Origin of the sequence: Streptomyces sp. NPDC004435 (genome assembly GCF_042873895.1) — a bacterium.
Lineage (GTDB): Bacteria > Actinomycetota > Actinomycetes > Streptomycetales > Streptomycetaceae > Streptomyces.
In genome coordinates this window covers 330,238-441,533 of record NZ_JBIAMB010000004.1, presented here as the reverse complement: position 1 = coordinate 441,533, position 111,296 = coordinate 330,238, and the positions used below count along the sequence as shown (strand labels likewise).

Genomic DNA, 111,296 nt, shown 5'->3' with positions numbered 1-111,296 from the left:
CGCGAGGACCGGAGTGGCGGCGACACCCGCGACGAGCGCGGCGGCGAGGGCGGTGCGAAGGGCGGTGCGCATAACGACTCCCGAAGAGGTCCGGCGGTGGATGGTGCAGAGCCGCATGCCGCTGACATCCACTCGGGGAGGGCCGGTGAGTTCTCGCTGGCTGCTGATAAAGAATCTAAAGATCTTGTATGGGGGATCCGTCTGCTCCGTGTCACGAGCACGTGACAGCCGCCATCGCCCCCGACGGACCTTTCTCGCACCGCCCTTCGCGCCCCCGCGCGCCCCCGCGCGCCGCTTCGACGCGGCCGCACCACACCGCTTCGACGCGCCGCACCACGCCGTCCCGCGCCCGTGACCTCGGCCTCCTCGGACACCCTCCCCTGTACAGGTCGCTACGCGCGTAGATATGCTCGACTGGTGACCATGCCCACCACTGCATCCGCAGCAGCAGCTTTCGCCGACGTGACCGCGTCCGAGAGCACGCTGCGCCGCTTCCTCCACGGGCTGCCCGGCGTCGACGCCGTGGGCCTGGAGGCGCGCGCCGCGTCCCTCGGCACCCGCTCGATCAAGACCACGTCCAAGGCGTACGCCATCGACCTGGCCATCTCCATGATCGACCTGACCACGCTCGAAGGCGCGGACACCCCGGGCAAGGTCCGGGCCCTCGCCGCCAAGGCCGTCCGCCCCGATCCGACCGACCGCACGACCCCGACGACCGCCGCCGTCTGCGTCTACCCCGACATGGTGGCCACCGCCAAGGCCGCCCTCGCGGGCTCCGACGTCAAGGTCGCCTCGGTCGCCACCGCCTTCCCCGCGGGCCGCGCCGCCCTCCCCGTGAAGCTCGCCGACACCGCCGACGCCATCGCCGCCGGCGCGGACGAGATCGACATGGTCATCGACCGCGGCGCCTTCCTCGCCGGCCGCTACCTGGAGGTCTTCGAGCAGATCGCCGCGATCAGGGCCGAGTGCGGCGACCGCGCCCGGCTCAAGGTGATCTTCGAGACCGGCGAGCTGTCCACGTACGACAACATCCGCCGCGCCTCCTGGCTCGGCATGATGGCGGGCGCCGACTTCATCAAGACCTCGACCGGCAAGGTCGCGGTCAACGCCACCCCGGCGAACACCCTGCTCATGCTGGAGGCGGTGCGCGACTTCCGCGCCCAGACCGGCGTGCAGATCGGCGTGAAGCCCGCCGGCGGCATCCGCAACACCAAGGAAGCCATCAAGTTCCTGGTGCTGGTCAACGAGACCGCCGGCGCGGACTGGCTGGACAACCACTGGTTCCGCTTCGGCGCCTCCAGCCTGCTCAACGACCTGCTGATGCAGCGCCAGAAGATGGCGACCGGCCACTACTCCGGCCCCGATTACGTGACGGTGGACTGATCGACATGACCTCCCCCTTCGAGTACGCCCCCGCGCCCGAGTCGCGCGCGGTCGTCGACATCGCCCCGAGCTACGGCCTGTTCATCGACGGCGAGTTCACCGACGCGGCCGACGGCAAGGTCTTCAAGACCGTCTCCCCCTCCTCCGAGGAGGTCCTCTCCGAGATCGCCCAGGCGGGCGAGGCGGACGTGGACCGTGCGGTCAAGGCCGCCCGCAAGGCCTTCGAGAAGTGGTCCGCGCTGCCCGGTGCCGAGCGCGCCAAGTACCTCTTCCGGATCGCCCGGATCATCCAGGAGCGCTCCCGCGAGCTGGCCGTCCTGGAGACCCTGGACAACGGCAAGCCGATCAAGGAGACCCGCGACGCGGACCTCCCCCTGGTCGCCGCCCACTTCTTCTACTACGCGGGCTGGGCCGACAAGCTCGACCACGCCGGCTACGGCGCGAACCCCCGCCCGCTGGGCGTCGCCGGCCAGGTCATCCCGTGGAACTTCCCGCTGCTGATGCTGGCGTGGAAGATCGCCCCGGCCCTCGCGACCGGCAACACGGTCGTCCTGAAGCCGGCCGAGACGACCCCGCTCTCCGCCCTCTTCTTCGCGGACATCTGCCGCCAGGCGGGCCTTCCGAAGGGCGTCGTCAACATCCTCCCCGGGTACGGGGACACCGGCGCCGCCCTGGTCGCGCACCCGGACGTGAACAAGGTCGCCTTCACCGGCTCCACCGCCGTCGGCAAGCAGATCGCCCGCACGATCGCCGGCACCGACAAGAAGGTCACCCTGGAGCTGGGCGGCAAGGGCGCCAACATCGTCTTCGACGACGCCCCCATCGACCAGGCCGTCGAGGGCATCGTCAACGGCATCTTCTTCAACCAGGGCCAGGTCTGCTGCGCGGGCTCCCGCCTGCTGGTCCAGGAGTCGATCCAGGACGAGCTGCTCGACAGCCTCAAGCGCCGCCTCTCGTCGCTCCGCCTCGGCGACCCGCTCGACAAGAACACCGACATCGGCGCCATCAACTCCGAGGAGCAGCTGGCCCGCATCACCTCCCTGGTCGCGCAGGGCGAGGCCGAGGGCGCCGAGCGCTGGAGCGCCGCCTGCGCCATCCCGGAGGCGGGCTACTGGTTCGCCCCGACCCTCTTCACCAACGTCACCCAGGCGCACACCATCGCCCGTGACGAGGTCTTCGGCCCGGTCCTGTCGGTGCTGACCTTCCGCACCCCGGACGAGGCCGTCGCCAAGGCCAACAACAGCCAGTACGGCCTCTCCGCCGGCATCTGGACGGAGAAGGGCTCCCGCATCCTCGCGGTCGCGAACAAGCTCCGCGCCGGTGTCGTCTGGGCCAACACGTTCAACAAGTTCGACCCGACCTCGCCCTTCGGCGGCTACAAGGAGTCGGGCTTCGGCCGCGAGGGCGGTCGCCACGGCCTGGAGGCGTACCTCGATGTCTGATGTGACCCGCCTGAACGTCTTCAAGACCTACAAGCTGTACGTCGGGGGCAAGTTCCCCCGCTCCGAGAGCGGCCGGGTGTACGAGGTGACGGACTCCAAGGGCAACTGGCTGGCGAACGCCCCCCTCTCCTCCCGCAAGGACGCCCGTGACGCGGTCGTCGCCGCGCGCAAGGCGCAGGGCGGCTGGGCCGGCGCGACCGCGTACCTGCGCGGCCAGATCCTCTACCGCGTCGCCGAGATGCTGGAGGGCCGCCGGGACCAGTTCGTCCGCGAGGTCGCCGACGCCGAGGGCCTGTCGAAGTCGAAGGCGGCCGCCCAGGTCGACGCGGCCATCGACCGCTGGGTCTGGTACGCGGGCTGGACCGACAAGATCGCCCAGGTCACCGGCGGCGCCAACCCGGTCGCGGGCCCCTTCTTCAACCTCTCCACCCCGGAGCCGACCGGCGTCGTCACCGTGCTCGCCCCCCAGGAATCGTCCTTCCTGGGCCTGGTCTCGGTGATCGCCCCGGTCATCGCGACCGGCAACACGGCCGTCGTCATCGCCTCCGAGAAGGCCCCGCTCCCCGCCCTCTCCCTGGGCGAGGTCCTGGCCACCTCCGACCTCCCCGGCGGCGTGGTCAACATCCTCTCCGGCAAGGCCTCCGAGATGGGCCCGCACCTCGCGGCCCACCTCGACGTCAACGCGATCGACCTGACCGGCGCGGACGCCGACCTGGCCAGGGAGCTGGAGATCGCGGCGGCGGACAACCTGAAGCGCGTCCTGCGCCCCCGTACCGAGGACTTCACCGAGTCCCCCGGCACGGACCGCATGACCGCCTTCCTGGAGACGAAGACCGTCTGGCACCCCACGGGCTCCCTGGGCGCCTCCGGCTCCTCGTACTAGTCCCCCCTCCGCGAGGCCCCCGGGTGTCCGCACCCGGGGGCCTTGCGCATGTCCGCGATCACCCGCAAGATCCGATCATGCTGAGGGGATTGATCAAGGGAGACAACGCCTTCGTCCCGACGGCGGCGCTGCGCGTCGGCGTCCGGAGCGGGGTGGACGTCGCGGCCCTGCTGGTGACGGAGGCGGGCAGGGTCCGGGGGGACGCCGACATCGTGTTCCACGGCGCTCCGGCGCACGGGTCGGGCGCGGTACGGCTCACCGGGGGTGAGGCCGGCACGGTCTGGCTCCACACCGACCTCCCCGGCGTCGAGGAGGGGATCTCCCGCGTCCTGGTCGTCGCGTCGACGGAGGAGGGCGCGCTGCGGGACGCGCCCGGCCTGTCCGTGGAGGTCCTCGGCCCGGACGGCGGGGCGGTCGTGGCGTACGAGGTCACCGACGCGGGCCCCGAGACGGCGATGGTCGTCGCGGAGCTGTACCGCCGCTCGGGCGGCTGGAAGTTCCGCGCGGTCGGCCAGGGATACGTGGACGGGCTGACGGGCCTCGCGGTGGACCACGGCGTGGACGTGGACGAGGAGCCGCGGGAGGCCGCGGAACCGACCCCGGCCCCCACCGCCGCCCCGGCCGCGCCCGCCGCTCCGGAACAGCCCCGGGACCCGGCCCCGGGCACGCGTCTCACCCGGGACCAGATCCTGGACATGACACCGGAACAGATCCGGGCTCTGGCACTGGCCCAGCGGCAGGCCGGAGCACAGTCCGGAAACCGGTCCGGAGCCGACGCGCCCCTGACCGCGTCCACCCCGCCCGACCCGTCGGCCTGGGCGTGCGGGCCCGTCTTCGAGCCGCGCACCGCCACCGGCCGGGACAACGACGTGATCACCGTGAAGGACCTCCCGCCCGGCCCCGTCATGGTCGAGCTGGCCGTGAAGGACGGCGGTTACACGGGGCTGTGGCCCCTCGACGATTCCAACGCCAAGAAGGACTACCTGGTCAGCAGCACGGAGAAGGACTTCCGGGGCCGGGTGATCACCTCCGTCCCCGAGCACGGGCGGCTGCGCCTGCGGCTGGAGGCGCGCGGCTCCTGGCAGGTGCGTGTCCTGCCCCTGGCGGAGGCCCGGCGCCTTTCGGAGAGCCGGCTGGAAGGCTGGGGCCCTGAAGTCCTGCTGCACACCGGGGGAACGGCCGACGTCACCTTCCACTACAAGGGCAGCAGCAACTTCATCGTCTACCTCTACAAGCTGGCGGGGCACACGGACCCCACCACGCTGCCGAAGTCCGGAGGAGCCGCCGTCAACGAGATCGGCGCCCGCAAGGAGACCCTGCCGCTGCCCGAGGGCCCGCTCCTCGTCTTCCTCTCCGCGGCGGACGCCCCCTGGACCGCGCGCCTGAAGGACGTGCGGTCCCACAGCGGCGGACCGGACACCGCCGGCCCGCTGACGCAGCCCCAGCCCCGCGGGGCACTGGGCTGGCTGCGCCGGGCGAGGCGCTGAAAGGACCGGCCCTACGGCAGCAGCTTCTGCGTCAGCGGACCCGCGACCGGCAGGTCCGCGACCGCGCCGCCCTTGGTGACGTGGTCGGTGACCAGGTTCGTGCCGACCGGCTTGAAGTCGGCGACCTGGGTGCCGATGCCGTTGGCCAGCGGGTCGACGCCGGTGTTGGCCAGCGGGTCGAGCTGGAGGCGGGTCAGCGGGCCCACCCCGTGGGTGACCCCCGCCAGGGCGCCCGCGCCGGCCGCGCCGGCGTCCGTGCGGCTCAGCGAGTCGACGGGGAGCGGCACGGGCGCGACGGCCTGGGCCCCCGCACCCGCGCCGAACACGGCCGCACCCGCCGCCGTGACGGTGAGGCCGGCCTTGAGGAGGGCGCTGCGGCGAGGGGTCCGGGGGTCTGCGTGACGCGCCATGAGGTTCCTTCCGAGGGGTGAGCGGGCGGCCACCGACAGTAGTGGAGGTGTGATGCTCGATACCAACAGCCCTCCTCGGTGGTCCCCTGGACGGGGTAATGCCTCACACTGGTGTTCCGTGAGTTCCCAACCGATCCCCACCCGGGTCGTCCTGCTCGCGGGCCCCTCCGGCTCCGGCAAGTCGTCCCTCGCCGCCGCCGCCGGTCTTCCGGTGCTGCGCCTCGACGACTTCTACAAGGAGGCCGGCGACCCGACGCTCCCGCTCGTCGACGACAGCGCCGACACCGACTGGGACTCCCCGCTCTCCTGGGACGCGGACGCCGCCGTCGCCGCGATCGTCGAGCTGTGCCGTACGGGCCGCACCGACGTCCCGGTGTACTCCATCGCCACCAGCTCGCGCACCGGAAGCGACCGCCTCGACATCGAGCGGACCCCGCTCTTCATCGCCGAGGGCATCTTCGCCGCGGAGATCGTCACCCGCTGCCGCGAGCTCGACGTGCTGGCCGACGCGCTCTGCCTGCGCGGCCGCCCGTCCACCACCTTCCGCCGCCGGCTCCTGCGCGATCTGCGGGAGGGGCGGAAGTCGGTCCCGATGCTGCTGCGCCGCGGCTGGCGCCTGATGCGCGCCGAGCGCGCCATCGTCGCCCGGCAGACCGAGCTGGGCGCCCACCCGTGCGCGAAGCCGGAGGCGCTGGGCCGGCTGGCCGCCGCCGCGGCGGGCCGCCACCGCACCCCCGCGGCCCGCTGACCGCCGACCGCCGACCGCCGACCGCCGACCGCCGACCGCCGACCGCCGACCGCCGACCGCCGAGGAGACGCGAACAGCACGAAGCGGGCCCTACGAGACCCCCCGGACTCGTACGACCCGCTTCGTTCTTTTCCCCCGTGAGCCTCAGATCCCCCCTGAGGCCCTTCTTTCCCCCGTGGTGTTCCCCCGTGTTCCCCCGTGATCCTCAGGCGACGAGTTCGCCGAAGGACTCCTCCTCGTCACGGCCGAAGCTCAGCACCTCGTCCTCGCGCAGTCGCCGCAGCGAGCGCCAGATGCTCGACTTCACCGTGCCGACACTGATGTCCAGGATCTCCGCGATCTCCGGATCGGTCCGGCCCTCGTAGTAACGCAGCACCAGCATGGTCCGCTGGAGCTCGGGCAGGCGGGCCAGCGCCTGCCACAGCACCGCGCGCAGCTCGGTGCCGCGCATCGCGTCCGTCTCGCCGACCGTCTCCGGCAGCTCCTCGGTCGGGTACTCGTTGACCTTGCGCCGGCGCCAGGCGCTGATGTGCAGATTGGTCATCGTGCGGCGCAGGTAACCGCCGACGGCGGCCTTGTCGCTGATCCGCTCCCAGGCGCGGTACGTGGAGAACAGCGCGCTCTGGAGCAGGTCCTCGGCCTCGAAACGGTCACCGGTCAGGTGGTAGGCGGTGGCGTACAGGGAGGCCCGGCGCTCCTGGACGTAGGCCGTGAACTCGGCCTCCGAGCAGGAACGCTCCCCCGTGGCCTCCCCGTACACCGCTCCCCCGTCAGCGACGGCGACCATGTACGGCGCCTTGCGCTGACGCCCGACGGTACGAACGCACCCCCGTCCGTTCACACCCCCGGACTTCTCGGTGCTCCGCACGTCGTGGAGACGCGTGACCACTGCGCTGTTGGTCGTGCCGTGCAGTGTGTTCATTTCGCGCCCCCCGTCGTTCGGAGTCAGTGTTTCGGTCCGTGTGCCAAGAAGCTTGCCCGGCGGACTTCATGGCGTTGTCCGCCGACTGTCACAGACGTGTCACAGGGGCGAGGACGGAAGCGCGCCTCCGGGCGGTCGATCTCGGACGGCTCATGAGCCAGAATGGCGACCGTGCCTTTTCTGTTGCTGATCGAGGACGACGACGCCATCCGCACGGCCCTCGAACTCTCCCTGTCCCGGCAGGGCCACCGGGTGGCCACCGCCGCGTCGGGCGAGGACGGCCTGCTGCTGCTCAAGGAGCAGCGGCCGGACCTGATCGTGCTCGACGTGATGCTGCCCGGCATCGACGGGTTCGAGGTGTGCCGGCGCATCCGCCGCACGGACCAGCTGCCGATCATCCTGCTGACCGCGCGCAGCGACGACATCGACGTGGTCGTGGGTCTGGAGTCGGGGGCCGACGACTATGTGGTGAAGCCGGTGCAGGGCCGGGTGCTCGACGCCCGGATCCGGGCCGTGCTGCGGCGCGGGGAGCGGGAGTCGACGGATTCGGCGACCTTCGGCTCGCTGGTGATCGACCGGTCCGCGATGACCGTGACGAAGAACGGCCTCGACCTCCAGCTGACCCCGACCGAGCTGCGGCTGCTGCTCGAACTGAGCCGGCGGCCGGGACAGGCGCTGTCGCGGCAGCAGTTGCTGCGGCTGGTGTGGGAGCACGACTACCTGGGCGACTCGCGTCTCGTGGACGCGTGTGTGCAGCGGCTGCGGGCGAAGGTGGAGGACGTGCCGTCCTCGCCGACCCTGATCCGTACGGTGCGGGGCGTCGGTTACCGGCTGGACGTCCCTGCGTGACGAAGGGGAACAAGGGGGTCTTCGCCCGGCTGCGGCTGTCCAGCCTGCGCCTGCGGCTGGTCGTGGTGTTCGCGCTGGTGGCGCTGACGGCGGCGGTGTCGGCCTCGGGGATCGCGTACTGGCTGAACCGCGAGGCGGTGCTCAAGCGCACCCAGGACAGCGCGCTGAACGACTTCCGGCAGGAGATGCAGAACCGGGTGGCGACGCTGCCGCTGCGGCCGACGCAGGAGGATCTGCGGCGCACCTCGGAGGAGATGACGGCGGGCGGTTCCGGCTACCAGGTGCTGCTGCTCGGTGAGCGGGCGGCGGGGAAGCCGATCGTGGGGGCCTCGGACCCGGACGTGTTCACGCTGGCGGACGTGCCGGTGTCGCTGCGGGAGGCGGTGGACACCCGGCGCCCCGTGACGGAGGCGAACCCGTACCCGTACCACCTGTTCTGGCAGCGGACCGAGCGGGGCGGGACGCCCTATCTGGTCGGCGGGACGCGGATCGACGGCGGCGGGCCGGCCGGTTACATGTTCAAGTCGCTGGCGGCGGAGAAGGCGGACCTCAACTCGCTGGCGTGGTCGCTGGGGATCGCGACCGGGCTCGCGGTGATCGGTTCGGTGCTGCTGGCGCAGGTGGCGGCGTCGACGGTGCTGCGGCCGGTGCGGCGGCTCGGCGAGGCGGCTCGGCAGCTCGGCGAGGGCAAGCTGGACACCCGGCTGCGGGTCTCGGGCGCGGACGAACTGTCCGATCTCTCGCGGACGTTCAACAGCGCGGCGGAGAACCTCCAGAAGAAGGTGGCGGACATGAGCGCGCGGGAGGAGTCCTCCCGGCGGTTCGTCGCCGACATGTCGCACGAGCTGCGGACGCCGCTGACCGCGCTGACGGCGGTCACGGAGGTCCTGGAGGACGAGCAGGACTCCCTGGACCCGATGATCGCCCCGGCGGTGGCGCTGGTGGTGAGCGAGACCCGGCGGCTGAACAACCTGGTGGAGAACCTGATGGAGGTGACCCGCTTCGACGCGGGCACCGCCCGCCTGGTCCTGGACGACGTGGACATCGCCGACCAGATCACCGCGTGCATCGACGCGCGGGCCTGGCTGGACGCGGTGGACCTGGACGCGGAGCGCGGCATCGTGTGCCGGCTCGATCCGCGGAGGCTGGACGTGATCCTGGCGAACCTGATCGGGAACGCGCTGAAGCACGGCGGTTCGCCGGTGCGGGTCTCGGTCAGGACCGAGGAGGGACCGGGCGAGGAGGAGCTGGTGGTGGCGGTACGGGACCACGGGCCCGGCATTCCCGAGGAGGTGCTGCCGCACGTCTTCGACCGCTTCTACAAGGCGAGCGCTCAGCGGCCCCGGTCGGACGGCTCCGGGCTCGGGCTGTCGATCGCGAGGGAGAACGCGCTGATCCACGGCGGGACGATCGCCGCCGCCAACTCGGTGGGCGAGGACGGCGCGGTGGACGGCGCGGTGTTCGTGCTGCGGCTGCCCCGGGACGCGTCGGCGGTCGCCCGCGATCTGGGCACCGGCACCCGGCAGGGCGAAGGGGTGGACGGGTGAGGCTGCGGACGGCCGCCGTGGCGGCGCTGGCCGTGCTGGTCACGGGCTGCGGGATCAGGACGACGTCGGTGCCGGTGGACGCGGGCGCGGCCCCGTCGCGGGTGCCGTGCAACGTGACGGAGGCGGCTCCGTCCCAGGGCGTGCTGGTGCGGGCGTTCCTGGTGTGCGGGTCGCAGCTGGAGCCGGTGGACCGCAGATCGCCGCAGCCGGAGGACAAGGTGAGCGGCGACCCCGTGCGGACGGCGGCGGCGCTCCTCGCGCAGCTGCTCGCGGAGCCGTCGGAAGCGGAGCGACAGGCCGGTTTCACCACGGCGGTACGGGCTCCGCTGGAGGTGGCGGACGGCCGGGCGGACGATCCGGAGGGCACGCTGCGGCTGAGCCGGCAACCGGAGGACCTGGCGCCGGCGGCGCTGTCGCAGCTGGTGTGCACCTTCGCGGAGAGCTCGGCGGGCGCGGGTGGGCACACGGTGCTGCTCGCGGGCCCGGGGGCGTACCCGCCGAAGCGCTACCGCTGTACGACGCAGCTGCGGGAGCGTCCGGAGTCGGCTCCCGCGACGGCTCCCGTGCCGACCCCGGCCCGGACGCCCGCGGAGCCGCCGGCGGGGTGACGCGGAGCCGTCGCCGCGGACGCCGGTGGACCGAACCGGAACCGTTCCCCGCGTACGGGGCGTCTTGGGGGGCGTGCAGCGTCAAGGTTCGGGCGGGAACGCCGCCGTGGTCGTCCGCGTGACGGGGTTCGTGCTCCTGGTCGCGCATCTGCTGCTCGTCGCCTGGGTCGGACTGCTCCCACGTGACGTGGCCTGGGTGACCGCCCCGAACACGGTGCCGCTGGCCGGGCTCCGGGCCGATCTGGCGCTCGGACCGGCCGAGGCGGCCCGGCTGATCGCCGAGGGACTGCTGCTGCTCGCCCCGCTGGGGATCCTGCTGCCGATGTGCGAGGGGCGGCTCGACGTGTCCCCGTGGGCGTCGCTGGCCCGGACGACGGCGGCGGGGGCGCTGGTGTCGCTGGCCCTGGAGCTGTTGCAGACGGCGGTGCCGGGGCAGGTCGTGGACGTGGACTCGGTGCTCCTGAACACCCTCGGGGTGGCGCTGGCGCACCTGCTGGTGGTGCCCGCCGTGCGGGCGCGGCTGCGGCGCCGGCGGGAGCCGTCCGGGGGCGGTCGCCGGGGTGGGGGCCGGGGTGGGTCTCAGGGTCGGGTCGTGATCGGGAACGAGACGGATCAGGGTCTTACCCCGAGGATTCCCAGGGTTCCGATCGCCCGGTAGGCCGACGTCGCAGGCATGGCGCCGGCGGCACCATGGAGTCATCGGGAAGCCCGAGGGAGCGGCTTCTCGAAACCGACGAAGGAGCCCACCATGGCCGCACTTGTCCGCCCGCGTGAAGGCCGGATGATCGGCGGGGTGTGCGCGGCGCTCGCCCGGCGCTTCGGCACCTCCGCCCTGACGATGCGGGTGATCTTCCTGGCCTCGTGCCTGCTGCCCGGCCCTCAGTTCCTGCTCTACCTGGCGCTGTGGCTGCTGCTGCCCAGCGAGTCCCGGACGAAGGCCGCCGCCTGGTAGCCGTACCCGCACGCCGGACAGTCGGAGCACTGGTCACGAGCACGCCGAAGGGGCGCGGACCCGGGGGATCCCGGTCCGCGCCCCTTCGGCGTGGAGTGGCGCGGGTCAGCCGATCGGCAGGCCGCCGGCGCCCAGCGGGAGGCCGCCGAGCAGGCCGCCGAGCGGGGTGGCGCCGAGGGCGCCGGTCGCGGCGTCGGTCGGCAGGCTCTGGGTGGCCTGGCCGGCCGCCGCGGGGAGGGTCTTGACGCCCTGCTCGACGCCCTGGCCGAGCGCGCCCTGGCCGGCCGCGAGGGACTCGCCGGCGCCGTCGGGGAGCGTGGTGAGACCGTCGCCCAGCGGGGCGAGCTGGGTCACGGAGCCCAGCGCGTCGGCGCCGTCGAGCGGTGCCGGGAGCGGGGCCGCGGAGGCCGTGCCGGCGGCGGCAGCGGCGAATGCGGCGCCGAGGGCGGCGACACCGAGCTTCTTGGCGGCAGACTGCTTCATCTGAGGATCTTCCTTGGGCTTGGGGGGCTGAGCTTCGGGGCATCGGGCGAAGAAATCCGGAACATCCGGAACAACGGAATCCGGACAGGCAAATCAGCTCCGCAAACTAACGGTCCCGACTCCGCTCCGCAAACACCGGACAACCGCCGGGTGTCGCATCCTTCCCGGCGGTTCCGTCCCCTTCGAAGCCCCTTTTCTCAGCCCTCCCGACCGGAAGAAGCGCTGGTCGTGGCGGTCTGCCGGAAAAGCCACTCGGACTTCAGTTCGGCATATCCGGGCTTGATCACGTCATTGATCATGGCGAGTCGTTCATCGAAAGGAATGAACGCTGATTTCATCGCATTGACCGTGAACCACTGGATGTCGTCGAGCGTGTAGTCGAATGCGTCGACCAGGAGCTCGAATTCCCGGCTCATGCTGGTGCCGCTCATGAGCCGGTTGTCGGTGTTGACGGTGGCACGGAAGTGGAGCTTGCGGAGCAGCCCGATGGGGTGGTCGGCGTAGGAGGCGGCGGCGCCGGTCTGGAGGTTGGAGGTGGGGCACATCTCCAGCGGGATCCGCTTGTCGCGCACGTACGCGGCGAGCCGGCCGAGCCGCACCTCGCCGTCCCCGCCGACCTCGATGTCGTCGATGATCCGGACACCGTGGCCGAGCCGGTCGGCGCCACACCACTGGAGCGCCTGCCAGATGGACGGCAGGCCGAACGCCTCGCCGGCGTGGATGGTGAAGTGGTTGTTCTCCCGCTTGAGGTACTCGAAGGCGTCGAGGTGGCGGGTGGGCGGGAAACCGGCCTCGGCGCCCGCGATGTCGAAGCCGACGACGCCGTCGTCCCGGTAGCGGTTGGCGAGCTCCGCGATCTCCAGGGCGCGGGCCGCGTGCCGCATGGCGGTGAGCAGCGCGCCGACCCGGATCCGGTGCCCGTTGGCCCGGGCCAGCCGCTCACCCTCCCGGAAGCCCTCGTTGACCGCCTCGACCACCTGCTCCAGGGTCAGGCCGGCCTCCAGGTGCTGCTCGGGGGCGTACCGCACCTCGGCGTAGACGACGCCGTCCTCGGCGAGGTCCACGGCGCACTCGGCGGCGACCCTGAAGAGCGCCTCGCGGGTCTGCATGACGGCGCAGGTGTGCGCGAAGGTCTCCAGGTAGCGCTCCAGGGAGCCTGAGTCGGCGGCCTCGCGGAACCAGACGCCGAGCTTGTCGGGTTCGGTCTCGGGCAGCTTCGAGTAGCCCTGCTCCCGGGCGAGTTCGATGATCGTGCCGGGGCGCAGTCCACCGTCGAGGTGGTCGTGGAGCAGCACCTTCGGGGCACGGCGGATCTGGTCCGCGGTGGGGACGTGGGATGTCTGGCTCGTCATTGCCGCACTCTAGCCCCTACGCGCGTAGAACGTGCCTTGTCGCGCCCGACCGGAACGCGCATTTTCCGGTGCGGCGCGGCCGCCGGCCTGCTTAGCCTCGGCCCATGACCACCGCTCCGCAGGCCGATGAACTCCGCCGTATCCACGCCTTCGTGTCCGCCTTCACCCGTCGGCAGGCAGCCCGGACCGTCCCCTTCCCCGGCGGCTTCGCCGCGCTCGACGACGCCTACGCGCTGTCGCGCGGCGACAACCACGTCCTCGTCGACGGCCCGACCGACCCCCGGACCCTGCCCGAGGTGGCCGACCGGCTCCTCGGCCACCTCCCCCACCGCGCGGTGTACGTGCTCGACGAGACGACCGCCGCCGCGTGCGCGCAGCCGCTCGCCGCCGCCGGGTACGAGCTCTCGACCGTGCTCCTCATGCGTCACACCGGCCCGGTGCCGGAGCTCGGCGGAGCGCGCGAGGTGGATCTCCCCGCCCTGCGCGGACCGCTCACGGAGAGCTGGCGCCGTTTCCTGCCGGATGAGGGGGACGAGGTGATCCGGGATCTGGTCGAGCGACGGACCGCCCGCCGGCGCGGCGCCGACGACGTGCGGTTCCTCGCCTCCCACGACGAGTGGGGAGAGGTGGCCGCCTGGGGCGACCTCTATCTGGACGCGGCCTCGGGAACGGCCCAGATCGAGGACCTGGTGACGGCCGCCTCCCACCTGCGGCAGGGCCACGCCGGCGTGGTCCTCGACACGGCCCTGCGCATGGCCGCCGAGGCCGGCTGCACCACCGTCTTCCTCTCGGCCCTCGCCGACGACTGGCCGCGCCACTGGTACGAGCGGCGCGGCTTCACCCCGGTCGGATCCGTCCACTGCTTCGAACGCGCGTAGACCGCACGGAAGTTCGCTCGCCGGACGATACGTAACAGAGACCGCGCGTACGACTGCCGTACACCTCCGCTTCTGAGACTGTTCTGTCATGGCGCAGTACGCACTCGTGGGGACTGCCGACGGCCGGAGACCCCGGCTCGGTCGGCCTGTCGGGGTTTCGCGGTCCGTGGCGGCGGTGGGCGGTGTGGTGCTGCTGCTGCCGGACGGGGAGGCGGTGTCGGGGCGCCGGGCCTCGGCCCGGGCCCACGCGGCCGTGCTGCCGCTCGGGCGCGGACTCGCCCGCGCGGGGCGGGCGGAGGGGCTGGTCGCCCAGGTCGTGCGGTACCGGGGGCGGGGCTGGAACGGCACCGACGCGGAGCTCGCGGCGGACGCCTCCTGGGCGGTCACCGAGGCGGTACGCAGGTACGGCGACGTACCGGTCTGCCTGGTCGGCCACGGGATGGGCGCCCGGGCGGCGCTGCGGGCGGCCGGACACCCGGCGGTCGGCGCGGTCCTCGCGCTCGCGCCCTGGCTGCCCGAGGAGGACGTGGCCGCCGAACCCGAGCCCGTACGGCAGCTGGTGGGGCGCCGGGTGCTCATCGTGCACGGCACCAACGACGCCCGGATCGACCCCGAACTGTCCTTCCGCTACGCGGCCCGGGCCAAGAAGGCGAACCGCGAGACCTGCCGCTTCGAGGTCCACACGGACGGGCACGGACTGCGCCAGTACGCCGACGAGGTACGGGCCCTCGCCGCCGACTTCGTGCTCGGCGCGCTCTTCGCGCGCCCCGTCACCCGCCCGCTGACGGACGCGATGGCGGCCCCGCCGCCGATCGGCCTCCGGATGCCCCTGGCGGCCGGGTTCGGCGCCGGTTCACGCCGGCGCTGAGTCCTCCCGCGGCGGCTGCGACCCCTTCGGGAGGAGGTGGCCGCGGCGGCTCAGCAGGAACCTCTTGAAGGCGGCCACCGGGGGCGTGTCCGGGTGGCCGTCCAGCCAGGCGACGCCGATCTCGCGGACCGCGCGCGGAGCGGTGACGGTCAGCTCGACGACGCCGGGGCGGGCCACGGCCGGGGGCGGCAGCAGCGCCACCCCGAGTCCGGCCGCGACCAGACCGCGCAGGGTCTCGGCCTCCTCGCCCTCGAAGGCGATCCGGGGCGTGAAGCCGGCCTCCGCGCACAGGTCGTCGGTGATGCGGCGGAGCCCGTACCCCGGTTCGAGGGTCACGAAGGTCTCCTCGGCCGCCTCGGCGAGCCGGATGCGGCGGCGGCCCGCCAGCCGGTGGTCGTCGGGGACGACGAGGCGCAGCCGCTGCTCGTCGAGGCGGCGGCCGACCAGGTCCGGCGCGTCCGGCACGGGCGAGGTCAGGCAGAGGTCGAGCTCGCCGGCGCGGAGCCGTTCGATCATCGCCTCGCCGTAGTTCTGGACGAGGGTGAAGCGGACCTTCGGGTGGTCCACCCGGAAGGCCCGGATCAGCGCGGGCACGGTCTCCGAACCCATGGTGTGCAGGAAGCCGAAGGCGATCCGTCCGGCCGTCGGGTCGGCGTCGGCCCGTACGGTGTCGGCGGCCCGCTCCACCTCCGCCAGCGCCCGCTCGGCGGCGGTCAGGAAGCGGCGCCCCGCCGGGGTGAGCGCGACGGTCCGGCCGCGCCGGGCGAACAGCGCGACCCCGAGGTCCTCTTCGAGCCGGACCATCGCCCGCGACAGCGTCGACTGCGGCACGCCCATCTCGGCCGCCGCCCTGGTCACGTGCTCGTGCCGGGCCACCGCGGCGAAGTACGCGAGCCGCGGCGCCAGCAGCTGCCCCATGTCTTCTTCGTTACTGTTCGGTGACAGCCGCGGCTGTGACCTGTACTCATGCACCACGGGAACGATTACAGCAGATCCGTGCATTGGACGCATGAAGCGGAGCGTCCTACGTTCGACACATGCCTCCCGCCAGTACCAAGGCGGACGCCACACCCGCGTCCGCCGACACCCGCCTCGCCCCGGGCGCCCCCGGCCACCGCCGGATGAGCCTCGCGCTCTTCGCCGCCGGCCTGGCCGCCTTCGCCCTCCTCTACTCCACCCAGGCCCTCCTCCCGGCGATCTCCGCCGAGTTCGGCGCCACCGCCTCGGCCGCCTCCTGGACCGTCTCCGCCGCGACCGGCGCGCTCGCCCTGTGCGTGCTCCCGCTCAGCGCGCTGTCGGAGCGCTTCGGCCGGCGCACGATGATGACGGCCTCCCTCACCATCGCGGTCGGCATCTCCCTCCTGGTGCCCCTCGCGCCCAGCCTGGAGGTCCTGATCGCGCTGCGGGCGCTCCAGGGCGCGGCGCTGGCCGGACTGCCGGCCTCGGCGATGGCGTACCTGGCCGAGGAGGTGCGGCCCCGGGCGCTGATCGGAGCCATCGGCCTCTTCGTCGCGGGCAACTCGATCGGCGGCATGAGCGGCCGGATCGTGACCGGCTGGGTCGCCCAGATGTGGGGCTGGCGGGCGGGTCTGGCCGCCGTCGGCCTGACCTCCCTGCTGTGCGCGCTCGCCTTCCGGGCGCTGCTCCCGAAGGCCCGGCACTTCTCCCCCGTCTCGCTCGACCCGCGGGCGCTCGCCGCCACGGTGAAGGGGCATCTGGCGGACCCGCTGCTGGCGCGCCTGTACGGCATCGGCGCGCTGTTCATGACGGTCTTCGGCGCCGTGTACACGGTGATCGGCTTCCGGCTGGCGGAGGCGCCGTTCTCGCTGCCGCCGGGGGTGATCGGCTCGATCTTCCTCGTCTACCTGGTCGGTACGGTCTCCTCCGCGGCGGCCGGCGGGCTCGTCGGCCGGCTGGGCCGGCGCGGGGCCCTCTACCTGGCGGTCTCCACCACCACGGCGGGCCTGCTGCTCTCGCTCTCCGACTCGCTCGCCGCCGTCCTCGCGGGTCTCGTCCTCATCACCGCCGGCTTCTTCGCGGGCCACGCGGTGGCGTCGTCCTCGGTGAGCCGGACGGCGAAGACGGGCCGGGCGCAGGCGTCGGCGCTCTACCAGTCGGCGTACTACCTGGGCTCCAGCGCGGGCGGCACGCTCGGCGCGATCGCCTTCCACGCGGGCGGCTGGGCCGGGACGGTCGGCATCGGTCTGGTGGCGGTGCTCGGCGTCGTCTCGATCACCCTGTACGGCTCGCACAGCGCGCGCGTCGAGGCCCGGAGGATCCGTCCGGTGACGGCCTGAGCACGCTCGTGTGACCGTCGTGTCACGGCTCGGGGCCCGCCGCAACCGGGCCCCTCCCCCGTACGTCTCGAAGGGCAGGACTGAAGGGGGATGGGGAGAATCATGAACCGATTCGCGAACAGGGTGGGGAAGAGGGCCGGTATAGCCGCCGGCCTCACCTCGCTGCTCGTGCCGGCCGCCATCGTGCTGGGTGCGTCGCCGGCCCAGGCCGCGTCGTGCAACGTGACGACGGGGCCGCACCAGAAGCAGGTCGAGAAGTTCCTCGGCCGCACCGTCGACGGGCGCCAGTCGCTCGCCGACTGCAAGGCGATCCAGGCGTTCCAGGTCAAGCACGGCATCACGCCGTCCGTCGGTTTCGCCGGTCCGCTGACCTGGCGCACGATGAACACGATGATCCAGCAGAAGGCGGCCGGGACCAACCCGAACAAGGACCGCAAGTGTCCGACCAACAAGGGCCGGATCGCCTGCGTGGACCTGACCCGCCAGCTCAGCTGGATCCAGGACGGCTCGCGCCTCAAGTACGGTCCGGTGCCGGTGCGCACCGGCAAGAACGGCACCGAGACCCGCACCGGCCTGAAGAAGATCTACTGGCGGAACATCAACCACTGGTCGACGCTGTACAACGTCTCGATGCCGTACGCGCAGTTCTTCGACGGCGGGCAGGCCTTCCACTCGACCACCAAGTCGATGTGGAACCCGCCGGGCTCCGGCGGCTGCGTCAACATGCGCTCGGCCGACGCCAAGGCGTACTGGAACCTGCTGCGCAACGGCGACGACGTCTACGTCTACGGCCGCAAGCCGGGAACCTGACCCGACTGTCGGTGCGCTGCGGTAGCTTCGCTCTCACCGGTGCCGAACCCCGGCGCCGGTGAGGGGTGAGTGGGGACGCGATGGGCGAGACCGCCGTGGTGACGACCGATGAACTCGACAAGTACCGGCGTGAGCTGACCGGTTACTGCTACCGGATGCTCGGTTCCTCCTTCGAGGCTGAGGACGCGGTCCAGGACACGATGGTGCGGGCCTGGAAGGCCCTGGACTCCTTCGAGGGGCGCTCGTCCCTGCGGTCCTGGCTCTACCGCATCGCCACCAACGTCTGCCTCGACGCGCTCAACGCGGGCAACAAGCGGGCCCGGCCCATGGACCTGTCCGGGCCGACGCCCGTCGCGCAGGCGCAGCTCGTCAAGCAGCCGGAGATCACCTGGCTGGAGCCCATCCCGGACGGGCGCGTGATGCCGACCGCGGGCGACCCCGCGGAGGCGGCGCTGCACCGGGAGACCGTCCGGCTCGCCTTCGTCGCCGCGCTCCAGCACCTGGCGCCCAAGCAGCGGGCCGTGCTGATCCTGCGCGAGGTGCTCGCCTGGAAGGCGAGCGAGGTCGCGGAGCTGCTCGGCACCTCGGTCGCGTCGGTGAACAGCGCGCTCCAGCGGGCCCGGGCGACCATCGCCGAGCAGGCTCCGGCCGAGTCCGACGCGGCGAACCCGCTCGACGAGGAGCAGCAGGCGCTGCTCGACCGTTACGTGGCGGCCTTCGAGGGCTACGACATGCAGGCGCTGACCGCGCTCCTCCACGAGGACGCGACCATGTCCATGCCGCCGTTCGACCTGTGGCTCCAGGGCCACGAGGACATCGTGGGCTGGATGCTGGGCGTCGGCGACGTCTGCCGCGGCTCGAAGCTGGTGCCGACGGTCGCCAACGGCGCTCCGGCCTTCGCGCACTACCACCCGGACCCGGAGGGTGGTTACAGCCCGTGGGCGCTGATCGTCCTGGAGGTGCGGGACGGCAAGGTGGCGGGGATGGACTTCTTCCTGGACACCCCGCGCTGGTTCCCGCTGTTCGACCTGCCGGAGCGGCTGGACGGCTAGAGGATCTCGTCGAGGCCGGTGAGGCGGAGCAGGGCGGTCAGGTCGGGCCCCGCTCCGTGGAAGGTGAGCCGGTGGCCCGCCCTGCGGGCCGCGAGCGCCAGCCGGGCCAGGGCGTCCACCGCCGGCAGTCCGCCCGCGCGCGGGTCGAGTGCGCACCGTACGTCTCCGGGCGGGGCTGCGGCCAGGTCGGCGCAGAGCCGGGCGACCTCCTCGCGGGTGGGCGCGGCGGTCAGGGTCACGACGAGGGGCTGGCTGGTGTCCACGAGGGGGTGACCGGCCGGGGGGCCGGAACTCATCGCGGAGGGCTCAGGCGGAGGGGAACTCGGCGGTGTCGAGGGTGAGGCCGAAGGGGGCGGGGAGGTGGATCTCCTCGCCGAAGGGGGCGGCGCTCAGGACGCGGTAGACCTCGCCCGTGGGCTGCCCGTAGAGGGTGACGGTGGGGCCGCCGGGCGCCCAGCGGTCGACCAGGAGGTAGAGCGGTACGCCGGCCGTCGCGTAGCCGGCGGCCTTCGCGATGCGGTCGTGGTTCGCGTTCGACTGCGAGGTGATCTCCACGACGAGCTCCGCTTCCGCGGCCGGGATGGAGTGGCCGTCGAACTCTCGCAGCGCCGCCTTGGGCGCGACCAACAGGTCGGGGATGTACATGCCCGCCCGTGCGGGGATCGCGACGGCCTGCGTCTGGTAGACGCCGAGGTCATCCGGAATCACCCGGTACAGCCTGCGCTGGATCTCTTCCGCGATGCTGTTGTGCTGGTTGGCAGGTGACGGTGCCACGGTGATGATCCCCTCGATGATCTCCACCTTGCAGCCCTCGGGCCAGTCCATCTCGTGCCAGAGGCGGACGACGTCGTCCCAGCCCTGCCCGGCCTCGGCAGCGAGTGCGCTCATGGTGTGCTCCTCATTCGGTCGTCACCGATCCCAGCATGCCGAACGGGACCGGTGGGGGTCCACCGGTCCCGTTCGTCCGAAAGTGTCAATGGCACATGCCAGCGCTGTTACGCGATGCGGTCCAGGACGATCGGGGTCGCCTTGAAGTCGGTGCCCGCCGGGGCGATGTCCCAGGCGCCCTCAAGGGAGCCGAGGGCGTAGTCGAACTTCTCCGGGGTGTCCGTGTGGAGGGTGAGGAGGGGCTGGCCCGCGGTGACGGTGTCGCCGGGCTTGGCGTGCAGCTCGACGCCGGCGCCGGCCTGCACCGGGTCCTCCTTGCGGGCGCGGCCGGCGCCGAGGCGCCAGGCGGCGATGCCGATGTCGTAGGCGTCGAGGCGGGTCAGGACGCCCGAGGACGGGGCCGTGACGACGTGCTGCTCGCGCGCGACGGGGAGGGTCGCGTCCGGGTCGCCGCCCTGGGCCGCGATCATCCGGCGCCAGACGTCCATCGCGGAGCCGTCCTTGAGGGCCTTCGCCGGGTCGGCGTCCTTGATGCCGGCGGCGGCCAGCATCTCGGCGGCGAGGGCGATCGTCAGGTCGACGACGTCCTGCGGGCCGCCGCCGGCCAGGACCTCGACCGACTCGCGGACCTCGAGCGCGTTGCCGGCGGTGAGGCCGAGCGGGGTCGACATGTCGGTGAGGAGCGCCACCGTCTTCACGCCGCTGTCGGTGCCGAGCGCGACCATGGTGGAGGCCAGCTCGCGGGCGTCCTCGATGGTCTTCATGAAGGCGCCGGTGCCGACCTTGACGTCGAGGACGAGGGAGCCGGTGCCCTCGGCGATCTTCTTCGACATGATCGAGGAGGCGATGAGCGGGATCGCCTCGACGGTGCCCGTCACGTCGCGGAGCGCGTACAGCTTCTTGTCCGCGGGGGCCAGGCCGTCGCCGGCCGCGCAGATGACGGCGCCGGTGGTGTCGAGGACGTGCAGCATCTCCTCGTTGGAGAGCAGGGCGCGCCAGCCGGGGATGGACTCCAGCTTGTCGAGGGTGCCGCCGGTGTGGCCGAGGCCGCGGCCGGAGAGCTGCGGGACGGCCGCGCCGCAGGCGGCGACGAGCGGGGCGAGCGGGAGGGTGATCTTGTCGCCGACGCCGCCGGTGGAGTGCTTGTCGGCGGTGGGGCGGGAGAGGGCGTCGAAGTTCATGCGCTCGCCGGAGGCGATCATGGCCGCCGTCCAGCGGGCGATCTCGTCGCGGTTCATGCCGTTGAGCAGGATCGCCATGGCGAGGGCGGACATCTGCTCGTCGGCGACCGCGCCGCGGGTGTAGGCGTCGATGACCCAGTCGATCTGCTCGGGGCTCAGCTCGCCCTTGTCCCGCTTGGTGCGGATGACGGAGATGACGTCCATGTCGTGGTGCCTCTTTCTACGCGCATAGAGGGGGGAACGGGAGGAGCGGCCCTTCCATCGTGCCGGAAGGGCCGCTCCGGTGTGCTACTTCGCCAGGTGGTCGGGGCCGAAGGCCTGCGGCAGCATCTCCGCCAGGGTGAGGAACCCGGCGGGCGTCTCCAGGACGAGCTCGGGGCCGCCGAACTCGTACAGGAGCTGCCGGCACCGGCCGCACGGGACCAGCGACTCGCCCCGGCCGTCGACGCACACGAAGTGGGTGAGCCGGCCGCCGCCGGTGGCCTGGAGCTGGGAGACCAGGCCGCACTCGGCGCACAGGCCGAGTCCGAAGGAGGCGTTCTCGACGTTGCAGCCGGAGACCGTCCGCCCGTCGTCGACGAGGGCGGCCGCCCCGACCGGGTAGCCCGAGTACGGGGCGTAGGCGCGGCCCATCGCGGTCCGGGCCTCCTTCCGCAGGGACTCCCAGTCGGGCTCGGCGGCGGGCGTCGTCACTTGCCCTGGCCCTTCCGGTAGGGCAGGCCGTCCGCCTTCGGCATCCTCAGCCGCTGTGCGGAGAGTGCCAGCACGAGCAGGGTGGTGATGTACGGGGCGGCGTCGACGAACTGGCTCGGGACCTGGTCGGTCAGCGCGTACCAGAGGAAGAAGCCGACCGCGAAGACCGCGGAGATCACGGCGGGCACGTACTTCTTCTTGTACAGCTGCCAGGCGGCGGCGAGCACGAGGAGGATCGCGACGAGCAGCAGCAGCGCGTGGACGTTCTCGGCGCCGCCGCGGATCTTGAGGCTGTCGGTGAAGCCGAAGAGGCCGGCGCCGAGCGCCATGCCGCCGGGCATCCAGTTGCCGAAGATCATCGCGGCGAGACCGATGTAGCCGCGGCCGCCGGTCTGGCCCTCCTGGTAGATGCCGGTGGCGACGATCGCGAGGAAGGCGCCGCCGAGGCCGGCGAGGGCGCCGGACATGGTGACGGCGATGTACTTGTACTTGTAGACGTTGACGCCCAGGGACTCGGCGGCGACCGGGTTCTCGCCGCAGGAGCGCAGCCGCAGGCCGAAGGCGGTGCGCCACAGCACCCACCAGGTGGCCGGGATCAGCAGGATCGCGACGACGGTGAGCAGCGACAGGTTGGTGACCAGGCCGCCGAGGATGCCGGCGATGTCGGAGATCAGGAACCAGTGCTTCTGCTGGAGGTCCTGGAGCCAGTCGGACAACCCTGGGACGGTGATCTGGGTGATCTGGTCGATGCGCGGGGACTGCTTGGAGGAGCCGCCCTCGGCCTCGCCGAACGTGAAGTTCGACAGGTACATCGTGAAGCCGGCCGCGAGGATGTTGATGGCCACACCGGAGACGATGTGGTTCACGTTGAAGGTGACCGTGATGATCGCGTGCAGCAGGCCGCCCAGCGCGCCGCCGAGGAGGCCGAAGAGGACGCCCACCCAGGGGCCCCACTGGTAGCCGGCCCAGGCACCGAACCAGGTGCCGAGGATCATCATGCCTTCGAGGCCGATGTTGACCACGCCCGCGCGCTCGGCCCACAGGCCGCCGAGGCCGGCGAGGCCGATCGGGACGGCGAGGCGGAGCGCGCCGGAGACCTGGCCGATGGAGGTCAGGTCGTCGGCGCCGGAGATGACGCGGACCAGCGAGAAGAGGACGAGGCCGGCCGCGACGATCAGCAGGATCCACGGCCAGGTGAGCTTGCGGCGCCCGGTCTTCCTGGGAGCGGCGCTCGGCTTGGCGACGGTTCCGGTGCTCATGCCGAGACCTCCTTGTCGGTCTTGATGGCGCCGCCGGCGGCCAGCTCCTCGCCGACCTTCTGCTGCTGGCGGCGGGTGCCGTAACGGCGGACGAGCTCGTAGGAGACGACCACGGCGATCACGATGATGCCCTGCATGATCTGCGTGATCTCCTTCGGGTAGCCCTCGACGTCGAGCGACGAGGACGCCTTGTCGAGGAACGCGAAGAGCAGCGCGGCGAAGAGGATGCCGACCGGGTTGTTCCGGCCGAGCAGCGCGATCGTGATGGCGGTGAAGCCGACGCCGACCGGGAAGGACAGGCTGTACGTGTGGGTGTCGCCGAGCAGCGTGGGCATGCCGGAGAGGCCGGCGAGGCCACCGGAGATGAGCATCGAGGTGAGGATCATCTTCTTGGCGTCGACACCGCTGGCCTGGGCCGCCGACTCGCTCTCGCCGGTGGCGCGCAGGTCGAAGCCGAAGCGGGTGCGGTTGAGGACGAACCAGTAGACGACGCCGAGGGCGAGCGCGACGAAGGTGAAGCCGTAGATCTCGCCGTTGCCCTGGCCCATGTCGATGCCGGGGAACCAGCCGGACTCGGCGATCTCACCGGTGGTGAGGTCGTTGGAGCCCTCGGGCTGGACGCCGAGGTTGGCCGGCAGGATCAGCCACGCGATCAGGGAGGTCGCGATGGCGTTCAGCATGATCGTGGAGACGACCTCGGAGACGCCCCGGGTGGTCTTGAGGATGCCGGCGATGCCGGCCCAGAAGGCGCCGGTGAGGGCCGCGACGACCACGATCAGCAGGATGTGCAGGGGGCCGGGCAGCTCGACGGAGGCGCCGACCACGGCCGAGAGCATCGCGGCGAGGCGGTACTGGCCGTCGACGCCGATGTTGAAGAGGTTCATCCGGAAGCCGATGGCGACGGCCAGGGCTGCCAGGTAGTAGATCCCCGTCTGGTTGACGATCAGGACCTGGATGTCCGAGTACTCGGCGTTCTCGATCATCAGCTGGATCGGCTCGATCGGGTCGAGACCCGTCGCGAGCAGCACCAGCATGGTGAGGACGAACGAGGAGACCAGCGCGAGCACCGGGCCCGCGGCCCCGATGATCAGCTTGTCCTTGTCGATCTTCTTCATCGGGCGTCACCGTCTTCGGACTGCTCGGTGCCTTCGAGGTGGCCGGTGGCCGCGCCGGTCATGGCGGAGCCCAGCTCCTCGGGCGTGATGGTGGCGGGGTCCGCGTCCGCGACGAGCTTGCCGCGGTACATGACCCGGAGGGTGTCGGAGAGGCCGATCAGCTCGTCGAGGTCGGCGGAGATCAGCAGCACCGCCAGGCCCTCGCGGCGGGCGTCCCGGATCGCGTCCCAGATCTGCGCCTGCGCGCCGACGTCCACACCGCGGGTGGGGTGGGCGGCGATCAGGAACTTCGGGTTGTGGCTCATCTCGCGGCCGACGATCAGCTTCTGCTGGTTGCCGCCGGAGAGGGAGGCCGCGGTCACGTCGATGCCCGGGGTGCGGACGTCGTACTCGCGGACGATCCGCTCGGTGTCCTTGCGGGCGGCCTTCGGGTCGAGGATGCCGCGCTTGGAGTTGGGCGCCTCGGTGACGTGGCCGAGGATGCGGTTCTCCCAGAGGGGGGCCTCCAGGAGCAGGCCGTGGCGGTGCCGGTCCTCGGGGATGTAGCCGATGCCGCCCTCGCGGCGCTTGCGCACGGAGACCTTGGAGATGTCCTCGCCGTCGAGCGAGATGACGCCCTCGTCGGGGGTGGCCATGCCCATCAGGGCCTCGATGAGCTCGGTCTGGCCGTTGCCCTCGACGCCCGCGATGCCGAGGACCTCGCCCTTGTGGATGGTGAGCGAGATGTCGTCGAGCAGCTTGCGGCCGGCCGCGACCTCCTGGACGACCGTCGTGCTCGACGGGTCCGCGGGGGCGGCGGTGGTCAGCGGGGCGCCGGTGGCGCCGCCTTCCAGGAGGGTGAGGTTCTCGACCCGGAGCATGGCGACGTCGGTGACGGTCGACTCGCGGGTCTCCGGGGAGGGCAGCTCGCTGCCGACCATCAGCTCGGCGAGCTGCTTGGTGGTGGCGGTCTTCGGGTCGGCGGTGCCGACGGTGGTGCCGCGCCGGATGACGGTGATGTCGTCGGCGACCTTCAGGACCTCGCCCAGCTTGTGCGAGATGAAGATGACGGTGAGGCCCTCGGCCTTGAGCTCGCGCAGGTTGTCGAAGAGCGCGTCGACCTCCTGCGGGACGAGGACGGCGGTCGGCTCGTCGAGGATGAGGATCTTCGCACCGCGGTAGAGCACCTTGAGGATCTCGACGCGCTGCCGGTCGGCGACGCCGAGGTCCTCGACGAGGACGTCGGGGCGGACGCCGAGGCCGTACGCGTCGGAGATCTCCTTGATCTTCTTGCGGGCCTTGGCGCCGATGCCGTACAGCTTCTCGCCGCCGAGGACGACGTTCTCCAGGACGGTGAGGTTGTCGGCGAGCATGAAGTGCTGGTGCACCATGCCGATGCCGCGCGCGATGGCGTCGCCGGGGCTGGCGAAGGTGACCTGCTCCCCGTCGATGGCGATGGTGCCCTCGTCCGGCTTCTGCATGCCGTAGAGGATCTTCATCAGGGTCGACTTGCCGGCACCGTTCTCACCGATGAGGGCATGCACGGTGCCCTTGCGAACGGTGATCGCGATGTCCTTGTTGGCGACGACGCCGGGGAAGCGCTTGGTGATGCCGTGGAGTTCCACGGCAGGGGGGCTGGACGCGTTGATGACGCACTCTCCTTGGCCGAAAGGAGTGGGAGGCGAGGGCAGGGCGGGGCGAAGTTATCGTGCCGGTGCGACATCTACACGCGTAGCGCTGCCGAAAAGTGAAAACCCGTACGGGAATGGGCCCGGGGCCCGGTACCGGTGGGAGTCCCACCGGGGCCGGGCCCGCGGGCAACTGGTCGTGACCTGCGCGCCTTACGGGGCGGTCTTGACCGTGATCTTGCCGTCGATGATGTCCTTCTTCGCCTTCTCCACCGCGGCGATGAGGTCCGTCATGGACTTGTACTTCGGGTTCGAGTCGGCGAGGGCGACACCGTCGGTGGCGAGGCCGTAGCGGACCTCACCGGTCTGCGGCTTGCCGTCCTTGACCGACTTGATCAGGTTGTAGACGGAGTCGGAGACGTCCTTGGTGACCGAGGTCAGGATCGCGTCCTTGTACTCGGCGAGACCGGCCTGGTTGTACTGGTCGGAGTCGACGCCGATGGCCCACTTGCCGGCCTTGGACGCGGCCTCGATCGCACCGGAGCCGGCGAGACCGGCGGCGGCGTAGATCACGTCGGCGCCCTTGTCGAGCTGGCCCTCCGCGGCGGCCTTGCCGAGGTCGGGCTTGGCGAAGCCGTCGAAGTTCGGCGGCTGGGTCAGGTACTGGGTGAGCACCTTCGCCTTGGGGTTGGTGTCCTTGACGCCCTGGACGTAGCCGGCCTCGAACTTCTTGATCAGCGGGACCTCGACACCGCCGATGAAGCCGACCGTGCCCGACTTCGACGCCTTGGCGGCGGCGACGCCGGCCAGGTAGGAGCCCTGCTCCTCGTTGAACACCATGTTGGCGATGTTCTTGCCGGTCACCGAGGTGTCGTCGATGATGCCGAAGGTCGTGTCCGGGAACTGGGCGGCGACCTTCTTGATGGCCGGGGCGTAGGCGAAGCCGACGCCGATGACCGGGTTGTTGCCGGCGCGGGCCAGCGAGGTGAGGCGCTGCACCTTGTCGGCGTCGCCCTCGCCGGACGACGGCTCGGCCTCGGAGCCGTCGACGTCGAGCTCGTCCTCGGCCTTCTTCAGACCCGCGTAGGCGGCGTCGTTGAAGGACTGGTCGCCGCGGCCGCCGATGTCGTACGCGATGGCGGCCTTGGACGCCTTCGTGTCGGAGCCGGAGCCGCCCTCGGAGGAGGACTTGCCGCAGGCGGTGGCGGAAAGCGCGAGCGCCGCGGAGGCGATGCCCACGGTGGTGATCCTGGTGAACCGGCGCAAGAGGAGGGTCCCTTCAAGACTGACCGAAAGCGCCTCTTCCGGCGCTGGCTTTGCGGCGATCGTAACGCGCGTAGATGTCAGTTAAAGACCTGTTCATGAGTCGTTACCGTATCGACGCGAACCCACAGGCCAGAGTACCCGTACACGCTTCGCGATCAAGGCGCAACCCCGTGTCATCAGCCGAGATGGGGCGCGGGAAAAAGGCCGGGCACCGCTCCCCCGCGGGTGGCGGGAGGGCGGTGCCCCGGTGCGTACGTGTCAGTCGGCGTCGATCAGCGCGGCGGCGGTGAAGAGCTCCACGGCGGTCCGGATGCACCGCTCGTCGACGTCGAAGTCGCCCGCGTGGAGGTCCCGGACGCGCGAGTCCCCGGGGGTGCGGACGCCGAGCCGGGCCATCGCGCCGGGCACGTGCTCCAGGTACCAGGAGAAGTCCTCGCCGCCGAGGCTCTGCTCGGTGTCCTCGACGGCGTCGGCGCCGAGGCGGGCGGTCATGGCGTCCCGGAGCAGCTCCACGACCACCGCGTCGTTGACGACCGGCGGGACGCCGCGGACGTAGTTCACGGTGGACTTGGCCCGGTGCAGCGCGGCGACCTCGTCGACGGCGGCGTGCACCAGGTCGGGGGCGTCGCGCCAGGCGGGCAGGTCGAGGCAGCGGACGGTGCCGGAGAGCTCGGCGTGCTGCGGGATGACGTTGGGCGCGTGGCCGGCCTCGATCCGGCCCCAGGTGACCGAGAGGCCGGAGCGGGCGTCGACCCTGCGGGCGAGCACGGCCGGCACGTCGGTGGCGATCCGGGCGGCGGCGGTCACCAGGTCGGTGGTGAGGTGCGGGCGGGCGGTGTGGCCGCCGGGGCCGTCGAGGGTGATCTCCAGGCGGTCGCAGGCCGAGGTGATGGGGCCGGTGCGGATCCCGATCCTGCCGGCGTCGACCTTGGGGTCGCAGTGGACGGCGATGATGCGGCCGACGCCGTCGAGGACGCCGGCCGCGACCGCGTCGGCGGCGCCGCCGGGCAGCACCTCCTCGGCCGGCTGGAAGAGCAGCCGCACCGGGCGGGGCAGCCGGCCCTCGCGGGCCAGCTCGGCGAGGACCAGTCCGGCGCCGAGGACCGTGGTGGTGTGCACGTCGTGGCCGCAGGCGTGCGCCCGGTTGGGGACGGTGGAGCGGTACGCGACGGTCTTGGCGTCCGGGATGGGCAGCGCGTCGAGGTCGGCGCGGACGGCGAGCATGGGGCGCCCGCCGTCCCACGTGCCGATGTCACAGATGAGGCCCGTGCCGCCCGGCAGGACGCGCGGCGCGAGGCCGGCCGCCTCCAGGCGGGCCTTGAGCGCGGCGGTGGTGCGGAACTCCTGGTTGCCGAGCTCCGGGTGCATGTGCAAGTCCCTGCGGAAGGCGATCAGTTCGTCGCGCAGGGCGGAGGGCAGCGTTCCGGGCAGGGTGAACGATCCGGGCTCACGGGTCTTCAACTGGTTCACCCTGTGAAGGGTAGGCCCATCCGGTGATCAACTGCCCGTTGATCACGAAAAGTTCAGCCCCTTAGGGGAAAGAATCTCGGTTTGCCGTGCATGGGACACACTCCGTATGGGTATGGTCACCCGAATTCGAGCCGGTCGACCGCGGAGCCGGTGCGGGGGGTGAGCCGGTCGGCCCCCGCCGCCGTCCCGGCGACGCCGGCGAGGAAGCCCTGGGCCCGCGGCGAGGCGGTGGCCTTGAGCCACTCGGGTGCGATCTCGCAGACCGCCACCTTCACCCCGGTGCCCGCCAGGGCGAGCGGCAGGGTGTGCACCACGGTGGAGGGGAAGCTGACGATGGTGGCGCCGATCGGGCCGCGCCGGGCGATCAGCTCCAGCGGCAGATCCGGGCGGACCACCTGGAGCCCGGTCTCGACCGCGACCCGGTGCAGCTTCTCCGGGGTCTCCCGGCGGTGGGCGAAGTAGCGGGTGGCGCCGTGGGTGCGGGCCAGCTGCCCGACCACCCGGAGGTAGTGGTCCGCGTCGATCACGCCGGTCTCCACGAGCGAGGTGCCCACCAGATCCGCGCCGCCGGTGAGCGCGGGCGGTCCGAAGCGCTCCCGGGTCCACGCGTAGGTGTTCTCGGTGACCTCGGTGCCCGGCGGCGCCTGCACCGGCAGCGAGGTGAAGATCTCCACGCTCCGGCCGGGCCCGGGGGCCAGCCGGCGGCGGGCCAGCGAGGTGACCGGGGCGAGGACCAGCTCGCGCGGCCCGAGGTCGCCCTTGCGGTGCCAGCGGACCAGCCGCTCCCCGCCCGCGAGCTGGGCGGCGAACTCCATCGTCGCGGTGCCGTCGTCGACGACCGTGACGTGCCGGGGCCCGAAGAGGGTGAGCAGCAGCTGGACGTACCGGGAGAAGGGGTCGCCGACGATCACGCGCCCGGCGGCGCGCAGCGGCCCGCCCAGCTCCCGCAGGGTGCGCACGAGCGCGCCGCGCCCGGCCCGCGCCTCCTGCCAGTGCACGGCGAACCCCTCGTCACGGGCGAGCTGGGCCATCCGGCGCAGCTGCCCCCGCGACATGGGATCGGTCGGGGAGAGGACGACGATCCTGAGGTCGTCGGCGGCGGAGCCCTCCGGTCCCCCGGTGACCGGCGCGGGAGCCGCGCCGGCTCCCGGCGCCGAGGGGGTTTCCCCCTGCCCGGACGGATCCGGGGACTCGGGGGACGGGGCCCCCTGCCCGGACGGAGCCGGGGACCCGGGGGAGGGTGCGGGCGCCGCGGCGGCGGCCGGGGTGGTCCCCCGGCCGCGCGCGTGGGCCCACTCCAGGACGTTCAGGAGCTGGACGGGGCTCTCGACGAACGCCAGTCGGCCGGTCATGCGGAGACGGGCTCCAGGACGCGGCGGAGCTTCTTCATCGGGCCGAGCTCCGACTCGTACACCTTCTTCACGCCGTCGCCGAGCGCGGTCTCGATGGTGCGGATGTCGCGGACGAGGCGCTCCAGGCCCCCGGGCTCGACGGAGGCGGCCTGGTCCGAGCCCCACATGGCGCGGTCGAGGGTGATGTGGCGCTCGACGAAGGTGGCGCCGAGGGCGACGGCGGCCAGCGTGGTCTGGAGGCCGGTCTCGTGGCCGGAGTAGCCGATCGGGACGTTCGGGTACTCCTCCTGGAGCGTCTGGATGACGCGCAGGTTCAGCTCCTCCGCCTTGGCCGGGTAGGTGGAGGTGGCGTGGCAGAGCAGGATGTTGTCGCTGCCCAGGACCTCGACCGCGTGACGGATCTGCTTCGGCGTCGACATGCCGGTGGAGAGGATGACGGTGCGGCCGGTGGCGCGCAGCTCGCGCAGCAGCTCGTCGTCGGTGAGGGAGGCGGAGGCCACCTTGTGGGCGGGGACGTCGAACTTCTCCAGGAAGGCGACGGCCTCGGTGTCCCACGGGGAGGCGAACCAGTCGATGCCGCGCTTCTTGCAGTGCTCGTCGATCTGGCGGTACTCGTCCTCGCCGAACTCCACGCGGTGGCGGTAGTCGATGTACGTCATCCGGCCCCAGGGGGTGTCGCGCTCGATGTCCCACTGGTCGCGCGGGGTGCAGATCTCCGGGGTGCGCTTCTGGAACTTGACGGCGTCGCAGCCGGCGTCGGCGGCCACGTCGATCAGCTTGAAGGCGTTCTCGAGGTCGCCGTTGTGGTTGATGCCGATCTCGCCGCAGATGTAGACGGGCTGACCGGGACCGGCGGTCTTCGGGCCGAGGGTGCGCAGACGGGTGCTCATGGTGGTGCTTCCTTCAGTTCGGGAGAGGGGTGGGGGTGTTCAGCTCGGGTCCGAGGAGCCAGGCGGCGATCTCACGGATCGCTCCGAAGCCGCCCGGGGTGACGGTGACCGCGCGGGCCGCGGCCCGGACGGAGTCGTGGGCGCTGCCCACCGCGACGGGCCAGCCGACGAGGTGGAAGCAGGGCAGGTCGTTGACGTCGTTGCCGGCGTAGAGGACGCGCGCGGGGTCGATGGACTCGGCCTCGCACCACTCCTTGAGTGCCAGGTCCTTGCGGTCGATCCCGTGCAGGACGGGGATCTTCAGCTTCCTGGCGCGGGCGGCGACGACGGGGTTCTGCTCGGTGGAGAGGATGAGGACGGGGAGCCCGGCGCGGCGGAGGGCCGCGATGCCGAGGCCGTCGCCGCGGTGGGCGGAGACGAACTCCCGCCCCTCCGCGTCGAGGTGGACCCGGTCGTCGGTCTGGGTTCCGTCGAAGTCGAGGACGACCGCGTCGACGTCGGCGAAGCCGGGGGTGGCCGGTTCGTCGAGGAGCGGTGCCAGGGCCTTGGCGCGGGCCAGGTCGTGCGGGTCGTCGATCTCCAGGACGCGGGCCGGGTCGGTGACGACGACGGCGGTCCGGCCGAAGAAGCGGTGCCCGTGGGTACGGAAGCCGGCCGCGTCCATCGCGTAGACGGCGCCGGTCTCCAGGTATTCGGGCTCGCGGTCCTGGCGGCGCGGGCGGTGGGCCTTGTCGTGGTTGACGCCGGTGGCGCCGTCGGCCGTCTCGCGCCAGAGGAAGCCGTGCGAGGGGGCGGCGGTGAAGGCGGTGTCGGCGGCGCCGGAGGTGATCCGGGCGACGGCCTCGGCGACCTCGGCGGAGGTGAGGAAGGGGCTGGTGCACTGGACGAGGAGGACCACGTCGGCGGTGCGGCCGTGGGTGGCCTCGAAGGCGTCGAGGGCGTGGAGCACCGCGGACTCGCTGGTGGCGGTGTCGCCGGCGAGGGCGGCCGGGCGCGGCACCGCCTCGGCGCCGAAGGAGCGGGCGGCGGCGGCGATCGCGTGGTCGTCGGTGGAGACGGCGACGTCGGTGACGCCGACGGCGCCGAGGCAGGCCCGGACGGCCCGGCCGACCAGCGGGATCCCGGCGACCGGGGCGAGGTTCTTGGCGGGGACTCCCTTGGAGCCGCCCCGCGCGGGGATGACGGCGAGCACGGTGGGGCTCGGCTTCTTCACGGTCATCACAGTTCTCCCAGGCGTCGGACGACGGGGGCCACGCGCTGGACGCCGTGGCGGTAGGCGCCGCGCGCCGCCTCGCGGACGATCCGGCGCAGTCCGCTGTCGCGGGCCGGCGGCGCGGTGACGTCCAGGCGGTGGCGGGCGAGGATCCCCGGCAGGTAGCCGGGGGCCGTCTCCGCGGTGTAGTAGGGGCTGATCGGGGGGAGTCCGGGCAGCGCGAGGAGCTTCGCGACCCGTTCGCGGGCGGCGTCGAAGGCGGAGTCGTACCCGCCGTCGGACGCCACGCCCTGCCGGGCCAGCCACTCCTCTTCGGGCTCGGGCGCCTCGCCCCGGTCGAGCCGGTCGAAGGAGGCGAGGAGGCCGGAGCCGATGAAGTGGTGGTTGCCGTTGACCTCGCGGACCCCGCAGTCGGTGAGGATCGCGGTGGGGATCCGGCGGTGCAGCGCCTCCAGGGCGGCGGTGGAGGAGACGGTGACCAGCAGGTCGGTGCGGTCCAGGACCTCGCCCATGTGCCCGTACACCAGGCGGAAGTTGGCGGGCGGGTCCAGATCGCGCACCAGCCGCTGGTACGGGTGCTCCTCCAGGTGCGTGGTGTGCTCGCCGGGCTTGGAGCGGAGCTTGAGGAGGACCTCGCGCTCCGGGTGCAGCCGGGCGTGCCGGACCAGCCGCTCCAGCACGTACGCCCGCTCGGCCCGGGTGACCGGTACGGACGGCTGGGCGGCGAACACCAGGGTGTCGCGGCCCTCTTCGGGGCGGTACGGGGCGCCGCCGAGGAACGGCAGCGCGGCCTCGACGACCGAGTCGGAGCCCGCGCCGACCCCTTCGTACACGGCGCGGAACCGGTCCGCGTCGTGACGGGAGTTGGCGAGGACGACGTCGGCGCCGTGGCGCAGCAGCAGTCCGTCGGCCAGCTTCTCGTAGACCACGCCGACGTACCCGGTGACGATCACCGGCCGGCGGTCGAGGCCGAGGTCGGCGAGGCCCTGGAGGACGGCCCGGACGGTGCCGCCGACGAGCGCCAGGACGACGACGTCGTACCGCTCGCCGCGCGTCTCCGCGTCCCGCACCTCGCGCAGGAACTCCGCCCCGGTCACCTCGCGCGGGGCGGCCGTGGAGGCCCCCGTCTCGGCGAGCTGGCGGGCGGTGGGGGTGGCACGGCCGCGGAGCACGAAACCGGTCGGCTCGGTGTCCGCGGCGGTGATGCGGCGCGCGGTGAGCGCACCCCATTTCCACCGGGTGTCGGAATCCGCGAGTACGGCGATCCGTACCGCTTCACTGGAACTTGCTGGCACGTCGAGGACGCTAGAAGGGCATTCCGGTCTACGGCCCAACTGAGCCGCAACAAACGGTGAACAGCACCTCTCCGCGATCTGAAGCGGCCCGGGATTCAGCCGTTGGACGGCCCGAAATCCCCTCGGGTAAAGGCGGTTAATCAGCCCGCCGCTTCGTGTTCACCGAAAATCCCCCGGCCGGTCGGCGGAGCGGCCGGGCGGGCGCCTAGCGTCGGCCGCGTGGTCAAGCTCTCCGTCGTCGTGCCGTTCTTCAACGTGCAGACATACGCCCCCGACACCCTCGCCAGTCTGCGCGCCAACGCCCGCGACGACTTCGAGTTCCTCCTCGTCGACGACTGCTCGTCCGACGACACCCCCGAACTCCTCGAACGCGCCGCGCGCGAACTGCCCGGCGCCGTCCTGATCCGGCACGAGCGGAACGAGGGCCTGGCGACCGCCCGCAACACCGGCCTCGACGCGGCCCGCGGCGAGTTCGTCACCTTCCTCGACGGGGACGACTGGCTCTCCCCCGGCTACTACGGGCGCCTGGTCGGGGCCGCGGAGGAGCTCGGCTGCGACTTCCTGCGCACCGACCACACCTCGGTCACCGGGCGCGCCCGCTCGGTCCGCCGGGCACCCGTCCCGCGCCGCGAGGAGGTCCTCGACCCACGCGAGGCGATCCTCCCCGCCCACCGCACCACGTCCGTCGACTACCCCTTCGCCTGGGCCGGCATCTACCACCGCAGGCTCCTCGACCGGGGCCTGCTGCACTTCCCGCACGGCCTGCGCACCGCCGAGGACCGGCCCTGGATCTGGCGGCTGCACCGCGAGGCGGAATCCTTCGCCGCCGTCGGTGAACTCGGCGTCTTCTACCGGCGCGGAGTGGCGACCTCGCTCACCCAGATCGGCGACGTCCGGCAATTGGATTTCATCCGCGCATTCGACCAGGTGATCGCGGAGACCGCCCAGGACAGGGAAGCGGACCGCTTTCTCCCGAAAGCCGTCCGCACCTATTGCGCGGTCATCGCCCATCACATCGGCTCGATACAGAAGTTCGAACCGGACGTGGCCCGGCAGCTGAAGGCGATGAGCGCGGGCGCGCTGCGCCGCATGCCGCAGGACGTCCTCGAACAGGCGCTGACCGCGATGGGCGGCGACCGGGCCGCCGTCCTGCGCAAGCTGCGCCGCCGGCGCCCCGCACCCCCGCCGCCGGCCCCGCCGGGCGGCCGCGGCCCGGCCGGCACGACCCCCTCGGAGGTGGCCGCGTGAGCACGGCCCGCACCACCCAGATCTTCGCCGCCTCCACCCTCTACGGGGCGGTCACCCTGGCCGCCGCCATAGACAGCGGCTGCTTCGGCACCGCCGCCCGGCGGATCCTCCTCGTCACCAACAACGCGCCCGTCCCGGAGACCACCCCGGCCTTCGACGAGGCGGAGGGCTTCGGGCGGATCCGCGACCGCTTCGACGAGGTGGTGTCCTGGAACGAGACCATCTCCCCGCTCCACCCCGGCGGCTGGACCCCGCGCGGCCAGGACGTGCCGATGCTCCAGCGCCACCTCCACACGGTGTGGGGGCTCGGCGGCGGCCGGATCGAGCTGGTCCTGGAGTCCATCCAGGTCACCCCCGCCCTCGCCCTCGCCCAGCTGCTCCCGGAGGCGGCGATCACCGTCTACGCGGACGGCCTGATGAGCTACGGGCCGACCCGCAACAAGATCGACCCGCTGATCGGCGGCCGGGCCGCCCGCCTCCTCCACCTCGATCTGGTGCCGGGGCTGCGGCCGCTGCTGCTCGGCGAGTTCGGCGCAGTGCCGGAGACCGTCCCCGTGGAGGCCTTCACCAAGGCCGTCGCCGAGCTCGCCGGCACCGACGCGCCCGCCACGGGCGACGAGGGCCCGGCCCTGCTCCTCGGCCAGTACCTGGCCGCGCTCCACCTGATGACGGCCGCCGAGGAGGAGGAGCTGCACCTGAGCATGGTGCGCGGCGCGGTCGCCCACGGCCACCGGCGCCTCGTCTTCAAGCCGCACCCCACCGCCCCCGACTCCTGGACGGCCTCGCTGGCCGAGGAGGCGGCCCGGCTCGGCGCCGAGCTCTCGGTCGAGACCCGTCCGGTCCTCGCCGAGGTGCTCTACCGGGAGCTGCGGCCCGCGCTGGTCGTCGGCTGCTTCTCGACGGCGCTGATGACGGCCCGTACGTTCTACGGCCTGCCGGTCGCCCGGGTCGGCACCCGGGAACTGCTCCAGCGGCTCACCCCGTTCCAGAACAGCAACCGGATCCCGCTGACGGTGGTCGACGCGGTCGTGCCGTCTCTGACGCCCGGCCCGGAGGACGAGGAGCCGGTGACGGACGCCGCCCGCCTCGACGACCTGGTCGCCGCGGTCGGCTTCGCGATGCAGCCGAACATAAGGGCCGATCTGCGGGAGGCGGCGGTACGCCATCTGTCCGGGCCGTACGCCGAGCGCACCCGGCACCACTTCACCCGCCGCCGGCTCACCGTCCTGGACCTCCCGGGCGGCCTGCCGGTCCCCCGGCACCCCCGGGTCCGCCGGCTGGCCCGCCGGGCCCTGCGGCTGCGCAAGGCCCTGAAGAAGTAGCACCCGCCGGACCGGCCCGGGACCTGTGCGGAGGTCCCGGGCCCACCGTCCTCACGCGCGGGTGATCGGCTCCTGGAGCTCGGTCACCCAGCCGGCCGGGTCCTCCGGGCACTCCAGGTACAGCTCGCGGGCGTAGCCGGCGGAGGCGTGGCCGTTGACGTCGATCCAGGAGGCGAGGGCCTGCGCGGTCGGCAGGATGTCGTCCATGGCTCCGCGGTGGACGACGGTGGCCGCCTCGTCGATGCCGGGCAGCACGTGCACGCGCACCCCGTCCGCCTCGGTGCCCTCGGGCACGGTCATGCAGGCGTGCACGACGATCGACCCGTCGCCCTCGCCCGCGTCCTCGTAGTACGCGATCCCCGGCCCGAAGCCGGTGACCCCGGCCGCCTCCAGGCGGCCGCACAGCTCCCCGTACAGCGGCCCGATGACGGGCGAGATGGCCCCGGGCTCGAAGCCCGCGGCGACCGCGCTCAGCTCGGCGACCCGCACGGCGGGGATCTTCTTGACGACGACGTCCTGCGTGGACATGCGTCCCTCGCTCTCGATGGCTCGGAGCCTCGCGCCGACCTGGGCGAGCCGGGCCCGCGACGCTTCCAGGGCCGCTTCCAGCTCGGCCTGGCGCAGTCTCAGCATCCCGCGCAGCTCCTCCGCGCCGATCTCGTCCCCGAGGATGGCCCCCACCTGTTCCAGGGTGAAGCCGAGGTCCTTGAGCGCGATGACGCGATTGAGCCGCGCGAGCTGGTCCGCCGTGTAGTGGCGGTACCCGCTGTACGGGTCGACGTGGGCCGGGCGCAGCAGTCCGATCGCGTCGTAGTGACGCAGCATCCGGACCGACACCCGCCCGTGCCGGGCGAAGTCTCCGATGGTGAACATGACGCCCCTTACTCAAAACTCTGACACAGGGGGAGAGTCAACGGAGGAGCGCGCCGCACTGCGAGCGCCGGGCTTCGACCCTCACACCGTTTGAATGCTCCCATCCCTGCTTCGGGATGGGATTCCCGGCTCGGGCCGCCTCCTGGAGCCGCGCTCCCGGAGGTCTCACACCCTCGGCGCCGGCCGGGTCCAGACCTGCCCGGACGAGCATCACGCGGGCCGAGTTCTTGTCCCTCGGGGACGTCGCTCCGCACGCGCCGCACGTGTAGGTACGTTCCGACAGCGGCAGGGCGTGCTTGGCTCTCGCTCCGCACCGCGCGCAGTCCATGGTGGTGTGGGCCGGGTGCACGAGGCGGACGTCCCGCCCGTGCTTGCGGCCCATTTCGAGCAGGGCGTTCTTGGTGGCACCGATCGCCGCGTCGGCGGCCTTCCGTGCCATCGTGGTCCTGGTCAGGAACCGGGGGCGGAAGTCCTCCACCGCGATGGCGTCGTGGTCACGTACGACCTTCTTAGCCCACTTGCGGCCCGTGTCCAGGCGCTGCCTGGCGACCTTCTGGCATGCTTTCGCCCGCAACCGTTTCGCCGCCCTGTACCCCTTCGAGGCCGCCTTCCCCCGGTCCGGCTTGCGGCGGGCCATCATCCGGTCGTACCGCGACAGCCGCTCCTTCGCCTTCCGGCCGAACTCCGGATGCGGAAGGTCGTGGGCATCACTCGTGGTGGTGGCGATCTCCTTCACGCCCCAGTCGATGCCGAGCACCGCTCCGGTCTCGGGCAGGGGCCGGATCGTGGCGGGAACCACGAAGGAGGCGTACCAGTGCCCGACGGCGTCCCGGTGGACGCGTACGGATGTCGGATCGGCAGGCAACACACGCGACCACACCACCGACAGCACGACCCCGCCCGCGAGGTGCAGGCGTCCGTCCTTCAGACGGAAGCCGTTCCGCGTGTAGTTGAGTGTCGGATCGGCCCCGCGCTTCCTCTTGTACGTGGGAAGTCCCGCCCGCCGCCGAACGGGAAGGCGCTCCTTGATGTCCTTCAGCGCCTTCGCGCGGGCCCTGCCGAAGTCACGGATGAGCTGTTGCTGTGGTACCGACGCCCCCTGGGCGAGCCAGGGAGTGATGGCCCGCGCCTCGGTGAGCATCCGGTCCAGACTGGCCGGCCCGCACTTCTCACCGGCGGCATGCGCCTTCATCGACCGAGCGACGCACTCGTTCCAGATCCACCGGCATCGGTCCCACTCCCCGAGCAGCGCGGCCAGCGCCGTGGACGACACGCGCAGCCGGTACGAGTACCGGGCGTGCGCCGTGCCACCGGCTGCTGTGGAAGAGGTCGCCATGATGCGACGGTATGACCGGACTTCGGCTGTGCCTTCGAGTATCCAAAGGCTTCACACGAACGGGCGAACGGACGGCGTCGGCCTCAGGCGGCGCTGCTGAGGGAGAGTTTCACGGCGAAGCCGAGGAAGAGGGCACCGGCGGCGGAGGTGGCGCCGGCGGAGAGGCGCTTGCGGCGGCGGAAGGCGGCGGCGAGGCGGGTGCCGCTGAAGATGAGGGTGGTCAGGTAGAGGAAGCTGCCGAGCTGGAGCAGGCCGCCGAGGACCAGGAAGGAGAGCGCCGGGTAGGCGTAGGAGGGGTCGACGAACTGCACGAAGAAGGAGATCAGGAAGAGGATCGCCTTCGGGTTGAAAAGGCTGATGATCAGCGCACGCCGGTAGGGGTGCTCGTTGGAGCCGGTCTCGGCGGCGGTGCTCTCGGCGGCGGTGGGTTCGCGGCGGGAGCGCCACATCTCCAGGGCCGCGCGGAGCATGCCGTACGCCATCCAGGCCAGGTATCCGGCGCCCGCGTACTTCACGACGGTGAAGAGGAGCGGGGTGGTCTGGAGGAGGGAGGCCGCGCCGAGGGCGGCGAGGGTCATCAGGATCGTGTCGCCGGTGAAGACGCCGGCGGCGGCCTTGTAGCCGGTCCGGGTGCCCTTGCGGGCCGCGACGGACAGCACGTAGAGCGAGTTCGGCCCCGGCAGGAGAATGATGAGGACGAGCCCGGCGAGATAGGTCGGCAGATCGGTGACACCCAGCATGGGCGGAGTGTCGCACATGGGTGCGACACTCCGCAGTGACCTGTGTCTATGTGATACGCGGGGGGCTGCGGGGGCGGCTAGAAAACGTCGCCGGGGACGTACGTGCCCCAGACCTCGCGCAGGGCGTCGCAGACCTCGCCGACCGTGGCGCGGGCCCCCAGCGCGTCCTTCATCGGATAGAGGACGTTCTCCGTCCCCCCGGCCGCCCGCTTCAGCGCGGCGAGCGCCGTGTCGACGGCCCGCTGGTCGCGCCCGGCCCGCAGCTCGGCGAGGCGCGCGGCCTGCTGGGCCTCGATGGCCGGGTCGACGCGCAGCGGCTCGTAGGGCTCCTCGACGTCGATCGTGAAGCGGTTGACGCCGACGACGACCCGCTCGCCGGAGTCGGTCTCCTGCGCGACGCGGTACGCCGAGCGCTCGATCTCGCTCTTCTGGAAGCCGCGCTCGATGGCGTCGACCGCGCCGCCCAGCTCCTCGACCTTTGCCATCAGCTCCAGGGCGGCGGCCTCCACGTCGTCGGTCATCCGCTCGACGACGTACGACCCGGCGAAGGGGTCCACGGTGGCGGTCACGTCGGTCTCGTAGGCGAGGACCTGCTGGGTGCGCAGCGCGAGGCGGGCGGACTTGTCCGTCGGCAGGGCGATGGCCTCGTCGAAGGAGTTGGTGTGCAGGGACTGCGTCCCGCCGAGCACGGCGGCGAGGCCCTGGACGGCGACGCGGACGAGGTTGACCTCGGGCTGCTGGGCCGTCAGCTGCACGCCGGCGGTCTGGGTGTGGAAGCGGAGCATCAGCGACTTGGGGTTCCGGGCGCCGAACTCCTCCCTCATGACCCGTGCCCAGATCCGGCGGGCGGCGCGGAACTTCGCGACCTCCTCCAGGATCGTGGTGCGGGCGACGAAGAAGAACGAGAGGCGGGGCGCGAAGTCGTCCACGTCCATGCCGGCGGCGACGGCGGTGCGGACGTACTCGATGCCGTCGGCGAGGGTGAAGGCGATCTCCTGCGCGGGCGACGCCCCCGCCTCGGCCATGTGGTAGCCGGAGATCGAGATCGTGTTCCACTTCGGGATCTCGGCCCGGCAGTACTGGAAGATGTCCGCGATCAGCCGCAGCGAGGGCTTGGGCGGGAAGATGTACGTGCCGCGGGCGATGTACTCCTTGAGCACGTCGTTCTGGATCGTGCCGGTCAGCTGGTCGGCGGGCACGCCCTGTTCCTCGCCGACCAGTTGGTACATGAGGAGCAGCAGGGCGGCGGGGGCGTTGATCGTCATCGACGTGGAGACCTTGTCCAGCGGGATCCCGTCGAACAGCACGCGCATGTCGTCGACCGAGTCGATGGCCACGCCGACCTTGCCGACCTCGCCGCCGGCGATCGCCGCGTCCGAGTCGTGGCCCATCTGGGTGGGCAGGTCGAAGGCGACCGAGAGTCCCATGGTGCCGTTGGCGATCAGCTGCTTGTAGCGGGCGTTCGACTCCACGGCGGTGCCGAAGCCCGCGTACTGGCGCATCGTCCAGGGGCGGCCGGTGTACATCGAGGGGTACACGCCGCGGGTGAAGGGGTAGGCGCCCGGCTCGCCCAGCTTCTCGGCCGGATCCCAGCCCTCCAGCGCCGCCGGCCCGTAGACCGGCTCGATGGGCAGTCCCGACTCCGACTCGCGCGCCATGGCTCGTGCCTCCTGATCGTGCTGCCGCCGCTCGCGGCCGTACCGTCCCTCGCGACGGACTGTAGTGGCGGGCGTGCGACCCGGTGGAGGGCAGCACGCCGGGACCTTTCTCACAGCATGAGCGCTTGCTCGCGTCCGTGCGCAACCGGAGGCGGACGGGAAGCATCCCTATGGGCACAGTTCATTCCCCGGGGGGCATCCATGAAGCGTTCTTCCGCCATACGCAGAGCCGTTCTCGCCGCGGCCGCCGCCGCACTCGCCGTCACCGGCTGCACGGCCCAGGCGGTCGGGTCGGACGGCAAGCCGCCGTCGCCGGCCACGACCTCCGCGGCGCCCGCGCCGTCGTCCTCGGAGCCGTCCGCTCCGTCCTCGTCGGCGCCGGCGCCCTCGTCACCGGCTCCGTCGGCGCGGGCGCTCATGAAGGACGGGGACGAGAACGAGCAGGTGCGTGAGCTCCAGGCGCGGCTGCGTCAGCTGGACCACTTCGACCGGGCGCCGACCGGCTTCTACGGCACGATCACGGCGAAGGCGGTCACGCGCTTCCAGGAGATGCGGGGGCTGCCCGGGACGGGTTCGGTGGACGGGACGACGTGGGAGCGGCTGCTCTCCCTGACGAAGAAGCCCACGGCGGACGAGCTGAAGCCGTCCACCACCAACGAGCTGGACACGCCGGACGCCCGCTGCATGACGGGCCGGGTGCTCTGCATCAGCAAGGAGAGCCGCACCCTGGCCTGGATGATCGACGGCGAGGTCGTCTCCTCGATGGACGTCCGCTTCGGCTCGGAGAACACGCCGACCCGTGAGGGCATCTTCCTGGTCGACCGCAAGGTCCGTGACGACTGGTCGAAGCTGTACCACACGCCGATGCCGTTCTCGATGTACTTCAGCCGGGGCCAGGCGGTGCACTACTCGTCGGACTTCGCGGCGCGCGGCTACAACGGTGGCTCGCACGGTTGTGTGAACGTCCGGGACCGGGCGAAGCTCTCGGCCCTCTTCGACCAGGTGAAGGTCGGCGACAAGGTCGTCGTCCACTGGTAGCGGGCGGGGCGCGCGGCGGGGAAGAAGGGGCGCGGGTGGGACCGGGGGAACGTGTCCCACCCGCGCCGGGTGCGCGGAGCCGTAGGTACGGGGGGAACCCCGGCTCTCTGCGCGGCCGATGACCAGTCGGCTCACTCTGTACTGCGCCGACGGGCCCGAAAGTGTCACACCCCCGTTTCGGGGGCTCCCACCGGGCAGAGGGCGAGGGCCGTGACGAGTGTCCGGTCCACGGTGCCGCCGCGCCACGTCCGGTCCCTGGGGTTGTCCTCCGGGTCCGGCGAGTCCTGGCCGTGCGCGCGGCCGGTGTCGGCGGGGGCGGGGACGATGCCGTACGAGAGGTCGGGGCGGTTCCGGTCCCCGGCGTCGCCCTCCTCGCGGCGTGCGTCGCCGTCCTTCTCCCGGTCCTTGTCGCCGTTCTTGGCGTCGCCGTCCTGCTCGCCGCCGGAGCCGGAGCCGGAATCGGATCCCGAGCCGGATCCGGAGGAGCCGGATCCGGAGGAGCCGGATCCGGAGGAGCCGGTGTCGCCCTTGTCGGTGGCGCCGGCGAGGAGCCTGTCGCAGTAGGCGCGCAGGGGCTCCTCGTTCCGCAGCAGCCGGGAGAGGCGTTCGCGGGTGGTCGCGTCGAGGCGGCCGGAGCGGTACTCGCGGCAGGCGGCGATCGGGCCCCGGCGGGCGTCGTCGCCGGCGCCGCTCGTGGCGGTGGGGGCCGTCGGGCCGCGTTCGGGCCGGTCCTGCTCGGGAGAGGTGACGCCGGGCCGGGGGGTCGCGGTGGTGGTGTCGGGCCGGGCCGCGGGGCTCGTGCCGGGCGCGGTCGTCCCCGCCGGTGTGCCGGGGTCCGTGCTCCGCGAGGGGTCCTCGTCCCGTTCGATCGCCGGGGTCGGCAGGCTCGACCCGCCGGACCCGCTCGGCTCGGGCGGGGTGGCGGTCTCGGCGGCGGTGACCGTGCGGGAGGGCTCCTGGTCGACCAGCGGGAGCACTCCGGTGCTCGCGGCGACCGCCACGCCGCCGACGGTGACGGCGGCGAGCGCGGTGGCGAGTCCGTATCGCAGGGAGCGGCCCCACCGCCGGGCCGGGCGGGGGACGGAGGTGAGCCGCACCCTGCCGAGGTCGGCGGAGTGGGCGGGGTCCTGGTCCGGGGCCGGGGCGGGTGCGGCGGTGGCGGCGCGGGCGGCGGTGGCGGTGCGGAAGGCCGCGAGGGCGGCCTCCTCCCCGGCGAGCGGGACGCCGGGGGCGGGTGCGGCGGCGGTACGGGCCGCGGCGAGGGCGTCGGCGAGGGCGTCGGCGCGGGCACGGTCCGAGGGATCGACGGCGTCGACGGGCTCGCCGCGGAACAGCCGCTCCGCGGCCTCCGGGTCGAGCCACTGGTACCGCTCGTCGGCCATCACATGTCCTTCTGCGTACGCGGACGCCATTGCGTCACACCGCCGGGGGCTATGAACCCCGTGTTCCGGCCGCGCTGGGGCGGCACCCCGTCGAGGGGCTGTCCGCCGTCGGGGGAGCCCGGACCGGACGCGCCGGACGCGCCGGCGGTGCCGTCGACGCCGAGGAGTTCGGCGAGTCGCTTCAGGCCGCGGTGGGCGGCGGTGCGGACGGCGCCGGGGCGCTTGCCGAGGGCCTCCGCGGCGCTCTTGGCGTCGAGGCCGACGACGACGCGGAGCACGACGGCCTCGGCCTGGTCCTGCGGGAGGCGGGCGATGAGGGCGAGGGTGTCGCCGGTGGCCAGGGCCTCCAGGGCCTCGCCCGCGGTGTCGGATTCGGCGGGCTTGTCGGTCAGTTCGGTCTCGTCGCCGCCGGAGGCGGGCCGCCGGCCGCGCATCCGGATGTGGTCGAGGGCCCGGTTGCGGGCGATCCTGGCCGCCCAGCCGCGGAAGCGGTCGGCGTCGCCGCTGAAGCGGTCGAGGTCACGGGCGATCTGGAGCCAGGACTCCGAGGTGACGTCCTCGGCGTCGGCGTCGCCGACCAGCGTGCGCATGTAGCCCAGCAGACGGGGATGCACGGCGCGGTACACAGTCCGGAAGGCTTCCTCGTCCCCGTCCTGCGCAGCGAGCACCGCGGCCGTCAGCTCCGCGTCGTCCCCCAGCACTCCCCAAACCCTGTCCGTCGGTCGCGTTCTGCGCGCGCGTCAGCACGTCGGTCGCGTCGTCGGGGCTGGTCATCGCCGCCGAGTCCGCCTCGCGCTCCAGCACGCTACGTCGATTCCGGGCGTCACGTCCACGCGGGTCCGCGCACCTTGTACAACTTGCAACCTTCACACCGGGGGCGGGCGGGTGTGACAGAAAACGCACCACCGGCGCTGTAGGGAGTACGGAGCCGTGCTGCGGCTCCGTGGATGACGACCGGGGCCTCTCCTGTGGGGGGTGGCGGCCCCGGTCGTCTCCCTTTTTCCGGGCCATGTCCGCCCCGTTTCTCCCATCTTCACGCGATACGACACATCACTCGAAAGAAGTCATGGCACACGACTGTCAACCACTCGTTGACAGTCGAGGGCTGTCAACCTAGGGTTGCCTCATGACGCAGCCCGTGGTTCCGAACGTCAGCATCCGTCTCGACGAACTCATCGAAGCGATCAAGAAGGTCCACCCGGACACCCTGGACCAGCTGTCCGGCGCGGTCATCGCGGCGGACTACCTCGGCGAGGTCGCCGACCACCTCATCGGCCACTTCGTCGACCAGGCCCGGCGCTCCGGCGCCTCCTGGACCGACATCGGCCGCAGCATGGGCGTGACCCGGCAGGCCGCCCAGAAGCGGTTCGTCCCCAAGGACCCGGACACCGAGAAGATGGACCCGAACGCCGGGTTCGCCCGCTTCACCCCGCGCGCCCGCGCCGTCGTCGGGGCCGCGCACGACGAGGCCGTGGCGCGTCGCCACGCCGAGTCCGTCCCCGGCCACCTCGCGCTCGGGCTGCTCGCCGAGCCCGAGGGGCTGGCCTTCCTGTGGATCGCCGCCCAGGGCGTCACGGCCGAGCGGCTGCGCGAGGCCGTGACGCCGACGCTGCCGGCGCCCTCGGAGGAGCCGCCGGCCCTCGTCCCGTACGACGCGGCGGCCAAGAAGGTGCTCGAACTGACCTTCCGCGAGGCACTGCGGCTCGGGCACAACTACGTCGGCACCGAGCACATCCTGCTGGCCCTGCTGGAGCACGAGGACGGCGACGGCCCGCTGAGCGGCCTCGGCCTGGACAAGGAGACGGCCGAGCGGCAGATCTCCGAACTCGTCGCCTCCGCCGTGGTCGAGGCGCCCCCGCAGGGGTGAGGTCAGGCGGTCCTGGCGCGGCGGGAGACCACCGCGCGCAGGACTCGGCCGCCCTCGACGGAGAGCTCGCGGGCCCGGCGCAGTCCGGTCGGGCCGTGGGCGACCGAGTCGAGGACGGCCAGCTGGCGGCGGAGCTCGCCCGCGTGCAGCGGCCCGTCGTCGGTCACGTCGTGCAGGCGGTGCACGGCGAGCGCCACCGCCGAGCACCGCTCGGCCCACTCGCGCAGGGGCGCCTCCGCCCAGTCGGCGGGCACCCCGTCGAGCATCGCCCGGACCATCGAGACGATCCCGCCGTCACCGGCGGCCGCGCCGCCGGCGCCCTCCAGCTCGACCCGGGCCTTGGCGACGGACTCCGTCCACGCCCCGCCGCCCCCGCGCGCCACCGCCGCCCACACCGGCCGCAGCACCTCGGCGCGCTCCGGCGCGAGCAGGGGCAGGCACCGGTCCAGGCAGGCCAGCCCCGCGGCGGCGAGGCCGCGCTCGTCGGCCCCGTCCATCCGCTCCCGCAGACCCCGACCCGTACTCGACGTCATGGACGCCTCCTCGCCACCCGATGCGGACGCGACGCGTGCCGCGCCTTCGCTGCATACTGCGCCCGGCGGCCGGATTCCGTCACTCCTCGTGGCGCGAAAATCTCACCGAGTCCGCGAGGGACTTCTCGTCGAAGGGATCGCGGCCGGGGCGGCCGGCGCCCGGTCGGTCTCGCGGTCCGCCGACGTGCCGACGTCCGCGACCGGTGGCGTCGCGAGCGTCCTGCCGGCAGCGCTCAGCCCCGCACCTTCGTCGCCAGCGCGCGGAAGTCGGACCAGCTCTGGGTGGGTCTGCGGGAGTCCCACACCTTCTGGGAGAGGGCCGCGAGAGGGAGGCGGATGCCGGCGGCGACCTGCTCCGGGGTCTGGGCGTTCGCCAGGTCGCACCAGACGGCGAACCGGGCGCCGAGGATCTGGGCGTCGTAGCGGGCCGGGACCGGGGTGGTGCCGCGGACGACCAGCGGGGTCCACTGCTCGTAGATGCGGCGGCCGGTCGGATAGGTGAACTGGTTGGGCTCGCCGAGCACGTAGTAGAGGTACTCGTCGTTGAGGTTCACCAGCCTGCGGCCGGCCTGGAGGTACGGCAGCGGGGGCCGGGCGCCGAACTCCTTGCCGGTCCAGTACTCGACCTCGATGTCCTTCGCCGCGCTCACCACCCCGCCCGCGAAGAAGCCGTCGTTCCACGCCTTGAGGGTCTTGCCGGTCGGGCGGACGGTGGCGGCGCGGTCGTTGAGCCAGTCGGTGGCGAGGTCCTGGACGCGGCCGGACGGCCCGTACGCCTCCCGCGCCGCCCGCGCGAGCTGCGGGTAGCTGGCCTCGGGGTCCTTCGCCATCAGGGCCACGTACTCGTCGGCGCCCAGGTGCCAGTAGGCGCCCGGGAAAAGGGCGGTGTACTCGCGCAGCAGGTCGTCCACGATCCGGGCGGAGTCCGGGTCGGAGATGTCGACCGCCCCGCGCGGCGTGCGGCCGGTGGCGCTGACCAGCTGGAGGTCGGGGTGGGCGTCGATCACGGCGCCGAGGTGTCCGGGCGAGTCGATCTCGGGGACGACGGTGACGTGCCGGCTCGCGGCGAGCGCGAGGATCCGGCGGACCTCCGCCTTGGTGAGGTGCTGCGCCGAGACGACCTCGGGGTGCGAGTCCGACTCGATCCGGAAGCCCTGGTCGTCCGAGAAGTGCAGCCCCAGCTGGTTGAGCTTGAGGTCGCCCATCTCCCTGATCCGGTCCTCCAGCCAGGCGGCCGTGAAGTGCTTGCGGGCGATGTCGACGTTGAGCCCGCGCTGCGGCTTGGCCGGCCGGTCCGCGACGGTGCCCTCGGGCATGGCGCCGGCCGACCTGACGGACTGCTTCAGGGTGCGGGTGCCGTAGAAGACACCGGCCTCGTCCGGGCCGGCGATCCGGACCCGGCCGTCCTTCACGGCGAGCGTGTACGACTCGGGTGCGCCCTTCCCGCCGAGCGCCAGCTCGACGTCACCGGGGCCGGCTGCGGCCTCGCCGCGGTAGCGCAGGCCCAGCTCCTGGGCGATCAGCCGGCCCTCGTCGGCGAGGCCCGCGCTGTCCGCGCCGAGGACGACCCCGGCGCCGGGTCCCGGCTTCCAGCCGGGGCCGCGGGCCGGCTCGTGGGAGCGGACGGCGGGGACGGTGCGGGGGGCGGTGGAGAGCGGGTACGTCCGGGTCGGCGTGGGGGTGGGCGTCGGGGTCGCGGACGGCTGGGCGGCCGTGGTCCCCGGAGTCGTGACGGAGGGTGCCGCGGGGGCCGCGGAGGGGGAGCCCACGCCGGACGGAGAGCCGTTCGAGCAGGCCGCCACGGTGGTCAGGGCCACCGCGGCCGCCAGCAGGGCGGGGCCGCGCAGGGGGCCCCGTGGGGAGTACCGCATCACACGGCATCCTCTCTCACCCGCGGCGGTCCGGCCATCCGGCGGGTCCCGGTCCGAACGGAACCTCCGCGTCCATCACACGTTCCTAAACTCTCCCTTCCGGGTGAAATTCGCGCACCCGTCGGACACTTCGCCCGTCCCGTCGATAACGTTGCGTCACGCCCACCCCATTCGTCCCGCCGTCCCGGAGCCCACGCTGACCAGCGACACGCACGCCCCCTGCCGCAAGCCGGGCCCGGCGGACGCGCCTGCCATACCCGCCCAGAAGTCCTCCGGCGCCCCGCACGGCCTGCTGCTGCTCAACGCCGCCGCCCCCGCCGAGGCGGTCGGGCTGCTGCTCTCCTGCTGCCGCAGCCTCCGCTGGGCCGAGCGGATCGCCGCGCACCGGCCCTACCCCACGGTGGACGCCCTGCTGGCCGCCGCCGAGGAGGCCGGGTACGACCTGACCGGGCCCGATCTGGACGAGGCGCTGGCCGCCGAGTCCTCCGCGCCGCACCCCGACGCGCCGCCGGCCGCCAGGACCGCGCTGCACGCCGCGCACGCCGCGTACGAGAGCCGGTTCGGGCACGCGTTCGTCATCAGCCTGAACGAGGTGCGGCCGGGCGAGCGGCTGGACGCCGTCCTGGCCGGGATCCGGTCACGTCTCGGCAACGAACCGGACGAGGAGCGGGCCGTCGCGGCCGACGAACTGCGCCGGCTCGCCCGCTCCCGGCTCGCCTTCGCGCTCGCCCAGGGGCTCACCCACGGCCGCGCGGAGCTGTGATTCTCCCCGGAAAGGGCCGATTCCGCCCCGGACGATAGTCCGTCCGTGCCTGTTTGATCACACTGACGGACCCCGCGCGAGCGAACCGACAAGTCGTCGCTACGATGACCGGGGCCGGTGGACCGTACCCGGCCGGGCCAGACCGACAGAGAAGCCGGCCGGGCCCCGATCCCCGCTCCCGGAGGGTTTTTCCGTGCCGGCTGGAACGCTGTACCGCGGCCGGGAAGGAATGTGGTCCTGGGTGGCTCACCGAGTCACCGGCGTCCTCATCTTCTTCTTCCTGTTCGTACACGTGCTGGACACCGCTCTCGTCCGCGTCTCCCCCGAGGCGTACGACGAGGTCGTCGCGACCTACAAGACGCCGATCGTCGCTCTTCTGGAGTACGGCCTGGTCGCCGCCATCCTCTTCCACGCGCTGAACGGTCTCCGTGTCATCGCCGTGGACTTCTGGTCCAAGGGCCCGCGCTACCAGAAGCAGATGCTCTGGACCGTCGTGGGCATCTGGGCCGTGCTGATGGCGGGCTCCGTCTACCCCGTCCTCGGCCACGCCGCACGTGAACTGTTCGGGAGCTGATCTCAGACATGTCTGCTGACACCACCTCCGCGATCGGTCCCGTCGAGGGCGCCTCCTACGACGCGGACAACCCCGCCCCGTACATCGAGGCCCCGCGCAAGCGCACCGGCAGGACCCCGCGCGCGACCCGCGGCAACTTCGAGATGGCCGCGTGGCTCTTCATGCGCCTCTCGGGCGTCGTCCTCGTGGTCCTCGTCCTCGGCCACCTGCTGATCCAGCTCTTCCTGGACGGCGGCGTCTCCAAGATCGGCTTCGCCTTCGTGGCCGGCCGCTGGGCGTCCCCGTTCTGGCAGGTCTGGGACCTGCTGATGCTGTGGCTCGCGATGCTGCACGGCGCCAACGGCCTCCGTACCGTCATCAACGACTACGCGGAGCGCCCCAACACGCGCCTTTGGCTCAAGGGCCTGCTGTACACCGCCACGGTGTTCACCATCCTTCTGGGCACGCTGGTGATCTTCACCTTCGACCCGAACATCCGCTAGGCACGGGGCTGAGGTAACCACGCCATGAAGATCCACAAGTACGACACCGTCATCGTCGGCGCCGGCGGCGCCGGCATGCGCGCCGCCATCGAGGCGACGAAGCGCAGCCGCACCGCCGTGCTGACGAAGCTCTACCCCACCCGCTCCCACACGGGCGCCGCGCAGGGCGGCATGGCCGCCGCGCTGGCCAACGTGGAGGAGGACAACTGGGAGTGGCACACCTTCGACACGGTCAAGGGCGGTGACTACCTGGTCGACCAGGACGCCGCCGAGATCCTGGCGAAGGAGGCCATCGACGCCGTCCTCGACCTGGAGAAGATGGGCCTGCCCTTCGGTCGTACGCCCAACGGCGACATCGACCAGCGCCGGTTCGGCGGTCACTCCCGCAACCACGGCGAGGCCCCGGTCCGCCGCGCCTGCTACTCGGGCGACCGCACCGGCCACATGATCCTCCAGACGCTGTACCAGAACTGCATCAAGGAGGGCGTGGAGTTCTTCAACGAGTTCTACGTCCTGGACCAGCTCATCGTCGAGGTCGACGGCGTCAAGAAGTCCGCCGGCGTCGTCGCGTACGAGCTGGCCACGGGCGAGATCCACATCTTCCAGGCGAAGGCGGTCGTCTACGCCTCCGGCGGCACCGGCAAGTTCTTCAAGGTGACGTCGAACGCCCACACCCTGACCGGTGACGGCCAGGCCGCCTGCTACCGCCGCGGCCTGCCCCTGGAGGACATGGAGTTCTTCCAGTTCCACCCGACGGGCATCTGGCGCATGGGCATCCTGCTGACGGAGGGCGCCCGCGGTGAGGGCGGCATCCTCCGCAACAAGGACGGCGAGCGCTTCATGGAGAAGTACGCGCCGGTCATGAAGGACCTCGCGTCCCGTGACGTCGTCTCCCGCTCCATCTACACGGAGATCCGCGAGGGCCGCGGCTGCGGTCCCGAGGGCGACCACGTCTACCTGGACCTGACGCACCTCCCGCCGGAGCAGCTCGACGCCAAGCTCCCGGACATCACCGAGTTCGCCCGTACGTACCTCGGCATCGAGCCGTACACGGACCCGATCCCGATCCAGCCCACCGCGCACTACGCCATGGGCGGCATCCCGACCAACGTCGAGGGTGAGGTCCTCTCGGACAACACCACCGTCGTCCCGGGCCTGTACGCGGCCGGCGAGGTCGCCTGCGTGTCGGTGCACGGCGCCAACCGCCTCGGCACCAACTCGCTGCTCGACATCAACGTCTTCGGGCGCCGCGCGGGCATCGCCGCCGCCGAGTACTCCCACAAGCACGACTACGTCGAGCTGCCGGAGAACCCGGAGTCGCTGGTCGTCGCGCAGATCGAGAACCTGCGCAACTCCACGGGCACCGAGCGGGTCGCCGACGTGCGCCGCGAGCTCCAGGAGACGATGGACGCCAACGTGATGGTGTTCCGCACGGAGCAGACCATCAAGACGGCCGTCGAGAAGATCGCCGAGCTGCGCGAGCGCTACAAGAACGTGTCCATCCAGGACAAGGGCAAGCGCTTCAACACCGACCTCCTGGAGGCCGTCGAGCTGGGCAACCTGCTCGAACTGGCCGAGGTCATGGCCGTCTCGGCCCTGGCGCGCAAGGAGTCCCGCGGCGGTCACTACCGCGAGGACTACCCCAACCGCGACGACGTCAACTTCATGCGCCACACGATGGCGTACCGCGAGGTCGGCGAGGACGGCTCCGAGACCGTGCGTCTCGACTACAAGCCGGTCGTGACGACCCGCTACCAGCCGATGGAGCGTAAGTACTGATGGCCACCCCCGTTCTGGACAAGGTCGAGTCACCTTCCCCTTCGTCCCCCTCCTCCCCGTACATCACGGTCACCTTCCGGATCCGCCGCTTCAACCCCGAGGTCTCGGACGCGGTGGTCTGGGAGGACTTCCAGGTCGACATCGACCCGAAGGAGCGTGTGCTCGACGGTCTCCACAAGATCAAGTGGGACATGGACGGCACGCTCACCTTCCGTCGCTCCTGCGCGCACGGCATCTGCGGCTCCGACGCGATGCGGATCAACGGCAAGAACAGGCTCGCCTGCAAGACGCTGATCAAGGACATCAACCCCGAGAAGCCGATCACCGTCGAGCCCATCAAGGGCCTCACGGTGCTGAAGGACCTCGTGGTCGACATGGAGCCCTTCTTCCAGGCGTACCGCGACGTCATGCCCTTCCTCATCACCAAGGGGAACGAGCCGACCCGCGAGCGCAAGCAGTCCCCCGAGGACCGCGAGCGCTTCGACGACACCACCAAGTGCATCCTGTGCGCCGCGTGCACGTCGTCCTGCCCGGTCTTCTGGAACGACGGCCAGTACTTCGGTCCGGCCGCGATCGTCAACGCGCACCGCTTCATCTTCGACTCGCGCGACGAGGGCGGCGAGCAGCGCCTGGAGATCCTGAACGACAAGGACGGCGTGTGGCGCTGCCGCACCACGTTCAACTGCACGGACGCCTGCCCGCGTGGCATCGAGATCACCAAGGCGATCCAGGAAGTGAAGCGCGCGCTGATCACGCGTCGCTTCTGACCTGCTCCGCGTGGTGCGAAGGCCCCGTCTCCCTCCGGGAGGCGGGGCCTTCCGCCGTCCGGGGCCGGTGTCAGCCGCCGACCAGCGGGACCAGTCTGAGGAAGACGACCTCGGTGGCCGGGCCCAGCGTCACCCACTCGTCCGGGTCCTCGATCTGGCGGTCGCCGACCAGGACCAGGAAGCCGTTGCGGGCGAAGGCGTCCAGGGCGCGGGCGAGCGCGGCCTCGTACCCCTCCGGTCCGGTCTCCAGGGCCACCCGGCGGGCTATCAGTTCGCGCAGCGGCAGGCGCTCCTCGGCGACGGCGAGGGGTGCGGTCGCGGTGCGGTCGCCGAGGGTCGTCTCGTCGACGAAGGTCACTGTTCCCATGCCGACGAGGGTAGGGACCGCCACTGACAAGCGGTCAGTGGTACCAGTGCGGGGCGGCCGGGTCCGCCTCCGCGGCGAGCATGACGCGCCGGAGCAGGTCGTTGAGCGTGGCGCGCTCGGCGGGGGCCAGGACGCCGAGGAGACGCTCCTCCTCGCGGCCGAGGACGTCCATGGCACCGAACCAGGTGGTGCGTCCGGCGTCGGTGAGCTCGACGACGACCCGGCGGCGGTCGCCGGCGGCGGGGGCGCGCCGGACCAGGCCGCGCTTCTCCAGGGCGTCGAGGCGGCCGGTGACCGAGGCAGGGGCGAGGTCGAGGTCCTGGGCCAGTTCGGAGGGGGCGGCGGAGCCGCCCCGGCCGGCCAGTTTGTGCAGGGTGTCGAACTCGTGGCGTTCGAGGTCGAAGTCGAGGAGGGACTGCTCGCGGACCCGGCGGAGGTGGACGGAGAGCTTCTTCATCCGGGTGACCGCGCCTTCGACGACGGGGTCGAGCCCGGGCAGGACGGGCCGCCAGCGGGCCACGTGGCCGTCGGTCCAGTCCTGCTCCTGGGGCGCTGAGGGCTCCGGCTGGTTCATGGGGTGATCGTACGTGCGGGGGTCGTGCCCGATCGGGGTGGCGATGCCGCGTCGCCGGGCATGTCGTCTTTGGACGGTTCGGCCGGCGGGCTCCCGGGCGTTGTCGGTGGCGGGGCCTACCGTGGTCGGCATGGTGGGGATCACGGGCCCGGTGAGCGGGCTGGACGAGGCGGTGGCCCGCGAGCGGGCCGGACGGGCGGGGGCTCTCACGGAGTTCCTGGACGGGCTCGACGCGGCGGGACGGCGTTCGGCGGCGTTCGCGCTCCAGCGTCACGGGACGCACCGGGAGTCCGCGGAGCGCGGGCTCGCCCACCTGGCCGGGCAGCGGCTCGGCTGGTCGGCCGCCGAGTGCGACCTGATGCTCGCGCGGCTCCTCGGGCGTGACGCGGATTTCGCCCCGCACGAGCTGCGCGAGGCGTTCCTGGTGGTGGTGCCGATCGCCGTCTCGGTGGCCGAGCAGGTGGAGGACTACGACCGGCCGCGGCTGCGGACGCTCCGTCTCCTGGCGGAGTCCTACCGGTGGTACGCGGACACCGACGAGTACAAGGAGATCCGGGACCGGATCGACGCGCTGCTGGCCCGCGAGGCCCCCGTGGTCGACGGCCTGCTCCCCCGGCACCTGCTCGACGGGCTCGACGACTACGGCCCCGCGATGCGGGAGGCCCATGGGGAGCTGCTGTCGGGTCCGGGGGTCGCCGCGTTCCTGGGGCACTGCGCGCTGCTCGGCAAGCCCCGGGCCACCCGGGTGTGGCGGAAGCGGGCGGCGGAGCTGCTGGCCGGGGCGGAGCGGGGTGCGGAGGTGGTGCGGCGGCTGCTGGAGGGGATCGCCGCGCAGCCCGAGCACCGGGTGCACGACCTGAACCCGTACGGCATGGGGCTCGCGTCGCTCGCCGGGGACGGCAACACCTCCCTGGTCCGAGGGCTGTTGTGGGCGGCGCCCGAGCTCCGGGAGGAGTGGGTGGTGCCGCTGATCGGGGCGGTCGCGCTGAACGCGGGGACGGGGCTCGGCGGGTCCGGGGGGATGTGCCGCAGTCAGCCGATCGCGACGGCGGCGGTCGCCGTGCTCGGTGAGCTGCCCGCCGACCGGGCCGAGGAGGCGGTGGCCGAGCTGGGGCGGCTGCCGAGGCGGGTGGTCAACCGGACGGTGGTCAAGGGCATCGTCCGAGCCCGCGAGGCGGTCTCCGCGCGGGCCGGGATGACCGCCTCGATGCTGCGGGAGCGGGCCGTGCCGGCGCTCGGTCTCGACGGGCGCGGGGCGCGGGAGGTGGCGCTGGGGGCGTACACGGCGGAGCTGGCGGTTCGGGAGCCGGGCACGGCGCTGCTCTCCTTCAGGGGCCCGGAGGGAAGGCTCCTGAAGACCGCTCCGAAGGAGGTGCGGGAGGCGCGTGCCGAGGAGCTGAAGGAGGTCAGGGCGGGGCTGCGGAAGCTGTCGGGGCTGCTGGCGGAGGAGCGGGGCCGTCTCGAGGAGCACCTGGCGGCGGGCACGACCTGGCCGGCGGAGGACTGGCAGCGGTACTACGCGGAGCATCCGGTGACGGGCGCGGTGGCGCGGGCGCTGGTCTGGGAGGTCGGGGGCGGGGACGACCGTGCGGGCTGGACGGCCGGGCTTCCCGAGCGGGCCGGCGGGGGCTGGGCGCTGGCGGCGGCGGACGGCACCGCGCGGCGGGTGGCCGCGGGTGACCGGCTGCGGCTGTGGCATCCGCTGCGGGCCGGGGACGAGGAGGTCGCCGAGTGGCGGGCGGCGCTGCTCGACCGGGAGGGGCGGCAGCCGTTCAAGCAGGTGTTCCGCGAGGTGTACCCGCTGACGCCGGCGGAGCGGGAGACCGCCTCGTACTCGAACCGCTTCGCCGGGCACGTGCTGCGGTACGGGCAGGCGCGGGCCCTGATGACGGGCCGGGGCTGGGCGGGGAGGCACCTGGGGTACTTCTCCGAGGGGGACTCCACCGAGCTGGTGAAGGAGCTGCCCGCGCCGGGTGAGCTGCCGGCCGCGGAGGGGACGCGGTGGCGGGCCCGGTTCTTCCTGGATCTGGTCGACCCGGGGGCGTACTCGGAGGGGACCGCGGTGCTCTGCGCGACCGATCAGGTGCGGTTCGAGCGGAAGGCGGGCTCGGCCGGGCCGCGGGCGTGGGAGGCGGCGCCGCTGGAGGAGGTGCCGGCGCTGGTGCTGTCGGAGGCGCTGCGGGACGTGGACCTGTTCGTGGGGGTGGCGTCGGTCGGGGCGGACCCGGACTGGCGGGACCGGGGCGCGGACCGGGCGTACGGCGACTACTGGATGCGCTGGGGCTTCGGTGAGCTGGGCGAGGGAGCGCGGGTGCGGCGGGAGACGCTGGCCCGGCTGCTGCCCCGGACGCGGCTCGCGGACCGGGTGGAGCTGACGGACCGGTTCCTGCGGGTGCGGGGGGAGTTGGGTGCGTACCGGATCCATCTGGGCTCGGGGAACGTGCTGATGGAGCCCTCGGACGCGTATCTGTGCGTGGTGGTGGACCGTTCGCGGGAGGCCGGGCGGGCGGCGGGGAAGGTGTTCCTGCCGTTCGAGGAGGACGGCGGGATGCTGTCGGTGATCCTGTCGAAGGCGTTCCTGCTGGCCGCCGACGACCGGATCACCGACCCGTCGATCACCGCCCAGCTGCGGCGGGGGCGCTGACCTCGGCGAGGTGGTCGAGGAGGAGGCGCAGGGTCTCCTCGGGGCGCTCCAGGGACGGCAGGTGGCCGGCCCAGTCGAGTTCGGCGCGGCGGGCGGCCGGGAGCAGGGCGGCGAGCTTGTCGCCCATGGCGCGGAAGTCGGGGAGGTCGTGGGCGCCGGTCACGACGAGGGCGGGCACGTCGATCGTCGCGAGGTCGTCCTCGGTGACGCCGGCGGGCTGGGCCTCGTGCTCCTCGGGGACGTCGAGCTGGAGCTCGAAGGCGCGGCGCTGCATGGTGTGGACGAGGGCGCGGGCCTCGTCGCCGGCCTCGGGGCCGAGCCACAGCTCGACGTTGAGGGCGGTGGCGGCCTCCACGTCGCCGGCGTCGAGGAGCGCCCCCTCCCGCTCCCAGAAGGCGGTGAGTTCGGGTCCCGGCCGGTGCTCGACGGGGGCGGCGGGGCAGAGCAGCGTGAGCGAGGCGGTCCGGCCGGGGTGGCGGGCGGCGAACTCCAGGGCGACCTCGCCGCCGAAGGAGGATCCGACGAGCGCGGCGCGCTCGACGCCGAGGTGGTCGAGGAGGTCGCGTACGTCGTCGGCGTGGACGTGCGGGGCGTCGGCGGGGGTCTCCCCGAAGCCGCGGAGGTCGCAGCGGACCACGCGGTGGCCGGCGTCGGCGAGGGCCTGGAACTGCCCGTCCCACATCCGGCGGTCGCAGACCCCGGAGTGCAGCAGGACGACGGTGAGGGGGCCGGTGCCGGCCGCGTCATGAGAAAGCGTCACCCGCGTGACTCTAGGGGTGGCGGTCCGCTCTGGCCACACCTTTCCCACCGCGACTTGAACGCGTTCAAGAGGAGGTCTACAGTCAGGACCACCAGCATTTGAACGCGTTCAAGGGAGCGTGGGGCATGGATCTCACTGTCGTCGCGTACATCGCCTACCTGCTGATCAGCGTGGCCCTCACCCTCTGGGTCGGCCGCACCCTCAGCCGCAACGGGCGGATCTTCCTCTCCGACGTCCTGCACGGGGACGAGAAGCTCGCGGACGCCGTCAACCACCTCCTGGTGGTCGGCTTCTACCTCGTCAACTTCGGCTTCGTCGCCCTCTATCTGAGCCAGGACGAAGCCGTCCTCGACGCCCGGGCGCTCTTCGAGGCCCTCTCCGTGAAGCTGGGCGTCGTCCTCCTCGTCCTCGGCTTCATGCACCTCGGCAACGTCTACGTCCTCAACAAGATCCGCCGCCGCGGCGTGATGGAGCGCGAGCAGGTCCCGCCCGTCGCCCCGCAGGGCTGGACCACGACCGCGCCGGGTGCCGGGGCATGACACCCGTCGGGCGCCTGACCGTGCTGTACGACGCCGACTGCCCGCTCTGCGTGCACCTGCGGCACTGGCTGCTGCGGCAGCGGCAGCTCGTCCCGCTCGACCTCGTCCCGGCCGGCTCGCAGCGGGCCCGGCAGCTCTTCCCCGACCTCGACCACGCGGCCACCCTGCGGGAGATCACCGTGGTCGGGGACCGGGGCCAGGTGTACCGGGCGTCGGCCGCCTGGATCGTCTGCCTCTGGGCGCTGGCCGAGCACCGGCCGAGGGCCCACTGGCTCGCCACCCCCACGGGGCTGCCCTTCGCCCGGGCCACCGTCCTCGCCGCCGCGAAGTGGCGCGAGGCGCTCAAGGGCCCCGGACGGCAGGACGGGCACCCCGGCGACGGGTCCTGCGCGACCGGGCACTGCGAGGTGCCCGGTCCGCCCGGTTAGGCTCGGCCCCGTGAAGGACGCGAAGGAAGAGAAGAAGGCCCCGGACGCTCCACGGGCCCAGGACGCCCCGAAAGCCCAGGACGCCCCGAAGGCCCCGAAGAGCGAGCAGACCCGGACCCTCATCCTGGAGACCGCGCTGCGGCTCTTCCGGGAGCGGGGGTACGACAAGACCACCATGCGGGCCATCGCCCAGGAGGCCGGCGTCTCGGTCGGGAACGCCTACTACTACTTCGCGTCCAAGGAGCACCTGGTCCAGGGCTTCTACGACCGGATCGCCGAGGAGCACCAGGCCGCGGTCGAACCGGTCCTGGAGGGCGGCGAGAAGGAACTGGTCGCCCGCATCCGGGGCGTGCTGCTCGCCTGGCTCGACATCGCGGAGCCGTACCACGAGTTCGCGGCCCAGTTCTTCAAGAACGCGGCCGACCCGGACAGTCCGCTCTCGCCCTTCTCGCCGGAGTCGGAGGGCCCTCGCGAGGCGGCCATCGAGGTGCACCGACGGGTGATCTCCGGCGCGTCCGTGAAGGTCGACCCCGAGCTCTCCGAGGCGCTGCCGCAGCTGCTGTGGCTCCAGCAGATGGGCCTGGTGCTGTTCTGGGTGTACGACCGCTCCGAGGGCGCCGCCAACAGCCGGCGCCTCGTGGAGCGGCTCTCGCCGGTGACCGCCCGGGCGATCTCCCTCTCCCGCTTCCGCATCCTGCGCCCGCTGGTCAAGGAGACCCACGACCTCCTCGCGGACTTCATGCCGACGGCGGCCGGGATGGCGGCGTCGGGGCGGCCCCGCAGGACCGCCCCGACGAAGAACGGGGACGAGGGCTCCTAGGAGTCCCGGTCTCCTTCTCAGGTCCTAGAGCCAGGAGAGCTCCCACAGACGCCAGATGCCGGTGCCGTCCGAGAGGTTCTGCGAGCCGCCGACGGCCTCGGTGGCGAGGACGTAGTCGTTCTTCTGCCAGAGCGGGACCAGCGGGACGTCCTGCGCGACCTGGTCCTGGATGCTCTTGAAGTCGCCGGTCGTCCGGGAGCGGTCGTCGTGCCGCTGGGTGTCGGTGATCAGCTTGTCCACGGCCTTGCTGGAGTAGCCGTTGTCCAGGGTGTTCCCGGTGCCGACGAGCGGGGCCGTGAAGCTGTCCGAGTCGGGGAAGTCGGGGAGCCAGCCGACGGTGTAGGCGTCGTAGGCGCCGCTGGTGTAGCCCTTCTGGAAGGTCTGCCAGTCGGCCTCCACGACCTTCACCTCGAAGAGCCCGGTCTCCTCCAGCTGCTTCTTGATCTGGGCGGTCTCGGCCTTGTACGTGTCGTCCTGCCGGTAGCCGAAGGTGAACCGGACCGGCGTCTGGACGCCGGCGTCCTCCAGCAGCTTCTTCGCCTTCTTCACGTCCGGTGCCGGGTAGCGGTCGTAGAAGGCCGTGCTGTGGCCGACGAACCCCTGCGGGATCAGCGAGTACAGCGGCTCGACCGTGCCCTTGTAGGCGCCGGTGGTGATGGCCGGCCGGTCGAGGATCGCCGCGATCGCCCGCCGTACCGCCTTCTCCCCCATCGGCGAGTCGGCCCTGGTGTTGAAGACGATGTTGCGGATCTCGGCGCTCTCCGCCTCGGTGAGGCGGTTGCCGCCGTGGGTGTCCAGGCTCTCCACGAAGGACGGCGGGAGCTGGCGGTGCGTCACCTGGACGTCCCCGGCCTTCCACGCGTTCGCCAGGTCGTCGGACTGCTTGTAGTACTTCACCAGGACCGGGCGGCCCGTCCCGGGGAGCGCGCCCCGGTAGTTCGGGTTCGGCTCCAGCAGGGCGCTCTGGCCGGGCTTGTACTCCTTGAGGAGGTACGGGCCGGTGCCGTCGACGCCGTTGTCCTGGCGCAGCGCGTCGGCCTGGTAGCGGTCACGGTCGACGATCGACCCCGCGCCGGTGGCCAGCTTCAGCGGGAAGGTGGCGTCCCGGCCGCCGAGGTTGAAGGTGACGGTGAGGCCGTCGGCGACGACGCTCTTCAGCGTCGGGAAGAGCGCCGCGGGACCGACCTCGTCCTTGATCTTCAGCATCCGGTCGAAGGAGTACTTGACGTCCTCGCCCGTCACCTTGCGCCCGCTCGGGAAGGTGAGGTCGCCCCGGAGCGTGCACTGGTACGTGCTGAGCTTGTCGCTCATGAACCGGCAGTTCTCTGCGGCGTCCGGGGTCGGGGTGGTGAAGCCCGGCTTGAAGGTCAGCAGCGACTGGTAGACGTTGCTGTAGATCGCCCAGGAGCCGGCGTCGTAGGCGCCGGCCGGGTCGAGCGAGGTGACCTCGTCGGTGGTGCCCACGGGGACGGGGTCGCCACGGCCCTCGTCGGAGGGCAGGAGTTGCCAGCCCCCCACCCCCGCGGCCACCAGTACTCCACAAGTGATGAGGATCCGGAGACGGACCGTCGACCGCATTGCCGTGCTTCCTTTATTCGTGCAAATACCCCAAAGAGCGACGGCCCCCGAACTGTCGCGTTTGCGCCACCCAATCACACGGTTTTCACGGGGGGAAGGGGAAACTTTCACAGGGCATGCATATGTCCGGGAAATGCGAATTTAAGTCGATGAGCAGCACGTATCGACCCCGGAGCAGGGAGTGACAATCTCCGATTACGCCTGTTTCGAGGCGAGTTGGACGACGGTGATGTCGGAGGGCGCGCCGACCCGGACCGGCGGCCCCCAGGCTCCGGCGCCCCGGGAGACGTACAGCTGGGTGTCTCCGTACCGTTCGAGACCGGCCACGGTCGGGTTGGCGAGCTCGGCGAGGAAGTTGCCGGGCCAGAGCTGGCCGCCGTGGGTGTGTCCGGAGAGCTGGAGGTCTACGCCGTGGGCGACGGCGTCGTCGATGACGATCGGCTGGTGGGCGAGGAGGACAGCCGTCCGGGAGCGGTCGCGGTCGCCGAGCGCCCGGCCGAAATCGGGGCCCCGGCCCTCGCTCTCGCCGGCCACGTCGTCCACACCGGCGAGGTCGAACCCGGCGGGGATCTCCAGGCGCTCGTTGCGCAGCGGGCGCATGCCGAGGTCGCGGACGTGGTCGACCCAGGCGTCGGCGCCGGAGAAGTACTCGTGGTTGCCGGTGACGAAGAAGGAGCCGTGCCGGGCGCGCAGCCGCGCCAGCGGCTCGGCGGCGGACCCGAGGTCCGCCACGGTGCCGTCGACGAGGTCGCCGACGACGGCGATCAGATCGGGCTGGGTGGCGTTGACGGCGTCGACGATCCGCTGGGAGTGGGCCCGCCCGAGGATCGGCCCGAGGTGGACGTCGGAGACCACGGCGATCCGGTACCCGTGCGCGGCCCGGGGCAGCTTGGCCAGCGGCACGGTCACCCGCTTCACGCGGGGCCCGCGCAGCACCCCGTACGCCCCGTTCGCGACGGTCCCGGCGGCGACGGCGGCCGCGGCACCGCCGACGACCCGCGCGACGAAGAGCCGCCGCGACACGTCGGGGGCGGGCGCTCCGGCCACGACCTCCGCCGCGGGCCGGGGGCTGGGGGCGGTCTGGGTCTCGGGAGCGGCCTGGGTCCCGTCAACGGCCAGAGCCTCGGGAGCGGCCGGAGTCTCGGGAGCGGCATCCTGCCCCGCCGCCTCCGTCACGGGCTCGGAGTCGGACTCGGGCGTCGCCCCCCGCTCCGGTACGGGAACGGGCTCGGGCACCGGGGCGGCGACCGGCTCGGCGGCGGGAGGGGCGACCGGAGCGGCCGACGGGGCCGCCGGGGCCGCGGCGGCGGCCCGCCGGGCGAGCACCCGGCTCAGCACCGGCCGCACCGCCTCGCCGACCACCAGCGCCAGCACGACGTACAGCAGCAGCGCCAGCCACAGGAACCCGGGCCAGGCCACCACCTGCTGGACCACGAACGGCACCCCGGCGCGCCCGGAGACGAGCGCGGCGATCGAGAGCAGCGGCAGCACGACCACCAGCACCGTGCCGACGCGCCGCGCCCGGCCGCCGGGCATGGTGACGTCCCGCACCAGACGGCGCCACACGTACCAGTGGACCGCGCCGAGCAGCGCGAGCACCAGGACGAGGAAGAACAGGAAGGCGATCACGCCCGGTACCTCGCTTGTGTCGGTTCGGTGGAGCGGCGGGGGACGGGGAGAACCCCAGCCGCCGGACCAGGAGGGACGGGTCGGATACTGGCAGAGACCCGCTCGCCCCATTCGGAAGGCCCCCCGTGAAACTCAGCCGACGCACCTCTTGGTTCCTGCTCGCGTTCGGCGTCTGGTCCTGGGTGATCTGGATCACCTTCGCCCGCAATCTCTTCAAGGACGCGAGCGGGCTCGCCTTCGACGATGCCGGCGACCCCACGGCGTATCTGTGGGTCCACCTCGCCCTGGCGATCACCTCCTTCGCCCTGGGGACGGCGGTCGGCGTGATCGGCCTGAGGGGCGTGCGGGCGAAGACGGGCGAGTAGCGCCTCGTCCGCGTGGATCACAGCGGGGCGGGCACCGAGAAGGGATCTTCGGTATCGCTCCGCGGCGCCGGCCGGCCGTCGGCGTCTTCTCGTCTCCGCCAGTGGAGCGTCATCCGGTCCTCGATCGCGATGTACCTACGGGTTTCCGGGTCCCTGCCGGGGCCGACCGACACACCGCTGAGGAAGAGGCCGAGGAACTCGCGTCGTTCGAAGACGTCCCAGGCCGCCCACGGAGAACCGGGGCCCAGGGGGGCGTCGCCCGGCTCGAACCAGCCCGGCGGAATCCTGGTCGCCGCCGCGGTCCGCTCTGTCAGCTCCTCCAGCCTTGCGCCGCACTGGTCCTCGAAGCTCCGGTACCGCGTCATCGTCGCGCGCCACATGGCCAGTTCGTCCCGCCCTCGGTAGAGCCCCGCCTTCCGGTCGGCCTGAAGTTCCGCGATGGAGCTCCGGACGTGCTCAAGGTGTGCTTCCGTGTCGTGCCTCTCCTGTCGTACGCCGGAGGCGTCCCGCCGCATCGCGAGGCGCAGCGCCGCGTCAGCCGCCCATTCCCTGTCCTCGTCGTCGTCCATGTCCAGAGCGGCGAGCCGTGCCCAGACCTGCCGGCGACGTAGTCGTCCGCGTCCTCGCGCTTGATGCTCAGTCCACCGTGCCCCTTGGGATTGGCGCACATGTAGGAGCCCTGTCCGCCGTTGTTCCTGGTCTGGCCCACAGATCCGGCGCAGACCCCACAGGTGGTGAAGCGCCACCCGCTCAGAAGAGTGGGCGTGGCCCCTCCGCCGGGCCGTCTTTCGGACTTGGTGCGCTTGTTGCGCTTCTCCTGGAGTTCCAGCCACCTGTCCCCCGTGATCACTCCCCGGTGAGGCATCAGGGGTGTCCCGGCCTCGTTCCGGGCGATCACGTTCACATGTGCCTTGCCCCGCTTCACACGCTCGCTCGCGAAGCCTCCGACGGCAGGGTGGGAGAGGATCCACCGCACTGTCTGAGCACGCCATCAGATGGGACCGTCCTCCTTCGACACGCGTCGCTCCTTGATGGACTCCATCCGCCTCTCGGTGGCACGGCGCTCGGCTTCGCCCGTTGCGGACACCCCCTCCGAATCCAGCGTCGTGGCGATCCTGTTGTCGGAGACTCCGGCGAACGACATCTCCACCATGCGCTCGACGATCGCCACGTGGTCCGGGTGGTCCCCGTCCGGTTCGAGGACGGACACGACGAGGTTGCCGACCTTCTCGCGCACCGCCCGCATTCCGTAGGGAGCCGAGCTCGAATGCCGGCCGCCGACCGCTCTGATCGCGTTCTTGGCCCCGCGCAGACGCTCCGCCTTGATGTCGCTGTCCTGCTTCGCCAGGGCCGCGATCAGCGAGAACACCGCGACACCGATGGCGCTCGACGTGTCGAGGAACGGTTCGAGGACGGAGACGAAGCGGACTCCGTACTTCTTGAACTCGTCATCGATCTCCAAGGCGTCGCGTGCCCCCTTGCGGGTCAGCCGGGACAGCTCACTGACCACCACCACGTCCACCTCGCCCGCGCGCACGGCGGACAGGAGGGCTTCGAACGCGGGACGGACGACATCGGGATCCCAACCGGACCGCCCGACGTCTTTGAACACGTGAACAACCTCCCAGCCCCGGCCGTCCGCCAGTGCCTGACCAGCCGCCACCTGCGCGTCCGGGGAAGCCTCGGACGTGTCGGAACGGGCCTTGGACTGCCGTGCGTAGACGGCCACCCGCACCGTGTCCAACTGGTCCGCCCCCAAGGGGGACAACAGCGGGGACATGTTCTCTCACCTGCTCTTTTCATCCATCGAGTCATACCGATTGGTGACGTACGGAAAGCGGTCCAGATGAACCTGCTCAAGCTGAGCAACGCCGGCACCGACCGACGGACACGGGCCCCGGGCGGCCCGCGTCCGGGTGGAGGCCCGGTGGGGGAAGGGGGCGGGGGGTTCGGATCGGGGGCGGGGGGCTGTACGTTTTCGATCGTGTCTGCTTCGAACAGGACCGCTGCCGCGGTCGCCGCTGCCCTGTTGCTTCCGCTCGTGTTCGCCGCCGGGCCCGCTCACGCGGATGAACCGGTGAGGCCGGGGGCGACCACGAAGGCGCCGGAGAAGAAGGAGGAGCAGCCGAAGCCGCCGCCGAACATGTCGTCGGTCGGCGGGGTGCTGCTGGGGCTGCCGGGGACCCAGGTGAAGCTCGGCACCGGGGCGCCGGTGCTGCCGAAGGAGTTGTCGGCGCGGTCGTGGATCGTGGCCGACGCGCAGTCCGGCGCGGTGCTGGCCTCGCACAACGCGCACTGGCGGCTCGCTCCGGCGTCGACGCTGAAGATGCTCTTCGCGGACACGCTGCTGCCGAAGTTCAAGGACAAGAAGCAGACCCATCTGGTCACGGCGCGGGACCTGGCGGGGCTCGGCGAGGGCTCCAGCCTCGTCGGGATAAAGGAGAAGCAGACCTACACGGTCCGGGACCTGTGGCTGGGGGTCTTCCTGCGCTCCGGGAACGACGCGGTGCGCGTCCTGACGGAGATGAACCAGGGGCTCGCCAAGACCGTCGCCGAGATGAACGCGCACGCGGCCGAGCTCCAGGCGCTCGACACCCGGGTCAAGTCGCCGGACGGGTACGACGCCCCGGGCCAGGTCTCGTCGGCGTACGACCTGACGCTGATCGCCCGCAGCGGCATGCAGAAGGAGGAGTTCCGAGAGTACGCGGCGACGCCCCGCGCGGCCTTCCCCGGCGAGGCGAAGCCCGGGAAGAAGCGGGAGACCTTCGAGATCCAGAACACCAACCGGCTGCTGACCGGCGACTTCGGCATCGCCCCGTACCCGGGCATCGCCGGCGTGAAGAACGGCAACACCACGCACGCGGGCGCCACCTTCACCGGGGTCGCCGAGCGGAACGGGCGGGTGCTGCTCGTCACCGTCATGAACCCCTCGTCGAAGGAGCAGCACGCGGTCTACAAGGAGACCGCGCGGCTGCTCGACTGGGGGTTCGCGGCGGCGGGGAAGGTGACGCCGGTGGGTGAGCTGGTGCCGCCGAGGAACGTGGTCCCGTCGGCGCGTCCGGTGGGCGGCGAGGAGTCGGGGGCCGCGGCCGCGCCGGGTGAGGAGCGTCCGGCGACGGGCGGGCCCGCCGTCGCGTCGGCCGCGAAGGAGAGCGGCTCGGGCGGGGCCGGGATCGCGCTGGCCGTCGCCGGCGGGGTGCTGGTGCTGGTCGCGGGCGCGGTCTTCCTCGTCAACCGTCGCTGGCCCGCGGCGGGCGGTGCGCGTCGTCGGTCGCGGACGGCTGCTCCGGATCCGGACGTGAATCCGTAGACGCGCCGGCCTTCCCGGCCGAGCCGACCGCCGTCCAGGCGGAGCAGAAGAGCAGGAGCTTCGCGGTGAAGTTGATCCACAGGAGCAGCGCCACGGGCACGCCGAAGGCGCCGTACATCGACTTCGCCGCGACCTCCCGCATGTAGCCGCCGAGCAGCAGTTTCAGGAGTTCGAAGCCGGCCGCGGCGATCAGGGCGGCCACCACGAGGCGGCGGCGCGGCGGTTCGACGCCCGGCAGCCATTTGAGGACGTAGAGCAGGATCAGGAAGTCGGCCGCCATGGCGACGAGCACGGCGGCGCCCTGGAGCAGGACGCCTTCGGCGCCGCCGCCGGAGAGGCCGAGGCGGTCGGCGGTCCAGCCGACGGCCGTGGAGCCGAGCCAGGAGGCGGCGAGCGAGCAGAGGGCGACGCCGCCGAGGCCGACGAGGACGACGGCGTCCTTGCCCTTGCGGACGACCGGGTTGCCCTCGTCGGCGTCGTCGAGGCGCCAGACGGCCCGGAGGCAGTCCCGCATCGAGCCGACCCAGCTGATGCCGGTGAAGAGCAACAGGGCGCCGGCGACGAGGCCGATGGTGCCGGCGTTGGCGACGAGGCCGCCGATGTCGAGCTGGTCGGAGATGCCGGGGACCTGGTCGGAGAGCTTCTCCTCGATCCGGTCGAGCTGGTCGTCGGTGAGCAGCGCGGCGCCGATCGCGGCGGCGACGGTGATGAGCGGGAAGAGGGCGAGGAAGGAGAGGAAGGTGATGGCGGCGGCGAGCCTGGTCCAGTGCACCTCGTCGAGCCGCTCGTAGGAGCGCCAGGCGTGCGTGCGCATGAGCCGGGCGACCCAGGGGCCGATGACGGGGAGCTTGGTCAGCCAGTCCATGGTTCCAACGTACGAGGCGGGGGTGCGCGGGACGCGCATCCGGGGCCGGACACCCCGGAACTGCCGTCGCGGCTCGGTGCGGTGGCGGAGTGCGGGCGCTGAGGGTGGTGGCGGAGTGCGGACGCGGAGAGCGCGCGCGGTCCGCGCTGAATCCGCCCGTCGGAGCGCCGGTGCGAGGGGTGCGCGGGAAGGGCGTGACGGCGGCGCCGCGGATCCGCCGTCCCGGACCGGTGCGGGGATGCCGCCCGGACGGCCTCGTCGATCCCGGTCGACCATGGTCAACCCGCTTTCGGACAGGCCGGATTGCCTTCTCCCGGGGGACGGGGCCGGGCCGTGGGGCGGGAGGGGCGCGGCGACGCGGCGGGTGGGGCTTGGCTGGGCGGCGGAGCGGGTCCGGCGACGCGGCGGGACGGGCCCGGCCGTACGACGGGAGGGGCTCCGCGACGCACCGACACATCGGGCCGCAAGAGCGGCATAAGCGACAGATAGGGCGCTACCGTCACCCTCATGGCTGTCGAGACCTTCCTCCCGGACGACGACTGCGTGCCCCTCACGGGCTCCGGCGGCACCGCTCCCTCCCTGGCGCTGCTGGCCCGCCCCCGCTCCGCGCCCGAGGCCGCCCGCGCCGTGCTCGGCCGGGGAGCGCGCGGCGTCGTGGCCCGCGGTCACGGCGGCGCCTGCGGGGACGCGGCGCAGAACGCCGGCGGAACCGTCCTCGATCTGACCCGGCTCGACCGGATCCACGGCCTCGACCCGACGGAGGGCGTGGTGGTGTGCGAGGCGGGCATCGGGCTCGACCGGCTGGCCCGCTCGCTCCTGCCGCACGGCTGGCAGCCACCGCCCGGCTTCGTCGACGCCGCCCGCCCGGCCGGCCGCCGGGCGGGCACCGTCGGCGGCGCGATCGCCCGCGGCGCCCTCGCCGGCCGGGTCCGCTCGCTCGAACTCCTCACCGCCGACGGGGCCGTGACCACCGTGCGGCCCGGCGACGCGCTCTGCGAGGCGACCGTCGGCGGGCTCGGCCTCACCGGGGTGGTCCTCTCCGCCGAGTTCGCCCTGCGGCCCGTCGAGACCGGCTACGTCCGCGAGCGGTCCGCCCGCTTCCGCGACGCCGACGCGCTCCTCGCCCACTGGACCGGCGCGGGCGCGCCCCGGGGGCCGCACGCGCGCGCGTGGGTCGACCTGTCCGGCCGGGGCCGCGCGGTCCTGACGACCGCCGAGCCCGTCCCGTACGCCGGACTCCCCCGCGGCCACCGGGCCCGCCGCGCCCCGCTGGGCCTCCCGTCCGGTGCGGGTGCGACGGGCGGGCTGCGGCCGCTGCCGGGCCTGGCGCGCCCCCGCCTGTTCCCGCCATACGGCCCCGGTGCCCTCGGCGGTCTTCTCACGGCGTCCGGTTCCGGGGCTTCCGCCCCCGGCGCCTTCCTCCTCCCCCGGCTCCTCGCCGCCCTCGGGGAGTCCGGTCTCCCGCCCGTCCCCGGACTCCTCGGCCCTTTCGTGCGGTATCGGTGCGCCGTGCCGGAGGGTCGGGAGCAGGAGCTGCGAGGGATCCTCGGCCTGCTCGCCGACCGGCGCTCGCCCGCGCGGTGCGCCCGGCACGCGCGCGTGGAGCGGGTGGACGCGGACGGGGCCGGGCCGCTGGCGTTCCCGGTGCGCGGCTGGTGCCTGGAGCTCGACGTGCCGGCGGGCGCACCGGGGCTCGGTCGCTTCCTCGACGGTCTGGACGAGCGGGTGGCGGCGGCCGGCGGACGGGTCTGCCTCGCCGAGGACGCCCGGCTGCGGCCCGCGCTGCTCCCCGTGATGTATCCCCGGCTCGACGCCTTCCGGGAGCTGCGGGCCGCGCTCGATCCGCGGTCCGTGTTCCGCTCGGACCTCTCCCGCCGCCTCGGCCTCTGAAACCGTTCGAACCGTTCAGGAGTGATCAGGAGTGATGTCGTGAAGGACGCCTTCGGGGCCCCTCAGTCCCTGCTGCTGCTCGGCGGCACGTCCGCCATCGGGCTCGCCACCGCGCGCCGGCTGATCGCCCGGCGCACCCGGACGGTCTGGCTGGCCGGCCGGCCCTCCCCCGAACTGGCCGCGGCGGCCGGGTCGCTGCGCGCGCTGGGGGCGGAGGTGCACGTCGTGCCCTTCGACGCGCTGGACACCGACGCGCACGCGGAGCGGCTGGGGCGGGTCTTCGCCGAGGGCGAAGTCGATCTGGTGCTGCTGGCCTTCGGGGTCCTCGGCGACCAGGCGCGCGACGAGTCGGACCCGGCGGCCGCGGTGCGGGTCGCGCAGACCAACTACACGGGGGCCGTCTCGGCGGCGCTGGTCTGCGCGGGCGCGCTCCAGACGCAGGGGCACGGCTCGCTGGTGGTGCTGTCGTCGGTGGCGGGCGAGCGCGGGCGCCGGGCCGACTTCATCTACGGCTCGTCGAAGGCGGGGCTCGACGTCTTCACCCAGGGGCTGGGGGACGCGCTGCACGGGACGGGGGTGCACGTGATGGTCGTGCGGCCGGGCTTCGTGCGCTCGGCGCGGACGGCGGGCCGGCCGGAGACCTCCCTGGCGACGACGCCGGAGGCGGTGGCGGGTGCGATCGAGCTCGGGCTGCGGCGCCGCTCGGAGACGGTGTGGGTGCCGGGCCCGCTGCGCCTGGTGGCGTCGGCGCTCCGGCACGTACCGCGACCGCTGCACCGGCGGCTGCCGGTGTGAACCGCTGACGGAGGTCCGGGAGGCAGGGAGGCCAGGGAGGCCGGGGGCCGGGGAGGCCGGGGAGACCTCGGGGTCCGGGGATCCGGGATCCGGGATCCGGGATCCGGAGATCTGAATGGCCCGAGGCTCCGGGGATCCGGGGGGTCCGGGGATCCGGAGGTCTAGGAGGTCGAGCGGACCGGCGTGCCGCCCTGGGCGGGGACGGCGGAGATGGGGCGGCCGCTGCCGAACTCGTAGTCGTACAGCTTCCGCCACACGCCGTCCGTGCCCTGCTCGTAGAGGGCGAAGGAGGAGCAGGTCCAGGCGGCCTCGTAGCCGGCCAGTTCCTCGAAGGCCCGGTCCATCGCCTCCTCGGCGATGCCGTGGGCGACGGTGACGTGCGGGTGGTACGGGAACTGGAGCTCGCGGACGAGCGGGCCGGCCTCCTCGCGGAGGCGGGCCTGGAGCAGGTCGCACCCGGCCATGCCCTCGGCGAGGGTGACGAAGACCACCGGGGAGAGCGGGCGGAAGGTGCCGGTGCCGCTCAGCCGGATCCCGAAGGGGAGCCAGTCGGCGGCGACGCCGGCGAGGTGCGCCTCGATCTCCGGCAGCCGGCCCTGGTCGACCTCGGTCGGCGGGACGAGGGTGACGTGGGTGGGGATGGCGTGCGCGGCGGGGTCCCCGAAGCCCGCGCGCCGCTCCTGGAGCAGGCTGCCGTGAGGCTCCGGGACCGCGATCGAAACGCCGAGCGTTACGGTCCCCACGTCGTTCTCCTCCGTCGTGTCGGTCGGTCGGTCGTCCTGGGTCGGTGCGAGGTGGTGCAGCGCCAGTGTGCGGCCTGCACCACCCTTTCGGCCAGGGCCCTCGGACCCCGTGCCGTCTCCGTTTCGTTCCAGTGTCGTCTCAGTGCTTCGCGGGCAGGAAGCCGATCTTGTCGTACGTCGCGGCGAGGGTCTCGGCGGCGACCGTACGGGCCTTCTCGGCGCCCGTCGCGAGGATCGAGTCCAGCGTCTCGGGGTCGCCCAGGTATTCCTGGACGCGGGTCCTGAAGGGCGTGACGAAGTCCACGACGACCTCGGCTAGGTCGGTCTTGAGGGCGCCGTACATCTTGCCCTCGTAGCTCTTCTCCAGGTCCGCCACGCCGGTCCCGGTGAGGGTGGACATGATCGCGAGGAGGTTGGAGACGCCGGGCTTGTTCTCCGGGTCGAAGCGGATCACCGTGTCGGTGTCGGTGACGGCGCTCTTGACCTTCTTGGCGGTGACCTTCGGGTCGTCGAGGAGGTTGATGAGGCCCTTCGGCGTGGAGGCCGACTTGCTCATCTTGATCGACGGGTCCTGGAGGTCGTAGATCTTCCCCGTCTCCTTCAGGATGTACGGCGCCGGGATGGTGAAGGTCTCCCCGAAACGGCCGTTGAAGCGCTCGGCGAGGTCGCGGGTCAGCTCGATGTGCTGGCGCTGGTCCTCGCCGACCGGGACCTGGTCGGCCTGGTAGAGCAGGATGTCGGCGACCTGGAGGATCGGGTAGGTGAAGAGGCCGACCGTGGCGCGGTCGGCGCCCTGCTTGGCCGACTTGTCCTTGAACTGGGTCATGCGGGAGGCCTCGCCGAAGCCGGCGAGGCAGTTCATGACCCAGCCGAGCTGCGCGTGCTCGGGCACGTGGCTCTGGACGAAGAGCGTGCAGCGCTCCGGGTCGAGGCCGGCGGCGAGGAGCTGCGCGGCGGCGAGCCGGGTGTTGGCCCTCAGCTCGGCGGGGTCCTGCGGCACGGTGATCGCGTGCAGGTCGACGACCATGTAGAAGGCGTCGTGCGACTCCTGGAGGGCGACCCACTGGCGGACGGCGCCGAGGTAGTTGCCGAGGTGGAACGAGCCCGAGGTGGGCTGGATCCCGGAGAGCACGCGGGGAGCATCAGAGGCCATGCACATCATTCTCTCAGGTGTGGGAACCGATCCCGGACTTCCGGTGTACCAGGAGTGTGAGGACACGGGAGGGGGGCTCGGCCGTCGTCGACGAGAGCGCCGTGATCGCCCGGGTGCGCGCCGGAGAGCCGGAGGCGTACGCGGAGCTGGTCCGCGCTCACACCGCGGTCGCGCTGCGGGCGGCGGTCGCGTGCGGGGCGGGCGCGGAGGCGGAGGACGTGGTGCAGGCGGCGTTCTTCAAGGCGTACCGCTCGCTGGGGAGTTTCCGGGAGGGGGCGTCCTTCCGGCCGTGGCTGCTGAGCATCGTGGCCAATGAGACGAGGAACACACTGCGTTCGGCGGGCCGGCAGCGGGCGGTGGCCGGGCGGGAGGCGGAACTGCTGGCGGGCGAGGCGCTGATACCGGAGTCGGCGGACCCGGCGGTGGCGGCGGTGGCGGGCGAGCGGCGGCGCCGGCTGTGGGCGGCGCTGGAGGGGCTGGCGGAGGAGCACCGGCGGGTGGTGGTGCACCGCTATCTGCTGGAGCTGGACGAGTCGGAGACGGCCGAGGCGCTGGGGTGGCCGCGGGGGACGGTGAAGTCGCGGCTGAGCCGGGCGCTGAAGAAGCTGGGGCTCGCGCTGCGGGCGATGGAAGCGGCGGAGACGACGGAGGCGGCGGAGGCGAAGGGAGGTGGGGAGCGTGCGTGAGGAGGAGGGGCCCGGGAGGCTGCCGGAGGAGCTGCGGGAGCTCGGACGGTCGCTGCGGGTGCCGGACGTGGACGGCGAGTCCATGGCCGAGCGGGTGCTGGCGCAGCTCCTCGCCGAGCATGCGCCGGGGGTGGGGGTGGGGGTGGAGCCGGTGCCGGGGGTGGGTGCTGGGGCGGTGCCGGGGGCGGGTGCCGGGGCGGTGCCGGGGGCGGGTGCGGGTGTGGTGCCGGGGGCCGAGCCGGGTGTCGGGCCGGAGGAGCGGGCGGAGCGGTGGGCGTGGCTGCGGCGGCGGTGGCGGGCGCTGCTCGCGGCCCTCTCCGGGGTGCTGGTGGTGGCGGTGCTGACGCCGCCGGTGCGGGCGGCGGTGGTGGAGTGGCTGGGGGTGGGCGGGGTCGCGGTGGAGTACGCGCCGGGGGCGCCGCCGGTGCGGGCGGCGGAGGTCCCGCGGTGTCCGGAGCCGGTGCCGCCGGCGGAGGCGGCCCGGCGGGCGGGGTTCGCGCCGCTGCTGCCGGAGCCGGCGGGCGCCGCGCCGGTGGTGTCGGTGGCGGGGTCGGGGCCGCGGGTGGTGGTCGGGGTGTGCTGGCGGACGGCGGAGGGGGTGGCGGTGCGCCTGGACCAGTTCGCGGCACGGATCGATCCGGCCTTCGAGAAGACGGTGAGCGTGGCGCCGGAGCCGGCGGTGCTGCCGGACGGGACACGGGCGTACTGGTTCGCGGCGCCGCACCGGCTGGCGGTGCCGCTGGCGGCGGCGGACGGTTCGGTGTGGAGCCACGAGGTGCGGGCGGCGGGTCCGACCCTGCTGTGGGTCCGCCCGTCGGCGGGGCTCACGCTGCGCCTGGAGGGCATACCGGACCGGGCGGAGGCGCTGAGGGTCGCGGCCTCCGTCCGGTAGCGGCGGCCCCTGCGCCGGGCCGGGCACGGCGCGCCGGGGGGGCAGGCCGGTCTCCCGTACGCCGGGCGCCCCGCGTCCGTCGCCCCCCGTCCGCCACCCCGCGTCCGCGCGGAGTGGCGGGCGCGCCGTCTTCCGAGGTTTCTTCGTCCGGGATGCGAGCGACGATAAGAAGGGGCCACAATCCACCCCGGCCGCAGGACGATCGGAGATCCCGTGTCGAGAACGCAAGACGAGATCGCTGCCTCGGACGCGCACAGCGCCCACAACTACCACCCCCTGCCCGTCGTCGTCGCCTCCGCGGAGGGGGCCTGGATGACGGACGTCGAGGGGCGTCGGTTCCTGGACATGCTCGCCGGCTACTCGGCGCTGAACTTCGGGCACGGCAACCGCCGGCTGATCGAGGCGGCGAAGGCCCAGCTGGAGCGGGTGACGCTCACCTCCCGGGCCTTCCACCACGACCGCTTCGCCGAGTTCTGCGCACGGCTGGCGGAGCTGTGCGGCAAGGAGACGGTGCTGCCGATGAACACCGGGGCGGAGGCGGTCGAGACGGCCGTGAAGACGGCCCGGAAGTGGGGGTACGAGGTGAAGGGCGTGCCGGACGGGCACGCGAAGATCGTGGTGGCGGCGAACAACTTCCACGGGCGGACGACGACGATCGTGTCGTTCTCCACGGACCACGAGGCCCGCGACCACTACGGGCCGTACACCCCCGGCTTCGAGATCGTGCCGTACGGCGATCTGACCGCGCTGGAGGCGGCGGTCACCGAGAACACGGTGGCGGTGCTGCTCGAACCGATCCAGGGCGAGGCGGGAGTCCTCGTCCCGCCCGCCGGGTACCTGCGCGGCGTGCGGGAGCTGACGTCCCGGCGGAACGTGCTGTTCATGGCGGACGAGATCCAGTCGGGCCTGGGCCGGACGGGCCGCACCTTCGCCTGTGAGCACGAGGGCGTCGTGCCGGACGTGTACATCCTGGGCAAGGCGCTGGGCGGCGGTGTGGTGCCGGTGTCGGCGGTGGTCGCGGACGCGGACGTGCTGGGGGTGTTCCGGCCGGGCGAGCACGGCTCGACCTTCGGCGGGAACCCGCTGGCCTGCGCGGTGGCGCTGGAGGTGATCGCGATGCTGCGGACCGGCGAGTACCAGGAGCGGGCGGCCGAACTGGGCGAGCACCTGCACGCGGAGCTGGGGCTGCTGGTCGGCGGCGGCGCGGTGGAGGCGGTGCGGGGCCGCGGGCTGTGGGCCGGCATCGACATCGTTCCGGCGCGCGGCACCGGCCGGGAGGTGTCGGAGCGGCTGATGGAGCGGGGGGTGCTGGTGAAGGACACCCATGGTTCGACCATCCGGATCGCACCGCCGCTGGTGATCTCGAAGGAGGACCTCGACTGGGGTCTGGAACAACTCCGCGCGGTCCTCTCGGACTGACGGGGTCCGCTTCCGGGGCGGCGGCGGGGCCGCCGCCCCGGGGCAACTCGGGGCATTGACACCAGAGTTGGTCTAGGCCAATGATGCGGCCATGCCGAGACTCCGTCTGCGCCACGCGCTCCGTGGCGCGCTCGCCACCCTCGTCCCGCTCGCCCTGCTCGGGGCCGTCGGCGGCTCCGCGCACGCCGCCCCGAAGGCGGCCTGGCCCGAGCCCGCGCCCGTGGTCTCCCGGGTCGAGACCACGGACCCGGTCGTCTTCATCACCATCGACGACGGCTGGTTCCACGACCCCGCCGCCGCGCAGCTGCTGCTCGACCGCCGGGTGCCCGCCTCGCTCTTCCTGCTGCCGGGGGCGTACTCGTACGACTCCGGCTACTTCCACCGGCTGCTCGACCACGGCCGGGTGCGGATCGAGAACCACACGGTCGGCCACCCGGACCTCACCACGCTCGACGCGGCCGGCCAGAAGGCCGAGGTCTGCGGGGCGCGGGACGCGCACCTGGCGGAGTTCGGCGACGGGCCGCGGCTGCTGCGCCCGCCGTACGGGGCGTTCGACGCGACCACCCGGACCGCCGCCCGCGCCTGTGGGGCGAAGGCCGTGGTCACGTGGACGTACGACCTGACCACCTGGGGCCAGTGGACCCCGCCGTCGCCGTCCCTGAAGGCCGGCGACATCATCCTGCTGCACTTCAACGAGACGCTGGAGCAGGACCTGGAGCGGGCCCTCGCCCTCGCCGAGGAGGCCGGCCTGAAGCCGGCCCCGCTGCGGGAGTACGTACCGGAGTAGCGGTCAGAGGATGACGTGCGGGAGGAAGCGGGCGTACTCGTCGGTGACGGGGCCCGCGGACTCCCGGATGCCGAGCCCCGCGGCCTCGTCCTCGACGACCCACGCGCCGAGCAGCGTGCGGTTGCCGTCGAAGTCGGGGAGCGGGGCCAGACCCTGGTAGCAGACGGGCTCGTCGCGGACGACGACCTCGCTGCCGGGTTCGTGCAGGGTGACGCCGGCGCCCTCCCTGCCGAGCAGCGGCTTGGCCGCCCAGCCGGTGGTGGAGGCCAGTTCGCGCGGCCCGTCGAGATAGGCGGGCAGCAGGTTCGGGTGGCCGGGGTAGAGCTCCCACAGGACGGCGAGCAGCGCCTTGTTGGAGAGCAGCATCTTCCAGGCGGGTTCGATCCAGCAGGTGGTGCCGGAGCCGCCGCCGTTGTCCAGGGTGGACAGGACGTGCTTCCCGAAGCGGTCGGTGACCAGCCACTCCCACGGGTAGAGCTTGAAGCAGCTGCGGATGAACCGCAGCTTCTCGTCGACGAAGCGGCGGGAGAGCCGGTCCCAGCCGATCCGCTCCACGGAGAGCGCCTCGGTGGCGAGCCCGGCCTGCTCGGCGGTCTCGCGCAGGTACGCGACCGTCATCAGGTCCTCGCCGAGCTCGTCGGTCTCGGAGTGGGCGAAGTGGACGGGGCCGGGCGGCAGCAGCGGCGCCTGCCGCTTCCAGGCGTCCACCAGGCGCTCGTGGAGCGAGTTCCACTGGTCCGCGCCGGGGAAGCGCTCCTCCATCCAGAACCACTGCGGGCTCGCCGCCTCCACCAGGGAGGTCGGGGTGTCCGCGTTGTACTCCAGCATCTTCGCCGGGCCGGTGCCGTCGTAGACGAGGTCGAAGCGGGCGTAGAGGGAGGGGAGTTCGGCACGGCGGCGCCAGGACTCGGCGACCCGCTCGGCGATCTTCGGGTCGGTGATCCCCAGGTCGGCGAAACGGTTCCGCTCGACGATGTGCGCGGCCGCCGCGAGGCACATCGCGTGCAGCTCCTCGACGACCTCCTCCAGCGCCTCGACCTCGGGCAGCGTGAAGGAGTAGTACGCGCTCTCGTCCCAGTACGGGCGCAGCGAACCGTCCGGGTAGCGGGTCAGCGGATAGACGAGCCCCTGCTCCTCGACCGTCTCCTGCCAGCCCGGACGGGGCTCGATGGTGTGCCGTTCCATGGTCCCGGTCCGCCCGCCTCAGCCGCCGCTCGACCCGGAGGACGAGCAGCCGAAGCCGCCGGTCTCGACGGCCTTCCGGTCGAAGCTGCCGCCGGACAGGCGCGCGTTGCTGACGGAGCCGCCGTAGTAGTAGGCGCCGCGCGCGGTCGAGCCGTTGTCGTCATCGTCGTCGTCGGAACCGCCGGTCTCGCACCGATAGCTCGGCAGCTCCTCCAGCGTCACCGGGTCCGCGCACCGGCGGTCGGGTTCGGCGCCGCAGGCGGTGATCGTCGCCGCGAGCACGCCCATACCGCCGAGCACCACCGTGCTCGACCTGAGCCTCCGCATGTCCCTCGCCCTCCCCTTCGCGTGGCCGCGCACCTTCGTGTGCGCGTGCCCGTCCGCGCGGCCGTTCGTATGACCGCGAGCCTCGCGACCGCACAGTGTAGGCCGCCGCTTTCCGGCCTCGGCACCTAGAGTCGCTATGTGCTCTTCGGGATGGTTTGCGCGCTCGGTTCGGCGCTGTGCTTCGGCGCGGCCACCGTCTTCCAGGCCGCCGCGGCCCGCGCGGCGGCGCCGGGGACGGGCAGCGGTGTGGACGTCGGGCTGCTGTGGCGGGCGCTGCGGCAGTGGCGGTACGTCGTCGGTCTCGCCCTCGACGGACTGGGCTTCCTGCTGGAGGTGGTGGCCCTGCGCACCCTCCCCCTGTACGCGGTCGGCGCGGCGCTCGCCGCGAGCCTCGCCGTCACGGCGGCGCTGGCCTCCCGGATGCTCGGGGTGCGGCTGAGCCGGGTCGAGTGGGGCGCGGTGGCGGCGGTCTGCGCGGGGCTCGCCCTGCTGGCGCTCGCGGCGGGGCGGGAGGGCCACCGGTCCGGCCCTCCGGGACTGCCCTGGGCGCTGCTCGGGATCGCGGCGGGGGTGCTGCTGCTGGGCGTGGTGGGAGGGCGGCTGCCGGACCGGCCCCGGGCGCTGGTCCTCGGCCTCGGCTCGGGGATCGGCTTCGGGGTGGTCGAGGTGGCGGTACGGCTCCTGGACGGCGTCGACCTCGCCGACCCGGCGCTGTGGGCGCTGCTGCTCGGCGGCGGGGCGGCGTTCCTGCTGCTGACCTCGGCGTTCCAGCGGGGCGCGGTGACGACGGCGACGGCCGGAATGGTCCTGGGCGAGACGCTGGGCCCCGCGGCGGCGGGCGTCGTCTGGCTCGGCGACCGCACCCGCGAGGGCCTGGGCGGTCTGGCCGTCACCGGCTTCGCCCTGGCCGTGGCGGCCTCCCTGACCCTGGCCCGCTTCGGCGAGCCACCCCCGCCCGCCCCGGAGCGCACCCCACCCCCCGAGGAGGGGGCCGACCGCCCGGAGTGACCTTCAGGCCGGGGGCCACGCCGCCGGGTCGGGGTGGAGCCCCCGCCCGGAGCGATCCTCAGTCCGAGGGGCCACGCCCCCGGGACGGGGTCGAGCCCCGCCCGGAGTGGCCTTCGGGCCGGGAGCGCCACGCCACCGCCGGAGTGGCCCTCGCCGAGGGGGGCCGCCCCCTCAGGACGGAATGGGGCGGGCCTTCAGGTACTGCTCGAAGGTGACCCGGCCGGTGGCGTGACCGGGTGCCAGGTGGCCGCCGGCGCGGAAGGCGCGGTAGGTCCGGCCGGCCAGCGGGACGGGCAGCAGGCGGCGGCTGCGGCCCGTGGCGGCGAGGTGGGCGCGGGCCAGTTCGGCGAGCGTACGGACCTCGGGGCCGCCCATGTCGGGGACGCGGCCCGCGGGGTCGCCGGCCGCCAGCTCGGCCAGCCGCTCGGCGACCTCGGTCACCTCCACCGGCTGGTCCGAGACTCCGGCGGGCAGCGGCAGCACCAGCGGCACCTTCCCCGCGGCCGCCAGGACCTGCTCCACGAGGTCGTGGAACTGGGTGGCCCGCAGCACGGTCCAGCCGATCCCGGACTCCTCGACCAGCCGCTCCACCGCGTGCTTGGCCCGGTAGTAGCCGAGCGGCACCCGGTCGACGCCGACGATCGAGATGTAGACGAGGTGCCGGACCCCGGCGCGGCGGGCCGCCGCGATCAGCGTGCGGGCCGCCTCCTCGTCCCCACCTCGCGGGGAGGAGGCGCAGTGGACGACGGTGTCGACGCCCGTCAGGGCCTCGTCGAGACCGGCGCCGGTCCGCAGGTCCACGGGGTGGCGCGGCGAGCGGCGGCTCAGCTCGCGCACCTCGTGGCCGGCCGCGGCGAGCCGGGCGCACAGCGGCCTGCCGAGGGTGCCGGTGGCCCCCGTCACCAGGATCGTCCTCGTCTCCGTCGTCATCTCCGGGGTCTCCTTCCCTACGCGGGCGCTCCCCTCGGAGCGCCGCTCACCCCCGTGTGACCGACGGGACCGCGCGGATGTGACAGCCTCAGCGAGCGGCTTCCGGACGCGCGGCGAACTGCCGGGTCACATAGCCGAGCTTGTCCGGGTTCATCACCATCCGCACGTCGGTGATCCGGCCGTCCGCGCGAAGCACCACCGCGGCGACGCCGAGGACGCGGGCGCCCACGTGCAGGACGACGCCGGGAGCGCCGTTGACCTCCGCCACGGTGAGCACCGCGCCCTCCTCCTGGCGGCCCGCGACGCCGACGAGGAAGCGGAGCACCTGGTCGCGGCCCCGGACGGGCCGGAGCGCCGACCTGACCTTGCCGCCGCCGTCGCCCCACCAGACGACGTCTCGCGCGAGGAGCTTCTCCAGCCCCGCGAGGTCGCCCTCGCGGGCGGCGGCGACGAAGGACTCGACGAGCTGCCGCCGCCGCTCCGGCGCCGGCGGCTCGAAGCGGGCGGCGGCGCCGTCGTCGCCCGGCTCCGCCACGCGGCGGGCCGCCCGCCCGTACAGCTGGCGGCAGTTGGCCTCGCCGAGGTCCAGGACGCCGGCGAGCTCCCGGTAGGGATAGCCGAATGCCTCGCGGAGCACGTACACCGCGCGCTCGGCGGGGGTCAGCCGCTCCAGGAGCAGGAGCATCGCCGTGGAGACGTCGTCGTGTCGCTCGGCGGACTCCAGCGGTCCCGCGCCGGGCGCGCCGAGCGGGCCGCGCCCGTCCGTGAGCACCGGCTCGGGCAGCCAGGTCCCCGTGTACCGCTCGCGGGTGGCGCGGGCGGAGGTGAGCCGGTTGAGGCAGAGGTTGGTGACGACCCTGGTGAGCCAGGCGGCCGGCTGGACGAGGGCCGCCCGGTCGGCGCCGCTCCACCGCAGATAGGCGTCCTGGACGGTGTCCTCGGCCTCCTCGGCGGACCCGAGCATGCGGTAGGCGAGCCCGAAGAGCCTCGGCCGGTACGCGGTGAACTCCCGCGCGGCGGCCTCCGCGTCGGGGCGGGGGCGGTCGTCCGGGGTGGGGTGCGACGTCACGTACCCACCCTGCCAGAGGCCGCGCCGCCCGCCCCGCCCTCCCCGCCTCCGAAGCCCTCGCCTCAGGCGAAGCCCCCGTCGTCTCCTCGGAAGCCCTCCCCGACGCCGTCCCCCTCTTCGTCACCGACGCCGTCCCCTTCCCCGACGCCCTCCCCCACGCCCTCCAGGACCCGGCAGAGGGCCTGGAGGGCGCCCTGCCAGCCGCTGTCCGGCGGGGTGCCGTAGCCCACGACGAGGCCCTCCAGAGGGCCGGAGGCGCCCGGCTGGCGGAACTGGCCGAGGCCCTGCACCGCGAGGCCGTGCCAGGCGGCGGAGCGGAGCGCCGCCTGTTCGGTGCCGGGCGGCAGCGCCAGCACCGCGTGCAGGCCGGCCGCGATCCCGCCGACCCGGATGCCGGGCGCGTGCCGCGCCAGGGCGGCGACGAGCTGGTCGCGGCGGTGCCGGTAGCGCAGGCGCATGGCCCGTACGTGCCGGTCGTGCGCCCCCGAGGCGAGGAACTCCGCGAAGGCCAGCTGGTCGGGGGTACCGCACATCCAGTCCACGACCTCCCCCTTCGCGGCGGCGACTTCGTCCACCAGGCCCTCCGGCAGCACCATCCAGGCGAGCCGCAGCCCCGGGGCGAGGGACTTGCTGGCGGTGCCGAGGTAGACGACCCGCTCCGGGTCGAGCCCTTGAAGAGCTCCGACGGGTTGCCTGTCGTACCGGAACTCCCCGTCGTAGTCGTCCTCCAGGACGAACCCGCCGGTCGCCCGCGCCCAGTCGACCACCGCCGCCCGCCGGTCGGGCGGCAGCGCCCCGCCGAGCGGGAACTGGTGGGCGGCGGTCAGCAGCACCGCGCCGGGCTCCGGCCCGCCCGGCTCCGTCAGCGTGTCGACCCGCGTGCCGCGTTCGTCGAAGGGCAGCGCGGGGGAGTCGAGTCCGGCGTCGCGCAGCAGCTTCGCGTACATGCCGAGCCCGTACGACTCCACCGCCACCGCCCGTGTGCCGCGCGCCCGCAGGACCTGGCCGAGCAGCATCAGGCCGTGCGCGAACCCCGCGCAGATCACGATCCGTTCGGGCCGGGCGTGCACGCCCCGGGCGCGGGCCAGGTACTCGGCGAGAACCGCGCGCAGCTCGACGCGGCCGCGCGGGTCGCCGTACCCGAAGGCCTCGTTGGGGGCCGCGGTCAGCGCCTTCCGGTACGCCCTCAGCCATTCGGCGCGCGGGAAGGAGGCGAGGTCGGGGGTGCCGGTCCTGAGGTCGTACGCGGGGGTCGGCGTCCGCCGCCGGGAGGCGCGGACGCCCGGGCCGCCGGGCGGCCGCCACGGGGTGCCGCCCGGGGTGGGCCCGGCCGGGGCCTCCCGGGGTGCCGCGGGCTCGGGGGCGGGCCGGGGCTCGGTGCGGCGGGCGACCCGGGTGCCGGAACCCTGGCGGGCGGTGAGCCAGCCCTCGGCGACCAGCTCGGCGTACGCGTCGGCGACCGTGTTCCGGGCGACACCGAGATCCGCCGCGAGCTGCCGCGAGGACGGCAGCCGGCTCCCCGGCGCCAGACGCCCGCTGCGCACGGCCTCGCGCAGGGCGTCCATGAGGCCGGCCCGCAGGCGGGTGCCGCGGAGGTCGAGATGGAGGTCGGCGCCGAAAGTGGCCCAGTCGTTCCGCATGGAAATGGACCATAGCGGCACGCCATCCGCTCCGTACGGTGGCTCCATGACCACCACGACGGAACACTCCCCCGCCCGGCCCCTCGCCCACCAGCACACGCAGCGCATGCCGTTCTTCGAGCTGGCGCCCGACTTCTACAAGGCGATGGTCCGCCTGGAGAAGGAGGCGGCCAAGGGCGTGGACCCGGTCCTCTACCACCTGATCAAGATCCGGGCCTCGCAGATCAACCACTGCGCCTTCTGCCTCGACATGCACACGAAGGACGCGCTCGCCGAGGGCGAGACCGTGGAGCGGGTCGTCCAGCTCGCCGCCTGGCAGGAGTCCCGGCACTTCTACACGGAGCGGGAGCTGGCCGCGATCGCCCTCACCGAGGCGGTCACCGAGCTGACCGACGGCTTCGTACCCGACGCGGTGTACGCGGCGGCGGCCGAGCACTTCGACGACGCGGAGCTGGCCCGGGTGATCGGCGCGATCGTCGTCATCAACTCCTGGAACCGCATCGCGGTCTCGACCCGCATGGTCCCCGGCAGCTACACCCCGTCGCACTGAGCCCGAGCCGTCGGGTAGCGGACGGAGCCCCCGGTCCGGAATCGGGCGGAGGTCCCGGCCCGGAAACGGGCGGAGCCCCCGGTCCGAGGACCGGGGGCTCCGTCACGCGCGGGGCGTTCGGGCTCAGATGAGGCCGAGCTCGCGGACCGCGTCGCGCTCCTCCGACAGCTCCTTGACGGAGGCGTCGATGCGGGCGCGGGAGAAGTCGTTGATCTCCAGGCCCTGGACGATCTCGTACTTGCCGTCCTTGCAGGTGACCGGGAAGGACGAGATGAGGCCCTCGGGGACGCCGTAGGAGCCGTCCGACGGAACGCCCATGGAGGTCCAGTCGCCCTCGGCGGTGCCGTTGACCCACGTGTACACGTGGTCGATGGCGGCGTTCGCGGCCGAGGCCGCGGAGGACGCGCCACGGGCGTCGATGATCGCGGCGCCGCGCTTGGCGACGGTCGGGATGAAGGTGTCGGCCAGCCACGCCTCGTCGTTCACGACGTCGGCGGCGTTCTTGCCGGCGATCTCCGCCTGGAAGATGTCCGGGTACTGGGTCGCGGAGTGGTTGCCCCAGATGGTGAGGCGCTTGATGTCCGTGACCGAGGAGCCGGTCTTCTGGGCCAGCTGCGTCAGGGCGCGGTTGTGGTCCAGGCGGGTCATCGCGGTGAAGCGCTCGGCCGGGACGCCCTTTGCGGCGGACTGGGCGATGAGGGCGTTGGTGTTGGCCGGGTTGCCGACGACGAGGATCTTGACGTCGTCCGCGGCGTGGGCGGCGATGGCCTCGCCCTGCGGCTTGAAGATGCCGCCGTTGGCGGCGAGCAGGTCGCCGCGCTCCATGCCCGGACCGCGCGGGCGGGCGCCCACGAGCAGGCCGATGTTGGCGCCCTCGAAGCCCTTGTTCGGGTCGTCGAAGATGTCGATGCCCTTGAGCAGCGGGAACGCGCAGTCGTCGAGCTCCATGGCGGTGCCCTCGGCGGCCTTGACGCCCTGCGGGATCTCGAGGAGGCGCAGCTTGACCGGCACGTCCGCGCCGAGCAGGTGGCCGGAGGCGATGCGGAAGAGCAGCGCGTAGCCGATCTGGCCGGCCGCGCCGGTCACGGTGACATTCACGGGAGTGCGGGTCATGGCGATCTCCGTAAGACAGCTGGCGGTGGGGTTCCCTGCCCCTGAGGCTGGATATCGCTCCCTGATCGATCGATGTCTCGATGTGAAGAGATATCCGGCGTCAGGCTATCGGACGCGGGCCCCTCTGCACCCCCACCCCCTTGTGGTGCGGCTCACCCCATGGCTCGTTTCACTCTCCGGTGCAACCGTCGCCGCTCCCGTCGTCGAGTCGGGCGCAGGCGCGGACGGCGTCCGGGGAGGGGACCGGGATCATCGTGGTGTAGGCGTCGGTCTCGCCGACGAGGACGTTCTCGACCTGGATGGCGGTGCCGGCCTGGACGCTGACCTCGTCGCCCCCTGCCGCGCCGCTGATGCGGGCCCAGGCGGCGGCGCAGACGGTGCTGTGCCGGACCTCGACGAGGGCGCCGCCGATGCGGGTGCGGGCGACGGTGGTGGCGAGCGGGCCGCCGCACCCCATGCGCTCGGGGTCCTCGCCGCCGCAGTCGGCGCCCGTGCACCGGACGCCCTCGGGGAGGCTGGGGGTGGGCGTCGGGGTGGTGGTGGACGGGGCGGGGGTGGCGACGGGCGGCGCGTCGGAGCCGCCGAGGTCGACGAGGAGGACGGCGGCGGTGACGACGAGCGCGGCGCCGACGATCCCGGCGACGTAGAGCAGCGGGGACCCGCGCCGGGGCTTGCGCGGGCCGGTGGGAGCGGGCGCGGAGGCGGCGGGCGGCGGGGCCGGGTGGGGTGCGGGGATCGGCGGTACGGGCCTGACGCGCATGGTGCGGTCGGCCGGCGCGGTCGGGACGGCGGGCCACCCGGCCCGGGTGCTCTCCGGGGCGCGGGCGTCGCCCCGTACGCCGTCCCGCGGGGCGGGGACGGCCGGCCACCCTCCCCGCGCACCCTCCGGGGCGGGACCCCCGCCCCGTACGGGGGCGTCCCGGGGAACGGGCACGGCCGGCCACCCGCCTCCCGCGCGCTCCGGCGCACGTGGCGCGTCCTGGGCGCCCTCCGGGGCGGGACCCCCGTCCCGTACGGCGGCGTCCTGAGGGGCCGGTGCCGACGGCCGGCCGTCCTGGGCACCCTCCGGCGCGCGGGCGGCGTCGCGTACGGGCTCCGAAGGGGTGCGGGGCTCGTCGCGTACAGGCTCCGAAGGCGCGCGTACGGGCTCCGCAGCGGGGCGGGGCTCGTCGCGTACGGGCTCCGGAGTGGCGGTCCCGGCGGGTGCGGACGCGGCCGCGTCCGCGGCGGTCGCCGGTGACGGCTGCTCCGGTACCGCGCGGGCGCGCAGGACCCGCTTCCAGGCGCGGTCCGCGTGTTCCCACTGGGCGGTGAGGGGGCCGAGGTCGGCGCCGGTGATGTCGGAGAGCGCGACGACGGCGCTCCTCGGCACGGGCCGGCGGGCGTGGAGGTAGGCGTCCCAGTCGGCCCGGTCGCGCCGGGTGCGTTCGGCGACGGCGACGACGCCGAGGCCGCTTCGGTCGATGACCTGCCGCAGGCGGTCGGTGAACGTCCTTATGTCCGGATCGAGTTCGTCGGACAGCGACTTCCACGCCGACATGTGCGCCCCCTTGTCCCCTGCCGTCGCCGGCCGTCACTCCGGCCGGCGCCCCGGCCGGCTCCCCCGAAGGATGGCAGCTCCGGAGGGCGAGCGGGACCCCGGCCCCGGTCGGCGGATGTACCGGAATGGTCACTTCCATGCCACAGCGGGCGGCGCGAACTTGCGCCTCCATTGGCGCGTACATGACCCTTGATCACGGCGGCGCCCGCCCTCCCACGGGGGAGAGGGCGGGCGTCGTCGCGCACACGAGCGGGGGCGGGTCAGGTCACCGTCAGGTGGAGGATGTCCTCCAGGAACGGGATCTTCAGCCAGGGCCTCGGCTGCACCATGAGCGCGAGCAGCACGATCAGCGAGCCCATCACCCCGTACGTGATCATGTCGGTGAACCGCGAGCGGACCGCGAGCATGCCCACCGAGGGCAGCACCCGGCGCAGCACCATGCCCAGCAGCAGCGCCGCGCCGACCATCATCGTCCCGATCCGGAAGGACTGGAAGAAGGGGTCGGTCCCCACCACGAGCAGTCCCAGCGCCGCCGTGCCCAGGACGAGCAGCAGCGGCCACTGGCGGGCGGGCGCGGGGGCGGCGCGGCCGGCCGCCCGGCCGCCGCCCTCGGGCCGCGCGGTGTCGGTGGTGACGGTCGGCGGCCGGCGCGAACCGCGCACCCGGCGGATCTTCGACACCCGGCCGCGCGGCAGCTCCCGCGGGCCGTCGGGGCCCGCGGGGGAAGCCGGGCTCCCCGGGGTCATCTCAGAGCGCCGCGGCCGCGCGCTCCGCGGCCTCGACGACGTTCACGAGCAGCTGCGCGCGGGTCATCGGGCCCACGCCGCCAGGGTTCGGGGAGATCCAGGCGGCCACCTCGGCGACGTCCGGGTGCACGTCGCCGAGGATCTTGCCCTCGGCGTTGCGCGAGACGCCGACGTCGAGGACGGCCACGCCCGGCTTCACGTCCTCCGGCTTGATCAGGTGCGGCACGCCGGCGGCGGCCACGATGATGTCGGCCTTCTTCAGGTGGAACGCGAGGTCGCGGGTGCCGGTGTGGCACTGCGTGACGGTGGCGTTCTCGGAGCGGCGGGTCAGCAGCAGCGGCATCGTGCGGCCGATGGTGACGCCGCGGCCGACGACCACGACCTCGGCGCCGTTGATCTCCACGCCGTGGGCGCGGAGCAGCGTGATGACGCCGTTCGGCGTGCAGGGCAGCGGGGCGGGCTCGTTGAGGACGAGCCGGCCGAGGTTGGTCGGGTGGAGGCCGTCGGCGTCCTTCGCCGGGTCCATCAGCTCCAGGACGCGGTTCTCGTCGATGCCCTTCGGCAGCGGCAGCTGGACGATGTAACCGGTGCACGCCGGGTCCTCGTTGAGCTCCCGGACGACCGCCTCGATCTCCTCCTGCGTGGCGGTCGCGGGGAGTTCGCGCTGGATGGAGGCGATGCCGACCTGCGCGCAGTCGCGGTGCTTGCCCGCGACGTACTTCTGGCTGGCCGGGTCGTCGCCGACCAGGACGGTGCCGAGACCGGGCGTGACGCCCTGCTCCTTGAGGGCCGCCACACGGGCGGTCAGGTCGGACTTGATCGCGGCCGCGGTGGCCTTGCCGTCGAGAATCTGGGCGCTCATGGAGACATCCTCGCGGATGACCCCCGCCTTCTCCCAATTCGGTCCGCCGCGGCTCCCGCCACGGCTTCCGGCGGAGCCGCGCGGGCCGGAGGGAAGGGTTGCACTTGCACAACTCCGGTGCGTATCGACTGGACAACACCTCGGAGCTACGAGGACGATGACCAGCGCAGTGCCGCGGAAAGTGCCGGGGGGAATCCGCTCACATGCCGTGAAAGTCCCTCCTCGCGGGCCGCGTCCGTCCCCGCACGAGAACCTTCACGGAGGAAACACCCGATGAGCTTCGGCGAACCGAACAACCCCTACGGCCAGCCGCCGCAGGGTCAGCCGGGCTACGGCTACCCGCAGGCCCCCCAGGGCGTCCCGCAGCAGGGCGCCTACGGCTACCCGGCCGCCCCGCCCGTCGCGCCGTACGGCGCCTACCCGGGCGGCCCGAACCAGTTCCCGCAGTCGATGCCGGGGCTGCTGGTGACGGCTCGGGTGTTCCTCTACCTGGTCGCGGCGGCGCAGATCGCGATCGCGATCTACTTCGCGTACGTCGCCGCGATCGCCAACGACCTCGCGAACGGCATCAACGACGTCCGTGCCGAGACCGGGATCGATGTCGCCATCGGCGGCGCGGTCATCATCGCCCTGATCGCGGCCGGTCTCGCCGCGTTGTCGATCACCCTCGGCGTCAAGTTCGGCAACGGCGGCCAGGGCATCCGGATCACCACCGTGGTCTACGGCGCGCTCGGCGGTGTCGTGGGCCTCATCCTGCTCTTCGCGTCCTTCGACACCCAGCTCGCCAGCGCGAAGATCTTCCCGGTGCTGTGGGTCGTCTTCGCCGCCGTCATCACCGCCGCCCCCGTCGTCCCCAGCGGCACCGCCTGGTTCGCCCGCCCGCGGTACTGACCCGCGCGGCACGCCGAAGGGGCCCGGTTCTCCCTGGAACCGGGCCCCTTCGGCGTGTCCGCTACTTCTTCCTCAGCACCGCGAAGCCGTCCGAGCGGTGGACGATCTCGTACGCCGCCTCCGGGTGCAACTGCGAAGCCGTCACCGCCGGGTCCGAGGTCTGGCCGGACCAGCCGCGCAGGTCGAGCGCGAGGTAGTCGGGGGTCGCGCCCTTCGCGGTGCCGATCCAGTAGACCTTGTGGTCCGCGGTGAGGTGGGCCAGGAGGGGGACGTCGGCCTCCACGCTGGCGCCCTCCGGGACCGCCGCGACGGCCGCGCGGGCCTGGTCGGCGCGGGCGTCGGCGGCGTACGTCTCGGACTTCAGCAGATCGCGCAGCGGGAGGTTCGCGGCGAGGGTGAGCCCGACGGCCGTGGCGGCGGCGACGGCGACCTTGCCGTACGCGGCGAGCCAGGGGCGGGGCGAGGTGCGGACCGCGCGGACGGCCTCGACCAGGGCCAGGAAGACGATCGGCATCAGGACGGCGCTGTAGTGCCAGTGCATGCCCCAGTGGTTGGCGTCCTGGGAGACGAAGCGCCAGCCGAGGGTGGGCAGGACGAGCAGCACCAGCGGGGAGCGCAGCGCGAGGAAGCCGGTGATCGCGAGGAGGTAGAGGACCATCTCCCAGCGCTCGCCGGAGGTGAGGGCGGAGCTGATGATCTGGCCGAGGGAGGTCTCGGCGCCGGTGCCCGTCTTCTCGATCTTGGCCCAGTAGTCGTACTGGCCGAGCTTGCTGGCGGCCGGGATGAGGACGAGGACGGTGAGGGCGAAGAAGGCGACGCCGAAGCCGGCGAGGGCGGCGCCGAGCTTCTTCTGGCCCTTGAGGGCGAGGACGACGCCGACCATGGCGACGGTGAGCCCCATGTCCTCCTTCACGAGGACCAGCGGCGCCGCCCAGGCCGCCGCGGCCGTCCAGCGGCCGAGGAGCAGGGCGCGGCAGACGAGGGCGAGCATCGGGACGGCGAAGGCGATCTCGTGGAAGTCGGACTTCACGGCCTCCTGGAGGCCCCAGGAGAGTCCGTACGCGACGGTGAGCGCGATGCCGGTGGCGCGGCTGCCGAGGATCTGCTGGGCGGTGCGGCCGACGACGACGGCGGAGCCGGCGAAGAGCGCGGCCTGCGCGAAGAGCAGCGAGACCGGTGAGGGCCAGAGCCAGTAGAGCGGGGCGAGGAGCGCCGTCACCGGGCTGAAGTGGTCGCCGAGTATCGGGAAGCCGGGGCCCTTGATGTCGACGACGGGGACCCTGAACTCGGCGTAGGAGCGGACGGCCTGCCCGAAGATGCCGAGGTCCCAGGAGGGGGTGCGGAAGTGGTCGTACTGCACCCAGGAGTAGAGGAAGTACAGGGCGGTGAGGACGACCGCGATCAGCACGTACGGGAGGTACGGGACGGGTGCGGGGCCCGCGCCCTCGGCGGGCCGCTCGTCGGCGGGGTCCGCCGCGGGCTTGTTCAGTACGTCCAACACCACGTCTCCACTACTGCCGGCCGGCCCGGGGCCAGACCATTAGACCAGAGACGCCCCCGGGGCCTTCCTGATCAGGAAGGCCCCGGGGGATGGGTCTCAGTGGAAGAAGTGGCGGGTGCCGGTGAGGTACATCGTCACGCCGGCCTTCTTCGCGGCCTCGACGACGAGCTCGTCGCGCATCGAGCCGCCGGGCTGGACGACCGCCTTCACGCCGGCCGCGGTGAGGATCTCCAGGCCGTCGGGGAAGGGGAAGAAGGCGTCGGAGGCGGCGTACGAGCCGCGCGCCCGCTCCTCGCCGGCGCGCTCGACGGCGAGCTTGGCGGAGTCGACGCGGTTGACCTGGCCCATGCCGACGCCGACCGAGGCGCCGTCCTTGGCGAGCAGGATGGCGTTGGACTTGACCGCGCGGCACGCCTTCCAGGCGAAGGCGAGCTCGGCGAGCTCCTCGGCGGAGAGGGCCTCGCCGGTGGCGAGGGTCCAGTGCGCCGGGTCGTCGCCCTCGGCCTGGAGGCGGTCGGTGACCTGGAGCAGGGCGCCGCCGTCGACGGGCTTGACCTCGACCGGGTTGCTGGGGGCGCCCTCGGCGCGCAGCACGCGGATGTTCTTCTTCTTGGCGAGGACCTCGACCGCGCCGTCCTCGTACGCCGGGGCGACGATGACCTCGGTGAAGATCTCGGCGACCTGCTCGGCCAGCTCGACGGTCACCGGGCGGTTGACGGCGATGACGCCGCCGAAGGCGGAGAGCGGGTCGCAGGCGTGGGCCTTGCGGTGGGCCTCGGCGACGTCGGCGCCGATCGCGATGCCGCACGGGTTGGCGTGCTTGATGATCGCGACGCAGGGCTCGGTGTGGTCGTACGCGGCCCGGCGCGCGGCGTCGGTGTCCGTGTAGTTGTTGTACGACATCTCCTTGCCGTGCAGCTGCTCGGCCTCGGCGAGGCCGCCCGTGCCGTCGACGTAGAGGGCGGCGCCCTGGTGCGGGTTCTCGCCGTAGCGCAGGACGTTCTTGCGCACGTAGGTGGCGCCCAGGAAGTCGGGGAAGCCGCTGTCGTCGGCCGCCGCATAGTCGTCGGCGAACCAGGAGGCCACGGCCACGTCGTAGGCGGCGGTGTGCTGGAACGCCTCGCCGGCGAGGCGCTTGCGGGCGGTCAGGTCGAAGCCGCCGTCCTTGACGGCCGCGAGGACGTCGGCGTACCGCTCGGGGCTGGTGACGATGGCGACCGAGGGGTGGTTCTTGGCGGCGGCGCGGACCATCGACGGGCCGCCGATGTCGATCTGCTCGACGCACTCGTCCGGGGTGGCGCCGGAGGCGACGGTCTCGCGGAAGGGGTAGAGGTTCACGACGACCAGGTCGAAGGGCTCCACGCCCAGCTCGGCGAGCTGCTCGCGGTGCGACTCCAGGCGCAGGTCGGCGAGGATGCCGGCGTGCACGCGCGGGTGCAGGGTCTTGACGCGGCCGTCCAGGCACTCGGGAAAGCCGGTCAGCTCCTCGACCTTGGTGACCGGGACGCCGGCGGCGGCGATCTTCCCGGCGGTGGAGCCGGTGGAGACGAGCTCGACACCGGCCTCGTGCAGACCGCGGGCCAGCTCCTCCAGGCCGGTCTTGTCGTAGACGCTGACCAGCGCGCGGCGGATGGGCTTAACGGTGTCCGTGTTCACCGATCTGAACCTTTCGTCCCTCAATGCGGTAGCCGTGCCGGGCGAGACGCCCCACGACGTCGACGAGCAGCGAGCGCTCGACTTCCTTGATGCGCTCGTGCAGAGCGGCTTCATCGTCCGACTCCCGCACCTCGACCGCGCCCTGGGCGATGATCGGGCCGGTGTCGACGCCGTCGTCGACGAAGTGGACGGTGCACCCGGTGACCTTCACGCCGTGGGCGAGCGCGTCACGCACCCCGTGGGCACCGGGAAAACTGGGGAGGAGCGCCGGGTGGGTGTTGACGACCCGGCCGCCGAAGCGGGCGAGGAACTCCTTGCCGAGGATCTTCATGAACCCGGCCGAGACGACGAGGTCCGGCTCGTACGCGGCGGTGGCCTCGGCCAGCGCACGGTCCCACTCCTCGCGGCTCGCGTGGTCCTTCACCCGGCAGACGAAGGTGGGCAGCCCGGCGCGCTCGGCGCGCTCCAGGCCGGCGACGGCCTCGCGGTCGGCGCCGACGGCGACGATCTCGGCGCCGTAGCCCTCGGGGTCGGCGGCGATGCCGTCGAGGAGGGCCTGAAGGTTGGTACCGGACCCGGAGACCAGAACGACAAGGCGGGCGGCAGCCACTGGGTCACTCTTTCCGTGGGTATTTGTACGGTCCTACGAACGAATCGTGCCCGTCGATACGGGGAACCCTACGAATGGCTCGACCGTCAGCAACGATACCGGCACACCGGACGGCCCCCACGGGACGGGGGCGGAGCAGGGGGGTAGCGTCAGGGTCCGACGCGGTGCGCCACCCGGGTGCCACGACGGTCACAACGGTCACGACGACGGTCACGACGACAGAGGGAAGACGTCCAGCAGATGCCGGATCGCCAGTCCACGAACGACAACAACCCGTTCGCCCCGCCGCCCGAGGGCAAGCCCGACGAGCCGTGGCAGCCGCGCCGCCCGGAGGGCCGGGACGGCCGCGAGGGCCCGGACGGCGAGGACGACGCGTCCTCGTCGCCCGTGACGGGCTCGTCCGACGGGCGCTGGAGCCCGCGCCAGCCGGGCCGGTCGTCGGACGGCTTCGGGCGCGGACCGGAGCGCCAAGGCGGCCAGGGCGGCTCCGGCAAGCAGGGGCCCGAGCGGCCGGGGCTGCGCTGGGACCCCACGGACCCGGCCCAGCGGCGGGCGCGGTACGCGGTCCTCGGCGGCATGTGGGCCTTCTTCTTCGCGATCTTCGACATCCCGGAGCTGGCCCTCCTCCTCGGTGCCCTCTCGCTGTACTGGGCGATCAGCTCGCTGCGCACGAAGCCGAAGGCCGGCGCCGAGGTGTCGCCGGAATCACAGTCCGCGTCCCAGCCCGCGGGACGCCCGTCCGCGGCGCCGGGCACCCCGAACCCGGCCCGGTCGATGCGGACGGCGGCGATCAGCGGCCTGGTGGCCTCGGTCGTGGCCCTGGCGATCGTGGGCGTCGGCTTCACGATGCAGCTGGTCTACAAGGACTTCTACGACTGCCGGGACGACGCCCTCACGCACGCGGGCGCGCTGGCCTGCAACGACCTCCTGCCCAAGCCGCTGCGGGACGGCTTCGGGGTGCGCGACTAGCTCGCGCACCCGCACCTCCCGCCTCTCACGTTCCGTCCGCCCCGGTCGTCCCTGACGGCCGGGGCGGTTCCGTGTGCCGCGCGGGGCCCTCGCTCCGGTCCCGCGGGGTCTCCCAGGACGCGGGGAGGTAGTCGTACGGCTCGTAGCCCTCGTCGTCGAAGGAGGCGAGGGGGTCGAGCGGGTCGAACGGGTCGAGGGCGAAGTCCCCGCCGTGGCGGAGGGGGTCCGCCGGCTTCGGGGCGGCGCCGGACGCGGCCAGGACCGGCTCCGGTGGCCGCGACTCCTTCCGCTTCCTCCACCACCTGGACGCCTTGGGGGGCTCCACGACCTCGGGCTGCTCGGGCGCCTCGGGCTGCTTCGTCGCCTTGGGCGGCTTCGTCGCCTTGGGCGGCTTGGGCTGCTTCGGCGGCTTGGGCGGCTTGGGCGGCTCCGGGGCCTCGGAGTGCTTCACGCGGGGCACCCGGCGGCCCCAGGCCCGTACCGCCAGCGCCGTCGGCAGACCGACGCCCACGCCCCACAGCACCGCCGCCGCGCCCGCCTGCCACCACACCGGGCCGAAGGCGAGCAGCCGGCCCGAGCCGAGCGGGCCGCCCGCCGCACCCGCCAGGACGGCGACCGCCGCGCCGGAGGCCCAGGCCGCGCCCAGCGCCGCGAGCGCCGTCTCACGGGCCTCGCCGGTGCCGGTCGAGCGGCCGACCGACCGGCCCAGCGCCACCGCCGCGACCAGCGGCACCGCCGCCGCGGCCCACTGCGGCCAGCCGCCGGGCCCTTCCGGCGGCAGGGCCGCCAGGAGCGGGAAGGGCGGTACTGCGGGGTCACCGGTGAGGCCCAGCGGGGTCGCCGACGCGCCCGTGCCCAGCGCGAAGCCGGGACCGAGGCCGTACGCCGCCGCCCACACCGCCGCATTGGGCAGCAGGACGAGGACGAGCAGCGCCAGCGTCACCCGTCCGGACCACTCCCCCGCGAGTCCCTCGTACGAGACCCGCGCCGCGCCCGCGCGCCAGACCAGCGCGGTCCCGGCCAGCACCGCCCCGCCCGCGAGGAGCGTGAGCAGGCCGGTCCCCGCCCCGCGCAGCGCGGCGGCGGTCTCCTCCCGGCCCGGCAGCGGCCGGCCCAGCGCGGTCCAGACGCCCGCGCCCGCCGCGCCGACGGCCACGGCGGGCAGCCACAGTCCGGCGGTGACGAGGTCGGCGGGGAGCGGCCCGCTCGCGCTGTAGACCACGATCACGGCCGCGACCAGCAGATACCCGCCCGAGACCGCGCCGAGCGCACCCGCGGGCGAGGGCCGGGGGCGGGTGCTGTCGGCCGGGTCGAGGGTGGAGCGCGCGGTCCGGAAGACCAGCCAGACCGGCAGCACGGCCGTCAGCAGCGGCACCACCCCGAGGGGCGCGGGCAGCCCGCTGAGCGTGTCGGTGCGGACGAGGTCCACGCCGTGGGCGAGCAGCCAGAGCCCGGCGGCGACGTGGAGGGCTCCGCCGGCGCCGCTGTCGGGGAACGGCGAGCTGATCCACACCGCGATCACCAGGACCGCGAGCGCGCCGACGCCGAGTCCGGCGGCGACCCCGCCGCGGACGCAGGCGGTGGCGAACGCGGCGGAACGCCCGCCCTGGACCAGGGAGTGCTCGGTCAGGTGGGTCACGGGGCCATGCTGCCAACGACACGCGCTTTCGCGGCGTAACAGGCAAACATCCGTTGTGTCGCTCAATATACGTTTATGTACTTTTCCGCCCAGACGTGTGCTGCGGGAGGTCGACGCCGATGAGCCAGACGAGCCGGGGCGGCGACACCGCGCCCCCCTCCACCGCCCCATCGCTGCCGACTCCGAAGGAGCGGCGCAGACTGCGCGAGGCCCTCTCCCTGAGCGAGGAGCAGGTCGCCGAGGCCATGGGCGTCACGAAGGCCACGGTCAAGGCATGGGAGACCGGCCGTTCGTCCCCCCGCGGCCGCAAGCGCGAGGCATACACGAAGCTGCTCACCGACACGGAGCCGACGGCGCCGTCCGAGGCGGCGACGCCGTCCGGGCCGACGGCGCCGCCCGGCGGGGCTTCCGAGACCGGCCCTGCCGCCCGGGCCGAGGGGCGGGCCCCCGCGCCGCCCACCGCTCCGGCACCCACCCCCGCCACGGCGAACGTGCGGCCCAAGGCCGCCGCCAAACGAGCCGCGAAGCCCCCCAGGGCCCCCTCCCCCGCGCGCTCGATCACCCCCGCCGGCCGGCGCCCGAAGCCGGAACCCAGGCCGGAGTCCGCGCACGCGTCCCCACCGGAGTCCGCGCATGCGTCCGCCCCGGAGTCCACGCCCACGTCCGCCCCGGCACCCGCGCCGGAAGCCACCGGGGCGCCGTACCCCGACCTCACCCCCGAGCAGGCGTTCGACGCCCTGTACGGGTACGCGGCCCCCGGCCTCGTCCACCAGACCTATCTGCTGACCGGGCGCCGCCGGCTCTCCCAGGAGGCCGTCGAGCACGCCTTCCACCACGCGTGGGAGCACTGGCCCGAGGTGGCCGTGGACCCCGACCCGGTCGGCTGGGTGCGGGCGACGGCGTACGAGTACGCCCTCTCGCCCTGGCACCGGCTGCGCCGCGCCCACAAGCACCCCGACTCGCCGCCGGCCGACGCGGGCCGGCGGGCGCTGCTCGGCGCGCTGCTCGACCTGCCGGCGCCGTACCGGCGGACCCTGCTGCTCTACGACGGACTCGGGCTCGACCTGCCGGAGACGGCCGCCGAGACGGAGGCCAGCACGCCGGCCGCCGCCAACCGGCTGCTGTACGCGCGCGAGGCGATCGGCCGGGCCGTGCCGGAGCTCGCGGAGCCCGAGGCGCTCCAGCGGCGGCTCGGCGCGCTGGTCACGGAGGCGCCGGCGGCGACGCTCCCCGGGGCGCGCACGATCCGCGGCGGCAGCGAGCGGCGGACCCGGCTGATGACCCGGACGGTCGCCGGCGCGACGGCGGTCCTCATCGGGCTCACGGCCATCTCGGCGTGGACGGCGCCGACCCGCTACATCCCGGAGGTCGCCCCCGGGCAGATCGTGAACGGCGTCCCGGTGCGCGGCGGGCCGCAGAAGCTCGGCGAGGAGGACGTGGAGCTCCGCGACAGGCTGCGGTCCGAGCCGAACCCCGGCCCGGAGCGGCTGATCCCGGCCGCGGAGTAGTCCGTCCCGGACACGCGCGTGGGCCCCGCCCCCGGTCTCCCGGGGGCGGGGCCCACGTGCCTACGGCCTGTCAGGCGGTGCCGTGCGTCAGCCCGCGAGGATGGCGCGCGCCAGCTTGGCGGTCTCGGTGGGGGTCTTGCCGACCTTCACACCGGCGGCCTCCAGGGCCTCCTTCTTCGCCTGGGCGGTGCCGGAGGAGCCGGAGACGATGGCGCCGGCGTGGCCCATGGTCTTGCCCTCGGGCGCGGTGAAGCCCGCGACGTAGCCGACGACCGGCTTGGTGACGTTGGCCTTGATGAAGTCGGCCGCACGCTCCTCGGCGTCGCCGCCGATCTCGCCGATCATCACGATGAGGTCGGTCTCCGGGTCGGCCTCGAAGGCCGCCAGGGCGTCGATGTGCGTGGTGCCGATGACCGGGTCGCCACCGATGCCGACGGCGGAGGAGAAGCCGATGTCACGGAGCTCGTACATCATCTGGTACGTCAGCGTGCCGGACTTCGAGACCAGGCCGATGCGGCCCGGCTTCGTGATGTCGCCCGGGATGATGCCGGCGTTCGACTGGCCCGGGGTGATGAGGCCGGGGCAGTTCGGGCCGATGAGGCGGGTCTTGTTGCCCTTCTCCACGGCGTACGCGTAGAACGCGGCGGAGTCGTGGACGGCGATGCCCTCGGTGATGACGACGGCGAGGGGGATCTCGGCGTCGATCGCCTCGACGACGGCGGCCTTGGCGAAGGCCGGCGGCACGAAGAGGACCGAGACGTTGGCGCCGGTCTCCTTCATGGCCTCGGCGACGGAGCCGAAGACGGGGACCTCGGTGCCGTCGAAGTCGACCTTCTGGCCGGCCTTGCGCGGGTTCACGCCACCGACGATGTTGGTGCCGTCACCCAGCATGAGCTTGGTGTGCTTCATGCCCGTGGCACCGGTCATGCCCTGGACGATGACCTTGCTGTCCTTGTTGAGGAAGATAGCCATGGCTGTTCTGTCCCTCTTCCCTTACTTCGCGGCCGCGAGCTCGGCGGCCTTGTCGGCCGCGCCGTCCATGGTGTCCACGCGCTGCACGAGCGGGTGGTTGGCGTCCGACAGGATCTTGCGACCCAGCTCCGCGTTGTTGCCGTCGAGACGGACGACGAGCGGCTTGGTGACCTCTTCGCCCTTCGAGGCGAGGAGCTCCAGGGCCTGCACGATGCCGTTGGCGACCTCGTCACAGGCGGTGATGCCGCCGAAGACGTTGACGAACACGGACTTGACGTCCGCGTCGCCGAGGATGATCTCCAGGCCGTTCGCCATGACCTCGGCGGAGGCGCCGCCGCCGATGTCGAGGAAGTTGGCCGGCTTCACGCCGCCGTGGTTCTCACCGGCGTACGCGACGACGTCCAGGGTCGACATGACCAGGCCGGCGCCGTTGCCGATGATGCCGACCTCGCCGTCGAGCTTGACGTAGTTGAGGCCCTTGGCCTTGGCGGCGGCCTCCAGCGGGTTGGCCGCGGCCTTGTCCTCCAGGGCCTCGTGCTCCGGCTGGCGGAAGTCGGCGTTCTCGTCGAGCGAGACCTTGCCGTCGAGGGCGAGGATGCGGCCGTCCTTGGTCTTCACCAGCGGGTTGACCTCGACGAGGAGGGCGTCCTCGGCGACGAAGGTGTCCCACAGGGTGACCATGGCCTCGGCGACGCCCTCGGCGACCTCGGCCGGGAACTTCGCCAGGGCGACGATCTCGCGGGCCTTCTCCAGGGTGACGCCGTCGTTGGCGTTGACCGGGACCTTCGCGAGGGCCTCGGGGGTCTTCTCCGCGACCTCCTCGATGTCCATGCCGCCCTGCACCGAGGCCATCGCCAGGAAGGTGCGGTTGGTGCGGTCGAGGAGGTACGAGACGTAGTACTCCGCCTCGATCTCCGGGGACAGCTCGGCGATCATCACCTTGTGGACCGTGTGGCCCTTGATGTCCATGCCCAGGATGTCCGTCGCGCGGGCGACGGCCTCGTCCGGGGTGGCGGCGAGCTTGACGCCGCCGGCCTTGCCGCGGCCGCCGACCTTCACCTGGGCCTTGACGACCGACTTGCCGCCAAGACGCTCGGTGGCCTCGCGCGCCGCCTCAGGCGTGTCGATGACTTCACCGGCCAGCACCGGTACACCGTGCTTGGCGAAGAGGTCCCTCGCCTGGTACTCGAACAGGTCCACGCGCGTCCCTTTTCTAGATGATCGCGGTTCGTTGTCTGCGTGGGCGTGCCGCGGAGGGCAACGTGACTGCGCTGTCACTAGGGAGGCGTACACGGTGTCCGTGGACGCGGCATGTCCGTCTCGCAGGTTATCCCCGTGGGACCTGGGTCCCTAAATCGCAGATCACAACCGAGCGGTGATACGGGTCACAGAACGTAGGGGCGGCAGGGCTGTCCGTGGGCATCGGCCCGCCCCTCCCCGGGGCCCATGGGGCAGGCGGGAGGCGGGGGTTGCGTGCCTCACGCCACGCCGGGGCCGCGGGTGAGGCTCGCCCCGGCATCACTGTGATATGGGCCTCAGTCGGGTCGCGGACGCCCGTCCGGGTGGCCGGGCGACGACGGATTCCGCACGGCGCGGCGACCGGCCCGCCGGACGCCGCTCAGACGGTGTCCGGTACCGGCAGCGGCCGCTTCTCCAGGGCGGCCGCCATCACCTCGGGGAAGAGGTCGGGGGTGCAGGCGAAGGCGGGGGCGCCGAGGGCGGCGAGCGCGGCGGCGTGGTCGCGGTCGTAGGCGGGGGCGCCCTCGTCGGAGAGGGCGAGCAGGGCGACGAACTGGACTCCGGAGGCCTTCATCGCGGCGACCCGCTTCAGCATCTCGTCGCGGATCCCGCCCTCGTACAGGTCGCTGACGAGGACGACGACGGTGTCGGCGGGGCGGGTGATCCGCGACTGGCAGTGGGCGAGCGCGCGGTTGATGTCGGTGCCGCCGCCGAGCCGGGTGCCGAAGAGGACGTCCACGGGGTCGTCGAGCGCGTCGGTGAGGTCCACGACGGAGGTGTCGAAGACGACGAGCCGGGTGGCGACGGAGGGGAGGGAGGCGAGGACGGCGCCGAAGACGGAGGCGTACACGACGGAGGCGGCCATCGAGGCGGACTGGTCGACGCAGAGCACCACCTCCTTGCGGACCGCCCGGGAGGCGCGGCCGTGGCCGACCAGCCGCTCGGGGACGACCGTGCGGTGCTCGGGGAGGTAGTGCCTCAGGTTGGCCCGCAGGGTGCGGTCCCAGTCGATGTCCCGGTGGCGGGGGCGGCTGATCCGGGCGGAGCGGTCGAGGGCGCCGGTGACGGTCGTCCTGGTGCGGCTCGCGAGCCGTGCCTCCAGGTCGGCGACGACCTTGCGGACGACGGCCCTCGCGGTCTCCCGGGTGGTCTCCGGCAGCGCCTGGTGGAGCGACAGCAGGGTGCCGACGAGGTGGACGTCGGGCTCGACGGCCTCCAGCATCTCCGGCTCCAGGAGGAGCGGGGCGAGCCCGAGCCGGTCGATGGCGTCGCGCTGCATGACCTGCACGACGGAGGTGGGGAAGTAGGTGCGGATGTCGCCGAGCCAGCGGGCGACGGAGGGCGCGGAGCCGCCGAGCCCGCCCCTGCGCTCGCCGCCGCCTTCCTTGCCGTCCTCGCCGTCCCGGCTGTCGTAGAGGGCGGAGAGGGCGGAGTCCATGGCGGCGTCGGTGCCGGACAGCGCCCGGCCGGTGCCCTCGGCTCCGCCGCCTCCGAGGACGAGCCGCCAGCGGCGGAGCCGCTCGTCGGCGGTGGGGGTGAGGGCTGCGGTGGGGGCGGGGGCTGCGGTGGGGCCGGTCGGGCTCATGCGGGTGCCTCCGTACCGAGGACGAGAGCGAGGAGGGGGAGGACCCCGTCGGCCCGCTCCCCGTCGAGGGCGGCGGCGAAGCCGGGGACGAGGACGGCGGCACCGGCGGCGGTGGCCCCGGGCCCCCGGGCGACGAGCTCGCCGAGGGTGCGCCGCACGCCCGGCTCGTAGGCCCCGAAGGTGCGCCGCAGCAGCGGCAGGACGTCGGGGAACGCCTCGGCCGGTACGCCGGTGAGCCAGCCGTCGACGAGTGCGAGGAGCCGCTCGTCGTGGACGAGGAGCAGCCCGCCGCCTGATCCGCCCACGAAGCCGTCGAGCCAGCCGGCGGCGTCGGCGGGCCCGCTCCCGGTCGAGAGCGCGAGCGCCATGAGCCGAGCGGTCTCGTCGTCGCCGAGCCGCCCTTCGTCCAGCAGGATCCGCACGGCTCTCCCCCGCAGGACGCCGGGCACCCGCTCCGCTCCGGCGAGCCGCCGCAGGACGCCGGCCCAACGGGAGGCGAGGGCGCCGCCCTCGGCCGCGTGGGCGCCGGGTTCGGCCGCGTGGGTGCCGTCCTCGGCCGCGTGGGGGGCGGGGAGGAGGGCGAGGGCGCTGTGGACGGCGTCGACACGGTCGCGCATCCGGGCGGCGGCTTCGGGGTCGAGGTGGACGCAGGCGGGCGGGAGGCCCACGCAGATCCGCTCGGCGAGTCCCGCGGCGACGTCGGCGAGGGCGGCGGTGCCGGTGCCGCGCACGTCGCCGTAGCGCAGGGCGCGGGCGAGGGCGGGGAGCGCGTCGGCGAGGCGGGCCACGTCGGTGTCGAGGGCGGCCCGGTCGGCGAGGGCGCCCAGGACGGTGGGCAGCGCGTCGGCGAGACCGGCGAGCAGGCACTTCTCGGCGAGGGCGGTGATCTCGCCGAGGGAGTCGGCGGAGCGGGCGCGGGACGCGGTGAGCGCGGTGGCGGCGGCTTCGACGGTGGTGCCCCAGACGCCGGCCTCGGCGACCCGGACGTGCAGTTCTGGCTGCCAGCGCAGCCGCCAGGACTCGCGGAAGGTGCCGGTGCCGGTGCGTCCCTCGGCGGGTTCGCCCCAGTCGACGCCGAGGAGCCGGAGCCGGTGCAGGAGGCGGCTGCGGGCGGCGTCGGTCCCGCCGCGGAGGTCGAGGTCGAGCTCGCGCTCCGCGGCCTCGGGCTTGAGGCGCAGCGAGCGCTGGAGGCGGTTCAGGTCGCGCTGGAGCGGGACGGCGGGCGCGGCGGCCGGGACCTCGCCGAGGAGGTCGCCGACGACGAGCCGGTCCCGGACGAGGGCGAGCGGCACGTCGGAGCCCTCGCAGAGGACGGCCCGCACGGCGTCGGTGGTCTCGGCGAGGCCGGGGCGGGGCCGGCCGCGCAGGGCGGCGAGGGCCTCCGCGAGGCGGACGGCCTCGATGACGTGGGCGGAGGAGACGGGGTGGTCGGCCTCGCGGAGCAGTCCGGCGACCTTGGTCATCCAGCGCTCGACGGGCCGGTCGGGGGCGGCGTACAGGTGCCCGTACCAGCCGGGGGACTCGATCCCGGCGCCGTATCCGGAGCGGCGGGCAAGTCGGCGGTGGGTCCAGGGGACCCAGGTCAGTTCGGCCTTGACCTTGGGCAGGCCCCTGAGGAGGGCGCGGTCGGCGGTGACGGTGGTGCGGCGGGCGAGGGCGGGGACGTGCCAGGCTCCGCAGACGACGGCGACGGCGTCGCCGAACTCCTTGCGGGCGGCGCGCAGCCGCAGCCGCATGTGGGCCTCGCGGACGAGGTCGCGCGGGTGGCCGCCGTGTCCGTACCGCTCGCGGAGGGCCGTCATGGCGTCGGCGAGGGCGGCGAAGGGGGCGAGGGGGTCGGCGTCCCCGCGGAGTTCGACGACGTCCTCCCACCACTGCTCGGGGTCCTGGTGCCCGGCGGCGCGGGCGAGTTCGGCGAGCGGGTCGACGCGGGCGGTGCCGTCGGCCTCCTCGTCGCCGTCGCCCCAGGTGGGGTCGGTGGCGGCGAGGGTGTGGGCGGCGGGCAGGTCGACGAAGCGGACCGGGACGCCGCGGCCGACGGCCCAGCGGAGGGCGGTCCACTCGGGCGAGAAGGCGGCGAAGGGCCAGAAGGCCGCCCGGCCGGGGTCGTCGGCGGCGTGGGCGAGGAGGGCGACGGGCGGCCGCAGCTCCGGGTCGGCGGCGAGACCGGCGAGGGCGTCGGCGTCGGCGGGTCCTTCGATCAGCACCGCGTCGGGCCGGGCCGCGTCCAGTGCGGCGCGCACCCCGCGCGCGGAGCCGGGTCCGTGGTGCCGCACCCCGAGCAGCAGGGGGCCGGGCCGCCGCTCCCGGGGCTCGGCCGCGGCGGGTGCCGTGGCGAGGGCCGTCATGCGCTCACCTCGCGGCAGGCGCGGTAGAAGTCCTTCCAGCCGTCGCGTTCTCTGACCACGGTCTCCAGGTACTCCTGCCAGACGATCCGGTCGGAGGCCGGGTCGCGGACGACGGCGCCGAGGAGTCCGGCGGCGACGTCGGAGGGGCGCAGCTCGCCGTCCCCGAAGTGGGCGGCGAGGGCGAGGCCGCCGGTGACGACGGAGATGGCCTCGGCGGTGGAGAGCGTCCCGGAGGGGGACTTGAGCTTGGTGCGGCCGTCGGCGGTGACGCCTTCGCGCAGTTCGCGGAAGACGGTGACGACCCGTCGGATCTCCTCGACACCCTCGGGCAGGGCGGGCAGTTCGAGGGAGCGGCCGAGCTGTTCCACCCGGCGGGCGACGATGTCGACCTCGTCCTCGGGGGTGGCGGGCAGCGGCAGCACCACGGTGTTGAAGCGGCGGCGGAGCGCGCTGGAGAGGTCGTTGACCCCCCGGTCGCGGTCGTTGGCGGTGGCGATGAGGTTGAAGCCGGGGACGGCCTGGACCTGCTCGCCGAGTTCGGGGACGGGCAGGGTCTTCTCGGACAGGATCGTGATGAGCGTGTCCTGCACGTCGGCGGGGATGCGGGTGAGCTCCTCGACGCGGGCGGTCATGCCCTGGTCCATGGCCCGCATGACGGGGCTGGGGACGAGGGCGGCGCGGCTGGGGCCCTCGGCGAGCAGCCGGGCGTAGTTCCACCCGTACCGGATGGCCTCCTCGGGGGTGCCGGCGGTGCCCTGGACGAGGAGGGTGGAGTCGCCGCTGACGGCGGCCGCGAGGTGCTCGGAGACCCAGGTCTTGGCGGTGCCGGGGACGCCGAGGAGCAGCAGGGCGCGGTCGGTGGCGAGGGTGGTGACGGCGACCTCGACGATGCGGCGGGGGCCGACGTACTTGGGTGTGATCACGGTGCCGCCGGGAAGGGTGCCGCCGAGCAGGTAGGTGGCGACGGCCCAGGGCGAGAGGCGCCAGCGGGCGGGCCGGGGGCGGTCGTCGGCGGCGGCGAGCGCGGAGAGTTCGTGGGCGAAGGCGTCCTCCGCGCGGGGTCGGAGGGCCTCGGCGGCGGGTCGCGGCCTGCCCGGGCCGGTGTCCGTCACGGCACCGGCGCCGGGCTGCGGGATGGTTGCGGGCACGGTCATGGATCCCCCTCCAGATCGTTCGACCTGTTGTGCGATCCACGGTGCACCACGCCACTGACAATCGGCTGTCGTCGCGGGTCGGGGCGGGTGCGGGCGCCCGAAGGGCGCTTCGCGAAGGGTCAGTTGAAGACCGGGGAGACGGCGACGCAGCCGCCGGCCATGGCCGCCTCACCCTTGGCCTCCTTGAGGACCTTGCCCTGGTAGACGACCTTGCAGGTGAGGTCGGCGGGCTTGGTGGAGACCGGCATGACGGCGGGCGGCATGATGCCGTGCAGCTTCACCGTCCTGGTCCACGGGGCGGTGGGCTTCTTCTCGCTCTCGACCTTCGGCTGCGTCGCGGCGCCGTCGCCGGCGTGGTAGTCGATGGACACCAGGTCCGAGCCGGTGACCTCGTAGGTCACCTCGTAGCTCTCGACGACGGCCTTGTCGACCTGATCGGCGGCCTTGTCGGCCACTTCGGAACAGGCGCCGAGCCCGAGCGCGAGGCCGGTGACGGCGAGGGCCGAGACGGCGGCGCGGACGGTTCGGACGGTGCGGCTCATGGTGGTACTCCCCTGCACGGTGGTGCGGTCGTAGAGGTCGCGCGCTGGTTCGCGCGAGCTCGCGCACAGCACCGTAGGGGAGCGGTGGGCCGTCCTGTCGCCGGGGCGGCCACCGAGGAGGGAATCCGCAGGTCAACCGCGTTGTCAGTGGCGGAGATTACCGTCAGGTACATGAATGCCATGGGGGTGGGCAGGACGGCTGAGCAGGTGCTGGCACTGGCTCCTGACGAGGCCGCGCGCAGAGCGGTGAGCCGGTTCGGCGCGGCCGGGCCGTGGAGCGGCACGGGCGGTGCCGAGGGCGTCGTCTGGGGGCGGTGCGAGGACAGCGGCGGCACGCCGTACCGGACGCTCGTGGACACGGCGGGACCGGCGTACGCGTGCAGCTGCCGGAGCGTCAGGTCCCCGTGCGAGCACGCGCTCGGACTGCTGCTGCTCCGTGCGTCGGACGGCCCGGCCGTCCCGGACGGGGAGGCGCCGCCCGAGTGGGCCGCGCGTTGGCTCTCGGACCGGCGGGCCCGGGCCAGCGGGGCCGCCCGGAAGGAGGAGGGCCGGCCCCCCGCCGACCCGGAGGCCGCGCGCCGGCGGGCGGAGCGGCGGGCGGCCCGGGTGACGGCGGGCGCGGAGGAGCTGGAGCGGCGGCTCGCCGATCTCGTGCGCGGCGGCCTCGCCGCGGCCGGGCAGCGGGGGTACGGCCTCTGGGAGGAGACCGCGGCCCGCATGGTCGACGCGCAGGCGCCGGGGCTCGCGGGCCGGGTCCGCGAGCTGGGCGCGATACCGGGCTCGGGCCCGGGGTGGCCGGTGCGCCTCCTGGAGGAGTGCGCGCTCACCCATCTCCTGGACCGCGCGTGGCTCGCCGCGGACCGGCTGCCCGCCCCGCTGGCGGCGACCGTACGCACCCGGGTCGGGCTGCCCTCGGTGCCGGGCGGCGCGACGGTGCGCGACCGGTGGCTGGTCCTCGCCCAGTACGACAGCGGGGACGGCCGGCTGACGACCCGCCGGATCTGGCTGTACGGCGCGGAGAGCGGTCGTACGGCACTGCTGCTCTCCTACGGCGCGGCCGGCCGCGCGCCCGCCCTCGCGCTGCCGGTCGGCGCGGTGGTGGACGGCGAGCTGACCCCGCACACGGGTTCCGGGCAGCTCCGCGCGGACCCCGGCGAGGTGCTGCTCCCGGTCGCCGGACCCGGTGCGCCGCCGCCGGGCGGGCCGGTGGGCGCGGCGCTGGACGCGTACGGGCGGGCGCTGCGGGAGGACCCGTGGCTGGACTCCTGGCCGGTGACGCTCGCCCGGGTCGTGCCCGCGCGGGCGGAGTACGGCTGGCAGCTCGCCGACGCGGACGGCGGGGAGGCGCTGCCGCTGACCGGCGGCGACCGCTCCCGCCCCGGCCTGTGGCGGCTCCTCGCCCTCTCGGGCGGCGCCCCCGTGACGGTCTTCGGCGAGTGCGGCCACCGCGGCTTCACCCCCCTGGCCGCCTGGTCCACCGACGCCCCTTCCGAACCGGTTCCCCTGCTGTGAGGGGCCCTGGGCTCGTGCCGGGGCTGCGAGGAGTTCTCCCGTGCCGGGTTGTTCGGGAGCGCCCTGGCCCCGTACGGGGTCGCGAGGATTCCCGGTCCCGTGCCCGGCTCGCGAGGGCTCAGGTCACGTGCCTCGGTGGCGAGGCGCCCTGGCCGCGTGCCGGGGTCGCGAGGATCCGCCCCGGTCCCGGGCCGGGTTCGCGAGAGGTCGCCCTCGTGCCGGGCCGGCCCGCCGCACCGCCGGGAACGGCCCGAACGGCCCCGTCCTGTGACCGCCTGCCGCCGCCCCCTGTCCCGCCCCCTGTCCCGTCCGAAGCCCGCTCCCGCGGGCGAGACCGCGCCCGAGGAGTGCCCGTGCCGACGACCGAACGACAGCCCCAGTCCCCGCCGACCGCCGTGCCACCCGTCCCCGCGGGCGGGCCGTCGCCGAAGGATCCGGAGTGGGAGCAGCTGGTGTCGGCGGCGCTGCTGGGGACGGATCGGCGGCCGGCGGCGGGGGCCCGGGGGGACGAGGCCGCCGGGGCGCTCCTGGACTCCGCGGCGCGGCGGACGCTGCGCCGGAGGGCGGGGCTGCGGCCCGGCCGGGCCGCCGTACCGCCCGCGCCCGCGCCGGAGGACCCGCGGCCCGCACCGCCCGAGGCGGCCCGGCGCCGGCTCGACGGGCTGCTCGCCGGGCGGGCCGCACCCGCCCCCGCGGGCGGGCGCCGGGGCACGGCGCCGGACCTCGCCGAGCTGCTGCCGCAGTGGCTGGCCCTGGCCGTCGAGCGCGGCTTCAAGGCTCCGCCCGCCGCGCTGCCGGCGCTGCTCGACGCGGCCAGGGCGCGGACCGATCTGCGGCCGCAGGCGCTGGCGTTCGCCGGACCTCGCGGGTTGTGGCTGGCGGGGCTGAACCCGGAGTGGCGGTTCGCGCTGCGCGGTGGCGGGGCCAGCGGCTCGTTGCCGGACCCGAAGGACGCGGAGAAGGTGCGGGAGCTGTGGGAGGAGGGCCTGTTCGCCGAGCGGGTCGCGCTGCTCGGGGCCGTACGGGCGAAGGATCCGGCGGCGGCGCGGGCGCTGCTCGCGGGGAGCTGGGCCGGGGAGCGGGCCGAGGACCGGCTGATGTTCCTGGACTCGCTGCGCGCGGGGCTGTCGGCGGAGGACGAAGAGTTCCTGGAGGCGGCGCTCGCCGACCGCAGCCGCAACGTCCGGGCGACCGCCGCGGAGCTGCTCTCCGCGCTGCCCGGCTCGGCGCTCGCGGGCCGCATGGCGGACCGGGCGGTCACCTGTGTGGGCCTCGACCGGACGGCGGCCGTGCCGACGGTCGTCGTGGAGGCCCCGCACGAGTGCGACGAGGCGATGCGGCGGGACGGCGTGACCGCGGTGCCCCCGACGGGGCGGGGCGAGCGGTCCTGGTGGCTGGGGCAGCTGGTGGAGGCGGCGCCGCTGGCCTGTTGGCGGGCCAGGTTCGGCGGGCGGACGCCCGAGGAGATCGTGGCGCTGCCGGTCGCCGACGACTGGCAGGCGGAGCTGCACGCGGCCTGGTGCCGGGCGGCCGTACGCCAGCGGGACGCGGCCTGGTCGCGTGCGCTGCTCGGTGCCCCGTCGACGCCGCCGGCGACGGGTCCCGGCACGTCGTCGCTGGCCGAGCGGGCGCAGCTGCTGGCGACGCTCGATCCGGCGGAGCGGGCCGGGTGGGTGGCGGCGTTCGTGGCGGCGCACGGCCTGTCGGAGGCGTTCCAGCTGCTCGGGGTCTGTGCGGTGCCGTGGGCGGAGCCGCTGGGCGAGGCGGTGATCGACGCGCTGGACATCGCGCGGGACGCGGGCAGCTACCCGTGGAGCTTCAGCGGCGTGATGGGTCTCGCGGAGCGGTGCCTCTCCCCCGCGGCCGCCCGGCATCTGGAATCGCTGGCCGCGGCGGCCCCGGAGGCGGAGGACGCCTCCCCCGGCGCGGGCGCGTACTGGTCCGAGGCGTTCCAGCGCCTGGTGGCCACGCTGGACCTCCGCGCCCGCATCCGCGCGGAACTGGACACCGCCCCGGCGGACGCCGTCTGAGGGGCGGCGGCGGCCGTTCCGGGGGGGGCGGGCGCGGACCTGGCGCGGGCGCGGACCTGGGGCGATCGAGGACGCGGACCGGGCGCGGACCCGGCCGAGCGTCAGGCGGGTTGGGCGTCAGACAGGTTGGGCGGTCCAGGGCCGGGCGGTCGGCGCCGTCGGGCGGGGCACGCCGCTGAGAAGGTCGATCCGCCGGGCCGGTCACGCCACCAGGTGCGCAGGGAAGGTCAGGCGGCCGTCGTACGGACGTTCGCGTTGACCCAGGCGACGATCGACGCGGTCGTGGCGCCCGGCGTGAAGATCTCCGCGACGCCCTTCTCCTTCAGCGGCGGGATGTCCGCGTCGGGGATGATGCCGCCGCCGAAGACCTTGATGTCCTCCGCGTCGCGCTCCTTGAGGAGCTCGATGACCTTGGCGAAGAGCGTGTTGTGCGCGCCCGAGAGGATCGACAGACCGATCGCGTCGGCGTCCTCCTGGATCGCCGTGTCGACGATCTGCTCCGGCGTCTGGTGCAGCCCGGTGTAGATCACCTCCATGCCGGCGTCGCGCAGGGCCCTCGCGATGACCTTGGCCCCGCGATCGTGCCCGTCGAGACCCGGCTTGGCGACTACCACGCGGATCGGACCGGTCACACCCATCACTGCCTCCACATGCGACCCCCGCGCGTCTTTGCCGGGGAGGTGAACGAACGTTATCGACAGCATCCCGCAACGGGCCGTTTCGCGGAGCCCCGCGAGGGGGAAATCACACGTGGGACACGTTCGTTCCGTGGTCTGCCCCGCTCCGGGCCCTCCTCCTGGGCCCTCCAGCCGCCCGCGGGGCCGGTCGCGAAAGGAGCCGCGACGCCGGTCGCCGGGCTCCGTGCCGTCGTCCGTACGGCACGGAGCCCGGCGATCCGGCGCACGGCCCGGCCCCATGTGCCGCACACGGGAGGTCGGCGATGGAGCTCGCCAAGGTCACCGCCCTGATGAAGGCCACCACCCTCGAGGTCGCGATCCTCACCGGCCGCCTCGTCCTCTACCCCTCGGGCCTCGTCTCCGAGCGCCTCGCACCCGGCGCACGGGCCGACGCCTCCGCCGACACCTCCGCCGACACCTCCGCGGACGCCTCCGCGGACCCGCCCCCGACCGTCCCCGGCCGGGGCGGCGGCGGGCGTCCGGTCGTGCTGCTGCACGGCTTCGTCGACAACCGCTCCGTCTTCCTGCTGCTGCGCCGGACGCTGGCCCGGCACGGCCGCACCCACGTCGAGTCGTTCGACTACTCCCCGCTCACCTGCGACCTGCGGACCGCCGCCGAGGCCCTGGGGCGGCGGATCGACGCGATCCGGGAGCGCACCGGCCGGTCCGAGGTGGATCTGGTCGGCCACAGCCTGGGCGGGCTGATCGCCCGCTATTACGTGCAGCGCCTGAACGGTGACGCACGGGTGCGCACCCTGGTCATGCTGGGCACCCCGCACGCGGGCACGACGATCGCGCCGCTCGCCGACGCCCACCCGCTGGTGCGGCAGATGCGGCCGGGGTCGGAGGTGCTGCGGCAGCTGGCCGCCCCGGCGCCGGGCTGCCGGACCCGGTTCGTGAGCTTCTGGAGCGACCTCGACCAGATCATGGTGCCGGTGGAGACCGCCCGCCTCGACCACCCCGACCTCCTGGTGCACAACGTGCGGGTGAGCGGGATCGGCCATCTCGCGCTCCCGGTCCACCCGACGGTGGCGGCCGGCGTCCTGGAAGCCCTGGACGCCGGCGAGGACGGGACGGCGGCCGGCGAGGGCGGGACCGGCGAGGGAGCGGCCTCCGTGGCCTGAAGTCGCTCGTCGGCCCGGCGCCATGCCGACACCCCCGACAGCGTTTTTCGAACGCCCGTCGAACACAAGGCCAAAGCTCTGTGCGTGAGCTGGCGAAACACGGCCGATTGCCCGTTTCCTGCGCCCGTCAACCCCGCCGAAGATTGTCGGCCCCGCATACCGCCGGGTACAGTCGCGCCACTGCTTCACCCCCGGGACACCCCTGTCGGGCCCGCCCCGGACTGGTCCTGCTGCCGAGGCGAGAGAGACGTTGGTGAACGACCAGCACCCCCACGCCGGGTACGCCGGAGACGGCGCCCACACCACCGGTGGTTTCGCGACCGACCCGCTCTTCGGGTCCTGGCCCGACACCGGACAGGCCGGTCACAGCGGCCAGTGGGACCTCGGCCAGTACGCCGCCCCCGGTACGTACGACACGACCGGCGCGTACGAGACGGGCGCCTGGACCACCACCACGGCGAGCCACGACACGACCGGCCAGTGGGACACCACCGGTCAGTGGGACGCGTCGGCCTGGACCGGGACCCAGCACACCGGCGGATACCAGCAGCCCGAGCAGTACGACACGACCGGCCAGTGGGACGCCTCCGCCTGGACCGAGGCCCAGCACACCGGCCAGTACGAGACCCTCCACTCCGGCGCCTACGCGGCGCAGGGCGCGTTCGGCCACGAGTCGTACGACGCGACCGGCCAGTGGGCCGCCCCCGCCTTCGCGACCGACACCGGCGCCTACGACGCCACCGTCTGGAACCAGGCGCCCGCGCAGACCGAGCCGCTCGTCCCCCAGCAGTACACGCCCGAGACCGAACGGATCGGCCAGACCACCGAGTTCGCGTTCGCCCACGAGGCGGAGACGTACGAGACCGAGCCGGCGGAGACGTACGAGACCCGGCCGGTCGCCCACGAGACCGCCGAAGCCGACTTCGATCCCGACACCGGTCCGGCCTTCGAGCTCGGCCCCGACACCGCGATCGAGCCCGACGGGACCGACGGCCCCGCCCCCGCCAGCGAGGTCCGCACCGAGCCCGTCGCGGCCCGGCCCGTGCGCCGCTCCTCCGGCGGCAGCCGCGCCCGGCGCCGTACCCCCGCCAAGCGCTCCGCCCTGCTGACCGTCGCCGTCCCCTCCGCCTGCGTCATGGGCGTCGCCGGTATCGCGGCCGCCTCCGTCAGCGGACTCACCGGCGGCGAGACCGAGGGCCCGCAGCAGAAGAACACCACCGCGCTCGCCGCCGCCGACCCGGCCGCCGTGAAGCAGGTCCCGGCCAACACCGCCCTGGACACCCAGCTCAGCGCCCTCGACGCCGACGTCCGCGACTTCGGCGACCGCGCCAGCCGCACCCAGGAGCGCATCGACCTCAAGGCCCGGCAGGCCGCCGACAAGAAGAAGCGCGAGGAGGAGGCCGCCCGCAAGGAGGCCATGCGCCCCAAGTACATGCTTCCGGTGAAGCTGCACCAGCTCAGCGCCCGCTTCGGCCAGTCCGGCGTCAACTGGATGTCCGTGCACACCGGTATCGACTTCCCCGTGCAGTACGGCACCCCCGTCATGGCCGCGACCGACGGCACCGTCCGCACCCAGTGGAACCCCGCCTACGGCAACATGGCGATCGTGACCGGCGCCAACGGCACCGAGACCTGGTACTGCCACCTCAGCAGCACCAAGATCCGCTGGGGTCAGGTCAAGGCCGGGGACGTCATCGCCTACTCCGGCAACTCCGGCAACTCCACCGGCCCGCACCTCCACTTCGAGGTCCGGCCCGGCGGCGGCTCCGCGATCGACCCGGTGGCCTGGTTCCTCAGCAAGGGCCTCGACCCCACGGGCTGACACCCACACGTACACGGAAGGGCCCGGTCCGACGGACCGGGCCCTTCCGTGTGTGTCCCCGCGCCTACAGCTTCTCGACCGGCGCGTACCGCAGCAGCAGCCGCTTCGGCTTCTCGTCGCCGAAGTCGATCGTCGCCTGGGCGTCCGAACCGCCGCCCGTCACCGCCAGGACCGTGCCCAGACCGAACTGGTCGTGGGTGACCCGGTCGCCGATCGCCAGCGACACCACCGGCTTCTCCGCCCCGCCCGCGCGGCGCGTCGCGAAACCGGACGGGCCGGAGCGCGCGCGCGACGAGGAGAGCGAGGACGTCAGCGAGGAGGTGATCCCGGAGGTCGGACCGGCCGGCTTCGCCACCGGGCCCGTCCGCTTCCACTCCAGGTACGCGGGCGGGATCTCCTCCAGGAAGCGGGAGGCCGGGTTGTACGAGGGCTGGCCCCAGGCGCTGCGCATCGACGAGCGGGTGAGGTAGAGCCGCTCGCGGGCGCGGGTGATGCCCACGTACGCCAGGCGCCGCTCCTCCTCCAGCTCCTTCGTCTGGCCGAGGGCGCGCATGTGCGGGAAGACGCCGTCCTCCATGCCGGTGAGGAAGACCACCGGGAACTCCAGGCCCTTCGCGGTGTGCAGGGTCATCAGCGTGATGACGCCGGCGCCCTCCTCGTCCTCGTCCGGGATCTGGTCGGAGTCGGCGACCAGCGCGACCTTCTCCAGGAACTCGGCGAGCGTCCCCGCACCCTCCTCCTCGCCGCGCTCCTGCTCGAACTCCAGGGCCACGGCGGCGAGTTCCTGGAGGTTCTCGATCCGGGTCTCGTCCTGCGGGTCGGTGGACGCCTGGAGTTCGGCGAGGTAGCCGGTGCGCTCCAGCACGGCCTCCAGGACGACGGCGGGACCCGCGCCGGACTCGGCGATGGTCCGCAGCTCGTCCATGAGCGTGTTGAACCGCTTCACCGCGTTGGCCGAGCGGGCGGCCATCCCGTACGCCTCGTCGACCCGCTTGAGGGCCTGCGGGAAGGTGATCTTCTCGCGCAGCGAGAGGGCGTCGATCATCGCCTCGGCGCGCTCGCCGATGCCGCGCTTGGGCACGTTCAGGATGCGGCGCAGCGGGACATTGTCCTCGGGGTTGGCGAGGACGCGCAGGTAGGCGAGGACGTCCCGGACCTCCTTGCGCTCGTAGAAGCGCACGCCGCCGACGACCTTGTAGGGCAGGCCGACCCGGATGAAGATCTCTTCGAAGACGCGGGACTGGGCGTTGGTCCGGTAGAAGACGGCGACGTCGCCCGCCTTCGCGTCTCCCGCATCCGTCAGCCGGTCGATCTCGTCGGCGACGAACTGCGCCTCGTCGTGCTCGGTGTCAGCGACGTAGCCGGTGATCTGCGATCCCGCGCCGGCGTTCGTCCACAGGTTCTTGGGCCGCCGCGACTCGTTGCGCTCGATGACCGCGTTGGCCGCCGAGAGGATCGTCTGGGTGGAGCGGTAGTTCTGCTCCAGCAGGATCGTGGTGGCGTCCGGGTAGTCCTCCTCGAACTGGAGGATGTTGCGGATGGTGGCGCCGCGGAAGGCGTAGATCGACTGGTCGGCGTCGCCGACGACGCACAGCTCGGCCGGGCCGAGGTCCTCGTAGCCGGTGCCGACCAGCTCGCGCACCAGGGTGTACTGGGCGTGGTTGGTGTCCTGGTACTCGTCGACGAGGACGTGCCGGAAGCGGCGGCGGTAGTGCTCGGCGACGTCCGGGAACGCCTGGAGCAGGTGGACCGTCGTCATGATGATGTCGTCGAAGTCCAGCGCGTTCGCCTCGCGCAGGCGCGCCTGGTACATCCGGTACGCCTCGGCGAGCGTCTTCTCGAAGCCGTCCGCGGCCTGGTCGGCGAAGGACTCCTCGTCGATCAGCTCGTTCTTCAGGTTGGAGATCTTGGCGCTGAAGGACTTCGGCGGGAACTTCTTCGGGTCGAGGTCCAGGTCGCGGCAGACCAGCGCCATCAGGCGCTTGGAGTCGGCGGCGTCGTAGATCGAGAAGGAGGAGGTGAAGCCGAGCCTCTTCGACTCGCGGCGCAGGATGCGGACGCAGGCGCTGTGGAAGGTCATGACCCACATCGCGTTCGCGCGCGGGCCGACCAGCTGCTCGACGCGCTCCTTCATCTCGCCGGCAGCCTTGTTGGTGAAGGTGATCGCCAGTATCTGGCCGGGGTGCACGTGCCGGGTGCCCAGGAGGTGGGCGATCCGGTGGGTGAGGACCCGGGTCTTGCCGGAGCCGGCGCCTGCCACGATGAGCAGCGGGGAGCCGGTGTGGACGACGGCGGCGCCCTGCTGCTCGTTCAGCCCGTCCAGCAGGGCGGCCGGGTCCACCGCGGGGCGGTGCGCGCCGTCGCGGTAGTAGGGGTCACGGGGCGGGGGCGCGTCGAAGTGCTCCCCGAACAGGTCGTGCGGGACCTCCTCCGCGGCCGGGGCGCCGTGGGCGTCGTCCTCGGGCGGGGGCGGGGCGTCCTCCGGGGAGTGGGACTGGAGGCCGGCCAGGAAGCTGTCGTCAAAGAGGCTGCTCATCGCCTCACGAGTCTAGGACGCCGCGCCGACAACCGGGTCCGCCTTCGGCGTCCTGCCGGTGTGAGCGCGCACACCGGGAGGCCGGGGGACGGGTCCCGAGGGGGTCCGGGCGGGGCTCCGAAGGGCCCCGGGGATCAGACCCAGAGGGTGGCGATGAAGATGTTCGCCATGGTCAGGCCGCCGACGGCGCCGAAGAGGACCTTGTCGGCGGTCTCGTCGTCGCGCTTGACGTAGACGATCCCGAGGATCACCACGAGGATCGCCAGCTTGATGCCGATCTTGAGGTTGTTGACCGTCTGGTCGTCGGCCTGGTTCAGGCCGACGAGTGCGACGC

Annotated in this window: 104 protein-coding genes and 1 pseudogene (2 of these 105 only partly in view); 45 read left to right on the top strand and 60 right to left on the bottom strand. The window is 73.3% G+C overall.

Features of this window, described 5'->3' with window-relative positions; all coding sequences use genetic code 11:
- Nucleotides 1–72: the beginning of a hypothetical protein gene (locus tag ACFYT9_RS10000; protein WP_389162081.1), read on the bottom strand. Its footprint begins 1,503 nt before the window's first position; only the first 72 of its 1,575 coding nucleotides appear in the window; the start codon lies at nt 70–72; its stop codon lies beyond the left edge, outside the window.
- Nucleotides 73–423: 351 nt separating this feature from the next.
- On the opposite strand from ACFYT9_RS10000, the gene deoC reads away from it, so the two are divergent.
- From deoC to ACFYT9_RS09980, 4 genes are all read left to right on the top strand, one after another.
- On the top strand, nt 424–1,383 hold the full coding sequence (deoC, locus tag ACFYT9_RS09995; RefSeq protein WP_387280136.1) for a deoxyribose-phosphate aldolase: 960 nt from the start codon (nt 424–426) through the stop codon (nt 1,381–1,383).
- A 5-nt stretch (nt 1,384–1,388) separates the two neighbouring features.
- Nucleotides 1,389–2,825, top strand: coding sequence for an aldehyde dehydrogenase family protein (locus tag ACFYT9_RS09990; RefSeq protein ID WP_376602216.1), 1,437 nt, complete (start codon nt 1,389–1,391; stop codon nt 2,823–2,825).
- Nucleotides 2,818–3,708 carry an aldehyde dehydrogenase family protein gene (locus tag ACFYT9_RS09985; RefSeq protein WP_387280132.1) on the top strand — a complete coding sequence of 297 codons (891 nt, stop codon included), beginning with the start codon at nt 2,818–2,820 and terminating at the stop codon, nt 3,706–3,708. Before ACFYT9_RS09990 ends, ACFYT9_RS09985 begins: the two co-directional genes overlap by 8 nt.
- A gap of 77 nt (nt 3,709–3,785) precedes the next feature.
- Nucleotides 3,786–5,195, top strand: coding sequence for a TerD family protein (locus ACFYT9_RS09980; RefSeq protein WP_389162078.1), 1,410 nt, complete (start codon nt 3,786–3,788; stop codon nt 5,193–5,195).
- Nucleotides 5,196–5,206: 11 nt separating this feature from the next.
- On the opposite strand, the gene ACFYT9_RS09975 is transcribed toward ACFYT9_RS09980, so the two are convergent.
- Nucleotides 5,207–5,605, bottom strand: a complete 399-nt coding sequence (locus ACFYT9_RS09975; protein WP_387280128.1) for a hypothetical protein — start codon at nt 5,603–5,605, stop codon at nt 5,207–5,209.
- 52 nt (nt 5,606–5,657) lie between these two features.
- On the opposite strand from ACFYT9_RS09975, the gene ACFYT9_RS09970 reads away from it, so the two are divergent.
- On the top strand, nt 5,658–6,353 hold the full coding sequence (locus ACFYT9_RS09970) for an ATP-binding protein (RefSeq protein WP_376602219.1): 696 nt from the start codon (nt 5,658–5,660) through the stop codon (nt 6,351–6,353).
- 205 nt (nt 6,354–6,558) lie between these two features.
- Here the strand turns inward: ACFYT9_RS09970 and ACFYT9_RS09965 are convergent, their stop codons facing one another.
- Complete coding sequence (locus ACFYT9_RS09965) at nt 6,559–7,275, bottom strand: SigE family RNA polymerase sigma factor (RefSeq protein WP_376602220.1); 717 nt, start codon at nt 7,273–7,275, stop codon at nt 6,559–6,561.
- Nucleotides 7,276–7,446: 171 nt separating this feature from the next.
- Here ACFYT9_RS09965 and afsQ1 point away from each other — a divergent pair, with 171 nt between their 5' ends.
- From afsQ1 to ACFYT9_RS09940, 5 genes are all read left to right on the top strand, one after another.
- Nucleotides 7,447–8,124 (top strand): two-component system response regulator AfsQ1, encoded by a 678-nt coding sequence (gene afsQ1 / locus ACFYT9_RS09960; protein WP_376602221.1) that lies wholly within the window; start codon nt 7,447–7,449, stop codon nt 8,122–8,124.
- Nucleotides 8,121–9,671: an ATP-binding protein gene (locus ACFYT9_RS09955; RefSeq protein ID WP_376602222.1), complete on the top strand. Its 1,551-nt coding sequence runs from the start codon at nt 8,121–8,123 to the stop codon at nt 9,669–9,671. The genes afsQ1 and ACFYT9_RS09955 overlap by 4 nt, the downstream gene beginning before the upstream one ends.
- Complete coding sequence (locus ACFYT9_RS09950) at nt 9,668–10,279, top strand: hypothetical protein (RefSeq protein ID WP_387280122.1); 612 nt, start codon at nt 9,668–9,670, stop codon at nt 10,277–10,279. Before ACFYT9_RS09955 ends, ACFYT9_RS09950 begins: the two co-directional genes overlap by 4 nt.
- A gap of 118 nt (nt 10,280–10,397) precedes the next feature.
- On the top strand, nt 10,398–10,937 hold the full coding sequence (locus ACFYT9_RS09945) for a VanZ family protein (protein WP_389162075.1): 540 nt from the start codon (nt 10,398–10,400) through the stop codon (nt 10,935–10,937).
- Between the two features lie 90 nt (nt 10,938–11,027).
- Nucleotides 11,028–11,231 carry a PspC domain-containing protein gene (locus ACFYT9_RS09940; protein WP_360601528.1) on the top strand — a complete coding sequence of 68 codons (204 nt, stop codon included), beginning with the start codon at nt 11,028–11,030 and terminating at the stop codon, nt 11,229–11,231.
- Nucleotides 11,232–11,336: 105 nt separating this feature from the next.
- Here the strand turns inward: ACFYT9_RS09940 and ACFYT9_RS09935 are convergent, their stop codons facing one another.
- Both ACFYT9_RS09935 and ACFYT9_RS09930 read right to left on the bottom strand, forming a co-directional pair.
- On the bottom strand, nt 11,337–11,714 hold the full coding sequence (locus tag ACFYT9_RS09935) for a hypothetical protein (protein WP_376600211.1): 378 nt from the start codon (nt 11,712–11,714) through the stop codon (nt 11,337–11,339).
- Between the two features lie 197 nt (nt 11,715–11,911).
- Nucleotides 11,912–13,066, bottom strand: coding sequence for an adenosine deaminase (locus ACFYT9_RS09930; protein ID WP_376600210.1), 1,155 nt, complete (start codon nt 13,064–13,066; stop codon nt 11,912–11,914).
- Between the two features lie 104 nt (nt 13,067–13,170).
- On the opposite strand from ACFYT9_RS09930, the gene ACFYT9_RS09925 reads away from it, so the two are divergent.
- Together ACFYT9_RS09925 and ACFYT9_RS09920 are read left to right on the top strand one after the other, a co-directional pair.
- Nucleotides 13,171–13,944, top strand: a complete 774-nt coding sequence (locus tag ACFYT9_RS09925; protein WP_389162072.1) for a GNAT family N-acetyltransferase — start codon at nt 13,171–13,173, stop codon at nt 13,942–13,944.
- Nucleotides 13,945–14,032: 88 nt separating this feature from the next.
- Nucleotides 14,033–14,812, top strand: a complete 780-nt coding sequence (locus ACFYT9_RS09920) for an alpha/beta hydrolase (RefSeq protein ID WP_389162070.1) — start codon at nt 14,033–14,035, stop codon at nt 14,810–14,812.
- On the opposite strand, the gene ACFYT9_RS09915 is transcribed toward ACFYT9_RS09920, so the two are convergent.
- Nucleotides 14,798–15,787: a LysR family transcriptional regulator gene (locus tag ACFYT9_RS09915; protein WP_376600205.1), complete on the bottom strand. Its 990-nt coding sequence runs from the start codon at nt 15,785–15,787 to the stop codon at nt 14,798–14,800. The two genes, ACFYT9_RS09920 and ACFYT9_RS09915, sit on opposite strands and share 15 nt — an antisense overlap.
- Before the next feature lie 62 nt (nt 15,788–15,849).
- On the opposite strand from ACFYT9_RS09915, the gene ACFYT9_RS09910 reads away from it, so the two are divergent.
- The 3 genes from ACFYT9_RS09910 (at nt 15,850) to ACFYT9_RS09900 (ending at nt 18,971) form a co-directional block, all read left to right on the top strand.
- Nucleotides 15,850–17,109, top strand: coding sequence for an MFS transporter (locus ACFYT9_RS09910; protein WP_389162068.1), 1,260 nt, complete (start codon nt 15,850–15,852; stop codon nt 17,107–17,109).
- A gap of 102 nt (nt 17,110–17,211) precedes the next feature.
- Complete coding sequence (locus tag ACFYT9_RS09905) at nt 17,212–17,919, top strand: L,D-transpeptidase (RefSeq protein ID WP_389162065.1); 708 nt, start codon at nt 17,212–17,214, stop codon at nt 17,917–17,919.
- A gap of 80 nt (nt 17,920–17,999) precedes the next feature.
- Nucleotides 18,000–18,971, top strand: coding sequence for a sigma-70 family RNA polymerase sigma factor (locus ACFYT9_RS09900; protein ID WP_389162063.1), 972 nt, complete (start codon nt 18,000–18,002; stop codon nt 18,969–18,971).
- Here the strand turns inward: ACFYT9_RS09900 and ACFYT9_RS09895 are convergent.
- The 13 genes from ACFYT9_RS09895 to ACFYT9_RS09835 all read right to left on the bottom strand — a co-directional run bounded on the left by ACFYT9_RS09895 (nt 18,968) and on the right by ACFYT9_RS09835 (nt 33,200).
- Nucleotides 18,968–19,267: an STAS domain-containing protein gene (locus tag ACFYT9_RS09895; protein ID WP_387273853.1), complete on the bottom strand. Its 300-nt coding sequence runs from the start codon at nt 19,265–19,267 to the stop codon at nt 18,968–18,970. The two genes, ACFYT9_RS09900 and ACFYT9_RS09895, sit on opposite strands and share 4 nt — an antisense overlap.
- Nucleotides 19,268–19,277: 10 nt before the next feature.
- Nucleotides 19,278–19,859, bottom strand: coding sequence for a Uma2 family endonuclease (locus ACFYT9_RS09890; RefSeq protein WP_389162061.1), 582 nt, complete (start codon nt 19,857–19,859; stop codon nt 19,278–19,280).
- Between the two features lie 107 nt (nt 19,860–19,966).
- Nucleotides 19,967–21,244, bottom strand: coding sequence for a thymidine phosphorylase (locus ACFYT9_RS09885; protein WP_389162059.1), 1,278 nt, complete (start codon nt 21,242–21,244; stop codon nt 19,967–19,969).
- An 84-nt stretch (nt 21,245–21,328) separates the two neighbouring features.
- Complete coding sequence (locus ACFYT9_RS09880) at nt 21,329–21,733, bottom strand: cytidine deaminase (RefSeq protein WP_376600192.1); 405 nt, start codon at nt 21,731–21,733, stop codon at nt 21,329–21,331.
- Nucleotides 21,730–22,992, bottom strand: coding sequence for an ABC transporter permease (locus ACFYT9_RS09875; RefSeq protein ID WP_387273847.1), 1,263 nt, complete (start codon nt 22,990–22,992; stop codon nt 21,730–21,732). The genes ACFYT9_RS09880 and ACFYT9_RS09875 overlap by 4 nt, the downstream gene beginning before the upstream one ends.
- Entirely contained in the window at nt 22,989–24,107 is a 1,119-nt protein-coding gene (locus tag ACFYT9_RS09870) for an ABC transporter permease (RefSeq protein WP_376600189.1), read from the bottom strand. The genes ACFYT9_RS09875 and ACFYT9_RS09870 overlap by 4 nt, the downstream gene beginning before the upstream one ends.
- Nucleotides 24,104–25,711, bottom strand: a complete 1,608-nt coding sequence (locus ACFYT9_RS09865) for an ABC transporter ATP-binding protein (RefSeq protein WP_389162056.1) — start codon at nt 25,709–25,711, stop codon at nt 24,104–24,106. Before ACFYT9_RS09865 ends, ACFYT9_RS09870 begins: the two co-directional genes overlap by 4 nt.
- Nucleotides 25,712–25,927: 216 nt before the next feature.
- Nucleotides 25,928–26,980: a BMP family protein gene (locus ACFYT9_RS09860; protein WP_387273843.1), complete on the bottom strand. Its 1,053-nt coding sequence runs from the start codon at nt 26,978–26,980 to the stop codon at nt 25,928–25,930.
- A 258-nt stretch (nt 26,981–27,238) separates the two neighbouring features.
- Nucleotides 27,239–28,450 (bottom strand): amidohydrolase, encoded by a 1,212-nt coding sequence (locus tag ACFYT9_RS09855; protein WP_376605174.1) that lies wholly within the window; start codon nt 28,448–28,450, stop codon nt 27,239–27,241.
- A gap of 116 nt (nt 28,451–28,566) precedes the next feature.
- Nucleotides 28,567–29,802, bottom strand: a complete 1,236-nt coding sequence (locus ACFYT9_RS09850) for a hypothetical protein (protein WP_389162055.1) — start codon at nt 29,800–29,802, stop codon at nt 28,567–28,569.
- On the bottom strand, nt 29,799–30,692 hold the full coding sequence (locus tag ACFYT9_RS09845) for an N-acetylneuraminate synthase family protein (protein ID WP_376602059.1): 894 nt from the start codon (nt 30,690–30,692) through the stop codon (nt 29,799–29,801). Before ACFYT9_RS09845 ends, ACFYT9_RS09850 begins: the two co-directional genes overlap by 4 nt.
- 13 nt (nt 30,693–30,705) lie before the next feature.
- The gene (locus ACFYT9_RS09840; protein WP_389162052.1) at nt 30,706–31,911 is read right to left on the bottom strand and encodes a cytidylyltransferase domain-containing protein; all 1,206 of its coding nucleotides are present in this window, start codon (nt 31,909–31,911) and stop codon (nt 30,706–30,708) included.
- Nucleotides 31,911–33,200, bottom strand: coding sequence for a DUF6716 putative glycosyltransferase (locus ACFYT9_RS09835; protein ID WP_389162050.1), 1,290 nt, complete (start codon nt 33,198–33,200; stop codon nt 31,911–31,913). Before ACFYT9_RS09835 ends, ACFYT9_RS09840 begins: the two co-directional genes overlap by 1 nt.
- 219 nt (nt 33,201–33,419) lie before the next feature.
- Here ACFYT9_RS09835 and ACFYT9_RS09830 point away from each other — a divergent pair, with 219 nt between their 5' ends.
- Nucleotides 33,420–34,448: a glycosyltransferase family 2 protein gene (locus tag ACFYT9_RS09830; RefSeq protein WP_376602062.1), complete on the top strand. Its 1,029-nt coding sequence runs from the start codon at nt 33,420–33,422 to the stop codon at nt 34,446–34,448.
- Nucleotides 34,445–35,770, top strand: coding sequence for a polysialyltransferase family glycosyltransferase (locus ACFYT9_RS09825; protein WP_389162048.1), 1,326 nt, complete (start codon nt 34,445–34,447; stop codon nt 35,768–35,770). The genes ACFYT9_RS09830 and ACFYT9_RS09825 overlap by 4 nt, the downstream gene beginning before the upstream one ends.
- Before the next feature lie 51 nt (nt 35,771–35,821).
- On the opposite strand, the gene ACFYT9_RS09820 is transcribed toward ACFYT9_RS09825, so the two are convergent.
- The 4 genes from ACFYT9_RS09820 to ACFYT9_RS09805 all read right to left on the bottom strand — a co-directional run bounded on the left by ACFYT9_RS09820 (nt 35,822) and on the right by ACFYT9_RS09805 (nt 40,377).
- Nucleotides 35,822–36,643, bottom strand: coding sequence for a MerR family transcriptional regulator (locus ACFYT9_RS09820; protein WP_389162046.1), 822 nt, complete (start codon nt 36,641–36,643; stop codon nt 35,822–35,824).
- A 37-nt stretch (nt 36,644–36,680) separates the two neighbouring features.
- Entirely contained in the window at nt 36,681–37,979 is a 1,299-nt protein-coding gene (locus ACFYT9_RS09815; RefSeq protein ID WP_389162044.1) for an RNA-guided endonuclease InsQ/TnpB family protein, read from the bottom strand.
- An 83-nt stretch (nt 37,980–38,062) separates the two neighbouring features.
- Nucleotides 38,063–38,719, bottom strand: a complete 657-nt coding sequence (leuE, locus tag ACFYT9_RS09810) for a leucine efflux protein LeuE (protein ID WP_389162043.1) — start codon at nt 38,717–38,719, stop codon at nt 38,063–38,065.
- 77 nt (nt 38,720–38,796) lie between these two features.
- Nucleotides 38,797–40,377, bottom strand: coding sequence for a methylmalonyl-CoA mutase (locus tag ACFYT9_RS09805; protein ID WP_387273826.1), 1,581 nt, complete (start codon nt 40,375–40,377; stop codon nt 38,797–38,799).
- A 201-nt stretch (nt 40,378–40,578) separates the two neighbouring features.
- Here ACFYT9_RS09805 and ACFYT9_RS09800 point away from each other — a divergent pair, with 201 nt between their 5' ends.
- Nucleotides 40,579–41,415 (top strand): L,D-transpeptidase family protein, encoded by an 837-nt coding sequence (locus tag ACFYT9_RS09800; RefSeq protein ID WP_387273824.1) that lies wholly within the window; start codon nt 40,579–40,581, stop codon nt 41,413–41,415.
- 164 nt (nt 41,416–41,579) lie between these two features.
- On the opposite strand, the gene ACFYT9_RS09795 is transcribed toward ACFYT9_RS09800, so the two are convergent.
- A complete protein-coding gene (locus tag ACFYT9_RS09795) occupies nt 41,580–42,797 on the bottom strand; it encodes a hypothetical protein (RefSeq protein ID WP_389162042.1) in 1,218 nt (405 codons plus the stop codon).
- Entirely contained in the window at nt 42,797–43,498 is a 702-nt protein-coding gene (locus tag ACFYT9_RS09790; protein WP_389162040.1) for an RNA polymerase sigma factor, read from the bottom strand. The genes ACFYT9_RS09795 and ACFYT9_RS09790 overlap by 1 nt, the downstream gene beginning before the upstream one ends.
- A 425-nt stretch (nt 43,499–43,923) precedes the next feature.
- Between ACFYT9_RS09790 and ACFYT9_RS09785 the strand changes: the two genes are divergently transcribed.
- Entirely contained in the window at nt 43,924–44,664 is a 741-nt protein-coding gene (locus tag ACFYT9_RS09785; RefSeq protein WP_376599591.1) for a Clp protease N-terminal domain-containing protein, read from the top strand.
- A gap of 2 nt (nt 44,665–44,666) precedes the next feature.
- On the opposite strand, the gene ACFYT9_RS09780 is transcribed toward ACFYT9_RS09785, so the two are convergent.
- Together ACFYT9_RS09780 and ACFYT9_RS09775 are read right to left on the bottom strand one after the other, a co-directional pair.
- Nucleotides 44,667–45,197 carry a hypothetical protein gene (locus ACFYT9_RS09780; protein WP_389162038.1) on the bottom strand — a complete coding sequence of 177 codons (531 nt, stop codon included), beginning with the start codon at nt 45,195–45,197 and terminating at the stop codon, nt 44,667–44,669.
- Between the two features lie 233 nt (nt 45,198–45,430).
- Nucleotides 45,431–47,068, bottom strand: a complete 1,638-nt coding sequence (locus tag ACFYT9_RS09775; protein ID WP_389162036.1) for a glycoside hydrolase family 20 protein — start codon at nt 47,066–47,068, stop codon at nt 45,431–45,433.
- A gap of 151 nt (nt 47,069–47,219) precedes the next feature.
- Here ACFYT9_RS09775 and ACFYT9_RS09770 point away from each other — a divergent pair, with 151 nt between their 5' ends.
- The 5 genes from ACFYT9_RS09770 (at nt 47,220) to ACFYT9_RS09750 (ending at nt 51,433) form a co-directional block, all read left to right on the top strand.
- Nucleotides 47,220–47,831 (top strand): 2-oxo-4-hydroxy-4-carboxy-5-ureidoimidazoline decarboxylase, encoded by a 612-nt coding sequence (locus ACFYT9_RS09770; RefSeq protein WP_376599585.1) that lies wholly within the window; start codon nt 47,220–47,222, stop codon nt 47,829–47,831.
- 193 nt (nt 47,832–48,024) lie between these two features.
- Nucleotides 48,025–48,405, top strand: a complete 381-nt coding sequence (gene sdhC, locus ACFYT9_RS09765) for a succinate dehydrogenase, cytochrome b556 subunit (RefSeq protein WP_360312499.1) — start codon at nt 48,025–48,027, stop codon at nt 48,403–48,405.
- Between the two features lie 8 nt (nt 48,406–48,413).
- Nucleotides 48,414–48,887 (top strand): succinate dehydrogenase hydrophobic membrane anchor subunit, encoded by a 474-nt coding sequence (locus tag ACFYT9_RS09760; protein WP_360312501.1) that lies wholly within the window; start codon nt 48,414–48,416, stop codon nt 48,885–48,887.
- A gap of 24 nt (nt 48,888–48,911) precedes the next feature.
- Nucleotides 48,912–50,666: a succinate dehydrogenase flavoprotein subunit gene (gene sdhA / locus ACFYT9_RS09755; RefSeq protein ID WP_376599583.1), complete on the top strand. Its 1,755-nt coding sequence runs from the start codon at nt 48,912–48,914 to the stop codon at nt 50,664–50,666.
- Nucleotides 50,666–51,433 carry a succinate dehydrogenase iron-sulfur subunit gene (locus ACFYT9_RS09750; RefSeq protein ID WP_387273814.1) on the top strand — a complete coding sequence of 256 codons (768 nt, stop codon included), beginning with the start codon at nt 50,666–50,668 and terminating at the stop codon, nt 51,431–51,433. Before sdhA ends, ACFYT9_RS09750 begins: the two co-directional genes overlap by 1 nt.
- A gap of 70 nt (nt 51,434–51,503) precedes the next feature.
- Here ACFYT9_RS09750 and ACFYT9_RS09745 read toward each other — a convergent pair whose 3' ends face one another.
- Both ACFYT9_RS09745 and ACFYT9_RS09740 read right to left on the bottom strand, forming a co-directional pair.
- A complete protein-coding gene (locus ACFYT9_RS09745; RefSeq protein WP_387273812.1) occupies nt 51,504–51,800 on the bottom strand; it encodes a hypothetical protein in 297 nt (98 codons plus the stop codon).
- 34 nt (nt 51,801–51,834) lie between these two features.
- A complete protein-coding gene (locus ACFYT9_RS09740) occupies nt 51,835–52,374 on the bottom strand; it encodes a MarR family winged helix-turn-helix transcriptional regulator (protein WP_387273810.1) in 540 nt (179 codons plus the stop codon).
- 130 nt (nt 52,375–52,504) lie between these two features.
- On the opposite strand from ACFYT9_RS09740, the gene ACFYT9_RS09735 reads away from it, so the two are divergent.
- A complete protein-coding gene (locus ACFYT9_RS09735) occupies nt 52,505–55,018 on the top strand; it encodes a DUF4132 domain-containing protein (RefSeq protein WP_389162032.1) in 2,514 nt (837 codons plus the stop codon).
- Here the strand turns inward: ACFYT9_RS09735 and ACFYT9_RS09730 are convergent.
- Nucleotides 54,990–55,778 carry an alpha/beta fold hydrolase gene (locus tag ACFYT9_RS09730; protein WP_389162030.1) on the bottom strand — a complete coding sequence of 263 codons (789 nt, stop codon included), beginning with the start codon at nt 55,776–55,778 and terminating at the stop codon, nt 54,990–54,992. The genes ACFYT9_RS09735 and ACFYT9_RS09730 overlap by 29 nt on opposite strands.
- Nucleotides 55,779–55,903: 125 nt before the next feature.
- Here ACFYT9_RS09730 and ACFYT9_RS09725 point away from each other — a divergent pair, with 125 nt between their 5' ends.
- Genes ACFYT9_RS09725 through ACFYT9_RS09715 form a run of 3 tightly spaced genes read left to right on the top strand, consistent with a single transcriptional unit; the run spans nt 55,904 to nt 57,565 of the window.
- Entirely contained in the window at nt 55,904–56,317 is a 414-nt protein-coding gene (locus tag ACFYT9_RS09725) for a hypothetical protein (protein ID WP_389162028.1), read from the top strand.
- Nucleotides 56,314–56,745: a thiol-disulfide oxidoreductase DCC family protein gene (locus ACFYT9_RS09720; protein ID WP_389162027.1), complete on the top strand. Its 432-nt coding sequence runs from the start codon at nt 56,314–56,316 to the stop codon at nt 56,743–56,745. Before ACFYT9_RS09725 ends, ACFYT9_RS09720 begins: the two co-directional genes overlap by 4 nt.
- Nucleotides 56,746–56,755: 10 nt before the next feature.
- Nucleotides 56,756–57,565 (top strand): TetR/AcrR family transcriptional regulator, encoded by an 810-nt coding sequence (locus ACFYT9_RS09715; RefSeq protein ID WP_389162025.1) that lies wholly within the window; start codon nt 56,756–56,758, stop codon nt 57,563–57,565.
- A 24-nt stretch (nt 57,566–57,589) separates the two neighbouring features.
- On the opposite strand, the gene ACFYT9_RS09710 is transcribed toward ACFYT9_RS09715, so the two are convergent.
- The gene (locus ACFYT9_RS09710; protein ID WP_387273798.1) at nt 57,590–59,143 is read right to left on the bottom strand and encodes an ABC transporter substrate-binding protein; all 1,554 of its coding nucleotides are present in this window, start codon (nt 59,141–59,143) and stop codon (nt 57,590–57,592) included.
- Between the two features lie 195 nt (nt 59,144–59,338).
- Nucleotides 59,339–60,772, bottom strand: coding sequence for a metallophosphoesterase (locus tag ACFYT9_RS09705; protein ID WP_389162023.1), 1,434 nt, complete (start codon nt 60,770–60,772; stop codon nt 59,339–59,341).
- Between the two features lie 125 nt (nt 60,773–60,897).
- Here ACFYT9_RS09705 and ACFYT9_RS09700 point away from each other — a divergent pair, with 125 nt between their 5' ends.
- Nucleotides 60,898–61,137, top strand: coding sequence for an SCO4848 family membrane protein (locus tag ACFYT9_RS09700; RefSeq protein ID WP_376602612.1), 240 nt, complete (start codon nt 60,898–60,900; stop codon nt 61,135–61,137).
- 17 nt (nt 61,138–61,154) lie between these two features.
- Here ACFYT9_RS09700 and ACFYT9_RS09695 read toward each other — a convergent pair whose 3' ends face one another.
- The 3 genes and pseudogenes from ACFYT9_RS09695 to ACFYT9_RS09685 all read right to left on the bottom strand — a co-directional run bounded on the left by ACFYT9_RS09695 (nt 61,155) and on the right by ACFYT9_RS09685 (nt 62,917).
- Nucleotides 61,155–61,706, bottom strand: a complete 552-nt coding sequence (locus tag ACFYT9_RS09695; protein ID WP_389162119.1) for a hypothetical protein — start codon at nt 61,704–61,706, stop codon at nt 61,155–61,157.
- Between the two features lie 290 nt (nt 61,707–61,996).
- Nucleotides 61,997–62,113 (bottom strand): annotated as a pseudogene (locus ACFYT9_RS09690) (hypothetical protein); the annotation flags it as partial.
- A 15-nt stretch (nt 62,114–62,128) separates the two neighbouring features.
- Entirely contained in the window at nt 62,129–62,917 is a 789-nt protein-coding gene (locus ACFYT9_RS09685; RefSeq protein WP_389162020.1) for a recombinase family protein, read from the bottom strand.
- Between the two features lie 204 nt (nt 62,918–63,121).
- On the opposite strand from ACFYT9_RS09685, the gene ACFYT9_RS09680 reads away from it, so the two are divergent.
- Entirely contained in the window at nt 63,122–64,447 is a 1,326-nt protein-coding gene (locus ACFYT9_RS09680) for a D-alanyl-D-alanine carboxypeptidase (protein ID WP_389162018.1), read from the top strand.
- Here the strand turns inward: ACFYT9_RS09680 and ACFYT9_RS09675 are convergent.
- Entirely contained in the window at nt 64,368–65,312 is a 945-nt protein-coding gene (locus ACFYT9_RS09675; protein WP_389162016.1) for a YihY/virulence factor BrkB family protein, read from the bottom strand. The two genes, ACFYT9_RS09680 and ACFYT9_RS09675, sit on opposite strands and share 80 nt — an antisense overlap.
- Nucleotides 65,313–65,819: 507 nt before the next feature.
- Here ACFYT9_RS09675 and ACFYT9_RS09670 point away from each other — a divergent pair.
- Both ACFYT9_RS09670 and ACFYT9_RS09665 read left to right on the top strand, forming a co-directional pair.
- On the top strand, nt 65,820–67,202 hold the full coding sequence (locus ACFYT9_RS09670) for an FAD-binding oxidoreductase (protein WP_389162014.1): 1,383 nt from the start codon (nt 65,820–65,822) through the stop codon (nt 67,200–67,202).
- A 39-nt stretch (nt 67,203–67,241) separates the two neighbouring features.
- Nucleotides 67,242–67,997 carry a decaprenylphospho-beta-D-erythro-pentofuranosid-2-ulose 2-reductase gene (locus ACFYT9_RS09665; protein ID WP_389162012.1) on the top strand — a complete coding sequence of 252 codons (756 nt, stop codon included), beginning with the start codon at nt 67,242–67,244 and terminating at the stop codon, nt 67,995–67,997.
- 161 nt (nt 67,998–68,158) lie between these two features.
- Here ACFYT9_RS09665 and ACFYT9_RS09660 read toward each other — a convergent pair whose 3' ends face one another.
- Nucleotides 68,159–68,740 carry a 2'-5' RNA ligase family protein gene (locus tag ACFYT9_RS09660; RefSeq protein WP_389162010.1) on the bottom strand — a complete coding sequence of 194 codons (582 nt, stop codon included), beginning with the start codon at nt 68,738–68,740 and terminating at the stop codon, nt 68,159–68,161.
- A gap of 139 nt (nt 68,741–68,879) precedes the next feature.
- Nucleotides 68,880–69,893, bottom strand: a complete 1,014-nt coding sequence (gene trpS / locus ACFYT9_RS09655; RefSeq protein ID WP_387273786.1) for a tryptophan--tRNA ligase — start codon at nt 69,891–69,893, stop codon at nt 68,880–68,882.
- Between the two features lie 56 nt (nt 69,894–69,949).
- On the opposite strand from trpS, the gene ACFYT9_RS09650 reads away from it, so the two are divergent.
- The 4 genes from ACFYT9_RS09650 (at nt 69,950) to ACFYT9_RS09635 (ending at nt 73,677) form a co-directional block, all read left to right on the top strand.
- Nucleotides 69,950–70,579, top strand: coding sequence for an RNA polymerase sigma factor (locus tag ACFYT9_RS09650; protein ID WP_387273784.1), 630 nt, complete (start codon nt 69,950–69,952; stop codon nt 70,577–70,579).
- A complete protein-coding gene (locus tag ACFYT9_RS09645; protein WP_389162008.1) occupies nt 70,572–71,471 on the top strand; it encodes a hypothetical protein in 900 nt (299 codons plus the stop codon). Before ACFYT9_RS09650 ends, ACFYT9_RS09645 begins: the two co-directional genes overlap by 8 nt.
- Nucleotides 71,472–71,684: 213 nt before the next feature.
- Entirely contained in the window at nt 71,685–72,890 is a 1,206-nt protein-coding gene (gene rocD / locus ACFYT9_RS09640; RefSeq protein ID WP_376604490.1) for an ornithine--oxo-acid transaminase, read from the top strand.
- Between the two features lie 91 nt (nt 72,891–72,981).
- Entirely contained in the window at nt 72,982–73,677 is a 696-nt protein-coding gene (locus tag ACFYT9_RS09635) for a polysaccharide deacetylase family protein (protein WP_387273778.1), read from the top strand.
- 3 nt (nt 73,678–73,680) lie between these two features.
- Here the strand turns inward: ACFYT9_RS09635 and ACFYT9_RS09630 are convergent, their stop codons facing one another.
- Both ACFYT9_RS09630 and ACFYT9_RS09625 read right to left on the bottom strand, forming a co-directional pair.
- Nucleotides 73,681–74,862, bottom strand: a complete 1,182-nt coding sequence (locus ACFYT9_RS09630) for a glutathionylspermidine synthase family protein (protein ID WP_389162006.1) — start codon at nt 74,860–74,862, stop codon at nt 73,681–73,683.
- Between the two features lie 18 nt (nt 74,863–74,880).
- Nucleotides 74,881–75,189, bottom strand: coding sequence for a hypothetical protein (locus ACFYT9_RS09625; protein ID WP_376604619.1), 309 nt, complete (start codon nt 75,187–75,189; stop codon nt 74,881–74,883).
- A gap of 150 nt (nt 75,190–75,339) precedes the next feature.
- Here ACFYT9_RS09625 and ACFYT9_RS09620 point away from each other — a divergent pair, with 150 nt between their 5' ends.
- A complete protein-coding gene (locus ACFYT9_RS09620) occupies nt 75,340–76,197 on the top strand; it encodes a hypothetical protein (RefSeq protein ID WP_389162004.1) in 858 nt (285 codons plus the stop codon).
- A 171-nt stretch (nt 76,198–76,368) separates the two neighbouring features.
- Here the strand turns inward: ACFYT9_RS09620 and ACFYT9_RS09615 are convergent, their stop codons facing one another.
- From ACFYT9_RS09615 to ACFYT9_RS09605, 3 genes are all read right to left on the bottom strand, one after another.
- Nucleotides 76,369–77,127: an SDR family oxidoreductase gene (locus ACFYT9_RS09615; protein WP_389162002.1), complete on the bottom strand. Its 759-nt coding sequence runs from the start codon at nt 77,125–77,127 to the stop codon at nt 76,369–76,371.
- 88 nt (nt 77,128–77,215) lie between these two features.
- The gene (locus ACFYT9_RS09610; protein ID WP_389162000.1) at nt 77,216–78,196 is read right to left on the bottom strand and encodes an RNA polymerase sigma-70 factor; all 981 of its coding nucleotides are present in this window, start codon (nt 78,194–78,196) and stop codon (nt 77,216–77,218) included.
- Nucleotides 78,197–78,258: 62 nt separating this feature from the next.
- The gene (locus ACFYT9_RS09605) at nt 78,259–79,836 is read right to left on the bottom strand and encodes a PLP-dependent aminotransferase family protein (RefSeq protein WP_389161998.1); all 1,578 of its coding nucleotides are present in this window, start codon (nt 79,834–79,836) and stop codon (nt 78,259–78,261) included.
- A gap of 46 nt (nt 79,837–79,882) precedes the next feature.
- On the opposite strand from ACFYT9_RS09605, the gene ACFYT9_RS09600 reads away from it, so the two are divergent.
- Entirely contained in the window at nt 79,883–80,386 is a 504-nt protein-coding gene (locus ACFYT9_RS09600) for a carboxymuconolactone decarboxylase family protein (RefSeq protein ID WP_376603818.1), read from the top strand.
- A 123-nt stretch (nt 80,387–80,509) separates the two neighbouring features.
- Here ACFYT9_RS09600 and ACFYT9_RS09595 read toward each other — a convergent pair whose 3' ends face one another.
- From ACFYT9_RS09595 to ACFYT9_RS09580, 4 genes are all read right to left on the bottom strand, one after another.
- Nucleotides 80,510–81,499, bottom strand: coding sequence for a malate dehydrogenase (locus tag ACFYT9_RS09595; protein ID WP_376603820.1), 990 nt, complete (start codon nt 81,497–81,499; stop codon nt 80,510–80,512).
- A 169-nt stretch (nt 81,500–81,668) separates the two neighbouring features.
- Nucleotides 81,669–83,039: a DUF2690 domain-containing protein gene (locus tag ACFYT9_RS09590; RefSeq protein WP_389161996.1), complete on the bottom strand. Its 1,371-nt coding sequence runs from the start codon at nt 83,037–83,039 to the stop codon at nt 81,669–81,671.
- 260 nt (nt 83,040–83,299) lie between these two features.
- Nucleotides 83,300–83,701, bottom strand: a complete 402-nt coding sequence (locus ACFYT9_RS09585; RefSeq protein WP_387273765.1) for a DUF3017 domain-containing protein — start codon at nt 83,699–83,701, stop codon at nt 83,300–83,302.
- A gap of 85 nt (nt 83,702–83,786) precedes the next feature.
- Nucleotides 83,787–84,647 carry a bifunctional methylenetetrahydrofolate dehydrogenase/methenyltetrahydrofolate cyclohydrolase gene (locus ACFYT9_RS09580; protein WP_389161994.1) on the bottom strand — a complete coding sequence of 287 codons (861 nt, stop codon included), beginning with the start codon at nt 84,645–84,647 and terminating at the stop codon, nt 83,787–83,789.
- A gap of 273 nt (nt 84,648–84,920) precedes the next feature.
- Between ACFYT9_RS09580 and ACFYT9_RS09575 the strand changes: the two genes are divergently transcribed.
- Complete coding sequence (locus tag ACFYT9_RS09575; RefSeq protein ID WP_376606031.1) at nt 84,921–85,538, top strand: hypothetical protein; 618 nt, start codon at nt 84,921–84,923, stop codon at nt 85,536–85,538.
- Between the two features lie 61 nt (nt 85,539–85,599).
- Here ACFYT9_RS09575 and ACFYT9_RS09570 read toward each other — a convergent pair whose 3' ends face one another.
- The 3 genes from ACFYT9_RS09570 to purN all read right to left on the bottom strand — a co-directional run bounded on the left by ACFYT9_RS09570 (nt 85,600) and on the right by purN (nt 89,305).
- A complete protein-coding gene (locus ACFYT9_RS09570; protein ID WP_387280573.1) occupies nt 85,600–87,039 on the bottom strand; it encodes a DUF2079 domain-containing protein in 1,440 nt (479 codons plus the stop codon).
- Between the two features lie 96 nt (nt 87,040–87,135).
- Entirely contained in the window at nt 87,136–88,695 is a 1,560-nt protein-coding gene (purH, locus tag ACFYT9_RS09565; RefSeq protein WP_389161993.1) for a bifunctional phosphoribosylaminoimidazolecarboxamide formyltransferase/IMP cyclohydrolase, read from the bottom strand.
- The gene (purN, locus tag ACFYT9_RS09560; protein ID WP_376602894.1) at nt 88,676–89,305 is read right to left on the bottom strand and encodes a phosphoribosylglycinamide formyltransferase; all 630 of its coding nucleotides are present in this window, start codon (nt 89,303–89,305) and stop codon (nt 88,676–88,678) included. The genes purH and purN overlap by 20 nt, the downstream gene beginning before the upstream one ends.
- 240 nt (nt 89,306–89,545) lie before the next feature.
- On the opposite strand from purN, the gene ACFYT9_RS09555 reads away from it, so the two are divergent.
- Entirely contained in the window at nt 89,546–90,274 is a 729-nt protein-coding gene (locus tag ACFYT9_RS09555) for a hypothetical protein (protein WP_387280575.1), read from the top strand.
- Between the two features lie 25 nt (nt 90,275–90,299).
- Here the strand turns inward: ACFYT9_RS09555 and ACFYT9_RS09550 are convergent, their stop codons facing one another.
- The gene (locus ACFYT9_RS09550; protein ID WP_389161991.1) at nt 90,300–91,913 is read right to left on the bottom strand and encodes a DUF6350 family protein; all 1,614 of its coding nucleotides are present in this window, start codon (nt 91,911–91,913) and stop codon (nt 90,300–90,302) included.
- Between the two features lie 119 nt (nt 91,914–92,032).
- On the opposite strand from ACFYT9_RS09550, the gene ACFYT9_RS09545 reads away from it, so the two are divergent.
- Nucleotides 92,033–93,421, top strand: coding sequence for a helix-turn-helix domain-containing protein (locus ACFYT9_RS09545; protein WP_389161989.1), 1,389 nt, complete (start codon nt 92,033–92,035; stop codon nt 93,419–93,421).
- A gap of 87 nt (nt 93,422–93,508) precedes the next feature.
- Here the strand turns inward: ACFYT9_RS09545 and sucD are convergent, their stop codons facing one another.
- The 6 genes from sucD to ACFYT9_RS09515 form a co-directional block, all read right to left on the bottom strand.
- Nucleotides 93,509–94,393 (bottom strand): succinate--CoA ligase subunit alpha, encoded by an 885-nt coding sequence (gene sucD, locus ACFYT9_RS09540; protein WP_360321631.1) that lies wholly within the window; start codon nt 94,391–94,393, stop codon nt 93,509–93,511.
- A gap of 21 nt (nt 94,394–94,414) precedes the next feature.
- Entirely contained in the window at nt 94,415–95,593 is a 1,179-nt protein-coding gene (gene sucC / locus ACFYT9_RS09535) for an ADP-forming succinate--CoA ligase subunit beta (RefSeq protein ID WP_376602240.1), read from the bottom strand.
- A 418-nt stretch (nt 95,594–96,011) separates the two neighbouring features.
- Entirely contained in the window at nt 96,012–97,217 is a 1,206-nt protein-coding gene (locus tag ACFYT9_RS09530; RefSeq protein ID WP_389161987.1) for a VWA domain-containing protein, read from the bottom strand.
- Nucleotides 97,214–99,565 (bottom strand): DUF5682 family protein, encoded by a 2,352-nt coding sequence (locus ACFYT9_RS09525; protein WP_389161985.1) that lies wholly within the window; start codon nt 99,563–99,565, stop codon nt 97,214–97,216. The genes ACFYT9_RS09530 and ACFYT9_RS09525 overlap by 4 nt, the downstream gene beginning before the upstream one ends.
- The gene (locus ACFYT9_RS09520) at nt 99,562–100,719 is read right to left on the bottom strand and encodes an AAA family ATPase (protein ID WP_389161983.1); all 1,158 of its coding nucleotides are present in this window, start codon (nt 100,717–100,719) and stop codon (nt 99,562–99,564) included. Before ACFYT9_RS09520 ends, ACFYT9_RS09525 begins: the two co-directional genes overlap by 4 nt.
- Nucleotides 100,720–100,838: 119 nt before the next feature.
- Nucleotides 100,839–101,261, bottom strand: a complete 423-nt coding sequence (locus tag ACFYT9_RS09515; protein WP_387279782.1) for an MmpS family transport accessory protein — start codon at nt 101,259–101,261, stop codon at nt 100,839–100,841.
- A gap of 171 nt (nt 101,262–101,432) precedes the next feature.
- Between ACFYT9_RS09515 and ACFYT9_RS09510 the strand changes: the two genes are divergently transcribed.
- Together ACFYT9_RS09510 and ACFYT9_RS09505 are read left to right on the top strand one after the other, a co-directional pair.
- Nucleotides 101,433–102,773, top strand: coding sequence for an SWIM zinc finger family protein (locus tag ACFYT9_RS09510; protein WP_389161981.1), 1,341 nt, complete (start codon nt 101,433–101,435; stop codon nt 102,771–102,773).
- A gap of 395 nt (nt 102,774–103,168) precedes the next feature.
- On the top strand, nt 103,169–104,803 hold the full coding sequence (locus tag ACFYT9_RS09505; protein WP_389162116.1) for a DUF5691 domain-containing protein: 1,635 nt from the start codon (nt 103,169–103,171) through the stop codon (nt 104,801–104,803).
- Nucleotides 104,804–105,030: 227 nt separating this feature from the next.
- On the opposite strand, the gene ACFYT9_RS09500 is transcribed toward ACFYT9_RS09505, so the two are convergent.
- On the bottom strand, nt 105,031–105,441 hold the full coding sequence (locus tag ACFYT9_RS09500; protein ID WP_376605772.1) for a cobalamin B12-binding domain-containing protein: 411 nt from the start codon (nt 105,439–105,441) through the stop codon (nt 105,031–105,033).
- Between the two features lie 302 nt (nt 105,442–105,743).
- On the opposite strand from ACFYT9_RS09500, the gene ACFYT9_RS09495 reads away from it, so the two are divergent.
- A complete protein-coding gene (locus ACFYT9_RS09495) occupies nt 105,744–106,604 on the top strand; it encodes an esterase/lipase family protein (protein ID WP_389161979.1) in 861 nt (286 codons plus the stop codon).
- A gap of 253 nt (nt 106,605–106,857) precedes the next feature.
- On the top strand, nt 106,858–108,426 hold the full coding sequence (locus tag ACFYT9_RS09490) for a M23 family metallopeptidase (RefSeq protein WP_389161978.1): 1,569 nt from the start codon (nt 106,858–106,860) through the stop codon (nt 108,424–108,426).
- Between the two features lie 64 nt (nt 108,427–108,490).
- Here ACFYT9_RS09490 and pcrA read toward each other — a convergent pair whose 3' ends face one another.
- Nucleotides 108,491–110,962 carry a DNA helicase PcrA gene (pcrA, locus tag ACFYT9_RS09485; protein ID WP_376600520.1) on the bottom strand — a complete coding sequence of 824 codons (2,472 nt, stop codon included), beginning with the start codon at nt 110,960–110,962 and terminating at the stop codon, nt 108,491–108,493.
- A gap of 134 nt (nt 110,963–111,096) precedes the next feature.
- Nucleotides 111,097–111,296: the 3' portion of a hypothetical protein gene (locus ACFYT9_RS09480; protein WP_389161976.1), read on the bottom strand. Its footprint extends 154 nt past the window's final position; the window shows 200 of its 354 coding nt (coding positions 155–354); its start codon lies beyond the right edge, outside the window; it ends in the stop codon at nt 111,097–111,099.

Coding starts and splice junctions, on each gene's coding strand:
- ACFYT9_RS09620 (WP_389162004.1), top strand. CDS start 75,340: ATGGTTTGCGCGCTCGGTTCGGCGCTGTGCTTCGGCGCGGCCACCGTC.
- ACFYT9_RS09735 (WP_389162032.1), top strand. CDS start 52,505: ATGGTGGGGATCACGGGCCCGGTGAGCGGGCTGGACGAGGCGGTGGCC.
- ACFYT9_RS09675 (WP_389162016.1), bottom strand. CDS start 65,312: ATGGACTGGCTGACCAAGCTCCCCGTCATCGGCCCCTGGGTCGCCCGG.
- ACFYT9_RS09530 (WP_389161987.1), bottom strand. CDS start 97,217: ATGAGCCCGACCGGCCCCACCGCAGCCCCCGCCCCCACCGCAGCCCTC.
- ACFYT9_RS09630 (WP_389162006.1), bottom strand. CDS start 74,862: ATGGAACGGCACACCATCGAGCCCCGTCCGGGCTGGCAGGAGACGGTC.
- ACFYT9_RS09605 (WP_389161998.1), bottom strand. CDS start 79,836: ATGCGGAACGACTGGGCCACTTTCGGCGCCGACCTCCATCTCGACCTC.
- ACFYT9_RS09515 (WP_387279782.1), bottom strand. CDS start 101,261: ATGAGCCGCACCGTCCGAACCGTCCGCGCCGCCGTCTCGGCCCTCGCC.
- ACFYT9_RS09980 (WP_389162078.1), top strand. CDS start 3,786: ATGCTGAGGGGATTGATCAAGGGAGACAACGCCTTCGTCCCGACGGCG.
- ACFYT9_RS09600 (WP_376603818.1), top strand. CDS start 79,883: ATGACCACCACGACGGAACACTCCCCCGCCCGGCCCCTCGCCCACCAG.
- ACFYT9_RS09850 (WP_389162055.1), bottom strand. CDS start 29,802: ATGACCGGCCGACTGGCGTTCGTCGAGAGCCCCGTCCAGCTCCTGAAC.
- ACFYT9_RS09615 (WP_389162002.1), bottom strand. CDS start 77,127: ATGACGACGGAGACGAGGACGATCCTGGTGACGGGGGCCACCGGCACC.
- ACFYT9_RS09975 (WP_387280128.1), bottom strand. CDS start 5,605: ATGGCGCGTCACGCAGACCCCCGGACCCCTCGCCGCAGCGCCCTCCTC.
- ACFYT9_RS09815 (WP_389162044.1), bottom strand. CDS start 37,979: ATGGCGACCTCTTCCACAGCAGCCGGTGGCACGGCGCACGCCCGGTAC.
- ACFYT9_RS09720 (WP_389162027.1), top strand. CDS start 56,314: ATGACACCCGTCGGGCGCCTGACCGTGCTGTACGACGCCGACTGCCCG.
- ACFYT9_RS09875 (WP_387273847.1), bottom strand. CDS start 22,992: ATGAGCACCGGAACCGTCGCCAAGCCGAGCGCCGCTCCCAGGAAGACC.
- ACFYT9_RS09695 (WP_389162119.1), bottom strand. CDS start 61,706: ATGGACGACGACGAGGACAGGGAATGGGCGGCTGACGCGGCGCTGCGC.
- ACFYT9_RS09785 (WP_376599591.1), top strand. CDS start 43,924: ATGACGCAGCCCGTGGTTCCGAACGTCAGCATCCGTCTCGACGAACTC.
- ACFYT9_RS09985 (WP_387280132.1), top strand. CDS start 2,818: ATGTCTGATGTGACCCGCCTGAACGTCTTCAAGACCTACAAGCTGTAC.
- ACFYT9_RS09910 (WP_389162068.1), top strand. CDS start 15,850: ATGCCTCCCGCCAGTACCAAGGCGGACGCCACACCCGCGTCCGCCGAC.
- ACFYT9_RS09775 (WP_389162036.1), bottom strand. CDS start 47,068: ATGCGGTACTCCCCACGGGGCCCCCTGCGCGGCCCCGCCCTGCTGGCG.
- ACFYT9_RS09970 (WP_376602219.1), top strand. CDS start 5,658: ATGCTCGATACCAACAGCCCTCCTCGGTGGTCCCCTGGACGGGGTAAT.
- ACFYT9_RS09580 (WP_389161994.1), bottom strand. CDS start 84,647: ATGAGCGCCCAGATTCTCGACGGCAAGGCCACCGCGGCCGCGATCAAG.
- deoC (WP_387280136.1), top strand. CDS start 424: ATGCCCACCACTGCATCCGCAGCAGCAGCTTTCGCCGACGTGACCGCG.
- ACFYT9_RS09575 (WP_376606031.1), top strand. CDS start 84,921: ATGAGCTTCGGCGAACCGAACAACCCCTACGGCCAGCCGCCGCAGGGT.
- ACFYT9_RS09935 (WP_376600211.1), bottom strand. CDS start 11,714: ATGAAGCAGTCTGCCGCCAAGAAGCTCGGTGTCGCCGCCCTCGGCGCC.
- ACFYT9_RS09625 (WP_376604619.1), bottom strand. CDS start 75,189: ATGCGGAGGCTCAGGTCGAGCACGGTGGTGCTCGGCGGTATGGGCGTG.
- ACFYT9_RS09885 (WP_389162059.1), bottom strand. CDS start 21,244: ATGGACGTCATCTCCGTCATCCGCACCAAGCGGGACAAGGGCGAGCTG.
- ACFYT9_RS09685 (WP_389162020.1), bottom strand. CDS start 62,917: ATGTCCCCGCTGTTGTCCCCCTTGGGGGCGGACCAGTTGGACACGGTG.
- ACFYT9_RS09940 (WP_360601528.1), top strand. CDS start 11,028: ATGGCCGCACTTGTCCGCCCGCGTGAAGGCCGGATGATCGGCGGGGTG.
- ACFYT9_RS09900 (WP_389162063.1), top strand. CDS start 18,000: ATGGGCGAGACCGCCGTGGTGACGACCGATGAACTCGACAAGTACCGG.
- ACFYT9_RS09710 (WP_387273798.1), bottom strand. CDS start 59,143: ATGCGGTCGACGGTCCGTCTCCGGATCCTCATCACTTGTGGAGTACTG.
- ACFYT9_RS09635 (WP_387273778.1), top strand. CDS start 72,982: ATGCCGAGACTCCGTCTGCGCCACGCGCTCCGTGGCGCGCTCGCCACC.
- ACFYT9_RS09820 (WP_389162046.1), bottom strand. CDS start 36,643: ATGTTCACCATCGGAGACTTCGCCCGGCACGGGCGGGTGTCGGTCCGG.
- leuE (WP_389162043.1), bottom strand. CDS start 38,719: ATGCTGGGTGTCACCGATCTGCCGACCTATCTCGCCGGGCTCGTCCTC.
- pcrA (WP_376600520.1), bottom strand. CDS start 110,962: ATGAGCAGCCTCTTTGACGACAGCTTCCTGGCCGGCCTCCAGTCCCAC.
- ACFYT9_RS09925 (WP_389162072.1), top strand. CDS start 13,171: ATGACCACCGCTCCGCAGGCCGATGAACTCCGCCGTATCCACGCCTTC.
- trpS (WP_387273786.1), bottom strand. CDS start 69,893: ATGGCCTCTGATGCTCCCCGCGTGCTCTCCGGGATCCAGCCCACCTCG.
- ACFYT9_RS09590 (WP_389161996.1), bottom strand. CDS start 83,039: ATGTCGGCGTGGAAGTCGCTGTCCGACGAACTCGATCCGGACATAAGG.
- ACFYT9_RS09520 (WP_389161983.1), bottom strand. CDS start 100,719: ATGACCGTGCCCGCAACCATCCCGCAGCCCGGCGCCGGTGCCGTGACG.
- ACFYT9_RS09595 (WP_376603820.1), bottom strand. CDS start 81,499: ATGACCCGCACTCCCGTGAATGTCACCGTGACCGGCGCGGCCGGCCAG.
- ACFYT9_RS09805 (WP_387273826.1), bottom strand. CDS start 40,377: ATGGCGCGCGAGTCGGAGTCGGGACTGCCCATCGAGCCGGTCTACGGG.
- ACFYT9_RS09990 (WP_376602216.1), top strand. CDS start 1,389: ATGACCTCCCCCTTCGAGTACGCCCCCGCGCCCGAGTCGCGCGCGGTC.
- ACFYT9_RS09525 (WP_389161985.1), bottom strand. CDS start 99,565: ATGACGGCCCTCGCCACGGCACCCGCCGCGGCCGAGCCCCGGGAGCGG.
- ACFYT9_RS09895 (WP_387273853.1), bottom strand. CDS start 19,267: ATGAGTTCCGGCCCCCCGGCCGGTCACCCCCTCGTGGACACCAGCCAG.
- ACFYT9_RS09795 (WP_389162042.1), bottom strand. CDS start 42,797: ATGGCCGACGAGCGGTACCAGTGGCTCGACCCGGAGGCCGCGGAGCGG.
- ACFYT9_RS09920 (WP_389162070.1), top strand. CDS start 14,033: ATGGCGCAGTACGCACTCGTGGGGACTGCCGACGGCCGGAGACCCCGG.
- ACFYT9_RS09905 (WP_389162065.1), top strand. CDS start 17,212: ATGAACCGATTCGCGAACAGGGTGGGGAAGAGGGCCGGTATAGCCGCC.
- ACFYT9_RS09725 (WP_389162028.1), top strand. CDS start 55,904: ATGGATCTCACTGTCGTCGCGTACATCGCCTACCTGCTGATCAGCGTG.
- ACFYT9_RS09840 (WP_389162052.1), bottom strand. CDS start 31,911: ATGACCGTGAAGAAGCCGAGCCCCACCGTGCTCGCCGTCATCCCCGCG.
- ACFYT9_RS09845 (WP_376602059.1), bottom strand. CDS start 30,692: ATGAGCACCCGTCTGCGCACCCTCGGCCCGAAGACCGCCGGTCCCGGT.
- ACFYT9_RS09780 (WP_389162038.1), bottom strand. CDS start 45,197: ATGACGTCGAGTACGGGTCGGGGTCTGCGGGAGCGGATGGACGGGGCC.
- ACFYT9_RS09750 (WP_387273814.1), top strand. CDS start 50,666: ATGGCCACCCCCGTTCTGGACAAGGTCGAGTCACCTTCCCCTTCGTCC.
- sdhA (WP_376599583.1), top strand. CDS start 48,912: ATGAAGATCCACAAGTACGACACCGTCATCGTCGGCGCCGGCGGCGCC.
- ACFYT9_RS09745 (WP_387273812.1), bottom strand. CDS start 51,800: ATGGGAACAGTGACCTTCGTCGACGAGACGACCCTCGGCGACCGCACC.
- ACFYT9_RS09495 (WP_389161979.1), top strand. CDS start 105,744: ATGGAGCTCGCCAAGGTCACCGCCCTGATGAAGGCCACCACCCTCGAG.
- ACFYT9_RS09500 (WP_376605772.1), bottom strand. CDS start 105,441: ATGGGTGTGACCGGTCCGATCCGCGTGGTAGTCGCCAAGCCGGGTCTC.
- ACFYT9_RS09800 (WP_387273824.1), top strand. CDS start 40,579: ATGAAGCGTTCTTCCGCCATACGCAGAGCCGTTCTCGCCGCGGCCGCC.
- ACFYT9_RS09965 (WP_376602220.1), bottom strand. CDS start 7,275: ATGAACACACTGCACGGCACGACCAACAGCGCAGTGGTCACGCGTCTC.
- ACFYT9_RS09740 (WP_387273810.1), bottom strand. CDS start 52,374: ATGAACCAGCCGGAGCCCTCAGCGCCCCAGGAGCAGGACTGGACCGAC.
- ACFYT9_RS09510 (WP_389161981.1), top strand. CDS start 101,433: ATGAATGCCATGGGGGTGGGCAGGACGGCTGAGCAGGTGCTGGCACTG.
- ACFYT9_RS09545 (WP_389161989.1), top strand. CDS start 92,033: ATGAGCCAGACGAGCCGGGGCGGCGACACCGCGCCCCCCTCCACCGCC.
- sucD (WP_360321631.1), bottom strand. CDS start 94,393: ATGGCTATCTTCCTCAACAAGGACAGCAAGGTCATCGTCCAGGGCATG.
- ACFYT9_RS09930 (WP_376600210.1), bottom strand. CDS start 13,066: ATGACGAGCCAGACATCCCACGTCCCCACCGCGGACCAGATCCGCCGT.
- ACFYT9_RS09870 (WP_376600189.1), bottom strand. CDS start 24,107: ATGAAGAAGATCGACAAGGACAAGCTGATCATCGGGGCCGCGGGCCCG.
- ACFYT9_RS09670 (WP_389162014.1), top strand. CDS start 65,820: ATGGCTGTCGAGACCTTCCTCCCGGACGACGACTGCGTGCCCCTCACG.
- ACFYT9_RS09555 (WP_387280575.1), top strand. CDS start 89,546: ATGCCGGATCGCCAGTCCACGAACGACAACAACCCGTTCGCCCCGCCG.
- ACFYT9_RS09890 (WP_389162061.1), bottom strand. CDS start 19,859: ATGAGCGCACTCGCTGCCGAGGCCGGGCAGGGCTGGGACGACGTCGTC.
- ACFYT9_RS09760 (WP_360312501.1), top strand. CDS start 48,414: ATGTCTGCTGACACCACCTCCGCGATCGGTCCCGTCGAGGGCGCCTCC.